Genomic DNA, 110,535 nt, shown 5'->3' with positions numbered 1-110,535 from the left:
GCGGACGGCACGGTGTGGGGCGTCAACTCGGCCGGCAACATCTACCGCTACACCGGCGACCAGGAAGGCGGCCACTGGAAGCAGATCGGCGGCGCGCTCGTCCGGATCTCGGCCGGGTCGAGGACCAACGTGTGGGGGGTCAACTCGGCCGGGAACATCTACCGCTACACGAACAACGACGCCAGTCCGTGGGTGCAGATCCCCGGGGGACTGTCGGACATCGGTGCGGCGGCGGACGGCACGGTGTGGGGCGTCAACTCGGCCGGCAACATCTACCGCTACACCGGCGACCAGGAAGGCGGCCACTGGAAGCAGATCGGCGGCGCGCTCAAAGCGATCTCGGCGGGCTCCCGCACCTCGGTCTGGGGGGTGAACGCGGGCGGGAACATCTACCGCTACACGAACAACGACGCCAGTCCGTGGGTGCAGGTCCCCGGGGGACTGTCGGACATCGGTGCGGGTGTGGACGGCACGGTGTGGGGCGTCAACTCGGCCGGCAACATCTACCGCTACACCGGCGACCTGCCCGGCTGACCCGCAACCGATCGGCAACCCGCCGCCGGACGTCAGGCCGGTCACGCCCTCAGGCGTGACCGGCCTCGCCGCGGCTGCCCGCCGTGCTCCGCTCCGGGGGAACGACACGGCCATGTACGTCACCCTGCCCATGGCTGGCACAGCCGGCAACGGCCGAGCCCGGCAGGTGCGGACGCATGCTCAGCGGCTCGGCTTCGCCGCGTGTGAGAGGAAGTCCGCCCACACGGAAGGCGGAAATGCGAGGTGCGGCCCCGGGAGGGCCTTGGAGTCGCGGACCAGGATCGTGGTCGGGGTGGTGGCTATCTCGACGCAGTTGGCCGCTTCGGCGCTGCGTGTCGACTTCTGCCAGTCGAGTTCGGGCACAGGGGCTCCTCACAGGGTCATGGCGATGTGATGGATGAGATCTCGGGACTTCGACTCGGAAAGCGATCGTGACTCCATGCGGTCCAGTACGGAGCGGTAACGGACCAACTGGGCGTCGGCGTCGAGGAACTCGCAGCCGTGATCGGTGTCCAGAACAATGGTGTCGAGTTGCGGTACCGGGCCGGTGGCGCAGGTGATCGGCTGACCAGAGGCGGGGAAGCCGGTCTGACCGAAGGGCAGGACCCGTACGGTGACGGTGGGTTCCTCGCTCGTCGCTGCGAGGTGGTGCAGTTGGGCTCGGGCCACGGCCGGGCCGCCGAAGCCCATACGCAGTGCGGCCTCATGGATGATGGCCGTGTACGGAGTGGGGACGCCCTCGAACAGGACGGCTTGGCGCTTCACCCGGTAGGAGACGCGATGCTCGATCTCGTAGGGGCGCAGAGGCGGTACCGCTTCCCGCATGGTCGCTCGTGCGTGCTCAGGGGTCTGTAGCAGGCCGGGCATGTGCACGGTGACGGCGACGCGCATCGCCGAGGCATGGTGTTCGAGTTCGGCCAGATCGAGCAGGCCGGCTGGAAGAATGTCGCGGTACTCCTCCCACCAGCCTCTCTTGCGGGCTCCGGTCATACCGGCCAGGGCGTCGACGTAAGCCTCGTCACCGCAGCTGTAGTTCCGTGCCAGCGTCCGTACACGATCGGCGCTCACTGCGTATCGGCCGGCCTCGATATTGCTGATGCGAGCTTGCGGGCTTCCGAGGAGCGCGGCAGCGGCCGTTGACGTCAGGCCGGCGCGCTCGCGGAGCTTTCGCAGTTCGGAGCCGAGGCGCTGCTGGCGCAGAGTTGTCGTGGTGGCTGGGGGCACGGTGAGTGGCCTTCCTCGACACAGGCTAGGAGCGTCACCCACACGGGTGGCTATTGGTAGAACTTCGTAGTTTCAATGGAAGAACTTCCATGGCTCTGCCAGGGTAGCGCTCAACCGCCCAACCTCCGCCCCGGAAGCGCACCTCCCCAGGCACTGCCACCGGCGATCGCGCGGCCGTTGGGCCGGCCGACCCCTCTTTCCTTCTCCGGAGACCTCCATGCGCACCGTATCCCCGCCCGACACCTGGGCGTACGCCCTCCGCCTGCCGCACGACCCCAGGGCCGCACGCGTCGCACGTATGACCGTGCGGGCCGCGCTCAGCGGCCACGGCCGTCATGAACTCGTCGACGACGTCGAACTGTTGGCGTCCGAGCTGGTCGTCAACGCCTACCGGCACGCGGGAGGACCCTGCTCCCTGCGGCTCACCGCGCTCGGCGACGGGCGGGTGCGGGTCGGGGTGTGGGACAGCCACCCGCACGTCCCGGCGCTGTTCGCCGATGCGGAGGCGGACGGGAGGCGCACCGTGCCGCCCGACGCGTCCGGCGGACGCGGACTGCACCTCGTGCGGGAGTACGCCGAGACATGGGGCGCCTGGTCGCTCGGGGAAGGGCTGCCCGGGCGGCGCGGAGCAGGGAAGCTGCTGTGGTTCGAGGTGGGCGCCCCAGACCGGGCGTGACGCAGCCCCCGGCCCCGCCGAGCCGTGACTCGACGGGGCCGGGGGCGGACGGGACGGGCGGGTCAGACGTTCACGCCGAAGTCCTGGGCGATGCCCACCAGGCCGGAGGCGTAGCCCTGGCCGACCGCGCGGAACTTCCACTCCGCACCGTTGCGGTACAGCTCGCCGAAGACCATGGCGGTCTCCGTGGCGGCGTCCTCCGACAGGTCGTAGCGGGCGATCTCCGTGCCGCCGGCCTGGTTGACGATGCGGATGTAGGCGTTGCGGACCTGGCCGAAGTTCTGCGAGCGGTTCTCCGCGTCGTAGATCGAGACCGGGAAGACGATCTTGTCGACGTCGGCCGGGAGGGCGGCCAGGTTGACGTTGATCGCCTCGTCGTCGCCGGCGCCCTCGCCCGTGCGGTTGTCGCCGGTGTGGACGATGGACTGGTCCGGCGTCTGCTTGTTGTTGAAGAAGACGAAGTGGGCGTCCGAGTAGACCTTGCCCTGGGTGTTGACCGCGATCGCGGAGGCGTCCAGGTCGAAGTCGGTGCCGGTGGTGGTGCGGACGTCCCAGCCGAGGCCCACGGTGACGGCGGTCAGGCCCGGAGCCTCCTTGGTGAGCGAGACGTTGCCACCCTTGGACAGGCTTACAGCCATTGTTGGGAGTCCCTTCCCTCGTGTGCGTACGGCAAGAAAGTTACAGCTACCCCGAGAACGACGAGGGGGGTGCGCAAGGTTCCAGCCCGCTTTACTTTCTTTACTCGGATAATCGGGTGACGCGGACCCGGCGGGGGCGGGACCATGGACCGCATGTCCCCGATGTCCGGCCCGCATGTCGTCCGAGGCTCCGTCTCCCTCCCGGAGGCCGAGCTGGTCTGGCGTTTCTCCCGCTCGTCCGGGCCCGGCGGGCAGCACGTCAACACCACCGACACCCAGGTCGAGCTGCGGTTCGACCTCGCCCGCACCCAGGCGCTGCCCGAGGTGTGGAAGCGGCGGGCGCTGGAGCGGCTGGCCGGGCGGCTGACCGACGGCGTCGTCACCGTCCGCGCCTCCGAGCACCGCTCCCAGTGGCGCAACCGCGAGGCCGCCGCCGTGCGCCTGGCGGCCCTGCTGGCCGAGGCGACCGCGCCGCCGCCCAGGCCCCGCCGCCCGACCCGCGTCCCGCGCGGCGTCGACGAACGCCGGCTGCGGGAGAAGAAGCAGCGCGCCCAGACCAAGCGGGGACGCTCCGGCAAGGGCTGGGACTAGCCCGGCGGGCGAAGGGGCCGGCGCGCTCAGCCCAACTGCCGGTACCGCCCCCGGAAGTACGTCAGCGGACCGCCCTCCGCGCTCGGCACCCGCGCGGTCAGCACCCGGCCGATGACCAGCGTGTGGTCCCCGGCGCTCACCCGCTGCTCGGTGTGGCACTCCAGGGTCGCCAGCGCCCCGCCGACCAGCGGCGCCCCCGACCGCTCGCCGCGCGCGCAGGGGATGTCCTCGAAGAGGAGGCGGTCGCTGAGGCGGCCCTTCATCGCGAAGCGGCCGGCGATGTGCCGCTGGCTCTCCGAGAGGACCGAGACCGCCCACCGGGGCTGTTCGTCCAGCAGGTCGTCCATGCGGGAGCCCTCGCGCAGGCTCACCAGGACCAGCGGCGGGTCCAGGGAGACGGAGAGGAAGGCCGTCGCCGTCATCCCCACGTCCTCCCCGGGCGGGGCGGTGGGGTCGTCCGGGTCCAGGGGCGGCTCCTGCGCGGTCACCAGGACCACGCCCGAGGCCAGCCGGGACATGGCGGCACGGAACTCGTCGTTGCTCACCCCCTCAGCATGCCCGGCGGCGGGGGAGGGGGAGGACGCGGAGGCGGGGCTGGTGTGGGACACACCGCCACGCTAACGGCCGGTCCGCGGCGCCCGCACCGGGCCCCGGGCTCGGGCCGGGGACCCGGGCGAGAGGAACGCCATGCGAAAGGTGCGTTCAGGAAACGCACAGGGAAAGTGCGGAAACATCACGCAATTGTTCATCTTCCGCTGTGACTTGAGTCACAAGAGGTAGGAATTGTTGACCCTGTGTACCGAGTGGGCAGCGCGCTGTGATTCAGTGGCGGGGAAGCTGCAAGAGCACCGTCGACGCGTCACCGAGAGCGCACCACCGGGAGCGCACCCCCGGACCGGCGCGTCACCGAGCATGATCCGTACGATCCGCATGATCCGGCAATGGCGCCGAAGATGACCCTTGATTCGCTGCGAGGTCTCGGGGGGAGGGCGAGCATGGAGACCGAGTCGGAACCGTACGTCCGCCTTGCGTCCCTTCGGCAACTGCACCAGGCCATGGCCGACATGAACACGGCCCGCAGCCTGGCGGACACCCTGCAGACCGTCGCCGACGGCGTGGTCCACGCCCTCGGCTACGAGATGGCGTGCGTCAACCTCGTCCGCCCCGACGGCGACCTGGTCGTCGCCGCCTTCGCCGGGAACCCGGCCGCCGAGGCCCTCATCACCGGCCGCGTCGGCCCCCGCGCCTCCTGGGAGCGCCGCCTGGCCATGGGCGAGCGCTGGGGCGACCTGGTCTTCATCCCGCACACCGAGGGCTGGATCCTCGACGACGACGACGTGCCCCAGTGGTACACCGACGGGCCCGCGCCCCGCTTCGAGGACGAGTGGCACCCCTCGGACCGCCTCTTCGCCCCCATGTACGCCCCCGGCCCGCAGGGCGGCGGCACCAGCGGCGAGCTGATCGGCGTCCTCTCCGTGGACCGCCCGCGCAACGGCCGCCGGCCCGGCGCCTGGGGCCGCGAGGCTCTGCAGATGTACGCGTTCCAGGCCGCCATAGCGATCAGCAACGCCCGGCTCCGCTCCAACATGCAGCGCGCCCTGGTCCGCCTGGAGCGCGAGCAGCAGGCCCTGCGCGCCAGCGAGGAGAGCTTCCGGCAGGCCTTCGAGTACGCCCCCTCCGGCATGGCCATCGCCGAGATGGGCGGCGACCAGCACGGCCGCATCCTGCGGACCAACGACGCCCTGTGCCGCCTGCTGGGCCGCCCCGCCTCCGCGATGCGCCGGTACTCCTTCTCCGACCTCGTCCACCCCGAGGACATCGGCACCCTGCTGCGCACCTCCGCCGAGGGCGGCCGGGCCGAGCTGCGGCTGCGCCGCCGGGACGGCTCCTACATCTGGACCTCGCTGCGCAACAGCGTCGTCGCCGACGCCGCCGACGGGCCCCGCTTCCTGCTCACCCACGTCGAGGACATCGAGGAGCGCAAGCGCCGCGAGCTGGCGCTGGCCCACCGCGCCTCCCACGACTCCCTCACCGGCCTGCCGAACTCCGCCGAGCTGCGCTCCCGCCTCTCCGCCCGGCTGTGCACCCGCCCCCAGTCGGCGCACCCCGCGGTCGACGCCATGGACGCCGCCTACGGGGGCACCCCGGCCGCCGACCCCGTCTTCGACTCCGGCGGCCACTACTTCGACTTCCCGCCCCACCCGGACCCGTACGACGGCCACGACCACCACGAGCACGCGGTCACCCCCGAGGGCGACCGGGACGACGGCACCAAGGGGCTCGCGGTGCTCTTCTGCGACCTCGACGGATTCAAGTCGATCAACGACCGGTTCGGGCACAACGCGGGCGACGCCGTGCTCATCGAGGTCGCCCGGCGGCTCTCCGGCGGCGTCCGGGACGGCGACACGGTGGCCCGGCTCGGCGGCGACGAGTTCGTCATCCTCGCCGACGGCCTCGGCCGGGCCGACGCCGCCGACCTCGCCGTACGGCTGCGCAACGAGATCATCCAGCCGATCCGGGCCGAGGGACGGGCCGTGCGGGTGGGCGCCAGCTTCGGCATCGGGTGGGCGCACTGCGGCATGACCGCCGACGAGGTGCTGAAGTCCGCCGACGAGCGGATGTACATCGAGAAACGATCTCGTCCCAAACAACACCGGCGGGCGGGATGACTCCCAGGTCAGCGAGTTGACGCGGTCCGGGCCCCCCGCTTGGGTCACCGGCACCGGGTAGGCTCGGCCTCTCACCACGCACACCGCACCCGCACCGCACCTGGTTAGGAGACCTAGGGATGACGCCCGGCAACAACGGCGCGAGCACGCCCGAGGACGACGACCCCTTCGGCTACCTGTACGCCGACGGGCAGGCCAACGGGGCCCAGCCGCCGTCCGGTGGCTACGGCTACCCCCACTCGGTCAACCGCGTGCGCCCGGTCGGTACCCGCCAGTACGGCGGGCAGGCCGCCGCCCAGCAGACCGCCCCGCCCCAGCAGGGCGCCTACGGCCGGCCGAACGCGCCCTACGGCGCCCAGACCCCGCCCTACGGCCAGAACCCGCACTACGCCGCCCCGGAGACGCTCCCCGGCGGCGCCCCCACCGCCCCGCACCAGCAGCCGGGGCACGGCGGCGGACACGGTGGCGGGCGCGGCGGGCGCGGCGGGCGTCGCGGCCCCAACACCAAGGGCCTGCTGATCGGCGCCATCGCGGTGGTCGCCGCCGTCGTCATCGGCATCGGCATCGCCATGACCAGCAGCGGCGGCGACGACGACGACACGAGCACCGACCAGGCCGGCGGGGCCACCCCGACCCAGTCCCAGAGCAGCGGCGAGCCCAGCCCGTCCGCCAGCGGCAGCGCGCGCAGCGACGCGGAGCTGCCGACGACCGACGCGGCCGGCCTCCAGCTCAGCGGCGCCTCCACGGCGTCCGACGTCGAGGGCGCCGAGTCGCAGGGCGGCACGTACGTGACCGGCCTCGACCAGAGCGGCGCCTCGGCCACCTGGACCGTCGACGGCATCCCGAAGGCCGGCGTCTACACCCTCTTCGCCCGCTACAGCACCGCCGACGCCGACCAGTCGATGACGCTGACGGTCAACGGCAAGGAGTTCGGCAGCAAGCTCAACCTGGGCAACTTCGCCGGCGCCAAGGACGGCGACTACACCAAGGGCTGGACCCAGACCTACGCCTACCCGTCCCTCAACAAGGGCACCAACACCATCTCCGTCTCCTGCCAGGACGGCGACAAGTGCGACATCCTGCTGGACCAACTCTGGCTGAAGGAAGGCCAGGTCACCGACTGACACCGGCGGCACGACCCTACGGGCTCTACGGGCTCTACGGGCTCTACGGGCCCTACGGCCCTCAGGCCGCGTCGGCCTCCGCCGTCACCGTCACCCGGCCCAGCAGCTCCCGGTAGGCCCGGTGGTCGTACTCGCCGGCCACCGGCGCCGGCACCGTCGCCGCCGACAGGGCGACCGCGCGGGCCAGCCGGTCCGGCCAGGCCAGCCCCTCGGCCAGGCCTGACAGCAGGCCCGCCACCGCCGAGTCCCCCGCGCCGGTCGGGTTGCCGCGCACCCGGGCGGGCGGGACGGCCCGCCAGCGGCCCTCCCCGGTCACCGCCAGCAGCCCCTCGGCGCCCAGCGAGGCGACCACGGCGCGGGCGCCGCGCCGCCGGGCGTCCCGCGTGGCCCACAGCGGCTCGTGGGAACCGGTCAGCTCGGCCAGCTCCCCGGCGTTCGGCTTGATCAGGTCCGGGCGGGCGGCCACCGCCCGGCGCAGCGGCTCCCCGCTGGTGTCCAGCAGCACCGGCACCCCGGCGGCGCGCGCGGCGCGCACCAGATGGGCGTAGGCGCCCACCGGGACGCCCGGCGGCAGGCTGCCGCACAGGGCCACCGCCGAGGCACCGGCGAGCAGTTCCCCGTACGCCTCCTGGAACGCGTTCCACTCGGCGGGGGTGATCAGCGGGCCGGGTTCGTTGAGCTGGGTGGTGTCGCCGGTGCGCTCGTCGACGACGGCTATGGTGCGCCGGGTGGCGCCGGCGACCGGCAGCAGCGCGTCGGCCAGCCGGGGCCGTCCGGCGAGGCCGTCGCGCACGGCGCGTCCGGTGGCGCCGCCCGCGAAGCCGGTGACCGTCACCTCGTGCCCGAGCGATGCCAGCACCCGGGCCACGTTGACGCCCTTGCCGCCGGGCCGCTCGGTCACCTCGGTGACGCGGTGGGAGGCGTGCGGCTCCAGACCCGGGACACGGTAGGTGATGTCGACAGCGGTGTTCAGCGTGACCGTGAGGATCACCGGGCCGACCTCCCCCGATCGCGTACGACGGCGCCGCCGCCCGGGGCGGGCGCCGGTGCTCCGATCATGCCAAACGGACGGCGGCCGGCCCAGTCGTGGGGGCGACGGGACCGGGCCGGTACGGGGACGGATCAGCCCAGGTGGGGATCGACCACCCACGCGCCCCGGCGCATCACGCCCACCACGTCGAACGCGGCGTCCAGCACCACCAGGTCGGCGTCCTTGCCCGGCTCCAGCGAGCCCACCCGGTCGTCCAGGCCGAGCAGCCGCGCCGGGTTGGCGGAGACCGCCGCGACCACGTCCCCGACCGGCAGCCGGTCCACCGTCACCGCCCGCTTGAAGGCGCGGTCCAGGGTGAGCGTGGAGCCCGCGATCGAGCCGCCCTCGACCAGCCGGGCGACGCCGTCCTCGACCGTCACCTCCAGCGGACCGAGCCGGTAGCGGCCGTCGCCGAAACCGGCCGCGTCCATCGCGTCGGTGACGAAGGCGACGCGGGCGGCCCCGGCGTGGTGGAAGGCGAGCCGGAGCGCGGCCGGGTGCAGGTGGACGCCGTCGTTGATCAGCTCGACGGTGACCCGCTCGTCCTCCAGCAGCGCCGTGATCGGACCGGGCGCCCGGTGGCCGATCGGCGGCATCGCGTTGAACAGGTGGGTGGCGACGGTCGCGCCCGCGTCGACGGCCCTGAGCGTCTGCTCGTACGTCGCGTCCGTGTGCCCGACCGCCGCGATCACGCCGTGCTCGGTGAGCAGGCGTACGGAGTCCAGGCCGCCCGGCAGCTCGGTGGCCAGCGTCATCATCCTCGCGTGGCCGCGGGCCGCGTCGACGAGCTTGCGGACCTCGGCCGGGTCGGGGTCGCGCAGCAGCCGCTCGTCGTGCGCGCCCTTGCGGCACGGGGAGATGAACGGGCCCTCGAAGTGGATGCCGGCGATGTCGCCCTGCTGGGCCAGTTCGGCGAGCATCCCGGCGTGCCGGGCCAGGAAGTCCAGGTCGCCGGTGACGGCGGAGGCGACGAGGGTGGTGGTGCCGTGGCGGCGGTGGGCGGCGACGCCCTTGAGGACGTCCTCGGCGGTGCCGCCGGCGAAGGAGGCCCCGCCGCCGCCGTGGTTGTGCAGGTCCACGAAGCCGGGCACGATCCAGTGCGCCCCGGCGTCGACGACGCGGGCGTTCCCCGGCGCGGTGGCGGCGATGCGGGTGCCGTCGACGACGACCTGACCCGCCTCGACGGTTCCCGTGGGGAGGACCACGGAGGCACCGGACAGCACGAGGGGCGCTCCGGCCGTCGCGGGGCGCGGGTCGTCCGTGGTCGCTCGGGCCCCGTGACGCGGGTCGTCCGTGGTCGCTCGGGCCCCGTGACGCGGTCGCGTATCGGCGCTGTCCCGTGCCCCCGGGGGCATGTCCGTCACGTCGCTTCCTCCGTACCGTCGGTGGTGTTCAGCAGGTCCCAGGCCAGGAGCCCCGCGCCGAGACAGCCCGCCGTGTCGCCCAGGGCCGCGGGGACGATGGACGGCCGGGTCTGGAAGGTGATCCGGCGCGCGACGGCCTCCCGCAGCGGTGTGAACAAGGTTTCCCCCGCCTCCGCCAGGCCGCCACCGATGATCAGCGTCCGGGGGTCCAGCAGGGTGAGGGCGGTGACCAGGCCGTCGGCCAGGGCGTCCACCGCCTCCTGCCACACCCGCGCGGCCCGTACGTCCCCGGAGGCGACGGCCCCGGCGCAGTCGGCGGCGTCCGCCCCCGGGTCGCCCGAGGCCGCCGCCCACGCCTGGCCGACGGCGCCGGCGGAGGCGTACCGCTCCAGGCAGCCGCGCTGCCCGCACGGGCAGGGGGCGCCGCCGGGGCGTACGACGACGTGGCCGATCTCGCCGGCGAAGCCGTGCGCTCCGGCCTCCACCCGGCCGTCGATGCCGATGGCGCCCGCGATGCCGGTGCCGAGAGGGACGAAGAGGAAGCGGTCGGAGCCCCGGCCCGCGCCGACGCGGCCCTCGGCGAGGCCGCCGGTGCGCACGTCGTGGCCGAGGGCGACCGGGACGCCGCCGAGCCGCTCGCTCAGCAGGGCGCGCAGCGGGACGTCCCGCCAGCCGAGGTTGGCGGCGTAGACGGCGGTGCCCCGCGCGGCGTCGACGATGCCGGGGACGGCGACACCGGCCGCCGCGGGCGGCGTGCCGAACCGCTCCGCCCCCAGGGCGCCCAGCTCGGCGGCGAACTCCAGGACGGACTCGACGACCGCCTCGGGCCCGCGGTCGCGGCCGGTGGGCCGGCGGGCCCGGTGCAGCGGCTCGCCGGCCGGCCCGGCCAGGGCGGCCTTCATCCCGGTGCCGCCCACGTCCAGGGCGATGACATGTCTCACGGGGAACAGTGTGGCCCGATGACCCGCGAAAGGTCTAGTCCACTGGTGTGGTGTAGACCTTGATCCGTTAAACGGACAACGATCGGCGGATACCGGTCGACGAAGCGGGGAGCGAACAGTGCAGCGGCGTGGGAGAAGGACGATCGCGGTGGTGTCCGCACTGGGCGTGGCCGCGGTCCTCGGCGGCTGCGGCTCGGACGGGTCCCACGAGGTGACCCTCCGCCTGGTCGCCGCCGACTACGGCGACAGCGAGTCCACCGGCTCGCAGCGGTACTGGGACGAACTGGCCGAGGCGTACGAGGCCGCCCACTCCGACGTGGACGTCGAGGTCACCGTCTACTCGTGGGAGGACGTCGACCAGAAGGTCCGCGAGATGGTCGACGCCGGCGAGGCGCCCGACCTGGCCCAGATCGGCGCCTACGCCGACTACGCGGACGAGGGCCTGCTCTACCGGGTCGACGACCTGCTCTCCATCTCCACCCAGGCCGACTTCGTCCCCCAGCTCGCCACCGCGGGCCGGGTCAAGGGAGTGCAGTACGGCATGCCGTTCGCGGCCTCCACGCGCGTGCTGTTCTACAACAAGACCCTCTTCGCCAAGGCCGGCCTCTCCGCGCCCAAGAGCTGGGACGACCTCGCCGACGCCGCCGAGGCGCTGAAGGCGCGGGGGGTGAAGTACCCCTACGCGCTGCCGCTCGGGCCCGAGGAGGCGCAGGCCGAGACCATGCAGTGGCTGCTCAGCGGCGGAGGCGGCTACACCGACACCGTCGGCGCCTACGCCATCGACTCCGCGCAGAACGTCGCCACCCTCACCTGGCTCAAGGACGAACTGGTCGGCAAGGACCTGACCGGCCCGGTCGAGCCCGGCGAGCTCAACCGGGCGGACGCCTTCACCGCCTTCGCCGACGGCGAGGTCGGCATGCTCAACGGCCACCCGACGCTGATGGCGATGGCCGAGAAGACGGGCGTGAAGTACGGCATGGTGCCCACCCCCGGCGTCGACGGGGAGAGCGGGAGCACCCTGGGCGTCACCGACTGGATGACCGCGTTCAAGCAGAACGGCCACCAGGAGGAGGCCGGCGACTTCCTCGACTTCGTCTACGAGGAGGACAACGTCCTCGACTTCTCCCGCCGCTACGACCTGCTGCCGGTCACCGGCTCCGCCGCCGGGACGATGGCCGCGGCCGAGGAGGACCAGGAGCTGAAGCCCTTCCTCGACGAGATGGCGACGGCCGAGCTGTACCCGGTCGGCGAGACCTCCTGGGCCTCGGTCAGCGCGCAGATCAAGAAGGACATCGGCAAGGCGGTCACCCCCGACGGGAACCCCGAGGCGGTGCTCCGGCTGCTGGAGACCACCGCGGACCAGGCCGAGAGCGCCGGATAGCGCGGGCGGGCGCCGTCGCCGGTTGTCGGCGCCCGGCGTTACGGTGCGGACATGGATGAAGGTGAGCGGCAGCCGCTGGGGGAGCGGGAGCGGCGCGTCCTCGCGCTGGAGCGCCGGGGCTTTTCCGGTCCCGGCGCCAAGGAGCGCGTGATCCGCGAGGAACTGGGCCTCGCCCCCGTCCGCTACTACCAGCTCCTCAACGCCCTCCTGGACGACCCCCGGGCGCTGGCGGCGGACCCGGTGACGGTGAACCGGCTGCGCCGGATCCGCGAGGCCCGCCGGGCGGAGCGTTGAGGCGGCGGGGTCGGGGAGGCGTGCGACCGGTTCCGCCGGGATAGGTTCGCGGTATGGGCAGCCACACGGACGCAACCCCCGACCCGCTGGACCACCTGCCGGCCCCCGCCACCGAGGCCGGGCGCGAAGGGCTCGACGGGCTCCTCGCCGACCCCGGCCGGGCGGTGATCGCGCTCGACTTCGACGGCACGCTCGCCGAGATCGTGCCCGACCCCGACCGGGCCCGCGCCCACCCCGGCGCGGTGCCCGCGCTGGCCGCGCTGGCCCCAGAGGTCGCCTCCGTCGCGGTGATCACCGGCCGCCCGGCCGAGGTCGCCGTCCACCACGGCGGCTTCGCGGGCGTACCCGGCCTGGAGCACCTCGTCGTCCTCGGCCACTACGGCGCCGAACGCTGGGACGCCGCCACCGGCACCGTCACCGCCCCGGCCCCGCACCCCGGGGTCGCCGCCGTCCGCGCCGAACTGCCCGGGCTGCTGGAGCGGGCCGGGGCCGCGCGGGGCACGGCGACCGAGGACAAGGGCCGCTCGGTGGCCGTCCACACCCGCCGGGCCGCCGACCCGCGGGCCGCCTTCGAGGCCCTGCGCGCCCCCCTCACCGACCTCGCCGCCCGCCACGGCCTGATCGTCGAGCCCGGCCGCATGGTCCTGGAGCTGCGCCCGCCGGGCATGGACAAGGGCGCCGCCCTCCTGGACCACGTCCGCGCCACCGGCGCCACATCCGTCCTCTACGCCGGCGACGACCTCGGCGACCTCCCCGCCTACGCGGCCGTCGACACGCTCCGCGCCCAGGGCGTCCCCGGCCTGCTGGTGTGCAGCGGCAGCGACGAGGTGACGGAACTGAGGAAACGCGCGGACGTGGAGGTGGACGGACCGGCCGGGGTGGTCGCCCTGCTCGGCGCCCTCACCCGCGGGCTGGCCTGAGAGAAGGTCACGGCGCGCGCCGCCCTCTGTCCCAGGGATGTCCCGGGGACGTCCTGACGCCACGCGCGGGGCGACCCGGCCGCCGCTCCCCGGCCTCCTCCAGGACGACCCGCCCGCTCACCCGGGCACCGGCACCTGGAGGAGGGACCATGTCCGCTCGCAGGACCCCGCTGCTCGCCCTCGTCGCCCTCGCCGCCGGCCCCTCGCTCACCGCCTGCGGCGGCGACAGCACCGCGTCGTCCCCGGCCGCGGCGACGACCACCGCGACGACCACGGCGCCCACCGCCGGCAGCACCCCGGAGACCTCCGCCTCGACGACCGGCGCACCGGCCCGGAACACCACCGACGGCCCCGTGGGCGACTCCGCCGCCGACACCGCCCCCGCCGTGGACACGAGCAGGTGCACGAACCGGATCGACTACGCGGGCGCCCCCCGCTCCAACGCCGAGATCAACTCCATCGGCGCGGACACCGGCTACTGCCCCGCCGTCCGGACGGAGTGACGAAGCGGCGAAGCGGCGAAGTGACGAAGCGCGGCGCCTCAGCCCCGCAGTGCCTCCAGCTGCTCCAGGAACCACCGCGCCGGCGGCAGCGCCGTCGCCGCCGCGGCCAGCCGCTTCGACCGCTCGGCCCGCTCTCCCGCCGGCAGGCTGAGCGCCTCGTGCAACGCCTCCGCCGTCCCCGTCACGTCGTACGGGTTGACGGTCACCGCGTCCTCGCCCAGCTCCTCGAACGCCCCGGCCTCCCGCGACAGCACCAGCGCGCACCCCTCCTCGGAGACGACCGGCACCTCCTTGGCGACCAGGTTCATGCCGTCCCGGATCGGGTTGACCAGCGCCACGTCCGCCAGCCGGTACGCCGCCAGCGACCGTGCGAAGTCGTCCTCGACGTGCAGCACGACCGGCGTCCAGCCGTCCGTCCCGTACTCCGCGTTGATCTCCTCGGCCACCCGCCGCACCTCGGCCGTGTACTCCCGGTAGACCGCGAGGTCCTGCCGGGACGGGTAGGCGAACGCCACGTGCACCACCCGCTCGCGCCACTCGGGCCGGTCCGCCAGCAGCCGCCGGTAGGCCAGCAGCCCGCGCACGATGTTCTTCGACAGCTCGGTCCGGTCGACCCGCACGACGGTCTTGCGCCCCGGTCCGATCTGCTCCCGCAGCGCCGCCATCCGCTCGTCCACGTCGGCCTCGCGCGACCGCTTCCGCAGGAAGTCCGCGTCCGCCCCGAGCCCGTGCACCCCCACCGCGGTCTTCCCCGGCCCGCCCACCAGCGCGTCGCAGCACGCGGTGAACGCGTCCGCCCACCGCCGGGTGAGGAACCCGAGCCGGTCCGCGCCCAGCATCCCGCGCAGCACCTGCGCGGCGATGTCGTCGGGCAGCATCCGGAAGTACTCCACCGGCGCCCACGGCGTGTGCGAGAAGTGGCTGATCCGCAGGTCCGGGCGCAGCTCGCGCAGCATCCCCGGCACCAGCGTCAGGTGGTAGTCCTGCACCAGCACGGCCGCGCCCTCGGCGGCCTCCTCGGCCAGCGCCTCGGCGAAGGCCCGGTTGAACGCCTCGTAGGACGCCCACTGCCGCCGGAACTCCGCGTCGAAGACCGGCTCCAGGGGCGTCTGGTACAGCATGTGGTGCACGAACCACAGCACCGAGTTGGCGATCCCGTTGTACGCGTCCGCGTGCACGTCGGCCGGTACGTCCAGCATCCGCACGCCGGCCTCGCCGGTCCCGCGCCGCACCGCCTCGCGGTCGCCGTCGGACAGTGCCGAGCACACCCACAGCGCCCCCGCGTCCGGGCCGATCGCCGACAGCCCGGAGACCAGCCCGCCGCCGCCGCGTTTCGACCGCAGCGAGCCGTCCTCCTGGATCTCGTACGAGACGGGGCCACGGTTGGAGGCCACCAGCACCTGAGCAGCACCGAACGTTGAAGCCATACGCCTCAACCTAGCCCGGCCGCCCACGGCTCAAACGTACGTTCACGCCACCTCGCGCCGGGCGTACTCGGCGATCTCCAGCATCGGCGGCCGTTCCTCGGTGTCCACCGAGAAGGTGCGCGGCTCGAAACCGTCCTCGCCGCGCTCGAACTGGGTCAGCGACGGCCGGACCAGATGGCCGCGGGCCAGCCGCAGCTGCGCGGTGCGGTAGATCGCGGCGGACATCCGGCCCAGCGCCTGCCCGTCCTGGTGCCGGTGCTTGCGCACCCCGACGTCCACCTGCGCCAGCGCGTCGAGCCCCACCAGGTGCAGCGCGTCCACCAGCATCCCCAGCTCCACCCCGTACCCGACGGGGAACGGCAGCCGCTCCAGCAGCGAGCGGCGGGCCGCGTACTCGCCGCCCAGCGGCTGCACGAACCCGGCCAGCCGCGGCCAGTGCATGTTCAGCAGCGGGCGGGCCATCAGCTCGGTGACCCGGCCGCCCTGGCCCGCGGCGGCGCCGAGCGGACGGTCGTACATGGCCTTGACCAGGTGCACGTCCGGCTCGGTGAGCAGCGGGCCGACGATGCCGGTCACGAAGTCGGACGAGAACTCCCTGAGGTCCGCGTCGACGAAGGCCACGATGTCGCCGCCCGTCACCAGCAGCGACCGCCACAGCACCTCGCCCTTGCCGGGCACGGGCGCGATGCGCGGCAGGATCTCGTCGCGGTGCGCGACGCGGGCGCCGGCCGCCGCGGCCACCTTCGCGGTGGCGTCCGTCGACCCGGAGTCGACCACCACGATCTCGTCGACCAGCGGCACCTGGCACATCAGGTCGTGCCGGATCGCCGCGACGATCTCGCCGACCGTCTCCTCCTCGTTCAGCGCGGGCAGCACCACACTGACCGTCTGGCCCGTGCGCTGCTTGGCGGCCAGGATCTGGTGGAGCGGCCGGTCGGTCACGGACCAGGAACGTGTGCTGAGCCAACGCTCGACTTCTTCCAGCACGGTCTGCGGCTCCTCCCTGTACGGACCACGCACCCCTCGTGTGATCCATCTCGCGCATCGGACGACTATCTCAACTGTCCTGGCCTTCGGTTACAGTCTTGGACAACGCGGATGACCATCGCATGTCGGGGGTGGCCGCCGCCGACAACCACATACAGCTCATCCAGAGGGGCAGAGGGACACGGCCCGATGAAGCCCCGGCAACCCTCCAGCCGGCACTCGTGAAGAAGCGAGGCTCCCGGCTCGGGAAGGTGCCAAATCCGTCTCACGGCGAAATGCGCCGTGAGGAAGATGAGGAGAAAGGGCCTCGCCTCCATGGCTGTGCAGACCGCCGAAAGCACCACCACTCCCGCCGCCTCCGTCGATCTCGGCTCCGCCACGGCGCTCTCCTGCCGGGAATGCGGCCACCGCGTGCCCCTCGGCCCGGTCTTCGCCTGTGAGGAGTGTTTCGGCCCGCTGGAGATCGCTTACGACTTCTCGTCCTACGACACCGAGAAGCTCCGCGCGCGCATCGAGGCGGGCCCCACCAACATCTGGCGTTACGCGCCCCTCCTGCCGGTCCCGGCGGACGTCGCCGACAAGCCCAACATCAACCCGGGCTGGACCAAGCTGGTCAAGGCCGACCGCCTCGCCGCCGAGCTGGGCGTCACCGGCGGCCTGTACGTCAAGGACGACTCCGGCAACCCCACGCACTCCTTCAAGGACCGCGTCGTCGCCCAGGCCCTGGAAGCGGCCCGCGCCTTCGGCTTCACCACCCTGTCCTGCTCCTCCACCGGCAACCTGGCCGGTGCCGTCGGCGCCGCCGCCGCCCGCGCCGGCCTGCGCTCGTGCGTGTTCATCCCGCACGACCTGGAGCAGGGCAAGGTCGTCATGGCCGCGATCTACGGCGGCGAACTCGTCGGCATCGAGGGCAACTACGACGACGTCAACCGCTTCTGCTCCGAGCTGATCGGCGACCCGGCCGGCGAGGGCTGGGGCTTCGTCAACGTCAACCTGCGCCCCTACTACGCCGAGGGCTCCAAGACCCTGGCGTACGAGATCTGCGAACAGCTCGGCTGGCGGCTGCCCGACCAGCTCGTCGTGCCCATCGCCTCCGGCTCCCAGCTCACCAAGATCGACAAGGGGCTGAAGGAGCTGATCGAGCTCGGCCTGGTCGAGGACAGGCCGTACAGGATCTTCGGCGCTCAGGCGGAGGGCTGCTCGCCGGTCTCCACCGCCTTCAAGGCCGGGCACGACGTGGTCCGCCCGCAGAAGCCGGACACCATCGCCAAGTCCCTCGCGATCGGCAACCCGGCCGACGGCCCCTACGTCCTCGACATCGCGCGCCGCACCGGCGGCGCGGTGGAGGACGTGAACGACGAGCAGGTCGTCGAGGCGATCAGGCTGCTGGCGCGGACCGAGGGAATCTTCGCGGAGACCGCGGGCGGGGTCACGGTGGGGGTGACCAAGAAGCTCATCGAGGCGGGGGTCCTGGACCCGGCGCTGACCACCGTCGTGCTCAACACCGGGGACGGGCTGAAGACGCTGGACGCGGTGGCGGGGACCGGCCTCACGGCGACGATCCGGCCGAACCTCGAATCGTTCCGCGAGGCGGGGCTGGCGTGACGCGCCCCTACGTAGATTCCCTGACCGGAGGTTCCAAGTGAGTGTCTCTGTCCGCATCCCGACCATCCTGCGCACCTACACCGGCGGGCAGGCCGAGGTGACCGCCGAAGGGGCCACCCTCGGCGAGGTCATCGCCGACCTGGAGAAGAACCACGCCGGCATCTCCGCCCGCGTCCTCGACGACCAGGGCAAGCTGCGCCGCTTCGTCAACGTCTACGTCAACGACGACGACGTCCGCTTCGAGCAGGGCCTGGAGACGGCCACCCCCGACGGGGCCGGCGTCTCCATCATCCCGGCCGTCGCCGGCGGCTGACGCGGTCACCCGCCGTCCCTGGAATTGCCCCCTCCGCAATAGAAGCGGAGGGGGCAATTCCATGTGGTTGAGCGGGGTAGAGTTGGGGAACGCGCCGATGATCGCGAAAGCGCGAACCGAGAATTCCTGCCGCACGCCCGACTAGATGTAGCCAAACTGTGGTCGTCCCTCGCGGCTTTTGTGGCCTTTGTGTGGCCCGACTTGCCCCGGATTCCAGTGATTTCTCGCCATATTCCGGACCGCGCCCGTCCGGATTTCTCGTCCAATTGACCTGTTGCGCAGGGCAGTTGGACAGATACATTCGGCCGCGGTCGACGCGTTCCGGCGCACGCCCCCGAACCGTTTGGGGGGCGAGGTCTGACCCGGATCCGCGAAGTGCGGATCTGTGCAAGGGCCAGTAATAGGGGAGTTAGGCATGGCTCAGGGCACCGTCAAGTGGTTCAACGCGGAGAAGGGGTACGGCTTCATCGCGGTCGACGGTGGTGCGGATGTTTTCGTCCACTACAGCGCGATCCAGATGGACGGCTACCGCACCCTTGAAGAAGGCCAGCGGGTCGAGTTCGAGATCTCGCAGGGCCAGAAGGGCCCGCAGGCCGACATGGTCCGCGTCACTGCCTGATCCGCGCGACCACCGCAGCGAACGGTCTTCTCCGCAGGGCCCGCGCCTCACCGAGGCGCGGGCCCTGCGGCATGTCCGGGCCGTGCCCGCGGGCGGCCGGGCGCGGCCCCCGGTCCGGGGGAGGCGCTCGCGCCCGCCCGCCGCCCGGCCGCCCCCCTCATCGGGCCCTCTTCGAGGGAGCGCCTTGCACTCGGAGGGGTCGAGTGCTAATCATTGCGTTAGCACTCTGAAGGTGAGAGTGACAACGAAGGACCGGGTCGGTGAGGCCCGCGGGCCGGCGTGGGGAAGGAACCACGGGGCCGGCGAGCCGTCCGTCGCGGGCGCGGGCGCGGTCCGAAGGAATCACCCCCAGTCCTGGAGGGACCACTTCACATGGCCAAGATCATCGCGTTCGACGAGGAGGCACGGCGCGGCCTCGAGCGCGGCATGAACCAGCTCGCGGACGCCGTCAAGGTGACGCTCGGCCCCAAGGGCCGCAACGTCGTCCTCGAGAAGAAGTGGGGCGCCCCCACGATCACCAACGATGGTGTCTCCATCGCCAAGGAGATCGAACTCGAGGACCCGTACGAGAAGATCGGCGCCGAGCTGGTCAAGGAAGTCGCCAAGAAGACGGACGACGTCGCCGGTGACGGTACGACCACCGCGACCGTCCTCGCCCAGGCCCTGGTCCGCGAGGGCCTGCGCAACGTGGCGGCCGGCGCCAACCCGATGGCCCTGAAGCGCGGCATCGAGAAGGCCGTCGAGGCCGTCTCCGCCGCCCTGCTGGAGCAGGCGAAGGACGTCGAGACCAAGGAGCAGATCGCCTCCACGGCCTCCATCTCCGCCGCCGACACCCAGATCGGCGAGCTGATCGCCGAGGCCATGGACAAGGTCGGCAAGGAAGGCGTCATCACCGTCGAGGAGTCCCAGACCTTCGGTCTGGAGCTGGAGCTCACCGAGGGTATGCGCTTCGACAAGGGCTACATCTCGGCGTACTTCGCCACCGACATGGAGCGTATGGAGGCCGTCCTCGACGACCCGTACATCCTGATCGCCAACTCCAAGATCTCCGCCGTCAAGGACCTGCTCCCGCTCCTGGAGAAGGTCATGCAGTCGGGCAAGCCGCTGCTGATCATCGCCGAGGACGTCGAGGGCGAGGCCCTGTCGACCCTGGTCGTCAACAAGATCCGCGGCACCTTCAAGTCCGTCGCCGTCAAGGCCCCGGGCTTCGGCGACCGCCGCAAGGCCATGCTCGGCGACATCGCCATCCTCACGGGCGGCGAGGTCATCTCCGAGGAGGTCGGCCTCAAGCTGGAGAACGCGACCCTGGACCTCCTGGGCCGCGCCCGCAAGGTCGTCATCACCAAGGACGAGACCACCATCGTCGACGGCTCCGGTTCCGCCGACCAGGTCGCCGGCCGGGTCAACCAGATCCGCGCCGAGATCGAGAACAGCGACTCGGACTACGACCGCGAGAAGCTCCAGGAGCGCCTGGCCAAGCTCGCGGGCGGCGTCGCGGTCATCAAGGCCGGTGCCGCCACCGAGGTGGAGCTCAAGGAGCGCAAGCACCGCATCGAGGACGCCGTGCGCAACGCCAAGGCGGCCGTCGAGGAGGGCATCGTCGCCGGTGGTGGCGTGGCCCTGCTCCAGGCCTCCCAGGTCTTCGAGAAGCTGGAGCTGGACGGCGACGAGGCGACCGGCGCCAACGCCGTGAAGCTCGCGCTGGAGGCCCCGCTGAAGCAGATCGCCGTCAACGGCGGTCTCGAGGGCGGCGTCGTCGTGGAGAAGGTCCGCAACCTCACCGTCGGCCACGGTCTGAACGCCGCGACCGGTGAGTACGTCGACATGATCGCCGAGGGCATCATCGACCCGGCGAAGGTGACGCGCTCCGCGCTGCAGAACGCCGCGTCCATCGCCGCGCTGTTCCTCACCACCGAGGCCGTCATCGCCGACAAGCCGGAGAAGGCGGGCGCCGCCCCGGCCGGCGGCGGCATGCCGGGCGGTGACATGGACTTCTGATCGGCCCGAGGGCTGATCGAGCGTCCTTCGTTCCGAGGGCGGCGCCTCCTGTTCTTCCGACAGGGGGCGCCGCCCTCGGCGTTTTCCGGCGGCCACTGTGAACCGGGTCACGGACCGCTCACGGCAGGAATGCCATGAGCGCGGGGACGGGTTGTGCCTGAGGCGCGCGTTGTATGCGCGTGCACATACCGTCCGGTTCCCCCCTCCCGACCAAGGAGCTCCCCGTGACCGACGCCGCCTCCCGCGCCGCCGAGATCCTCTCCCGGCCCACCACGATCAACGGCCTGACCGTGCCGAACCGCGTCGTGATGGCGCCGATGACCCGGATGTTCTCGCCGGGCGGCGTCCCGGGCGAGGACGTGGTGTCGTACTACGCCCGCCGCGCCGCCGCCGGCGTCGGACTGATCGTCACCGAGGGGACGTACGTCGGTCACCCCTCCGCCGGGCAGAGCGACAGCGTGCCGCGGTTCCACGGGGAGGAGCAGCTGGCCGGATGGGCGAAGGTCGCCGAGGCGGTGCGCGCGGCGGGCGGCACGATCGTGCCCCAGCTGTGGCACATCGGGATGGTGCGCAACGAGGGGGAGCCGCCGTTCGCCGACGCCCCGGCCGTCGGGCCGTCCGGGCTGCGGCTCGGGGCGGACGAGCCCACCGGCAAGGTGATGACGCGGCAGGACATCGACGACGTGGTCGCGGCGTTCGCGCAGGCCGCCGCCGACGCCGAGCGCATCGGGTTCCACGGGGTCGAGATCCACGGCGCCCACGGCTACCTCGTCGACCAGTTCCTGTGGGAGGGCACCAACCGCCGTACCGACGCCTACGGCGGCGACCCGGTGGCCCGCACGAAGTTCGCCGCCCGGATCGTGGCGGCGGTGCGGGAACGGGTCTCGGCGCGGTTCCCCGTCATCTTCCGGTTCTCGCAGTGGAAGTCGGACCACTACGGCGCCCGTCTCGCCCAGACCCCCGAGGAGCTGGACGCGATCCTCGCCCCGCTCGCCGCCGCCGGTGTCGACGCCTTCCACGCCTCCACGCGGCGCTACTGGCTGCCGGAGTTCGACGGCTCCGACCTCAACCTCGCCGGCTGGACGAAGAAGCTGACCGGCAAGCCCGTCATCACCGTCGGCTCGGTGGGGCTCGACGGCGAGTTCGGCAGGGCGTTCACCGGCGAGGGCGCCGCGGTCAAGGGCCTCGACGAGCTGCTGGACCGGCTGGAGCGCGACGAGTTCGACCTGGTCGCCGTCGGCCGGGCGCTGCTCCAGGACCCGCGGTGGGCCGAGAAGGTGCTGTCCGGCCGCTTCGACGAGCTGGCCCCGTTCGACCCGGCGGCGCTGAAGACCCTGAGCTGAGCCGGTGCCCGGCGGGGCGTAGGGTCCGTGAGATCACCAACTGGCGTACGGCCGACGGTAACCAGTCAGGAGTGGTCGATGACGGACACGCGGGTCAGCGGGGGCAGTGGGGGCAGCGGGGCCGGCGGGGTCGTGGTGGGCACCGCCGGCGGCGCGGTGCGCGGACGCCGGGAGGGCGGTCTCACCGTCTTCCGGGGCATCCCGTTCGCCGCGCCGCCGGTCGGAGCGGCGCGGTTCGCCGCGCCGCGCCCGGCGAAGGCGTGGGACGGTGTCCGGGAGGCGTACGCCTTCGGTCCGCCGCCCCCGCAGGACCTGCTGGTCCCGGGCCGGGCGGCGGCCGGGTCGGGCGACGGCGACTGGCTGACCGTCAACGTCTGGACGCCCGACGCCGATCCGGCCGCCCGCCGTCCGGTGATGGTGTGGATCCACGGCGGCGCCTACAAGCTCGGGCACGGCGGCAGCCCCGGCTACGACGCCCGCCGGATAGCCGCCGACGGCGACCTGGTCGTCGTCACCCTCAACTACCGGCTGGGGATGGAGGGGTTCGCCCGCATCGACGGTGCGCCCGCCAACCGGGGGCTGCTCGACCAGGTGGCCGCGCTGGAGTGGGTGCGGGAGAACATCGAGGGGTTCGGCGGGGATCCGGAGCGGGTCACCGTCTTCGGGGAGTCGGCCGGCGCCGGTTCGATCGCCGCGCTGCTGGTCATGGACCGGGCGGAGGGCCTGTTCCGGCGGGCGATCGCGCAGAGCGTGCCGGGCACGTTCTTCTCCGACGGGCTGGCCCGGGACATCGGCGCCGCCCTCGCCGCCGAGGCGGGGCTGCGCCCGACCGTCGCCGACCTCGCGGCCGTGGACCCCGACCGGCTGGTCCGGGCGGGGCAGACGCTGGCCGCGAAGATGCCCGGGTACACCGGCCGCTGGGGGCGGGCCGCGCCGACGGTGACGCCGTACTCGCCCGTCGTCGACGGTGACGTCCTGCCGGTCCTGCCCTGGCGGGCGCTGGCGAAGGGGGCGGCGCGGGACGTGGACCTGGTCGTCGGGCACAACCGCGACGAGTTCCGGCTCTTCGTCGCCATGGGCGGACAGCTCGGCACGATCGGGGAGGAGCGGGCGGCGTCCGCGCTGCGGATGTACGCGCCGGGCCCCGGGGGAGAGGCCGCCTACCGGGCCGCCTTCCCCGACGCGGGCGCCGGGGAGCTGTACGAGAAGGTGCAGACGGACTGGCTGTTCGCCGTGCCGACGATGCGGCTGGCCGAGGCCCACCTGGCGGGCGGCGGCCGGGCGCACGCCTACGAGCTGACCTGGCCGGCGCCGGGCGGCGGCGGCGGACTCGGCGCCTGCCACGCGCTGGACCTGCCGCTGCTCTTCGGCACGTTCGACGCGGACCTGGGCGCGCTGCTCTTCGCCGGGGCCGAGCCCGACGAGGCGGCGCTGGCGCTGTCCGCCCGCTTCCGGGCCTCGTGGACCGCGTTCGCCCAAAGCGGCGACCCGGGCTGGCCCGCGTACGACACCGAACGGCGGCTCGTGCAGGTCCTGGACGCCGAGCCCGCCGTCGTCCGCTACCCGGAGGAGACGACCCGGCGGCTGTGGGAGGGGCACGAGATCACCGAGCTGCCCCTGTGCGTCTGACCGGGGCGCTCACGGCATCGGTTCGACGTCCCCGCGCAGCGGTGTCCCCCACACCCGCAGCACCTCGTAGTCGGTGAACTCGTGGACGAGGCGGTACGCCGGGGCCGGGCGGGGGCCCCGGCGCTCCGCCGCGAGGTACAGCTCGGCCTCGCGGCGGTCGCGGCGCGGGGTGCCGCACAGCTGCCACGCCTGGCCGTTCCACGCCTCCGGGAGCCAGCGCTGCTGGGGCCGGGGGCGGTCGTCGCGCAGGCCGTAGCGGGACTGGACCGGCTCGGCGGGACGGGAGCGGGCGGGAGCGCCGCCCCCGTACTCGGCGCGGCGGGCGGAGCGGCGCCGGGTCTCGCACAGCAGGCACAGGTCGGGGGCGGCCTCGTCCACCGGCCCGCTGGGATGCTCGGGGCAGCGGGTGCTGGGGGCCGCCGTCGACGCGCTCTCCGCCAGCAGGTCCAGGGCGCGGCGCAGATCGCCCCGCATCTCGTGCAGCTTGGCGTCGGGGGTGTCGGCGGTCAGGGCCTCGCCGTGCTCACCGAGGAGACGCAGGGCGCGGCCCAGGGCGGTCAGCTGGGCGTGGTTCATGTCCTTCAGAATCGCACACCGCACTGACAGCGCCCGCCGCGCGCGGACCGCGCAGCCCGCCGAAGAGGTAGGTGGCCGCGAAGCCGACGGCGTACCCCGTCAGCAGCCCGCCGCCGTAGACCGCCGCCGTCACCGCCGGCCCCCGGTCCCCGGCCAGCAGCGGGAACAGGGCCCAGCCGGACGGGCCGATCGCCGTCGCCCCGACCTCGGTGCCGAGCATCGCGAACAGGCCGACGAACGCGCCGCCCGCCGCGCCGCCCGCGCAGGCCGTCAGGAACGGGCGGCCCAGGGGGAGGGAGACGCCGTAGATGAGGGGTTCGCCGACGCCGAGCAGCCCGGCCGGGAGCGCGGACCTGATCGTCGTACGCAGGGACGTGTCGTGGCGCAGCCGGACGTAGACCGCGACCGCCGCGCCGACCTGGCCCGCGCCCGCCATGGCCAGCAGCGGCAGCAGCACGGTGTGGCCCTGCTGGTCGATGAGGGTGGTGTGCAGGGGGATCAGGGCCTGGTGCAGGCCGAGCATGACCAGGGGGAGGAAGAGGCCGCCCAGGAGCAGGCCGGCCAGGACGCCCGTGGTCGTCAGCAGCCAGGTCGCCGCCGTGCCGACGGCGGACGCCACCTCGCCGGCCGCGTACATCAGGACGTACAGCGTGGCCAGGCCCGCGACCAGGACGGTCAGGGTCGGGGTGAGCAGGACGTCCAGGGTGCCGGGCAGGCGGGCGCGGCACCACTTCTCGACGTACGTGCCGAGCAACGCCGCCGCCAGCGCGCCGAGCACCCCGCCCTGGCCGGGGGCGAGCGGGGCGCCGAACGCGGCCACCTGGACGACGCCCGGGTGGACCACGACGGCGGCGACCGCGCCGCCCAGCACCGGCGTGCCGCCGAACTCGCGGGCCGTGTTGTGCCCGACGAACACCGCGATCAGCGCCATGAAGGCGGTGGAGAGGGCGGTGAGGGCGGGGGTGAGGCCGGGGAGCAGGCCGAGGCTGCGCAGGAGGCCGGCGGCGCCCGCGAGCATGCCGCAGCCGATCAGGGCCGGGACGAGCGGGACGAAGACGTCCGCCACCCGCCGCAGCCCCCGCTTCAGCGGGGTGGCGTTGCGCTCCTTCTGCCGCGCCCTCAGCGCCGCACCGCGCCGGGCGAGGACACCGGCCGTGTCAGGCCCGGCGCCGGCCGGGGCGCCCCCGTGCCCGCGCTCGCTTCCTTCCCCGCCCTCGCCCCCGTGCCCGCGCTCGTGCTCGCCCCCGTGCCCGCGCTCGCTTTCTTCCCCGCGCTCGCCCCCGAGCCCGCCCTCGCCCTCGCCCCCGAGCCCGCGCTCGCCCCCGAGCCCGCCCTCGCCCCCGTGCCCGCGCTCGCCCCCGAGCCCGCCCTCGCCCCCGTGCCCGCGCTCGTGCTCGCCCCCGTGCCCGCGCTCGCTCTCGCCCTCGCGCTCGCCCTCCCCTACGTCCTCGCTCCCCAGCAGCGCCTCGAACGCCTCCGTCACCCGTCCGACCCTCCCCGGCCCCAGCACCACCTGGTACGCCTCCCCGTCCTCCACCACGCCGAGGACGCCGGGCAGCGCCCGCAGGTCGGCGTCCCGCACCCGGGCCCGGTCGGCCAGGACCAGGCGCAGGCGGGTCACGCAGTGGGCGACGGAGACGACGTTGGCGGGGCCGCCGACCAGGGGGAGGAGGGCGGTGGCGGTGGCGATGGCTCGGGGGTCCTGGTGCACCCCCCGAGCCTGCGGGTCAGCGCGCCGTCGCGGCCAGCGCGGCGCGCAGCCGGCCGCCGGAGTCCTCCAGAAGGCGGGCGGCCGTCGGGCCGTCGACCCCCGCCAGCAGGATCAGCACGGCCTGCTTGACCTCGCCGCCGGCCGCGTCCAGCGCCCGCTCGATCTCCTCGTCCCCGGCGCCGGTGGCCTGCGCGACGATCCGCCGGGACCGGGCGCGCAGCTTCTCGTTGGAGGCGCGGACGTCGACCATCAGGTTCCCGTACGTCTTGCCGAGCCGGATCATGGTGATCGTCGACAGCATGTTGAGGACCAGCTTCTGGGCGGTGCCCGCCTTCAGCCGGGTGGAGCCGGCGATCACCTCGGCTCCGGTGACGACCTCGATGCCGTGCTCGGCGGCGGCGGCCAGCGCGCTGCCCTCGTTGCAGGCGAGCCCGACGGTGAACGCGCCCAGCGCGCGGGCGTGCGTGACGGCCGCGACGGCGTACGGGGTGCGGCCGGAGGCGGAGACGCCGACCACCGTGTCGTCGGGGGTGAGGCCGAGCGCGTCCAGGTCGGCGCGGGCCAGCTCGGCGGAGTCCTCGGCGCCCTCGACGGAGGTGATCACGGCGTCCGGTCCGCCCGCGATCAGGCCGACGACCCGCCCGGGTGCCGTGTTGAAGGTGGGCGGGCACTCGGAGGCGTCCAGCACGCCGATCCGTCCGGCGGTCCCGGCCCCGGCGTACACGAGCCGCCCGCCGCGTCCCATCCGTACGGCGATCGCGTCGACGGCGGCGGCGACCTCGGGCAGCCGCGCGGCGACGGCGGCGGCGACCTTGGCGTCCTCCCCGTTCATGAGCCGGGCGATGTCGAGGGCCGGCAGCCGGTCGATCTCGGCGAGGTCCGGCCGGACCGCTTCGGTGGAGAGACCGTCGAGCTGGGAGCGGAGTTCCGGAATGGAGGTCATGGAGTGACAGCCCTTTTCCACGTCGGTGTCGATGGCGCCCCGGAAGGAGCGCGGGGAACTGCGCGAGCGGCCACGGCAAACCCGCGGCCGCCCACGACGATCAAGCCCTGCGACGCCCCGGAGCGTGCCGGTGGGCCAACGCCTCGTAGGACGCGGACAGGGCCGGCCCCGCCGCCTCGTACGTCCGCTGCGCCACCCCCACGAACAGGCAGTCCACCACCAGCAGCTGCCCCGTCCGGGAGGACATCGCCGCCGGCCGCAGCTCGCTCTCCCGCGCCGCGGACGTCGTCAGCACGTGGTCGGCGTACTGCGTCACCGGCCCGTTCGGCCACCCCGTGACCGCCACCGTCGTCGCCCCGCGCTCGAAGGCGACCCGCAGCGGCTCGATCACGTCCCCGGTCGACCCGGAGTGCGTGATCGCGACGGCGACGTCCCCGGCGCGCAGCTGCACCGCGTTGGTGACGGCGAGGTGCGGATCGGAGTGGGCGTGGGCTATCCGCCCTATGCGCAGCAGCTTCTGGGTGAGGTCCTGGGCGACCAGCCCCGACGCCCCGATGCCGTACACGTCGGTGCGCCGGGCCCCGGCGAGCGCGGTGACCGCCGCGCCGAGCTGGGCGGTGTCCAGGCCGGCCGCCGTGTCCGCGAGGGTCTGCCGCTCGTCGTGGGCGAGCTTGGCGACGACGTCGGCGATCGGGTCGTCCACCGCGATGTCGCTGGTGAGGGCGGGCGCCCGCCCGGACTGCTGCGCGGCGGCGAGCCCGGCGAGGGCGAGCCGCAGGTCGCGGTAGCCGGGGTAGCCGAGCAGGCGGGAGGTGCGCACGACGGTCGCCTCGCTGGTGCCGGTCAGCTCGGCGAGCCCGGTGACCGTGAGCGCGGCGCAGCCCGCCGGGTCCCGCGCGACGGCCTCGGCGACCCGCTGCATGGAACGGGTCATGGACGGCGCCAGGGCGCGCACCTTGGCCGCGAGCACGGTGGGCGCGGCGGGCATGACCGGTGTGGCGGGCCTGGCGGGCCTGGCGGGCCTGGCGGGCGTGGCGGGTGAGGTGGATGTGACCGGGGTGGCCGAGGCGATGGGTGTGACCGGGGTGGCGGACGTGACGGACGTGGCGGGCGTGGGCGACGCGGGTGTGACGGGTGTGGCGGATGCGGGCGACGCGGGTGCCGTGCCGGAAGTTTCCTTCACGCCGTCAGTCATGGGTGAAAGATATTTTCGTTCCGGCGCCGGGGCAAGAGTGCGCACAATGGGTGCATGCATCCCATCAGCCCCCTGGAACAGGCGCTGCACGCCGCCCGCGCCCTGGTCCTCGCCGACCTCGTCGCGGGCGAGGTCGCCGAGGCGGACGTCGTCTCGCTGGTCGAGGAGTCCGTCGTGCGGCGGCGCTGGTGGGTCGGGCAGTGGCCCGACGGCGCCCCGTTCGTGGCGGGGCTGGTCGCGCAGGACGTGCAGGACGCGCTGCTGGAGCGGTACGGCCGCTGGCCGCTGTGCCCGGTGTGCGGCTCCGGCGACCCGCACGCCCTGGACGTCGAGCCGGAGCTGGGCCCCGACCCGCACTGGGTCTGCCCCGAGGCGGGCGTGAAGGTCGCCGCGGTGGGCTCGCTGGGCACGGCCCTCGGCGGACCGGGGGCCTCCTCGTGACCGTCTACGTCGATCCGCCGTCCTGGCCCGGCCACGGGCGCATGTGGTCGCACCTGGTCAGCGACGTCTCCTACGACGAACTGCACGCCTTCGCACGCCGCCTGGACGTGCCCCGCCGGGCCTTCGACCGCGACCACTACGACCTGCCCGCCCACCGGTACGCGGACGCCGTGCGGGCCGGCGCGCGGGAGGTGAGCAGCCGTGAGGTGGTGCGGCTGCTGCGCGGGGCGGGGCTGCGCCGCCCCAAGCGCGGCGCCGGGGCGGCCGGGTGATCAGCCCCGCAGTTCGTAGGCGAGGAATTCCGCGTCCACCGGGTCCTCGGTCGGCACCCGGGTGAAACCGGCCCGCTCCAGCACCGCCTGCGAGGCGTGGTTGTCCGGCTCGGTGCGGGCGAAGACGCGTCCCACCCCGGGCCGGGCCAGCGCCCACCCCGAGAGCGTGTGCAGCGCCTCGGTGGCGTAGCCGTGGCCGCGCGCCGCCTCGACGAGGTCGTAGCCGACCTCCACCCGGCCGTCCTCGTCGGGCGCCCCGTGGAAGCCCATCGCGCCGATCGCCAGTCCGTCCGCGCGGCGCACCAGCGCGTACATCCCCCACTCCGGCCGGTGCACGCCCCCCTCGTACGCCTTCACCACCATCCCGGCGCCCTCGCGCGTGCCGTCGACCGGCCCGCCCCCGGCCCAGGGGAAGCCGCCGTCGCCGCCGAGGGCGAGGTCGTTCGCGGCGGCCGGGGTGACCCCTTCGAGGACGAGCCGCTCGGCCGGGAGCACGAGGTTGTTGCACCACTTCCACCCGGTCACCGGGGCCCGGCCCGGCAGCTCGCCCCGCCCGGTGGCCCACAGCAGGGTGCGCCAGGCGTCGGTGCCGGGCCGCACGTGCGGGAAGATCCGCGTCAGGACGTACGCGCACAGCTCGGCGGGCGGCTCGTACGCCACGCCGAGGCCGGTGGTGATGTCGTGGGTGTGCAGCAGCACTTCGGCGATCCCCATGGCGGCGAAGCCGTCCCGGTTCGCGTTCCGGAAGGGGTACGGGTGGAAGGCGCGGACGTCGCGGGGCGTGGTGCGGACGGCGGCGGCGAGCAGCGCGCCGGTGGTCCGGACGACCTGGAGCAGCCCCTCGTTGCCGGTGCCCTCGTCCAGGGCGATCCCGAAGGGGACGTACGCGTCGGCGGCCCGCCCGGCCAACTGGCCCGCGTACGCGATGAGATCGCTCGCGATGTGCAGTGCCGTCTTTCGGCAGCTCCACTCCAGCCGCCCGGCCCGCACCGCCTCCCAGTCCCGGTCCGCCACCGTGCCCAGCACCGCCACGGCGTCCGCGACGGCCGCCTCCACCTGTTCCCCGCCCAGTTCGCCCGTGTTCCGCATGGCGGGCAGGCTACGGGGCCGGGGAACCGTCCGGCGACAGCATTTCCAGCTCTCCGGCGAGGTTGTACCGGGCGGTCGCCTCCCACGCGCGCCGCCCGTACGGCGTCCGGAACAGCCGGGGCAGGCCGAGGAGCCGGCGCAGGACCGCCGACCGGCCGGTGCGGAAGGCGTCGTCCGGCACGAAGTGGTACTCCTGGCGGACGGCCGCGGCGTAGGCGGCGTAGGCCGACGGCGGCGCGGCGAGGACCGCCAGGTCGGCGTCGCACAGCACCTCGCCGTCGCGGTCGCCGTCGGCCGGGTCGTGCGAGACGGTGAGCCGGACGAGGCGGGCCACCTCGGCGGTCCTCGCCGCCGGGACCCCGGCCTCGGTCAGGGCGCGCTCGGCGAGCCGCGCCGACCGCTCCTCGTTCTCCGACCGCTCCGGCAGGTAGACCGCGTCGTGGAACCAGGCGGCGAGGCGGACGACGTCGGGGTCGTCGGCGTACTCCTGGAGCGTGTCGACGTGGTCCAGGACCGCCGTCAGGTGCGCGACGGTGTGGTAGCGGCGCTGCGGCTGCGACCAGCGGGCGAGCAGGTCGTCGGCGTACGGCGCCGGGTCGGGTGCGGTGGCGTCCGTGCCCCGGACCCCGTCCAGGGCACGGGCGAAGCGGGCGCGGAGGGCGTCGGGATCGGCCATGCGGTCATTCTCCCGCGACGAGGCGCCGCGACGCCCCGGCGGGGCCGTGCCGGCACCCGCCCGCCGGCGGCGCGGCCGCCCCCGTACGGCTCCCCGCGGGACGGCCGGCGGCGGCGCGGCCGGCGGACCGGCCGGGGCGCGGGAGCGGGAACCGGCCGTCTTCGGGCGGGCCGAGCGGCGTGCGCCGGGGCGCGCGGGCGGGGACGCTAACCTGTCCGGTGATTGGACTAGACCTGTAGCCGTGCCGGTGGACGCCGGTGGACGCCGACGAATGGGGCCCCATGAGCAAGCGTGCACTCCTGGAGGTGATCGCCCTCGACGTCGAGGACGCGGTCGCCGCCCGGGCCGGAGGCGCGGACCGCCTCGAACTGGTCACCGACATGGCGGCCGACGGACTCGCCCCGTCGGCCGCGACCGTCACCGCGGTCCGCGCCGCCGTCGACATCGACGTACGCGTGATGCTGCGGCTCGCCGACGGCTTCGCCGCCGGGTCCGCCGGGTCCGCCGGGTCCGCCGGGGACATCGAGCGGCTGGTGCGGGTCGCGGGGGAGCTGCGGGAGGCGGGGGCCGACCAGTTCGTGCTGGGGTTCCTCGACGCCGCCGGGGACGTGGACCTGGCGGTGGTGGAGCGGCTGGCGGCGGTGCTGGAGGGGTGCCGGTGGACGTTCCACCGCGCCATCGACCGGGCCGCCGACCGGGCCGCGCTGCGCAAGCGGCTCGCGGGCTTCCCCGGCCTGGACACGTATCTGACGGCCGGGGCGGCCGGCGGGGTCGACGAGGGACGGGACGTGCTGGTCGCCGAGGCGCGGCTGCGCGGCGAGCCCGGCTACGAGCAGCGGCTGCTGGTCGGGGGCGGGCTGCGGCTGGACCACGTGCCGGGGCTGCTGGACGCCGGGATCGACGGGTTCCACATCGGCGGGGCGGCCCGGCCGCAAGGGTGGGAGGGGCCGGTTTCCGCGGGGGCGGTCGCTCAGTGGCGGCGGGTGTTGGGGGACTGAGCGTCGGCTCCTGCGCGCCGGCGTTCGCGGGGGTGGGGCGCGGCCCGGCGCCGGCCGGGTGCCGCCGCGCCCGCCCGTGCCGCCCCGGGGGTGCCTCCCAGGCCGTTCAGGCACTGGGGGAGGCACGATCGCCCGCGGCTACGCCGCGAGTTGCCGCGGCAGCGGACCCGTATGCGTCACGATCAGCCCCGACACCGCCCGCGTGAGGCACACGTACAGCCGCCGCAGCCCCGTTTGCTCGTCCGGCTCCCCGTCCACCACCGCCCCCGGCTCGTCGAGGACCACGTAGTCGTACTCCAGGCCCTTGGCCAGCGAGGCCGGGACCAGGGTCAGCCGGGCGCCCTCCGTGGTCTCCTCGCCCGGCGCGAGATGCCCGACGCCCGCCTCCGTCAGCTCCCGCGCCAGCTCGGGGACCCGGACGTCGGCGGCGATGAGCCCGACCGACCCCTCCCGGCGCAGCAGCTCGCGGCAGGCCGCCACCACGTCGGCCGCACCGCCGGCGTCCCGGACCTCGAAGAAGCCGGGGTTCTCCCGGACCGACGCCACCGGCCTCAGCCCCGGCGCGATGTGCGGCAGCAGCCGGGAGGCGTACGCGATCACGTCCGTCGGCACCCGGAAACCGGCCGTCAGCTCCTCCACCACCGCCCCCTCCTTGCCCAGATGGGCCAGCGCCTCCCGCCAGCTCCGGGTCGCCCACGGCGTGGTGCCCTGCGCCAGGTCGCCGAGGACGGTCGCGGAACCGGTGGTGCAGCGCCGGCCCACCGCCCGGTACTGCATGGGGGAGAGGTCCTGCGCCTCGTCCAGGACGACGTGCCCGAGGGAGTGCGTGCGCTCGATCAGATCCACCGCTTCGTCGATCAGCACCGCGTCCGCCGCCGACCACTTGGCGGTCTTCACCGACCTGGCCGGCTTCGCCCACAGCACCGCCTTCTGCTCGTCCTCCGTGAGCAGACCCTCGGCGTGTTCGGCGAGGAACTCCGGCTCCGACAGCAGCCGCAGCACCAGTTTCGCCGGGTCGACGGCCGGCCACACCGCCTTCACGCACGCCTTGACCGCCGCGCTGCGCGCCACCGCGTTCTGCACCCGGTCGTCCGGCGCCTCGCCCGCCCGCTCCATCTGCACCAGCACGGCGTGCGCGATGCGCTGCGGCAGGGCCTCGCGGGCGGCGCCGTACCGGATGTCCCGGTCCAGCAACTCCCGCACCAGCTCCTCCACCTCGTACGCCGCCACCCGCCGGCGCCGCGAGCCGCGCACGACGACGACGGGCTCGACGGGCATCGAGACGTGCGAGTACAGCGCCCGGCGCAGCACCTCCGCCATCCGCGCGTCGCCCTTGACCACCGCCGTCGCCGCCTCGTCGGTGCCGCGCACCTCGACGTGGGCCACCAGGTCGTCGACGGTGGCCTGCCGGACGGTCAGCTCGCCGAGCGCGGGCAGCACCTGCTCGATGTAGTGCAGGAAGGACCTGTTCGGCCCGATGACCAGGGTGCCGGTGCGGGCGAGCCGCTCGCGGTGCGCGTACAGCAGGTACGCCACCCGGTGCAGGCCGACGGCGGTCTTCCCGGTGCCGGGACCGCCCTGCACGCAGACCGATCCGGACAGCCCGGCGCGCACGATCTCGTCCTGCTCCGGCTGGATGGTGGCGACGATGTCCCGCATCGGACCGACGCGGGGCCGCTCGATCTCCCGCTGGAGCAGCTTGCTGGTGGCCGCCGCCTCGGCCGGGTCGGTCAGCCGTTCGTCCTCGTACGCGGTGATCTCGCCGCCGGTGTAACCGAACCGGCGGCGCAGCTCGACGCCCTTCGGGTCCTTCCTGGAGGCCTGGTAGAACGGCTGCGAGACGGGCGCCCGCCAGTCGATGACCATCGGGTCGCCGTCGGCGTCGTGGACGTGCCGCCGCCCGATGTGCAGTGTCCGATAAGCGGCCTCCGGCCGCGGGCTCTCCCCTTCCGCTCCCTCCGCCCCCGGCGCGTGCGCGTAGTCGAGCCGGCCGAAGAACAGCGGGGTGTCGCTGAGGTCGGCCAGGGCCTTGACGCGGTCCTCGATCTGCCGCTGCAGGACGGCGGCGTTGACCCAGTTCGCGGTGACGTCGCTGATGTCGAGGGACTCGACGTCGGCCCGCATGGCGCGCAGGGCCGCACGGGACGCGGCCAGGTGGGCGCGCTCCCGGGCGAGGGGGTCGGACCCGGGGTCGGACAGGGGGGCGGACGCGGGGTCGTCGTGGACGGGCGTGGACAAGGGGGTGCCTCCGGCGGACCTGGGGTGGTGAGTGCGGATGCCGGCCGGTTTCCGTCCGGACGGCGGCGCTCCGTGAGGGAGGCGGGAAGAGCGGAGATTGTAGAGGAGTGCGCAGGCCAGGGGCCAACGGATTTCCCGCGTCCCTGAGGGACCGCCCCTGAGGGACCGTCCCTGAGGGACCGTCCCTGAGGGACCGTCCCTGAGGGACCGCCCCTGAAGACCCCTGCGCCCCTCAGGGGCCCCCTCCTCCCGCAGGCGTACGGGAGGAGGGGGCGGGTGGGCCGCGGGGCGGAGGCGACGGGCGGCGGGGTTCGGCCGGAGGACCGACGCCACCGGCACCCCGCCACCGCACCATGGACACATGAGCGCAGCGACCGTCTCCCCGACGGCAGCCCCGGCACCGGGCCGCACGTCCGCCGCCCCGCGCCCGGCCGCCGTCCACCGCCTGGCCCACGCCCTGCGTGCCGTCAAGACCTTCGCGGGCGCCGCCTTCGACGTCGTGGTCCTCGGCGAGTACGACGACGAGGAGGCGGGCGTCCGCCGCCGGCGGTGAGCCTCAGGCGTCCCCCGCCAGCAGCTCGTCCGCGTCCATGATCCGGTACGCGTACCCCTGCTCCGCCAGGAACCGCTGCCGGTGGGCGGCGAAGTCCTGGTCGAGGGTGTCGCGGGCGACCACCGAGTAGAAGTGGGCCTGGTGGCCGTCGGCCTTCGGGCGGAGCACCCGGCCCAGGCGCTGCGCCTCCTCCTGCCGCGACCCGAACGTCCCCGACACCTGCACGGCGACCGTCGCCTCCGGCAGGTCGATGGAGAAGTTGGCGACCTTGGACACCACCAGGACGTTGATCTCGCCCTGCCGGAACGCCTCGAACAGCTTCTCCCGCTGCGCGTTGGACGTGTCGCCCTTGATCACCGGAGCGCCCAGGTGCTCGCCCAGCTCGTCGAGCTGGTCGATGTACTGGCCGATGACCAGGATCTGCTGCCCGGCGAACCGGCGCACGATCGCCTCGGTCACCTTCCGCTTGGTCGCGGTCGTCGCGCAGAAGCGGTACTTCTCCTCGGCCTCGGCGGTCGCGTACGCCAGCCGCTCCGACTCGGTCAGGTTGACCCGCACCTCCACGCAGTCGGCGGGCGCGATGTACCCCTGCGCCTCGATCTCCTTCCACGGCGCGTCGAACCGCTTCGGCCCGATCAGCGAGAACACGTCCGACTCGCGGCCGTCCTCCCGGACCAGGGTCGCGGTGAGGCCCAGGCGCCGCCGGGCCTGGAGGTCGGCGGTGAACTTGAAGACCGGCGCGGGCAGCAGGTGCACCTCGTCGTAGACGATCAGCCCCCAGTCCCGGGAGTCGAACAGCTCCAGGTGCGGGTAGACGCCCTTGCGCCGGGTCGTCAGCACCTGGTACGTGGCGATGGTGACCGGCCGGATCTCCTTCCTGGTCCCGCTGTACTCGCCGATCTCGTCCTCGGTCAGCGACGTGCGCTTGACCAGCTCGTGCTTCCACTGCCGGGCGGAGACCGTGTTGGTGACCAGGATCAGGGTCGTCGACTTCGCCTGCGCCATCGAACCGGCGCCGACCAGCGTCTTGCCCGCACCGCAGGGCAGCACCACCACCCCGCTCCCGCCGTGCCAGAAGTTCTCCACCGCCTGCTTCTGGTACGGGCGCAGCGCCCAGCCGTCCTCGGCCAGCTCGATCGGGTGCGCCTCGCCGTCGACGTACCCGGCGAGGTCCTCGGCGGGCCAGCCCAGCTTCAGCAGCGTCTGCTTGATCTGCCCGCGCTCGGAGGGGTGCACGGCGACCGTGTCGGGGTCGATGCGGGCGCCGACCAGCGGGGCGATCCGCTTCGACTTCAGCACCTCCTCCAGCACCGGCCGGTCGGTGGTGGTCAGCACCAGCCCGTGCGCCGGGTGCTTGGACAGGGTGAGGCGGCCGTAGCGGTCCATCGTCTCGGCGATGTCGACGAGCAGCGCGTGCGGCACCGGGTAGCGGCTGTACTGGACGAGGGCGTCGACGACCTGTTCGGCGTCGTGGCCCGCCGCCCGCGCGTTCCACAGGCCCAGCGGTGTCACCCGGTAGGTGTGGATGTGCTCCGGCGCCCGCTCCAGCTCGGCGAAGGGGGCGATGGCACGGCGGCAGTCGCCGGCCAGCTCGTGGTCGACTTCCAGGAGCAGCGTCTTGTCGGACTGGACGATGAGCGGACCATTCACGGACGGCACCCTTTCGCGCGCGTACGGCCGACGCCGGCTGGACGGATCGGCCAAACGTCCAGTGTGCCTGATCGGCCCGGGAACGCCAGGGGCCGGTGGGCCCGGCCGGAGAGGGCGGCCCCGCGGTCCCGGGTTTCCGGCGGGCGTCCCGTCCTACTGGATGTCTTTTCATTCCAACGTGTGGTGTGAATTCCCTTCCCCCGGACAGCCCAGCAAAATGAGCCACCGTGCCCCCTGTACAGAACACCCCGATGCCGACCCTCGGCTACGCCCTTTTCGCCACCCGCTGGCTCCAGGCCCCCCTTTATTTCGGCCTGGTCGCCGCGCAGGGCGTGTACGTCTACAAGTTCTTCAACGAACTGTGGGCCTTACTCCTGCGCTGCGTGAGCGGGCAGGCCAGCGAGACCTACGTCATGCTCGCCGTGCTGAAACTGGTCGACGTCGTCATGATCGCCAACCTGCTGATCATGGTCATCGTCGGCGGTTACGAGACCTTCGTCTCGCGTATCGGCCTCCAGGGCCACCGGGATCAGCCGGAATGGCTTTCGCACGTCAATTCCAACGTGCTGAAGGTGAAACTGGCCACCGCCATCGTGGGTATTTCCTCGGTCCACCTGCTCCAGATGTTCGTGGACGTCCACCACACCTCCCGCCACGCCCTGCTGTGGGGCACCGTCATCCACATGGCGTTCATCGTCTCGGCGGCGATCCTGGCGTACATGTCGGGCCCGATGGCACGGCACGCGGAGCGCGGGCACCTGGCCGAACGGCGGCAGGAGCGGCCCACGGCGGACCTGCCGGCGACGCCGGGGACACCCGCGACCCACGCGCCCACCCGCCACGCGCCCGCCGCCCACGTGCCCATCCCCCAGGCGCCCGAGACCCACGTGCCCATCCCCCAGGCGTCCGCCGCCCACGTGCCCATCCCCCAGGCGTCCGCCGCCCACACGCCCACCCCCCAGACGCCCGCGTCCCCGGTGCCCGTCGGCCACGTGCCCACCGCCCAGGCCGCCGCCCCCTTCCCGGCCCAGCGGCGGGTGGAGCCGCCGCCCGCGCGTGCGGCGGACGGGGCCGAGGACCGGATCCGGGAAGCCGGTTTCCCGTGGCGCAAGGTGCTGGAGGACTTCGACGAGAGCCACCCCCTCGCCTTCGACCGGGAGACCGTGGCCCGGCTCGGCAAGCTGGACTTCCTCACCGCCCGGCACAACGTGGTGTTCTCCGGCCCGCCCGGCACCGGCAAGACGCACCTGGCCGTCGGGCTCGGGACGCGCGCCTGCCAGGCCGGTCACCGGGTGCTGTTCGCGACCGCCGCCGAGTGGGCCGCCCGGCTCGCCGAGGCCCGTACGGCCGGCCGGCTCACCGAGGAACTGACCGCCCTCGACGCCTACCCCCTGCTGATCGTCGACGAGGTCGGCTACACCCCCTTCGACCCGGCGACCACGACCCTCTTCTTCCGGCTCGTCGCCCACCGCTACGAACGCGGCTCGCTGATCGTGACCGGGGACCGTCCGCCCGCCCGCTGGGACGAGGTCTTCGGCGGCCCGTCCGTCCCGGCGATGGTGGACCGCCTGGTCCACCACGCCGAGCTGGTGCGCCTCGAAGGGGAGAGCTACCGCGCCCGCCCCGCTACCGCAGCATGGGCAGACTGACCGTGTTCACCAGCGGTCCCTCCACGGAGACCAGCTCCCCGTTGGCCGGCGCCTGTCCGCCCGCGCCCGGCAGCGGGAGCGGCAGTGCGGCGGCCTCGGGGACCAGCGCGGCGATCAGCGCGGCGGCGACGAGCAGGGCGGAGAGGGAGACGGCGACGGCGGAACGGACGGAGACGGCGGTACGGGCCGTGGTGGACAGCTTGGAACCCATGGGACTTCCGGCCTTTCGCGGAGCGGGAGGAGGAGCAGGAGCGGGAGTGCTCGGGTGCGCGGTGCACGATGCGTGGTGAGCGTGCGCGGTGAGCGTGCGCGGTGCGCGGGCCGGCCCGGGGTGGGCCGGCCCGCGCGGAGAGGGACGGGACGGGTCAGAAGGTGAGGCCGCCGCCCAGGTCGATACCGACCGCGGCGGCCTCGGCGGCGAACGCGGTGAGGAGCGCGACGGTGGTGGTCAGGACGGCGGCGACACGACGAACGGCACCCATCGGAACTTCCTTCCGGTCTGGTTCAGGACACCCGGTGGCTGCCCGAGCCGGAACCGTCCGATGCGGTTCACGGGAAAAGCTCCCCCCGGGGAGGGAAAATCCCGGCGTGGCGTGCATGGAACGCGGGATACGCCCGGAAGTGCGCACCGGGGAGGGGCCGGGCGTCCGGCCGCGTAAGACGGGAGGGGGTCACCCCGCGTCGTCGGCGAGTTCGGCGACCCCCGTGATCCGGTGCAGCGCGAAGGTGCGGACCTCGTCCGCGGTGTGGTCGTACGCGGTCACGAACCCGCCCTCCACCCGCACCGGGGCGATCACCCGCTGACTGGCGGCGCCCTCGGCGTTCACGTACCCGATCCACACCGCCTCGCCGGTCAGCACCGCCGCCTGCACGGTGGCCAGCGTCTCGGCGGAACCGGTACGGGGCGGCTCCCCGCCGGCCGGCGTCGTACCGGCGTCCGGCTTGCGCGGCGCGGTGGCGGCCAGGTCACCGGCCCGGATGGCCCGGACCGCGGCCGTGAGCAGCGCGTCGTCCGGCACCGGCGGCCCCTCGGGGACCGGCTCGGGCGCCGTGCGCGGCGGGGTGCGGCGGGCGTCGGCGCGGGCGATCAGCACATCGCCCCCGGCGGACTCGGCGGCCGGCGCGAACCCCATCGCGCGCAGCCCCTCCAGCAGCCCCGCCGGGTCGGTCCGCGCGGCCAGCACGGTCGGCGCCAGGCGCCGCAGCCCGAGGCCGGCGGCCCGCTTGTCGGCGAGGATCTCGTCCAGCGTGGCGTCGTCGTCGCAGCGGACGTACGCCGAGGCCGCCCCGACGCGCAGCCGCCCGTGCCGCCGGGCCACGTCGTCGATCAGGTACGTCAACGGCTGCGGCACCGACGTACGGGAGTGCCGGGCGAGGAAGGAGTGCAGGTCGGCGGCGGTCCGGCCGGAGTCCAGGGCCCGGCGCACCGAACCGGGCGAGAAGCGGTAGACGGTCGCCCCGCCCTTGGACTCGACGTCCGCCACCATGTCGAGCAGCTCGGCCAGCGGCCGGCGCAGCGGCCCCGGGGCCACCGCCGTCAGGTCGGCCTGGAGCAGGACGTGGTCCAGCGGCTCGGGCAGCAGGGGCGCGAGCAGCCGGGCGGCGGCGGCCGTGGCGGCGGTCTGCTCGGCGGACGGCAGCGGTACGACGGGCGGCAGCGGCTCGGCGGGCGGCAGCGGCTCGGGCGCGGGCGGCGTGCGGCGCGGGAGGTGACGCACGGGCAGCTTGTCACCGGGCCCGACGTCACTGCCGGTCCCACCGTCACTGCCGGTCCCACCGTCACTGCCGGGCCCACCGTCACTGCCGGCCCCACCGCCACTGCCGGTCCCACCGTCGCTGTCGGCCCGACCGCCACTGCCGGCCCCGCGGTCACCTCCGCCCCAGCGGTCACCTCCGCCCCAGCGGTCACCCCCGTCCCCCTGGCTACCACTGCCCTCGCGGCCACCCCTGCCCTCGCGGTCCCCGCCGCCGTCACTGTCCCCGCCACCGCCGCCACCACTGTCCCCGCGGTCACCTCCGTCACCGCCGCCCCGCGGCTGCGGAAGGGGCTCCGGCGCGGGCGCCCCGATCAGCGCCCGCCCCGGCCCCGCCAGCGCCCCCCGCCCGGTCACCCCCAGCAGCTCCGCCTCGGCCAGCGTCCACCGGGCGAGCCGCACCCGCAGGTCCTCCGTGGAGTCCCCGGCCCGCTCGTCCCGCCGCGGCCCGCGCAGCGGACGCTCCCAGCGCAGCCGGGCCAGCACCGACTCCGGGTCCGGCGCGGCCCCCTCGGGCAACCGCGCGAGCAGCGCCAGCACCCGGCGCCGTACCTCCGGCGCCGCCGACCGGTCGAGCCCCGCGCCCAGCGCCGACAGGGCGCGGTCCTTGGCGTCCCGGGTGCCGACCAGGCCGCTGGTGCGGGTCGTGAGCAGCCACGCCTCGGCCAGCCGCGCCCAGCGCTCGGCCCAGGGCAGCTCCCGCCACTCGTCGTACGCCGGGGTGGCCGCGTACCGCTCGTCGGCCTCCCCGTCGGAGGCCAGCAGCCCGGCCGCGTAGGCCAGTTCGATCCAGAACGCGGCGACCGGCTCGGAGACGTCCAGGGCGACCGCCGTACGCTTCAGGTCGCGCACGCTCAGCCCGCCCGCCCGCAGCACGGCCGGCCCGCCCCCGCCCCACTCCTTCAGCAGCTCCTCGACGGTGGTGAGCGCGGCCAGCGCCTGCCCCGCGGCGGCGCCGTCCACCACCTGGGGACGGTACGTGGCGGCGGCCGTCACCGGCGGCGGCACCGGTTCGGGCGTCCGGTGCGCCCGCCCGGCCCGCAGCCGCAGGGCGACCTCGCGGGGCAGCACGACGGTGCCCGGCGCGGTCGGCAGCAGCAGGCCCCGGTCCAGGAGCCAGCGCAGAGGGGGCGCCGGGTCATGGGTGACCTGCCCGTACGGCGGTCCCCACACCAGCCGCTCCAGCACCTGGCGGGACTGGGCCGGGGCGCCGGCGAGCAGCGCGGCCACCCCGTCCCGGTCGGTGAACAGGGCGGTCAGCGCGTCCACGGCGGAGACCGGGTCATGGGTCGAGGGCAGCCCGGCGGCGCCGAGGATCTCCTGCAGCCGCCCCGGCGACATCCCCGCCGCGGCCTCCCGCACCGTCGGCCCCAGCCCGGTCGGCGACGGATGCTGCGGCGAGGGCGCCAGCAGCTCCCGGGCGGTACGCACCAGCCGCAGCCGGTCGTCACCGCCCCACACCAGTGCCTGTCCGCGCAGCACGGCCAGCGCGCGCGGCAGCGCGGCGGCGACCTCCGGGTCACCGTCGTCCCCGGCCATCAGCCCGGACAGCTCCCCGTACGTCGCCGGATCGGCCGCCACGGCCAGCGCCTCGGCCGTCTGCAGCGTGAACCGGTCCAGCCGCTCCAGCGCCCGCACCACCGAGGCGCGGGTGCCGGCCCGGGTGGCGAGCTGGGTGAGATCGGTGGGGACGGGGGTGACGAGGTCGGGGCGGCTGCGCAGGAGGGCGGCCAGGGAGGTGTCGTCCCTGCCGCGAAGGGCCTCCGCGAGGGACCGGGGCGCAGCGGGCTTCTCCTCGGTGCTCATCCGCCCCACGGTAGCGGGTCGTCCCCGGCCCGCCGAGCCGTTCCCGGACGCCGGCCCGGGGCGCGTTGCGTCCCGCTCCCGGGGGGCCCGCCGCCGGCGGGGGCGGTTTCGCGGCGCCACAGCGGGTACGGTCGACCGACGGGGTATCACCAACACACCGCCCCGGAGGGGTTGTGGGGATCGAGAGCGACCAGGTCGTCTACGAGTATCTGAGCCGCGTCGGTGACGTGGCTCAGCAGCAGCAGTTGCCGTCGGCCACGCGCATGCGCCTCGTCGCCGAGCTGCGCAACGAGATCGACCGGCGCCGGTCCCGGGCCGTGGTCGACTCCCCGGCGGCCGTCCGCCGCATCCTGGACCGGCTCGGCAGCCCCGACGAGGTGGTCGGGGCGGCCGGCGGCGGCACGCGGGCCGCGTCCTGGGAGCCGCCGCCCGCCGTGCCCGTGCAGCCGGACGGCGAGACCCCGCGCGAGGAGCGCCCCAAGGGCCTGCGCCGGGTGGTCCCGCGCCCCCGGCCCGCCGGCCCGCCACCCGCCCCGCCGCACCTGGCCCCGGCCGAGACGCCCGCCCCGGCCGAGGCACCCGCCCCGGCCGAGGCACCCACCCCGCCGCATCTGGCCCAGGCCCACGAACCGGGCGGCGGCACCGCCCCGCGGCCCGACTGGTGGCGGACGGAGAGCGGCCCGTTCGGCGGCGGCGACAGCGTGCCGGGGTTCGTCGGCGGCATCGAGATCCCGGACCTGCTCAGGCCCCCGCGGCCCCGGCCGAAGCCGGGCACGGAAGCCGGAACGGCAGCGGGGACGGCACCCCAGGAGGCGAAGCCGCCGCCCACGGAGGCCGCCGGGGGACGCCGGGCGTGGTGGCCCCGCGGGAGCGGCGCGCGGGCCGCCGCCGGACGCCGCCGGCTGTTCCCCGAGGGCGGCCGCCCCGACCCCCTCCTCCTGGTCGCCGCGGTCCTGCTCCTCGTCGGCGCGGTCCTGGGCAGCCTGCTGCCGCTGGCCCTCGGCTGGGTCCTCGCGTTCCTCTCCCGCCGCCTGACCCCCGCCCAGGCGAAGTGGGCGGTCCTGGGCCTGCCCACCCTGGTGGCGGCGGCCGGGACCGTCTGGCTCTGGGGCCGCGCGGAGGGCCGCTGGGGCGACCCGGTCGCCGAGGGACACATGAACGAGGCCGTCACCCAGACCTGGCCCTGGGTCCTGAAGGCGGCGGCCCTCGCCTCGGCGGCGTACCTGCTCCGGCGGGCCCGCCGCCCGCGGAGCTGACCGGCGGACGCGGCCGGCCGCGGCGGGCCCGCGGTCACAATGGACCCATGACCTCCCTCACCGTCGGCTTCGACCTCGACATGACCCTGATCGACTCCCGCCCCGGCATCCACGCCTGCTACGTGGAGCTCTCGGCGCGAACCGGCACCCACGTCGACGCCGACCTCGCGGTCACCCGCCTCGGCCCGCCCCTGGAGCAGGAACTGGCCCACTGGTTCCCGGCGGAGCGGCTCGCCGCCACCGCCGACCTCTACCGCTCGCTGTACCCGGAGTACGCCATCGCCGCCACCCCCGCCCTGGCCGGCGCGGCGGAGGCGGTCGCGGCCGTACGGCGGGCCGGCGGCCGGGCGATCGTGGTCACCGCCAAGTACGAGCCCAACGCCAAGCTCCACCTGGACCACCTCGGCATAGCGCCGGACGCGGTCATCGGCGACCTGTGGGCGGAGCAGAAGGCCGTCGCGCTGCGCGAGCACGGCGCCGGCGTCTACGTGGGCGACCACCTCGGGGACATCCGGGGCGCCCGCGCCGCCGGCGCGCACTCCGTCGCCGTCGCCACCGGCCCGTACACCGCCGGCGAACTCCGCGCGGCCGGCGCCGACACCGTGCTGGCCGACCTCACCCGGTTCCCGGACTGGCTGGACTCCTACCGGGAGGGCTGCGCCGCGGCCCGCGCCTGACGCCGCCCCGCCGCGATCGACCGCAGCACCCCCGCCCCGGCGATCAGGAAGCCGAGCCCCATGAACATGCTCAGTCCGAACATGTACGTGGGGAACGGCGTCGTGCCCAGGAACAGCGGGGCCACCGTGACCATCGTGGCCACGGCGCCGATGAAGAAGACGACCGCACCGGCACGGATCAGCCGGTCGCCCGGCGCGGGGGAATTCGTTCGGGTTTTGTCACGCACCCGACCAGGGTAGTTCCCGACCCGAGGGAACGACCGGGTGACGTCTTGTCACCGGCCCGAAGACCATTAGCCTGGGTACCGGCGGGTCCCGAGACCCGCCCGAGTGCTATCAAGAGCAGTTTTCCGACGAGTACGAGGATGAGGACAGACGTGCCTACCGGCAAAGTCAAGTGGTTCAACGCCGAGAAGGGCTTCGGCTTTCTCTCCCGTGACGACGGCGGCGACGTCTTCGTCCATTCCTCGGTCCTCCCCGCCGGAGTCGAGACCCTGAAGCCGGGCCAGCGCGTGGAGTTCGGCGTCGTCGCCGGTCAGCGCGGTGACCAGGCGCTGTCCCTGGCGCTGCTCGACCCGGCGCCGTCCGTCGCGGCGGCCCAGCGCAGGAAGCCGGACGAACTGGCCTCGATCGTCCAGGACCTGACGACGCTCCTGGAGAACATCACGCCGATGCTGGAGCGCGGCCGCTACCCCGAGAAGACGGCCGGCAAGAAGATCGCCGGTCTGCTGCGGGCGGTCGCGGACCAGCTCGACGTCTGACCCGTACGGGCGCTACGGGAAACGCAGCGCGTCGGGACCGAGGGCCGGTACCAGTCCCTCGGCCGCCGCCCGGGTCAGCAGCCCGCGGACGGCCGCGTAGCCGTCCTCGCCGAGGTCGGCGGTGAACTCGTTGACGTAGAGCCCGATGTGCTGGTCGGCGACGGCCGGGTCCATCTCCTGGGCGTGCTCCATGACGTAGGGGCGGGAGACCTCGGGGTCGTCCCAGGCCGCGCGGACGGACGTACGGACCGCGTCGGCCAGCCCGGTCAGCGCCTCCGCGCCCAGCGACCGCTTGGCGATGATCGCGCCGAGCGGGATGGGCAGCCCGGTCGTCGCCTCCCAGTGCTCGCCCATGTCGGCGAGCTTGTGCAGCCCGTAGTTCCGGTACGTGAAGCGCGCCTCGTGGATGACGAGCCCCGCGTCGACCTTCCCGTCCCGCACGGCCGACATGATCTCGTGGAACGGCATGACGACGATCTCGCCGACCCCGCCGGGGACGGTGTCCGCGGCCCAGAGGCGGAACAGCAGGTACGCCGTCGACTTCTCGCTGGGCACGGCGACGGTCCTGCCGCGCAGGTCGGCCTCCGGCTCCCGGGTGAGCACCAGCGGCCCGCAGCCCCGGCCCAGCGCGCCGCCGCAGGGCAGCAGGGCGTACTCGTCGAGGACGTAGGGCAGCACGGCGTACGACACCTTCAGCACGTCGTACTCGCCGCGCTCGGCCATGCCGTTGGTGAGGTCGATGTCGGCGAAGGTGACGTCGAGGGCGGGGGCGCCGGGGACGCGGCCGTGCGCCAGGGCGTCGAAGACGAAGGTGTCGTTGGGGCAGGGGGAGTACGCGATCCGCAACGTGTCACTGCGCATGGGGCTCATGGGAGTCGTGGGGTCCGTGGGGTCCGTGGGGGTCATGGGGGTCATGGGGGTCATGGGGGTCATGGGGGTTCCAACTCTCCAGGGCGGGGGTGAGCTTCCCGAAGGCGTCCGTCAGGGCCGCCAGGGCGTCGCCGACGCGCCAGGCGGCGCGGTCGCGGGGGCCGACCGGGTTGGAGACCGCGCGCAGCTCCAGCACGGGCGTGCCGTGCGCGGCGGCGGCCTCCGCGACACCGAAGCCCTCCATGGCCTCGGCCAGCGCCCGGGGGTGGCGGTCGCGCAGGGCGCCGGCGCGGGCGGCGGTGCCGGTGACCGTGGAGCCGGTCAGGACGGTGCCGGTGCGGGCGCCGGTCGCGGCGGCGACCGTACGGACCAGGGCGGGCGGCGGGCGGTGGGTGACCGTGCCGAAGCCGAGGTCGGTGACCGGCAGGAAGCCGTCGGCGGTCTCGGCGCCCAGGTCGGCGGCGGTGATCTCGTCGGCGACGACGAGGGAGCCGACCGGCGCGTGCGGGGCGAAGCCGCCGGCGATGCCGGCCGAGACGACCAGGGCGTAGGGGCGGCCCGCCAGGGCGGCGGCGGTCAGCGCGGTGGCGGTGGTGGCGGCGGCGAGGGCGGGGCCGACGCCGGCGGCGAGCAGGTCCCAGCCCTCGGCCACGTGGTGCAGGGCCGCGCCGGGCAGGGGCGTCTTTTGGACCGGGCCGGGAAACGCCCGGGCCACCGCGTCCCGTTCGGCGGGGACCGCGGTGGCCACCAGGAGGCGTGCGGCGGGCGTGGTCAGTCGCCCTTCTTCAGCTCGAAGGCCCACACGCCGGTGAACGTCTGGCCGCCCTCCTTGCCGTTGCCGGCCACGACGGCGACCTTGGTGGAGTCGCCCTGCGCGCCGTACTGGGCGTTGAAGAACACGCTGCCCGGGACCGTGCGGTAGGTCTTCTTGCTGTCGTCGGTCAGCGGCTGACCGTTCATCAGGATCGTCCAGCGCTTGTCGGCGATGTCCGGGTCCACCCCGAAACGCACCGTCTCGTCCGGGTCCACCGTGATGGTCTCGATGTCCTTGGACTGGAGGCACTTGGTCAGGTCGGCGGTCTTCAGGGCTTCGTCGCCCTCGCCGCCGCAGGTGGCCTCGGAACTGATCGAGTCGCTGCCGACGGTGATGGTCGACAGCGGCGTCGGCTTGTCGCAGGCCGACAGGACGAGCAGTCCGGCGGATACGGCGCCGGCGGCGGCGACGGCACGGCGGCGTCGCACAGCGCGGTGTCCGAGAGCGGCTGCGCCGCGGGGCAACGTGGTCATGGGCGAAGGTTATCGGGCCCTTGTCCCCGGCCACCCACCTGGGTGCGGCGTGCCGTGCTCACGCCACCCGCGACCGCCGGCCCCCGTGCCGGGCCGAGCCGATCAGGCCCCGTACGGTGCTCAGCCAGCCGGCGGCGACGATCGCGGCGCCCACCGCCAGGCCGAGGGTGCCGTTGAGCGGCAGGACGATGCCGACCGCGCCGCCCAGCACCCAGGACATCTGCAGCAGCGTCTCCGAACGGGCGAACGCGGAGGTGCGCACCGGCTCGGGCACGTCCCGCTGGATCAGCGCGTCCAGGGACAGCTTGGCCAGCGCCTGCGCGAACCCGGCGACCGCCGCCAGGCACGCCACCAGCACCGCGCCGAAGAACGCGGCGGCCACCGCCGCCGCGGCCAGCACGCACGCCAGCACCGTCACGATGATGGCCTCCGGCGCGCGCGAGCGCAGCCAGGCCCCGACCGCCGTGCCCAGCGCGTTGCCGGTGCCCGCCGCGACGCCGACGACGCCCAGCGACACCGCCGCGCTCTGGCCGGTCATCGGGTGCTCGCGCAGCAGGAACGCCAGGAAGAAGATCAGGAAGCCGCTCAGGCAGCGGACGGCGGCGTTGGCGGCCAGCGCGTGGGTGACGGCGGTGCCGACCGTGCGCAGCCCGGGGCGCTTGACCGGCCTTCGGCGCGGGCCGTGCGGGCGGGCGCTGTCGGCGGTGAGCAGCGCGGTGGCCTCGCCCCGGGCGGAGTCGACCTCCCGGGGCAGCGTGAACGACAGGAACGTTCCGGCCACGAAGATCACGAAAGCGCCGTACAGCGGCCAGCGCGGACCGATCTGCTGGAGGCCGGCGCCGACGGGGGCGGCGAGGCCGGTGGCGAGCAGGCCGCCGAGGGTGACCCGGGAGTTCGCCTTCACCAGGGAGAAGGCGGGCGGCAGCAGCCGGGGCACCACGGCGCTCCTGACCACGCCGTACGCCTTGGAGGAGACCAGCACGCCGAGCGCCGCCGGATACAGCTCCAGGCCGCCGCCGGCCACCGCGCCCGACAGCACCAGGGCGAGCAGCGCGCGGGCCGCCATCGCGGTGGCCATCGCCGCCCGGCGGCCGTGCGGGACGCGGTCCAGCAGCGGGCCGATCACCGGGGCGAGCAGGGTGAAGGGGGCCATGGTGATGGCGAGGTAGAGGGCGACCCGGCCCCGGGCCTCGTCGGTGGGGACCGAGAAGAAGACCGTGGAGGCGAGGGCCACGGTGATCATGACGTCGCCGGCGCCGTTCACGCCGTGCAGCTCGATCAGCTTGCCCAGCCCCGACTCGCCCGCGCCGTGGGCGTGCGTCACCCGCCGGATGCCCCGGGCCGGGCCGGTCACCGGCAGGTGCAGCGCGCGCCCGACCGCGCGCAGGCGCCCGGGGCCGTGTCCCCGGCCGCCGTCCTTCAGGTCCGTCCGTTCCGTGCGTGCGGCTGCCACGCCGTCATAGTGCCCCGTGAGACGGGGGAGTAGAGCAGGCATCGGGCGGATGGGGCTGATCGGGTCGGGTGCGGCGGGGCCGGACGGCGGGCGGGAAACTGCCGCCGGTGTCCCCCGTCGGTGTAGGCCCAGCGAAGCTGAGCAGGTAGCGTGCGTAGCGCGTCGTGGCGAACGTTCTCGGCCGCGCGCCTCACAGTCATCCCGCAGAATGGATGACGTAGGTGCGCCCGAGCGCGTCGGGCGCGGACGTCGACGCGGTCCCCGGGTCCGCTCCGTCCGTCCCCCGCCGGCAGTGGCGCACCCGTGAGACGGCGTATGGAGAGAAGCGATACCTGTGAGCGCAGCGACAACGCGAAGCCGCACCCCTGACCGCCTGTGCGCCGAGGCCGTCGACCTCGCCAGGGCGGCGGCCGAGGAGGCCGCGGCGCCCGGTGTGGTCGGCGAACACGCCGGGCTGGTCGCGGAGGGTGACCGCGTTGTCACGCACTACTTCGAGTGCATGGAGCTGGGGTACCGCGGCTGGCGCTGGGCGGTGACGGTGGCGCGGGCCTCCCGCGCCAAGGTCGTGACGGTGGACGAGGCGGCGCTGCTGCCCGGCCCGGACGCCGTCCTCGCCCCCGAGTGGGTGCCGTGGAGCGAGCGGCTGCGCCCCGGCGACATGGGCCCCGGCGACCTGCTGCCCACCGACGCGGATGACCTGCGCCTGGAGCCGGGCTGGTCCGGCGAGGACGAGCCGCCGCCGAACTCCGCCGTCTCCGAGCAGATGGCCGAGCTGGTGGAGGCGGAGGACGCCGAGGTCACCGCCGGCTCCCCGGCCGAGCAGGCGGTCACGCCGCCGCGCGGCACGATCGCGGCGGTCGCCGACGAACTGGGGCTGCGGCGGGCCCGGGTGCTGTCCCGGTACGGGCTGCACACGGCCGCCGACCGCTGGGAGGAGGCGTTCGGCCCGAAGACGCCGATGGCGCAGGCGGCCCCCGCGGCCTGCGTGTCCTGCGGGTTCCTGCTGCGGATCGGCGGCTCGCTCGGCCAGGCGTTCGGCGTCTGCGCGAACGAGTACTCGCCGGCGGACGGCCGGGTGGTGTCGCTGGCGTACGGGTGCGGCGGGCACTCCGAGGCCGCGGTCATGCCGAAACCGCCGCAGCCGGCCGCGCCGGTGATCGACGAGACGCGGGTGGACCCGTTCCCGCTGCGGCCGGCGGCCGACGCCGGGTCGGTGCCGGTCACCGACGACGTGGCGGCGGCGGACCTCGGCCACTCCTAGGCCGCTCCTGGGCCACTCCTGCAGGCCGTTCCCAGGCGACGGCCGGGCGGCGGGCCGGACGGCGGTCAGGGGACGGGCGGAGGACGGGCGGGGACCGCGTCCCGGACCCCCGCGGGCCCGCAGGGCCCCGTCCCCGGGCGCCGGACGGGCTGCGCCCGCCGCCCGGCCCCGACGGGCGCCCGCCGGCCTCGGCGGGTGACGCCCGGCATCGGGGGTGACGCCCGGCCTCGGCGGGTGACGCCTGGCATCGGGGGGTGACGCCCGGCCTCGGCGGGTGACGCCTGGCATCGGGGGGGTGACGCCGGGCACCGGCGGGTGACGCCCGGTACCGGAGGGTGACGCCCGGCATCGGCGGGTGATCCGCGCGGTACCTTCGGACTCACGTCGTTGAGGGCCCCATGAGGAGAGATGAACGTGAGCAAGTTCGTGCGGCCCGCCGCCGAGGGCGCGGACCCGTTCGGTACGGCACGGCTGCGGCGCGGGGTGCTGGACGCCTGGGCGGCGAGCCCGGCCCGGTTCCGGGAGGACGCCAACGCCGAGGAGGACCTCGTCCTCGGCGGCTACCGGGACCGCCTCGTCGTGGAACTCGCGCAGAACGCCGCCGACGCCGCCGCCCGCGCCGGGGTGCCGGGCCGGCTGCGGCTCACCCTGCGGGACGGTGTGCTGGCCGCCGCCAACACCGGGGCCCCGCTGGACGCGGCGGGCGTCGAGTCGCTGTCCACGCTGCGGGCCTCCGCCAAGCGGGACACCGCCGAGGGCGCCGTGGGCCGCTTCGGCGTCGGCTTCGCGGCCGTCCTGGCCGTCACCGACGAGCCCGCCGTGGTCGGCCGGCACGGCGGGGTGCGCTGGTCGCTGGCCGAGGCCCGGGAGCTGGCCGCCGACGTCGCCCGGCACAGCCCCGGCCTCGGCGACGAGATCCGCCGCCGGGACGGCCACGTACCGCTGCTGCGGCTGCCGCTGCCCGCCGAGGGCACCGCCCCCGACCCGTACGACACGGTCGTCATCCTGCCGCTGCGCGACACCGCCGCCGCCGATCTGGCCGAGCGGCTGCTGGACGCCGTGGACGACGCGCTGCTGCTGGCCCTGCCCGGCCTGGAGGAGGTCGTCGTCGAGCGGGCGGACCAGGACGTCGTACGCACCCTGCGCCGCCGCCGCGACGGTGACGTGACCGTCGTCGAGGACTCCAGGGAGGGCGTCACCCGCTGGCGTACCGCCACCGCGCACGGGCCCCTCACCCCCGAGCTGCTCGCCGGCCGCCCGGTCGAGGAGCGGCTGCGCCCGCACTGGTCGGTGACGTGGGCCGTGCCCGTGGACGACGAGGGCGCCCCCGTGCGCCCCCGCACCAGCCCCGTCCTGCACGCCCCGACCCCCAGCGACGAGCCCCTCGGCGTGCCCGCCCTGCTCATCGCGTCGTTCCCGCTGGACTCCACCCGCCGGCACACCGCCCCCGGCCCGCTCACCGACTTCCTGGTGCAGCGCGCGGCGGACGCCTACGCCGGTCTGCTCGCCGACTGGACCCCGGTCACCGCCGGGATCATCGGCCTGGTCCCCGGCCCGCTGGGCAAGGGCGAGCTGGACGGCACCCTGCGGCAGGCGGTCCTGGACCGGCTGCCGCGCACCGCCTTCCTGCCGCCCGCCGCCGTGCCGGGCGAGGACGACGACCCCGAGCTGCCCCGCTCGCTGCGGCCCCGGGACGCCGAGGTGGCCGAGGGCGCGGGCGCGGACACCGTACGGGTGCTGGCGGAGGTGCTGCCGACCCTGCTGCCCGCCGGTCTGGAGCGGCGGGTGGAGCTGCGCACGCTGGGCGTGGCCCGGCTGCCGCTGACCGACGCGATCGACCGGCTGGCCGGTCTGGAGAAGGAGCCCGGCTGGTGGCGGCGGCTGTACGACAGTCTGGCCGGGGTCGACCCGGACCGGCTCCCGGGGCTGCCGGTGCCGCTGGCGGACGGCCGTACGGTCATCGGCCCCCGGCAGGTGCTGCTGCCCACCCCGGACGCCGCCGCCCTCGACCCCGAGGTGCTCGCCCGGCTCGGCCTGAAGGTCGCCCACCCGGACGCCGCCCACCCCCTGCTGGAGAAGCTCGGCGCGCTGCCGGCCTCCCCGCGCGCGGTGCTCACCACCCCGCAGGTGCGGGCCGCCGTCGCCGCCTCCCTGGACGACGACTTCGCGGCGGACTGGGAGGAGGACGCCCTCGACGCCGAGGAACTGGCCGACACCGTCCTGGGTCTGGTCCGCGACGCCGGCCTGGAGCCCGGTGACGAGCCGTGGCTCGGCGCCCTCGCGCTGCCCGACGAGGACGGCGAGCTGTCCCCGGCCGGTGAACTGGTCTTCCCCGGCGGTCCGTTCGCCCGGGTGATGCGGGAGGGCGAGGTCGCGGCCGTGGACGCGGAACTCGCCGACCGGTGGGGCCCGGAGCCGCTGGCCGCCTGCGGGGTGCTCGTCGGCTTCGCCCTGGTCCGCGCCACCGACGTCGTCCTCGACCCCGACGAACTGGAGCCCCGCGAGGGGGACTTCGCCGAACCCGACGACGCCGGTCTGCTGGACGCCGTCGACGTGTGGTGCGAGGACGTCCTCGACCGCTTCCCCGACACCCCCGTCCCGCCGGTCGCCACCGAGATCGTCGCCGTGCGCGACCTGGACCTGGTCGACGACGACAAGTGGCCCCAGGCGCTCGCCCTGCTCTCCCGGCCGCCGCTGCGCGACGCCCTCGTCCAGCCGGTGCGGATGCTGCTGCCCGACGGCACCCACGAGACCGTACGGCCGTACACGGCGTGGTGGCTGCGCGGGCACCCGGTGCTCGGCGGGCGGCGCCCGGCCGGGCTGCGCGCGGCCGGCGGCGACCCGCTGCTGCGCGGTCTGTACGACGAGGCCGACGCCACCGGCTTCGACGACGAACAGGTGCTGCGGGCGCTCGGGGTGCGCACGTCCGTCGCGGCCCTCCTCGACGAGCCGGGCGGCGCGGCCGAGCTGCTGGACCGCCTCGCCGACCCGCAGCGGCCCGTCACCGCCGCCCAGCTGCACGGCCTGTACGGGGCGCTGGCCGGCCTCGACCCCGACCAGGTGACCCTGCCGGACGAGGTGCGCGCGGTCGTCGACGGCGAGGTGCGGGTGGTGGACGCCGCCGACGCGGTGGTCGTCGACTCGCCGGACCTGCTGCCCTTCACCGGGGGCGTGCCGCTGCTGCCGGTGCGCCCGGCCCGGGCCGCCGAGCTGGCGGAGCTGTTCCAGGTGCGGCGGCTGAGCGAGTCGGTCACCGGCCGCGTCGACTCCGAGGGCACCGAGCACGACGTACCGGAGCCGGTGCGGGTGCTGCTCGGCGAGCGGACCCCCGCCTCCTACGTCGAGCACGAGGAACTCGTCGTGGACGGCGTGGAGATCGACTGGCGGCTCACCGACGACGGCGTGCTGCACGCGGCCACGCTGGAGGGGGTCGCCGCCGGGCTCGCCTGGGCGGCGGGACAGTGGCCGCGCCGCTTCGAGGTGGCCGCGCTCCTGGAGGACCCGTCCCGCACGCAGGAACTGGCCCGGGACCGCTGGTTCGACTGACCGGCCGGCGGCGGCCCCCGGCAGGCGGAGTCATGTTTTCTTCATCTCCGTACAACCATTCGTTTCCTTCGTTGATCTGATCACCCGAGTCAACAGACTCCACGATCACTTGGGCCCCGGTGTGACACGAGCCGTTGGGGGGCGACGACCGCCGGGGCCCCCTTTCCCACTGGGGAACGCATGCGTATTCGCGCCACCGTGGCCGCCGTCTCCGGCGCCTTCGTCCTGTCCGCGCTCGCCGTGCCGGCCGCGCAGGCCGACGACCCGTCGTACCGCGAGTCGGCGGCGTCGGCCTTCGCCGCCCACCACGACCCGTCCGCCTCCGCGTCCTCGTCCGCCGGGTCGTACGGCATCACCGCCGCCGCCGACGGGACCATGGACGTCTCCTTCTCCGACTTCAAGATCGCCAAGGCGGTCAAGGTGGGGACGACCAACCACGTCTCCACCACGGTCACCTACAAGCTGACCCACGGCGCCGGCGTGGACGTCCACGCCGACGACTTCGCCACCGGCCCGTACATCTACAAGGGCTCCTTCGACACCCCGGTCAACATGCTGTTCGGGGTCTACGCGGCGACCTGCACCGACACCTCGGCGACCACCGCCACCTGCAAGGGCGACATCGACGTCTACCCGTACGACGGCGAGCTGCTCAACTCCGACGCCGGCACCTGGAAGGGCGGTGCGCTCGCCCTCGACTACACCACCGGCGACTACGCCGACCAGGGCGGCCTCGGCAGCACGCTGGTGCAGCGCTACTCCAAGCTGACGGTCAACGCCTCGCCCGAGCCGGTCAAGAAGGGCAAGACCCTCACGGTCACCGGCAAGCTCTCCCGCGCCAACTGGGAGGACAACAAGTACCACGGCTACAGCGGCCAGTCCGTGAAGCTCCAGTACCGCAAGAAGTCCTCCAGCACGTACACCACCGTCAAGACGATCAAGACGAACTCGACGGGCGACCTCAAGACCACCGTCAAGGCGTCGGCCGACGGCTACTACCGCTTCGCCTTCGCGGGCACCTCGACGACCCCGGCGGTCAACGCCGCGGGTGACTACGTCGACGTGAAGTAGTCCCCGGCCTCATCCGACGGGAAAGCGGCGGTCGACCAGTCTCCACAGGAGCTCCAGGGCGACCGCCGCCACCGCCGCGACGGCGACCGCGGTCCACGGCATCACCGCACCGACCAGCTTCAGCGCGAAGAAGTCCTGGAGCCACGGCACGGCCAGCACCACCAGGAACCCGGCGCCCATCGCCAGCACCAGCCCGATCCGCCACCAGGTGTAGGGGCGGGCGACGATCGCCAGGACCCACAGCGAGATCAGGAACAGCGTCAGCGTCGCGGCGCTGGTCTCCGCGGCCGGCGCGTGGGGCCCGCTGTAGTGGTGCCGCGCCACCAGGTACGTCACGAAGGTCGCCGCCCCGGCCAGCACTCCGCCGGGGACCGCGTACCGCATCACCCGCCGCACGAAGTGGGGCCGCGCCCGTTCCCGGTTGGGGGCCAGGGCGAGGAAGAAGGCCGGGACGCCGATGGTGAGGGTGGACAGCAGGGTGAGGTGGCGGGGCAGGAACGGGTACTCCACCCGCGAGCACACCACCAGGATCGCGAGCAGCACCGAGTAGACCGTCTTGACCAGGAAGAGCGTCGCGACGCGGGTGATGTTGCCGATCACCCGGCGGCCCTCGGCGACCACCGACGGCAGGGCGGCGAAGCTGTTGTCCATCAGCACGATCTGCGCGACCGCCTTCGTCGCCTCCGACCCCGCCCCCATCGCGACGCCGATGTCGGCGTCCTTGAGGGCGAGGACGTCGTTGACGCCGTCGCCGGTCATCGCGACGGTGTGCCCCCGGGACTGGAGGGCGCCCACCATCTCCCGCTTCTGCCGCGGGGTGACCCGCCCGAACACCGTGTGCTCGTCGACCGCCCCGGCCAGCTCCGCCCGCCCGGCCGGCAGCCGGCGCGCGTCGAGTGCCGTGCCGCCCAGCCCCAGCTTGCCGGCGACCGCGCCGACCGACACGGCGTTGTCGCCGGAGACGACCTTGGTCCGGACGTCCTGCTCGGCGAAGTAGCGCAGGGTGTCGGCGGCGTCGGAGCGCAGCCGCTGCTCCAGCACGACCAGGGCGGCCGGCTCGGCGCCCTCGGCCGCCTCCGGGGCGTTCGGGCTGCGCCCCTCGGCGCGGACCAGCAGCAACACCCGCAGGCCCTGCTCGTCGAGGCGCGCGGTCTCCGCCAGCGCCGGGTGGTCCTCGGCCAGCAGCACGTCCGGGGCGCCCAGCAGCCAGGTCCGCGCGGTGCCGTCCGCCTCCTCGACGCGGGCGCCGCTGTACCTGCGGGCGGAGGAGAAGGGCAGGACCGCGGTGGGGCGCCAGTCGCCGGGGCCGTCCGGGCAGGCGTCGATGATCGCCCGGAGGGAGGCGTTGGGACGCGGCTCGCAGGCGCCGAGCGTGCCGAGCACCCGCCGTACATACGCCTCCTCGGCGCCGCCCAGCGGCCGTACCTCGGTGACGTCCATGCCGCCCTCGGTCAGCGTGCCCGTCTTGTCCAGGCAGACCGTGTCGACGCGGGCCAGGCCCTCGATCGCGGGCAGCTCCTGGACCAGGCACTGCTTGCGGCCCAGCCGGATCACGCCGATCGCGAAGGCGACCGAGGTGAGCAGCACCAGGCCCTCGGGGACCATGGGGACGATGCCGCCGACGGTGCGGGCGACGGAGTCGGCGAGGCCACCGTCCTCACCGACGAGCTGGCTGACGACCAGGCCGATCGCGGTCGGCACCATCATCCAGGTGACGTACTTCAGGATCGTGGAGATCCCGGAGCGCAGCTCGGAGTGGACCAGGGTGAACCGCGACGCCTCCTCGGCGAGCTGCGCCGCGTACGCCTCCCGCCCGACCTTCGTCGCCCGGTAGGCCCCGCCGCCCGCGACCACGAAGCTGCCGGACATCACCGGGTCGCCGGGGCGTTTGACCACCGGGTCGGACTCGCCGGTGAGCAGCGACTCGTCGATCTCCAGCCCGGCGGCGCCGACGCACACGCCGTCGACGACCACCTTGTCCCCGGGGCCGAACTCGATCACGTCGTCCAGCACGATCCCGGAGGTGCCGACCTCGGTGGGGCGTCCGTCGCGCCGTACGGTCGGCCGGGCCTCGCCGATCAGGGCGAGCGAGTCCAGGGTCTTCTTCGCCCGCCACTCCTGGACGATGCCGATGCCGGTGTTGGCGAGGATGACGAAGCCGAACAGGCCGTCCTGGATCGGCGCCACGACCAGCATGATCACCCAGAGCACGCCGATGATCGCGTTGAACCGGGTGAGGACATTGGCGCGGACGATGTCCAGCGCCGACCGGCTGCTGCGCACCGGCACGTCGTTGACCTGCCCCCGGGCCACCCGCTCGGCGACCTCCGCGGAGGTCAGTCCGGCGGCCGAGGCGGGCAGCGGGACCGGGTGCACGGGGTCCAGTTCGGCGCCCGCGTCGATGTGCGTCATGCGTTCGACGGTACGTGCGGACCCGGGACTCCACACGGCGGAGACGCGGAAGTTCCGACCTGGGGAGGACGGTCCCGCGGGGAAGTGCTGCCGTGGTACTACGCGGCGCCCCGGGCACCGCGGTCCGCCGTCCCGGGCGCCCCGCCGGCCGCGCGCGCCCGCGCGATGGCGGCGTCGCGCCTGCGGACGTACCAGATGCCGATCAGGCCGAGCCCGGCGCCGGCCAGGCAGGTCCACAGCCACCACAGGTGCCCGTGGTCGTCGAACCAGCCGTAGAAGGGGAGCTGGGCCAGGAAGAGGACGAACCAGATGACCGTGCCGCCGGTGATGGTGGCGACCACGGGGCCCTCCAGGGGCTCCGGCGCCTCGTGCTTCGGTGTCCACTTCGCCATGCGCACAGCTTACGAGGCACGGCCGGGGCCGCCCGGCACACGGGTCTACGCGCGGAGATGGCTTTATTCGCCTCATACGTTCATACTGAAACCGTTTGTTCCTGACCACTTTCATTCGTAGAAAACACCAAGGGGCGAGGCGGGGGGCCGCTTGGTGACGAGGTCTCGCATGTCCACCCCGGCCCAGCCCCCGTACGGGGCCCTCGACCGCTACTTCAAGATCTCCGAGCGCGGCAGCACGCTCGCCCGCGAGGTCCGGGGCGGATTCGCCACCTTCTTCGCGATGGCCTACATCGTCGTGCTGAACCCGATCATCCTGGGCAGCGCCAAGGACATGTACGGCCACCAGCTGGACAACGGCCAGCTGGTCACCGCGACCGCGCTGACGGCGGCGTTCACCACCCTGCTCATGGGCGTCATCGGCAACGTCCCGATCGCGCTCGCCGCCGGCCTCGGCGTGAACTCGGTCGTCGCCCTCCAGCTCGCCCCGCGGATGTCCTGGCCGGACGCCATGGGCATGGTCGTGCTGGCCGGTTTCGTCGTCATGCTGCTGGTCGCCACCGGTCTGCGCGAGCGCGTCATGTCCGCCGTGCCGCACGGGCTGCGCAAGGCGATCTCCATCGGCATCGGCCTCTTCGTGATGATCGTCGGCCTGGTCGACTCCGGGTTCGTCACCCGGATGCCGGACGCCGCGCAGACCACCGTGCCGCTCCAGCTCGGCGACGGCGGCCACCTGACCGGCTGGCCGGTCCTGATCTTCGCCCTCGGCGTGCTGCTCACCCTGGCGCTGATCGTCCGCAGGACGCCCGGCGCGATCCTGATCTCGATCGTCGTGATGACGGTCGTCGCGGTGATCGTCAACCTCGTCGCCGACATCCCCTCCTGGGGCCTGACCACCCCCGAGTGGCCCGGCAACCCGGTCTCCACCCCGGACTTCGGGCTGGTCGGCGAGGTCAGCCTGTTCGGCGGGTTCGAGAAGGTCGGCGTGCTGACCGGCGTGCTGTTCGTCTTCACCGTGCTGCTGTCGTGCTTCTTCGACGCGATGGGCACGATCATGGGCGTCAGCGACGAGGCGAAGCTGACCGACGCCCAGGGCCAGATGCCGGGCATCAACAAGGTGCTGCTCATCGACGGTGTCGCGGTCGCCGCGGGCGGCGCCAGCTCCGCCTCGGCCACCACCTGCTTCGTGGAGTCCACGGCGGGCGTCGGCGAGGGCGCCCGGACCGGCTTCGCCAACGTCGTCACCGGCCTGCTGTTCGCCGTCGGCCTCTTCCTCACCCCGATCGCCACGATGGTGCCGTCCCAGGCGGCCACGCCCGCGCTGATCGCGGTCGGCTTCCTGATCCTGGCCGGCTCGGTCAAGCAGATCGACTGGGCCGACCACACGATCGCCGTCCCGGCCTTCGTGACGATGCTGATGATGCCGTTCACCTACTCGATCACCAACGGCATCGGCATGGGCTTCATCACCTTCGCGGTGCTGCGCCTGGCGGCGGGCCGGGGCCGCGAGGTGCCGGCGGCGATGTACGTCGTCTCGGCGGTGTTCGCCTTCTACTACCTGATGCCGGCCCTGGGCCTCACGTGATCCGTCGTGCGGGCCGGTGTGTGACCCGTCACGTGAGCCGTCGTGCGGGCCGTCGTGCGACCCGCCATGTGAGCCGGCACGCGATCCGTCACGTGACCCCGTAGAACCTCTCGGTCTCCTCGACGGCGGACTGGAACCGCTCGTCGAAGTCATCGCGGACGAGCGTCCGGACGACGTAGTCCTGGACGCTCATCCCCCTTCTGGCCGCGCGGTCCCGGAGCCGTTCGAGCAGCTCCCCGTCCATCCGCAGGCTGAGCACGCTGGTCCCCATGGGACGAGGGTCACCCCGCGATACGGGATGGCGTACGACTTCCCGCACTTGCTCACTCGTACGAGTGAAGCAACCGTGGACGGGGCGTGGCCGAGTGGCCAGGGTCACGGTCCGTTCCCGCGCCTCCGGTGGTACTTCGTCAGTCTAATGAGTTACGCTAAAGACATGCCGGACCTCACCCACGGCGACGACGCCGCCGCCGTGAACTCCCTGCGATCCGCCGTGATGCGGCTGTCCCGTCGGCTCAAGCACCAGCGCGTCGACGAGTCGCTCAGCCCCACCGAGATGTCGGTGCTCGGCACCCTGTCCACCTGCGGCCGTGCCACCCCGGGCGAACTGGCCCGCAAGGAGCACGTCCAGCCGCCCTCGATGACCCGCATCGTGGCGCTGCTGGAGGCCAAGGGACTGGTCAGCCTGGAACCGCACCCCGAGGACCGGCGCCAGAAGGTCGTGACGCCGACCGAGCAGGCCGTGGTGATGCTCGACGAGAGCCGCCGCAAGCGGAACGCGTTCCTGGCCACGCTGGTCGAGGGGCTCGACGAGGACGAGTGGGCGAAGCTGCGCGCCGCCGCCCCCGTGCTGGAGAAGCTCGCACACCTGTAAGCGGCATGGACGAGGAGGCGAACCCTTTTGAGTACGGGACCCGGAGCACACTCCGCCCCCGCACCTGACTCCCACGACGACCCGCCCACCCCCGGCACCGACCGCAAGACCTCGATGTTCGCCTCCCTGAGGGTCAGGAACTACCGCCTGTTCTTCATGGGCCAGGTCGTCTCCAACATCGGCACCTGGATGCAGCGCATCGCCCAGGACTGGCTGGTGCTGAGCCTCACCGGCTCCTCCGCCGCCGTCGGCATCACCACCGCCCTCCAGTTCCTGCCGATGCTCCTCTTCGGCCTCTACGGCGGTGTCCTCGTCGACCGCCTGCGCAAGCGGCCCACGCTGCTGGTCACCCAGTCGTCCATGGCGCTGACCGCGCTGGCCCTCGCCGCCCTCACCCTCACCGGCCACGTCCAGGTCTGGCACGTCTACGTCGCCGCCTTCGCCATGGGCCTGGCGACCGTGGTCGACAACCCGGCCCGGCAGTCCTTCGTCTCCGAGCTGGTCGGCCGCGAGCAGCTGCAGAACGCGGTCAGCCTGAACTCCGCCAACTTCCAGTCCGCCCGCCTGGTCGGCCCCGCCGTCGCGGGCCTGCTGATCACCGGCGTCGGCACCGGCTGGGCGTTCTTCCTCAACGGCGTCTCGTTCGTCGCCCCGCTCACCGGGCTGCTGCTGATGCGGGCCCGCGAGCTGCACACCGTCGAGCGCGCCCCGCGCGGCAAGGGCCAGCTGCGGGAGGGCCTGCGCTACGTCGCCGGGCGCCCCGACCTGCTGTGGACCATCGTGCTGGTCGGCTTCATCGGCACGTTCGGCTTCAACTTCCCGGTGTTCCTCTCCGCCTTCGCCGACGACGTCTTCCACTCCGGGGCGGGCACCTACAGCCTCTTCAACACCCTGATGGCGGTCGGCTCGGTGGCCGGCGCCCTGCTCGCCGCCCGGCGCGGCACGGCCCGGCTGCGGCTGCTGATCGCGGCGGCGATGGGCTTCGGCGCGCTGGAGATCGTGGCCGCCGCGGCCCCGGAGCTGTGGCTGTTCGCGCTGCTCATGGTCCCCGTCGGCCTGTTCAGCATGACGGTGAACGTCACCGCCAACACCAGCATCCAGATGTCCACCGACCCGGCGATGCGCGGCCGGGTGATGGCCCTGTACATGATGGTGTTCCTGGGCGGATCGCCGGTCGGGGCGCCGATCGTCGGCTGGGTCACGGACGCCTACGGCGCGCGCGCCGGCTTCGCGGCCGGTGGCACGGTGGCCCTCCTGGCGGCGGCGGTGACCGGCGTGGTCCTGGGCCGCCTGGGCGGCCTGCGCCTCTCGGTGGGCTGGCACCACGGCCATCCGCGGGTGCGGTTCGTGCCGCGCGGCAGCCGGGAGGAGCTGGCGTCGGCGGCGTGACCCGTCAGTCCCGGGGGAAGTCGCCGGTCCTCAGGACCAGACCGACGGCGGTGTCGGTGAGGTCGACGTCCTCCCCGAACCCGAAGCTGACACTCGCGTGGTACGAGCCGTCCTTGGGCAGCGTGTGCAGGTGCCACTGGCCGGTGTACGGGTCGACGATCAGGTAGACCGGTACGCCGGCGGTGGCGTAGGTGTCCTTCTTGGGACCGTAGTCGTTGGAGGCCGTCTTCCTGGAGATGACCTCGGCGACGAACTCGACGTCCTCGGGGCGCCAGTGCCCCTTATCGTCCTTCTCCGCCCCCTCCGCGAGGGCCACCACGTCGGAGGCGAACCCGTTGAGATACCCCGGGTAGTCCATGCGGACGTCGGACTTGACGCGCTTGCGCGGGTACTTGGTGCGCAGTTGGTCATAGATGTCCGCGATGATGTCCCAGTGGGTGTCCCGCTGCGGCGTCATGAAGATGTGACCCCCGACGATCTCGGTCTTGTAACCCTCGGGGACGGGCAACTTCTCAAGCCAGTCGAACATGACGTCCAACGTCAGCTCGGCGCTCTCCTCGGCCATCTCGATCCTGTCTGCGAGGACGGTCATCGTGGCGCTCCTCCCCGGCCGCCGCTCGATACGGGCAGCCGCGCGGTACAACGATACGCACGGTGGCCAGGACACGCCGGGCAGACTGTGACCCATGAGACTCTTCGCCGCCGTGCTGCCGCCCGAGGAAGCCGTCCGGGAGCTGGCCGCCGAGGCGGACCTGTTGCGGCGGCTGCCCGGCGCGGAGCGGCTGCGCTGGACCGGCCGCCCCGGCTGGCACTTCACGCTCGCCTTCTACGGGGAGGTCGACGACGCCCTCGTACCGGAGCTGACGGAGCGGCTGGCGCGGGTCGCCCGCCGTACGCGGCCGTTCGCGCTGGCCCTGCGCGGCGGCGGGCAGTTCGGGCGGGGCCGGGCCCTGTGGGCCGGGGCGGAGGGTGAGCTGCGCACCCTGCGCCTGCTGGCGGACCGCGCCGAGGCGGCGGGCCGCAAGGCGGGCGTGGAGATGGGCGAGCACCGCCGCTACACCCCGCACCTCACCGTCGCGCGCGGCCGGGACGCCTACGACGTACGCCCGTACCTGGAGGTCCTCGACGGCTTCGCCGGCCGCACCTGGCAGGTCACCGAGCTGGCCCTGGTCCGCAGCGACCTGCCCGCCTCCGGGACGCCGGGGGAGCGGCCCCGGTACGAGGCCCTCGCGCGGCTGCCGCTGGGCCGCGCCGGTTAGGCTCGGTGCCGTGGACCCGAAAACCCGGAACCGGATCATGGCCGGTGTGCTTGTGCTGATGCTCGTGGTGGTCGCGGTGGCGGCGGCGCTCGGCAACTAGCGCGCGCCCCGTGCGCCGCCGCCGTCACCGTCCTACCAGGCGAAGGCCTCCGGGGAGGGCCCGGGGCCGGGGAAGATCTCGTCCAGTCCGGCCAGCAGCTCGTCGGACAGTTCCAGCTCGACGGCGCGCAGCGCGGACGCCAGCTGGCCGGCGGTGCGCGGGCCGACGATCGGGCCGGTCACGCCGGGCCGGGTGAGCAGCCAGGCCAGTGCGGTCTCGCCGGGTTCCAGCCCGTGCTGGTCGAGCAGGTCCTCGTACGCCTGGACGCGGGCGCGGGCCGCGGGGTCCTCCAGGGTGGCGGCGGCCCGGCCGCTCGCCCGGCGCTTGCCGGTGGCCTCCTTCTTCAGGACGCCGCCCAGCAGACCGCCGTGCAGCGGCGACCAGGGGATGACGCCGAGTCCGTACTCCTGGGCGGCCGGGATGACCTCCATCTCGGCGCGGCGCTCGGCGAGGTTGTACAGGCACTGCTCGCTGACCAGGCCGATGGTGCCGCCGCGGCGGGCGGCCAGCTCGTTGGCCTGGGCGATCTTGTAGCCGGGGAAGTTGGAGGAGCCGGCGTAGAGGACCTTGCCCTGCTGGACCAGGACGTCGATGGCCTGCCAGATCTCCTCGAACGGGGTGTTCCGGTCGACGTGGTGGAACTGGTACAGGTCGATGCGGTCGGTCCTGAGCCGCTTGAGGCTGGCGTCGACGGCCCGCCGGATGTTCACGGCGGACAGCTTGTCGTGGTTGGGCCACGCCTCGCCGTCGGCGCCCATGTCGCCGTACACCTTGGTGGCGAGGACGGTCCGGTCGCGCCGGTCACCGCCCTGGGCGAACCAGTTGCCGATGATCTCCTCGGTGCGGCCCTTGTTCTCGCCCCACCCGTAGACGTTGGCCGTGTCGAAGAAGTTGATGCCCGCGTCCAGCGCGGCGTCCATGATGGCGTGGCTGTCGGCCTCGTCGGTCTGCGGACCGAAGTTCATCGTCCCGAGGACGAGGCGGCTGACCTTGAGACCGGTGCGTCCGAGCTGTGTGTACTCCATGGTCCCCAAGCCAACGGCCTGGAGTGCGCTCAGGCAAGTGGACGGGCGGGGCGCGCGGTCAGTCGCGGTCGCGGGGGAAGCCGGCGGTCGGCAGGGTGAGGCCGAGGACGGTGCCGGTGAGGTCCAGGTCGTGACCGAAGGCGACCGTCGTCTCCGTGACGTACTCGCCGTCCTTCGGCTGGGTGTAGACGTGGCACCTGCCCTGGTAGGGGTCGGCGACGAGGTAGACGGGGACCTCGGCGACCGCGTACGCGGTCTTCTTGGGACCGTAGTCGTTGGCGGCCGTGGCCCGGGAGATGACCTCGGCGACGAACTCGACGTCGGTGTGGCGCCAGTGGCCGGTGTCGTCCTGCTCGGCTCCGTCGCGGAGCTTGGCGACGTCGGGGCAGAAGCCGTTCTCATGGCCGGGGAAGTCGATGCGGACGTCGGAGAGGACCTCGACGTCCATCCCGAACCTGTCCTCGACGGCCCGGACGATCCGGCGGATGATGTGCCAGTGCGTGTCCCGCTGCGGTGTCATGTGGACGCTGCCCCCGACGATCTCGACCCTGAATCCTTCGGGGACGGGCATCTTCTCAAGCCGCTCGAACCACTCGTCGAGGCTCTCGGTGCTGACGTCGGCCATGGCGATCCTGTCGTCTACGACGGTCATCGTGGCGCTCCTCCCCGGCACCCCGGTCCGCGGATGGCCGGGGCAGCCGCGCGGTACAACGATAAGCACGGTGGCCGGGACACGGGTTCGCACACGGCTCACCCGGCGTACGGCCCGCCCAGCCCCCACCCCTGGTGCAGCGCCTCCGCGAACGCCCCGGCGATCTTGCGTTCGCCGCTCTCGCCGGGGTGGGTCCCGTCGTACGTGTCGCTGTGGATGTCGTACGCCGGCGGGACCGGCGCCAGCAGCAGCGGGGAGCGGGGTTCGTCGAGGTCGGCGGCGGTCTTGGCGAGCAGGTCGTTGAAGAGGGCGACCTGGGCGCCGAAGGCGGGGTCCTGCCGGGCCCGGATGTTGGGGATGACCGGCAGCAGGACCATGCGGACGCGGGGCCGGGCCGCCCGTGCCCCGGCGACGAACCGGCGGACGTTCTCCGTGGTCTGCTCGGGGTCGGTGTAGAAGCCGAGGTCGATCAGGCCGAGGGCGACGAGGAGCACGTCCGCGCGGTGCGCCCGGACCGCCTCCCCGATCAGCGGGGCCATGTGCAGCCAGCCCTCGCCCCAGCCGGCCAGGTGGGCCCGGGGGAAGCGGGGGTCGGCGTAGGCGAGGGAGACCGGCGCGTCGGCGGCCTTGTCGTAGAGCGTCTCGCGCGGGCCGACGAAGGTGAACGGACCGCCGTACTCCGCACACAGGTGCCGCCACAGCCGGTAGCGCCAGGTGTGGTCGCCCGCGCTCCCGATGGTCTGGGAGTCGCCGACGGGCATGAACCTGAGCATCCGTCCATCATGGACGATCGCCGCGCCCCTGACGACGTGGGCCCGGCCACCGTCACGGACGCCCGCTTGGGATGGCAGGCTTGGGCCCATGCGCCGATCCCTCGCCCTCCTCGCCGCGACCCTCCTCACGGGCGCGTGCGCCGTGCCCGCCTTCGCCGTCGACGGGGACGAGGGGTTCACCATCGAGGACCCGCGGATCACCGAGTCCAGCGGCCTGGCCGCCTCCCGCCTCCACCCCGGCGTCTACTGGACCCACAACGACCAGGACACCGGCCCCTACCTCTACGCCGTGGACGGCTCCACCGGCGAGACGGTCGCCCGCGTCTCGCTCTCCGGCATCGGCACGCCCCGCGACGTCGAGGCGATCTCCATCGGCCCGGACAACCGGATCTACGTCGGGGACATCGGCGACAACCTCGGCGGCACCTGGCCGCACGTGTGGATCTACGAGCTGCCCGAGCCGACGGAACTGAAGGACCAGACGGTCGAGGCGAAGCAGTACGTCGTCCAGTACGCCGACGGGGCGCGGGACGCCGAGTCGATGGTGGTCCACCCGAAGACCGGCCGCGTCTACATCATCGACAAGAACGAGGAGGGCGGGCACCTGTACGAGGGTCCGGCGCAGCTGTCCACGTCCGGGACGAACGTCTTCACCCGCTCCACGGCCGTCGACCTGTGGGCCACGGACGCGGCGTTCTCCCCGGACGGCGAGCAGCTCACGGTGCGCGGGTACCTGGGCGGGCTGTACTACGACTGGAACGGCGGGAAGATCGAGCGCAAGGGCCGCATCAGCGTGCCGCTGGGCCAGGGCGAGTCCGTCACCTACACGGTCGACGGCAAGAAGCTGCTGCTCGGGATGGAGGGCGCGGGCAGCGCGGTCAAGGCGCAGGACGCGCCCGGCGGGGGCGGCGCGTCGTCGGCCACGGGCGGGAGCCCGGCGGCCTCCTCCTCCGGTGACGGTGCCGGGACGGACGGCCAGACGCTGAAGATCGGTGGCGCGGCGGCGGTCCTGGCGGTGCTGGCGGTGGTGTTCGGACTGCGGCGGCTGTCCCGGCGGGGGTGAGGGCGGCGCCGGTCCCGGTACGCCGGAGCGAGCGGGACCGGACCGCCGCACAGCACCCGGGAGGCGTGTCATGACGGCGGAGACCGGCCTCGGCCGGCTCTGATGCGTCAGTCGAGGCAGAACTCGTTGCCCTCGACGTCCTGCATCAGCAGGCACGACTCGTTGAACTCGTCGGCGCGCAGCAGGTGGACGCGGGTGGCGCCGAGGGCGGTCAGGCGGGCGCACTCGGCCTCCAGGGCGGCGACGCGTTCCTCGCCCACGAGGCCGGTGCCGACCCGTACGTCGAGGTGGACGCGGTTCTTGACGACCTTGCCCTCGGGAACGCGCTGGAAGAACAGGCGCGGGCCCACGCCCTCGGGGTCCACGCAGGCGAACGCCGAGCCCTGGCGCTCGGGCGGCAGCGAGCGGTCGAAGGCGTCCCAGCTGTCGAATCCCGGCGGGGGCGGCGGGACGACGTACCCGAGCACCTCGCACCAGAAGCGGGCGACGCGCTCCGGGTCGGCGCAGTCGAAGGTGACCTGGATCTGCCTGATCGACGTCATCCGGTCACCCTAGAGGTGCGTGCCGCTGACCGGCATCCGATTTTCGACGACACTTCGGGGCCCGAGGACGCAGGAGCGGACGACGTCGTCGTCGGCCTGCCGGAGAGGGCGGGGCGGTACGGGGTCCTGGGCGGGTGCCGTCTCCGGCGGGAACGGACGGCGGCGGCCGGCCGCGCGGCAGCGTTCGTGCCGGCGGCACCAGAGGGCGTCGTGGGGCGTCGGCAGCCGCCAGACGTACGGGTCCGGTTCGCGGACCTCCCGTGCGAGGGCTTCGGCATGCGTCTCCGGCCGGGCGCGCAGGCGGGTGACGGTGTCACGGAGCAGGCGGAACACGGATCCCCCACCTCGCCCATACGCACTTCGCGTACCGCTCCTGCCGGCATCCCCAGGAGTCGGCCAGCGCCGCCACGAGGGCGAGTCCGCGTCCGCCCTCCTCGTCGGGGGCGGAGGTGTGGAGGCGGGGGAGCCGGTCGCGGTCCGGGTCGGACACCTCCAGGAGCAACTCCGGTCCGCACAGGGCCAGTATCACGCGCACCTGGGCGTAGGAGACGCGGCAGTGGGTCACGGCGTTGGTGACGAGTTCGCTGGCCAGGAGGGTGGCCAACTCCGCCTGGTCGCCGGTGACTCCCCAGTCGGCGAGGGCTGTGCGTAGGCGGTTCCGGGCCGTTGACACGTGTCGCCTGTGTTTGGGGATGCGGAAGGTCTCGGTTGTGGGCATGCGGCGAAGGTAAGACCGCTCTTGGCTGGCGCACAACCTTCTCAAGTGAATGCATTCACTCGTCCACTCGATCGAGTGATAGATGCTCAGAACTCCCCATCGGTGTGGCATCGTTGCCGCCAGGAGAGGGGAGGTCACATGCCCGCAGGTGGACGGCCGACCGTGCGCAGCCGGCGTCTGGGTGCGGCGCTCAGGCAGTACCGGCAGGCTGCGAAGCTCGATCAGCCGCACGCTGCCGAGGTCATCGCCGCAAGCCAGGCCCGTGTCAGCCGACTCGAAAGCGGACACGTCACCGCGCGTGTCATCGAGGTGCGGCTGCTGCTGGACGCGTACGGCGTCGATGATCCAGCGGTGCGCGCCAAGTTGGAGGAACTGGCGAAGCACTCGAAGAACCGGGGCTGGTGGCTTGAACATGCCGCGCATCTGCGGCCGGACTACCTCGATCACATCGCGCTGGAAGACGACGCGACCTACATCCGGGAATGGCAGCCGGTCGTGTTCCCCGGGCTGTTGCAGACACCGGCTTACGCCGAGGCGCTCACCAAGGGGAGTCCCGATTACATCGCTCCTGAGCGGGTCGCCGAGTTGGTGAAGGTGCGAGAAGGCCGACAGTCGAAGATCGGAGAGGGCGGAGCGTCATACACCGCGATCCTCTGGGAACCGGTCATCACCTGCCCTCTGACGAGCACCGACATTCACCGAGGACAGCTCGGCGCGCTCCTGGAAGCGGGTGAGCGCAAGAACGTCACGATCCAGGTGCTGCCGTTGAGTACGCACTTCCTGGGAGCGGTGACCTCCGCCTTCTCCACCTTCAGTTTCGATGCCGAGCCGGTGACCGAAGCGGTGACCCTGGAGAACCTGAGGGGGACATCGGTCCTGGAGGACCCGGAAGACCTCACCGCTTACGCCAACATGTACGACCAACTACGATCGTCGGCACTGGCACCGGACGCGAGCGCGCAGCTCATCCGGGGCGTCATGCGGAGCTTGAAGGAAGACCCACAGTGACCGAGGTTATAGGCCCCTTCCGTAAGTCCTCCTACTCGCAGGCGGAGACCAATTGCGTCGAGGTGGCCCTCACCGCTGACCACGGCCGAGCCGTCCGCGACAGCAAGCGGTGTGAGGGCGGACCCCTCCTCGTCGTCTCCCGGGACAGCTGGGACGCCTTCGTGCGGGGGCTGGGGCAAGGGGGCTGAGCGCAGGGCGGCGCGGTCTACCGGCGGCGCCCGTCGTACGTCCCCCGGTCGCTCTGGCCGCCCTGGTGGCCCTGGCGGCCGCGGCGTGCCCGGCTGGCGCCCTCCTCCCGCAGCAGGCTGTAGCGGAAAATGTAACTCTGGGAGTGACTGTCCCACTGGCGCCGCAGGTAGGACTGGAAGTCGCCCTCGTCCGCGGAGAACAGGTCGGAGTTGGTCCCGGCCCGCGTTGGCCATGATCCTGCGGTGGATCAGGCTGTTGTGCCACTCGATGCGCTCCAGCTCGGTGGCGTAGACGTACGCCGGATGCGCGTCGTGTCCGGCGGCCAGGCGCTCGATCGTGCCGTTCCTGGCGTCCTCGTCCAGGGCGGCGCGCTGGGCTTCCTGCGCGGCGTTGAGGATCTCGAAGACGGCGGCGCCGAACAGGCGGCTGGAACTCGTCCGCCGTACCGCTTCGTGGTTCGGGTCGAGCACCACCGCCCGCTCACCCGACCGCCACTCGCCCACGCCCCCGCCCTGTGAGCGGCCGAACCGCACGGTGATGCTGCCGGCGGCGGTCAACTCGTCGCGGAAGTGCACGGACATGTGGGCGATGTACGTGGCCACCTCGCCCATCAGCCGGCCGTTGCGGCCGGCCGAGAAGGACACCCGGCCCACCCTGCCGTTGAAGGCCGTGTCGTCACGGCCCCGAGGCGGCTCGTAGGCCAGGTCCGAGTCGTACTCGCTGTCGCTGGAGGGGTACTGGGTGTCCCTCGGCGGGGAACCGTAGGCCAGCCCCGAGTCGTAGCTGCTGTCCGAGGCGTACCCCGACCGCCCGCCGGACGCGCGCTGCACCGCGAGGGTCCGCGTCACCGCCGCGTTGCCGGCCGACCGCTGGAGCGCCAGGAGGCCCGCGGCGGGTGAGGGAGCCGCCTCCCGGGAGCGCGCCGCGTCCGGTCCGTGGACGATCCCGCGTTCACGGAGGAGTCCGTACCGGCTGCGCATGCGGTCCCTCTCGCATGGTTCAACCGGGCTTCGGGGCGAGGAAGTCGGTGTCAGCGCCGTGAGCCTACTCGCTGCCGGGCCCTTGCGACGAAGGCGCCCGGCGGTGATCCGCCGGGCGCCTTCGGGGCGCGGGTGCGAGGAGAGGTCAGAGCTTCTCGATCACGTAGTCGACGCACTTGGTCAGGGCCTCGACGTCCGCCGGGTCGACCGCCGGGAACATCGCGACGCGCAGCTGGTTGCGGCCCAGCTTGCGGTACGGCTCCGTGTCGACGACGCCGTTGGCGCGCAGGGCCTTGGCGACGGCCGCCGCGTCGATGTCGTCGGAGAAGTCGATCGTGCCGATGACCTGGGAGCGCTTGGCCGGGTCGGAGACGAACGGGGTCGCGTACTTCGACTCGTCGGCCCAGGTGTAGAGGCGGGTGGAGGAGTCCTTCGTGCGGGACGTGGACCAGGCCAGGCCGCCCTGGCCGTTCAGCCACTCCAGCTGCTCGTTCAGGAGGAACAGGGTGGCGAGCGCCGGGGTGTTGTACGTCTGGTTCTTGCGGGAGTTGTCGATCGCCGTGGGGAGGCTGAAGAACTCCGGGACGTGGCGGCCCGACGCGTGGACGCGCTCGGCGCGCTCGATCGCGGCCGGGGAGAAGATCCCGATCCACAGGCCGCCGTCGGAGGCGAAGGACTTCTGCGGGGCGAAGTAGTAGACGTCGGTCTCCGCGATGTCCACGGGGAGGCCGCCGGCGCCGGAGGTGGCGTCGACCAGGACGAGGGAGCCGGCGTCGGCGCCGGGGACGCGCTCGATGGGCATCGCCACGCCGGTCGACGTCTCGTTGTGGGTGTAGGCGTAGACGTCGACGCCGGCCTCGGCCCGGGGGGACGGGTGCGTGCCGGGGTCGGAGGAGATGACCGTCGGGTCCGCCAGCCACGGGGCCAGCCCGGCCGCCTTGGCGAACTTCGAGCTGAACTCGCCGAAGGTCAGGTGCTGCGACTTGTTCTCGATCAGGCCGTGGGTCGCGATGTCCCAGAAGGCGGTGGAGCCGCCGTTGCCGAGGACGACCTCGTAGCCGTCGGGGAGGCCGAACAGGTCGCTGATGCCCTCGCGGACCTTGCCGACCAGGTTCTTGACCGGGGCCTGCCGGTGGGAGGTGCCCATGAGGGAGGTGCCGGTGGCGGCGAGGGCGTCCAGCGCCTCCGTCCGCACCTTGGAGGGACCCGCGCCGAAACGTCCGTCCGCGGGCTTGATGTCAGAGGGAATCCGGATCTCAGCCACGTGGCCGAGGGTATCCGCTGCGGGAAACCTGGGCGAAACGTCGTCCGTCGGGTGAGACGGTCACCCGGCGGGGTCTCCCAGCGCGGGCGTCGGGGAGAACTCCACCGGCAGGGCGGCCATGCTGCGCATCCACGGGGACTCGCGGCGGTGCAGGGACGCGGCCGGCACCGCCAGGTCGATGTCCGGGAGGCGGTCCAGGATCACCTCGATGCCCGTGCGCGCGATCACCTCCGCGATCTCCTGGGCCGGGAACGGGCAGCGGTGCTCCCCGTGGCTGAAGGAGAAGTGCGCGTTGTTGCCGCCGGTCAGGGACGCCGCGTCGGTACGGACCTGGGGGTCGGAGTTGGCCCCCTGGAGGCCGAGGATCAGCAGGTCGCCGGCGTTGATGCGGCGTCCGCCCAGGTGGGTGTCGCGGGTGGCGTAGCGGCCCGGCATGTTCTGGGTGGGGGTCTGCTCCCAGAGCACCTCGTTCATCGCCTCGGTGACGCTGCTGCGCCCGCCGAACATGGAGGCGGCGAAGCGGTGGTCGGTCAGCATCAGGTGCAGCGAGGTGCCGATCCAGTCGGCGGTGGGCTGGTGGCCCGCCGACATCAGGATCATCAGGTCCTGGACGATCTCCTCGTCGGTGAAGTCGGACCGGCCGGCGATCATGCGGGAGACCACGTCGTCGGCGGGGTCCGCCAGGCGTTCGGCGACCAGGGCCTGACAGGAGTCGTGCAGGTGCTTCTGGCCCGCCAGCGCCCGGTCGCCCGCGTTGATCATGTCGGTCATCGAGGTGACCAGGGCCAGGCCGTCCTCGTCCGGCCAGCCGTAGAGGTGGGCCAGGACGCGGACCGGGAGCAGCATGGCGTACTCGTTGATCAGGTCGGCGGTGCCGCGGGCGCAGAAGGAGTCGATCAGCTCGTCCGCGAAGCGTTCGGAGTCCGCGCGCAGGACCGCCGGGTCCACGCCGTCCAGCGCGTCGCTCAGCATGGCGGAGCGGCGGCGGTGGCGCTCGCCGACGGTGTAGAGGATGGAGGGCTGGCCGCGGTTGATGACCGGGCGCAGCGGCCAGTCGTCGGGGATGTTGTCCCACTGGTTCCACAGCTCGGAGTCCCGGCTGAACAGGTCCGGGTCGCCGGTGACCTGGTGCAGCTCGCGGTAGCCGATCACCAGCCAGGCGGGGATGTCGCCGTCCAGGACCACCGGGGCCACGGGGCCGTGCTTGCGCCGCATCGCCCGGTACAGCTCGGCCGGCTCCTCGTGGGATCCGGGTCCGCGAAGGGGGAGGGGGCTCACACCAGCTCCTGAGTGGGTTGTCCGGGGGCGGTGGCGGCGGTCTTGGCGCGGCGGGCGTAGACGTGCTCCACCAGGGTGATCAGGATTTCCTTGGCCGACTCGCGGGAGCGCGCGTCACAGCGCAGCAGCGGGACGTGCGGGTCCAGGTCCAGGGCGTCGCGGATCTGGGCCGGGGCGAAGTCGGGGCCGCCGAAGTCGTTCAGGGCGACGACGAACGGGGTGCCGCTGCGCTCCAGGCGGTCGATGGCGTACCAGGAGTCGTCGATGCGCCGGGTGTCGACCAGGACGACGGCGCCCAGGGTGCCGTAGAAGAGGCGGTCCCAGAGGAACCAGAAACGTTCCTGCCCCGGTGCGCCGAACAAGTACAGGACGTTGCGCGCGTCGAGCGTGATGCGGCCGAAGTCGAAGGCGACCGTGGTGGTCGTCTTGCCGCGCACGCCGGTCAGGTCGTCGACGCCGGCGCCGGCCTGGGTCATCGTCTCCTCGGTGTTGAGGGGACGGATCTCGCTGACCGAACGGACCAGGGTCGTCTTGCCGACGCCGAAGCCGCCCACGATCACGATCTTGAGGCCGTTGTCGGCGGCGGCGCCGAGCGGCGCGCTCGCTCTAGAGGTTGCGGAGTCCAACGAGCACCTGCTCCAGGATTTCGAGATCGGGTAGGGCTTCCTGACGGGGGTGACGGGCGCTGACGCGTCCGGTGTCCAGGAGGTCGGCCAGCAGGATCTTGGTGATGCCGACCGGCAGCCGCAGCTCGGCGGCGATCTCCACGACCGCCGTCGGACGCTCGGTCATCCGCAGGATCGCGGCGTGCTCCGACTGCATGCCCGGGACCGGGTCACACTCGGCGACGACGAGTGTGACCAGGTCGAACGGGTTGTCCGAGTGGGTACGGCTGCGCCCGCCGGTGAGGGTGTAGAGACGGTCGGGAGCGTCGTCCCGGCCGGGCCTGCCGCCGGACTGCGTCATGACGTACGGGGCCGGGCGGTCAGGTGCTCGCCGAGCTGCTCGACGAGTTCGCTCATGTTGTGGCCGACGAGTCCGGCGTCCGCGTCCTCGGCGGTGACCACGGCCAGGTGGGCGCCCTCGCCGGCCTCGACGATGAACAGCACCCCGCCGTAGAACTCGGCCATGGCCGACCGGACGCCGCCGGTGCCGTCGCCGAACTCCACGGACGCGCCGTGCGACAGGGACTGGATGCCGGCCGCGATCGCGGCGAGCTGGTCGGCCTGGTCCGCGGTCAGCTCCGGGGTGCGGCACAGTTTGAGGCCGTCACGGGAGAGCACGAGGGCGTGCCGCGTGCCGGGGGTGCGCTGGAGCAAGCCCTCTATCAGCCACGTGAGCTTGTCGTCGGCGGTCGTCGTGCCGGTCATGAGTGTGGTGTCGCCTTCCGGGTGGGGTTACGGGTGGGAAGGGGTGCCGGGGGCCGTCGCGGGGCCGTCGGCGCCGGCGGGGCCCTTGGTGCCGACGGGATCGGTGGTGCCGGCGGGGTCGGTGGCCCGCGGGTCCGGGGTGGGTGTGGTCGCGGGGGCCTCCGGGGGTGCGGGGGTGCCGAGGAGTTCGGTGGCCTCGGGAGTTTCGCTGGTCCCAGGGGCCTCGGGGGCCTCGGGGGCTTCGGGGGCTTCGGGCGCGGGCTGGGCGGAGGGGCCGCGTACGGCCTGCCGGAAGCTGCTGAAGCGGGCGACGCGGGCCTTCGCCTCCTCGCGGGTCGGCGGGGTGCGCGGCGCGGCGGAGTGCTGCGCCAGGCGCGCGCGCTCGGCCTCGGCGAGGGTGCGTCCGCGACGGCGCCGGGGGAGCCCGTGCGGGAGCACGGAGCCCTCGGCGGAAGGGGCGGGGAACTCGGTGGAGGAGTCCGGGGACCCGGCCGCGGGGCCGGCCGCCGGGGCCGGGGCGGTTTCCGCCGGGGCGCCGGAGGTGCCGGAGACCGCCGGGAAGCCGGGGTGGCCCGTGGCGCTCTGGTGGTCGGTGGCGCTCTGGTGGTCCGTGGTACCTCGGTGGTCCGTGGTGCCTCGGTGGTCCGTGGTGCCTCGGTGGTCCATGGCGCCTTCGTGGTCCGTGGCGCCCCGGTGGTCCGGGGTGTCGGGGTGGGCCGTGGTGTCCGAGTGCTTCGGGCCGTCGGGGCTGTCGGGGCCGGTTCCGGTGGCGGGGACCGCGGTGTGCCGGGGCCCGGTGGCCCGGCCCGGGCGGTCCGCCGGGGCGGAACCGTGGCGCTGCGGCAGCCGGGGGGGTGCGGAGACCGTGTCGGCCGCGTCGGCCGAGCCCGCCGAGGCCTTCCGCGGGAGCGCCGGAACCGCCGCTCCCGTCCCGGTGGCGCCCGCGGCCGCAGCGGACAGGGCGGACCTCGAACCGTCCGCCGAGACCAGCAGCTCCTGCGGGATCAGCATCAGCACGCCCGTGCCGCCCCGGGCCGACGGACGGAACGACACCTTCAGGCCGTACCGCTGGGCCAGCCGCCCCACCACGGCGAGTCCCAGCCGGGTGCCGGTCAGACCGCCCAGCCCGGCGGTCTTGCCGGACACCGCGCGTTCGGCGCGGCGCAGCTGGACGTCGCCCATGACCAGACCGCTGTCCTCGACGGACACGATGGCGCCGGCCGGGACCTCCTCGACGTAGACGTGGACCTCCGCCGTCGGCGGGGAGAAGTTCGCGGCGTTGTCCAGGATCTCGGCCAGCGCGTGCATCACGCCCTCGGCGGCGTGCCCGGCGACCGCGGTCTCGCTGGTGGAGTGGACGCGGACCCGCTGGTAGCCGCTGATCCGGCCCATCGCGCCGCGCAGGATGGACTCCATGCCGATCGGCCGGGCCCAGCGGCGCCCCGAGCGGGCCCCCGCGAGGACGGCGACGGAGTCGGCGAGCCGTCCGGCCTGGGCGGTGCGGTGGTCGAGCTGGAGGAGGTCGGCGAGGACGTCCTCGTCGGCGTGGCGTTCCTCCATCGCGCGCAGGTCGGCGAGGGTGGCGGTGGCCAGCGCCTGGAGGCGTCCGGCGACGTTGGCGGTGGCGGAGACGGCGGCGGTGCGGCGGGCCTCGGACTCACGGAGCTTCTTGGTGAGCCGGGCGATCTCCCCGGTCAGCCGGGCCCGCTCCGCGGTGTGTTCCTCGGTGAGCCGGGCGAGTTCGGCGGCGTGCTCCTCGGTGAGCCGGGCGAGTTCGGCGGCGTGCTCCCCGGTGAGCCGGGCGTGCTCGGTGGCGTGCTCCTTGACGAGCCGGGCGTGTTCGGCGACGTGCTCCCCGGTGAGCCGGGTGCGCTCCTGGGCCAGTTCGGCCGCCGCGCGGGCGCGTTCCTGGACCAGTTCGGCCGTCAGCCGGGCGCGTTCCCTGTCCAGTTCGTCGGTGAGCCGGGCGCGTTCCTGGCGGGCCTCCTCGGCGGTCCGGACGCGCTCCTGGAGCAGCCGCCCCATCTCCTGGTTGACGGATTCCAGCCGACGGCGAGCCGCCCGGGCCGCCCGGACGCCGTGCACGGCCACGGCCACCGCCACGCTCAGCAGCAGGCCGGCCACGCCGCCGCCCAGCGCGAGCGGGACCCGCGCGCTCTCGGGCGCGACGAGGACCGCGGCGGTCACCGCCAGTCCGGCCGGCACCGCGGTGACCAGGAAGGCGGGCAGGAGGCTGGATATGGCGGGGCGTTCGCCGGGAGGCGGTGGGGAGGTCATCAGTCGGTTCCTCGGTCGAGTCCGCCGGCGTCCACCGGGCGGGGCGGCGGCCTGCGGGATGTTCCTCGGGTGGTGTCGTCGGGGGCGTTCCGTGGGGGAAGTGTCGGGTTTTCGTGGTCGGTTTTCGGCAGTCTTCTCCAGTGCCGGACGACACCTTTGGCTACCTGACGGTCACTATAAGAGACTTCACGATCGCGTTGGGCACATTAGTGTCACGTTCTTAGCATCAGATCACAGGAACAACTACGGCAAACACGCCGGGCGCGAACGCGCCGCCGTCGGTGGCCCGAAGCGGTCCCCCTCCCAGCTGGGCATGCTGAGGGCATGACGGATGCAGCACAAGCCGGGCCCGAGGTGCGCAGCGCGCTGCGGGCGGCCGTGCGCGGCGAGGTCTCCTTCGACGCGACCGCCCGGGCCCTGACCACCATGGACGCGTCCAACTACCGCCGGGTCCCGCTGGGCGTGGTCGCCCCGCGCGACGCCGACGACGTGGCGGCCGTCCTGGAGGTGTGCCGGACGCGGGGCGTGCCGGTCGTGGCGCGCGGCGGCGGCACGTCGATCGCGGGCCAGGCGACCGGGACCGGTGTGGTCCTGGACTTCACCCGGCACATGAACCGGCTGCTCTCCCTGGACCCCGGGGCCCGCACGGCCGTCGTACAGCCCGGCCTCGTCCTGGACCGGCTCCAGGAGGCCGCCGCCCCGCACGGCCTGCGCTTCGGCCCCGACCCCTCCACCCACGGCCGGTGCACCCTCGGCGGCATGATCGGCAACAACTCCTGCGGCTCCCACTCGGTGGCCTGGGGGACGACCGCCGACAACGTCGCCGGGCTGTCGGTCCTCACCGCGCGCGGCGAGCGGCTGCGGCCCGGACCGGGGTGGGCCGGGGCGCCCGCCGGCCTGCGCGCGCTGGTGGCCGGCGAGTCGGCGCGGCTGCGCGCCGGCTTCCCCGGCCTGCCCCGCCGTATCTCCGGCTACGCCCTGGACGCCCTGCTGCCGGAGCGCGGCGCGGACGTCGCCCGCTCCTTCTGCGGCTCCGAGGGCACGCTGGGCGTGCTGACCGAGGCGGTCGTCCGGCTGGTCGAGGCGCCGCCCGCGCGGGCCCTGGCGGTGCTCGGGTACGGCGAGGAGGGCGCGGCGGCCGAGGCGGCGGCCGGACTGCTGCCGCTGGGGCCGCTGACGGTGGAGGGGATGGCCGCCGACCTGGTGCCCGACCCGGCCGGACTGCCCGGGGGCGGGGCGTGGCTGTTCGTGGAGACCGGCGGCGCCACCCCGGCCGAGGCCCGCGCGCGGGCGCGGGCGGTGGTGCGGGCCGCCGACGCCGTGGACGCCCGCGTGGTGACCGACCCGGCCGGGCGGCGGGCGCTGTGGCGGATGCGGGAGGACGCGGCCGGTACGGCGACCCGGATGCCGGACGGCAGCGAGGCCTGGCCCGGCTGGGAGGACTGCGCGGTGCCGCCCGCCCGGCTGGGCGCCTACCTGCGCGACTTCCGGGCGCTGCTGGCCGCCCACGGGCTGCGCGGCACGCCGTACGGGCACTTCGGGGAGGGCTGCGTCCACGTCCGGATCGACTTCGACCTGCTGACGGACGCCGGAGTCGCCCGCTTCCGGCGCTTTTCCGGGGAACTGGCGGACCTGGTGGTGTCACACGGCGGTTCGCTGTCGGGCGAGCACGGCGACGGGCTGGCCCGCGCGGAACTGCTGCCGCGCATGTACGGCGCCGAAACGGTCGCCCTCTTCGAGCGGGCCAAGGCCGTCTGGGACCCGGACGGCCTGCTCAACCCCGGCGTGCTGGTCCGCCCGGCCCCCCTCGACGCGGACCTCCGCTTCGCCGTCCTGCCGCGCGCACCGGTCGACGTCGCCTTCGGCTACCCGTCCGACGGCGGCGACTTCACGGCGGCGGTCCGGCGCTGCGTCGGGGTCGCCAAGTGCCGTACGGCGGTGGCGGCGGGCGCGTCCGTGATGTGCCCGTCGTTCCGGGCGACCGGCCAGGAGGAGCACTCGACGCGGGGCCGGGCCCGGCTGCTGCACGAGATGCTCGCCGGTGAGGTGATCACCGACGGCTGGCGGTCCACGGAGGTCCGCGACGCCCTCGACCTGTGCCTGTCCTGCAAGGGCTGCCGCTCGGACTGCCCGGTCGAGGTGGACATGGCCACGTACAAGGCGGAGTTCCTGCACCACCACTACGCGGGCCGGCGCCGCCCCGCCGCCCACTACACGATGGGGTGGTTGCCGGTGTGGCTGCGCTGGGCCTCCCGTACCCGGACGGCAACCGCCCTCAACGCGCTGGCCTCCGTGCGTCCGGTGGCCGCGGTGGCCAAGCGGCTGGGCGGCATCGCGGCCGAGCGGGAGATCCCGCGGCTGGCCGGCGAGACGTTCAGCCGGTGGTGGCGCGGGCGGCGGCGGCCCTCCGCCGACGGCGGTGCCGATGGTGCCGGCGGCGACCTGGTCGTGCTGTGGCCCGACACGTTCACCGAGCACCTGTCGCCGTCCGTGGGACGGGCGGCCGTACGCGTCCTGGAGGCGGCGGGGCTGCGGGTGGCGCTGCCGCCGACGCTGCGGCCGGGGCGCGGCGCGGTCGGCGACGGCCGGACCCGCTCGCCCGCGGCCCTGCTGACGGCCCGGCGCGGCCGGGTCTGCTGCGGGCTGACGTACGTCTCCACCGGGCAGCTCGACCGGGCCCGCGCGGTCCTGCGCCGCACGCTCGACCTGATGGAACCGGTACTGGCGACGGCCGCCCCGGTCGTCGTCCTGGAGCCGAGCTGCGCGGCGGCCCTCCGCACCGACCTGCCCGAACTGCTGCACGACGACCCGCGTGCCGCCGTCCTCGCCGGCCGCGTCCTCACCTTCGCCGAGGCACTGGAACGCCACGCCCCCGACTGGACCCCGCCGGCCCTGGACCGTCCGGTCACCGGCCAGACCCACTGCCACCAGCACGCCGTCCTCGGCATCGCGGCCGACCGCCGGCTGCGCGCCGCCGCGGGCCTCACCGGCGAACTGGCCGGCGGCTGCTGCGGGCTGGCCGGGAACTTCGGCTTCGAGGCGGGCCACTACGAGGTGTCGGTGGCGTGCGCGCGGGACCGCCTCCTGCCGTCGGTGCGCGAGGCGCCGCCCGGGGCGGTGGTCCTGGCGGACGGCTACTCCTGCCGTACGCAACTGGAGCAGCTGACCGGGACGCGGGGCCGGCACCTGGCGGAGGTGCTGGCGGAGGGACTGGGGGAGGGGCAGGAAGAGGGATCGGGGGAGGGGCCGGGGGAGGGACAGAGGGAGGGACCGGGGGAGCCGGATGCGGATGACAGTGCGGCCCCAGGTGACACCACTCCGCTCATCTGAGCCCCTCGGTGACACCCGCCGGGCTGCTGTCCTCCGATACGGCGCGGACTCCTTCCCCGGCCGCCCTGCCTTGCCCTGCCTTGCCCTGCCCTGCCCTGACCTGACCTGACCGGTCCGCCCCGGCCGACCGGAACCGTTCGGTCCGGTGAGGCGTGCTGGAGCGTATGGGCGATCGAGGCGACGGGCCGGGGCGGACGCGGCGGCGTGGCGGTGAACGCCGGTGGGTGGCCGGCGGCGGCGCCGTGGTCCTGGCGACGGCCGTCGGCGTCGGTGAGGCGCGACTGGGGGCCGTGGTGCGGACGTTCCCTCCGGACGATCAGACGCGTGCCCTTCGGCCGGCCGGCCGCACAGCCGCTGCCGGCGCCGGTCTCCGCGACCCGGGCGCCGTCGCGGATGCCGCCGTCGGGTTCCACGGCCGGCGTCCAGGCCGCGGCGGCACCCTCAGGACAGCGGGGTGGAGGGCGTCGGTGATGGTCATGCCGACCGAGTACGACAGCCACCGCCCGCGCTGGGCGAGCCGGTCGACGAAGGCGCGGTACCGCCGCCGGAGTCGGCGCGGATCAGGGTCCGCCGTTCCCGTCGGCACTGTTCCGGCAGCCGGGCCGGGGCCGGCCGGGCGGCGGTGAGGTGGTCGGCGGCGGTGTCGGAGCCGGCGTTCCCGGGCCGCGGCAGGCCCGCGACCGGCTCGCCGGACCCGCCGCGGCCGTGGTCGGCGAAGCCCGTCAGCGGACGGTGCCCGAAGGGCTTCTCCCAGGTCGCCGCCGCGTCCTGCTTCTTGGAGCGGGCCGGGGCGAGGACGCCGTCGAGGTCCGCGGTCACCTGCCCGCCGGTGTCCGGTGCCGTGTCACCGGCCAGCTTCCGGACCCGTTCCCGCACATCGGCCCGGACGGCACGAAGGGCGGTCAGGGCCCGTGTCCCACCGGCGGCGAGGGGGTCGACGAGCCGGGAGAGCGTCGGGTCGGAAGCGACCGCCCGAACGCAGCCGGTTCGGCCCGCACCGTCGCGACATCGGGCCAGGCAGTCCCCGCCCAGCGCCACCGCGAGCGCCACATCCAGCAGGACCTTGCCCGGACCGTGCGCCGCCCGGGCCTCGCGCCACGGCCCCAGGGCCGCGGACAACGCCTGGTCCGGGCCGGCCTCGCGGACCGTCTCCACCAGCAGCACGGCCCCGGCCCGGGAGACCACCGACCGGCCGCCGCCCCCGCCGTGGACACGCGGACACGACGAAATGGAACCTCTCGCCTGGAAAGTGCTCTTTTCCGTTCCGGGCCCGCCTTTTGACGCGCACATTGAACCCAGTGCGGGCAACCCGCGTCGTACTCAAGGGAGATGGCGTGCGTCAAGGCCGCATCGCACGCCGGGTTCGCCCGAAGAGGGAACAGCGCCTGATCCGACCGTTTGAATCATCGAAAGGAACGCCGGCATGGTCTCGAACATTCACAGGAAGAGGGCCGTGGGCTGGATCGCCGGGGCGGCACTGGCGGCGACGGCCGTGGGGCTCGCAGGGTACTCGAACGGTGCCGGATCCGTGGCGAAGGAGGGTCCAGCCGCGCATAGTTCGAATGTGACCGACTCGAAGAACGGGAAAGAAGAGGACGCCGAGGTGAAGATGGCCTTCGGTGGAATCGGTAACACCTGGATTGGGGGATAGCCTCGATCTTTCGTGCCGGTCCGCCGGCGTGGTCGGCGGACCGTTCCGCTTTCCGTTGCTCGTGGCAGGCGGGCGGACGTCTACGGAACCCCGCTGATGGACGCCGCCACCCGGCTGCCGGTTGAGCCGTGAGCCGGACACGTCCTGGCGTCGGGGTGGTCTGCCGGGACGGCTCGCTGGTCCACCGCCGGGGCATTCGGGCGGGAGACCGTCGGGGCGGAGGCGACCGGCCCGAACGCGGCCGGTTCGGCCCGCGGCTGCGTAATGCCGGCGAGGCGGTCCCCGCCGAGCGCGACCGCCACTGCGGGATCCACGAGGACCTTGCCCGGGCCATGGGCGGCCCGCGGCTTCCGTCAGGAGGCGAGTGCTGCGGACATGGCCTGGCCGAGGCCGGTCTCGCGGACCGTTTCGACCGGCAGGACCGAACCGGCCCGCGAGACCACGGCGCGGCTGTCACCCCGGACAAGGGCATGGGGGCCGGACCCGATGGGCCGCTTCACCTGGAAAGCGCCTCGCCAGAGGTGGGAACAAGGAGCTCGGCAACCCTCGTTCCCGCTGGGCAGAGGAGCTTTCTGGCTGCCTGATCACCTGCCGGACAGCGCGCTTCACGAAAGCGCGGGGCCAAGGCCCCGCCGGGGTGTCGCGGGGGCCGCCAAGGGCGCTGGACACCACCGGGCGCCCTACGGCGACGGGGCACACCAGGCGCGGGCCCCACCAGGGCACCGCTGGACACCACCAGGCCTGGTCCGGCCCTGTCCGGTCCGGCCCGGCGCGGTCCGGCATCGTCCGGCGCGGTCCGGTTCAGCAGGCGGTCTCGCCCCGGACCAGCGGGCGGCACACCGGCTGGACGTCCTCCGGCAGTTCGTCGGGCCGGCACCAGCGGGCCTCCAGGATCTCGAACGGGTCGACGCGCAGCTCGCCGCCGAGCAGCCGGGCCTCGTAGGCCACCTCCAGCCGGGTGCGGAAGCCGCTGTTCAGCATGACCAGCCGGCCCGCCTCCACGTCGAGGCCGGTCTCCTCCTTGACCTCGCGGATCACGGTCCGCCGGAAGTCCTCCCCCTTGTGCGCGAAACCGCTGGGCAGCCCCCACTGGCGGCCGGGCGGCCACATCCGGTGCCGCAGCAGCAGGACCCGCCCGTCGCCGTCCCGTACGACGCCGGTCACACCGACCACGAACTTCGGGTTCAGCAACCACATCAGGCGGCTCTGCACAGGACGCAGCGCACGCCAGAGTCGGGCGAGGAGTCGGCTCACGGGGCCTCCGGGGGCGGGGTGGGACGGAAGGGGAGCGGCGGGCCGGGAGCGCCGCCGCCGCGGACGCTACCCGGCGCGGGCCGCCGGTCCGCGCGCCGGGCGCGCGTTGACGGCCGCGTACCCGGCCCGGGGCAGTCGCATGGCAGGACCGTGCGACCGTTCGAGTCCAGTGACCTGTACCACACAGTACAGTGGTATGGACGCGAGCCCGTCCGTCGTCATCACCGGCCGCCCTCGTCGCCCGGTCCCCGCCCCCACCCCCGCCCCACCGTCCCCGGAGCCTCCGTGAACACCCTCAGTGCCGAGCCCGGCATCCCGGCCCAGGCCGCCCCCGCGACAAGCGGCGCGGCCCCGACCGGGGGAGCCCCCGGCCGCCGGGGCGCCCTCGGACCGGTCGGCCTGGTCCTCGCCGGCGGGCTGTCGGTGCAGTTCGGCGGCGCGCTGGCGGTGACCCTGATGCCGAGGGCCGGCGCGCTCGGCGTCGTCACGCTGCGGCTGGCCGTCGCCGCCGTGGTGCTGCTCCTGGCCTGCCGTCCCCGGCTGCGCGGTCACTCCCGCGCCGACTGGCACACGGTGATCGTCTTCGGGGCCGCCATGGCCGGCATGAACGGCCTCTTCTACCAGGCGGTCGCCCGTGTCCCGCTCGGTCCGGCCGTCACCCTGGAGGTCCTCGGCCCCCTCGCCCTCTCCGTGCTGGCCTCGCGCCGGGCGGCCAACCTGCTCTGGGCCGGACTGGCCCTCGCCGGGGTGTTCCTGCTCGGCGGCGGGGGCTTCGGCGGCCTCGACCCGGCGGGGGTCGCGTTCGCGCTGGGGGCGGGCGTCATGTGGGCGGCGTACATCGTGTTCAGCGCCCGTACCGGCCGCCGCTTCCCGCAGGCCGACGGGCTGGCGCTGGCGGTGGCGGTGGGCGCGCTGCTCTTCCTGCCGATGGGCATCGCCGAGTCGAGCGCGAAACTGGTCGACCCGGTGACGCTGGGCCTGGGCGCGGCGGTGGCGCTGCTCTCCTCCGTCCTCCCCTACACCCTGGAACTGCTCGCCCTGCGCCGCCTGCCCGCCTCCACCTTCGCGATCCTCATGAGCCTGGAGCCCGCCCTCGCGGCCGGGGCCGGCTTCCTCGTCCTGGACCAGGCCCTGTCCGTCGTGGAGACGGCCGCGATCGCCCTCGTCATCGCCGCGAGCCTGGGAGCGGTACGCACCCAGGCGGGCCGGGGCGAACCCCGCCTCCGCGGACGGCGGCATCGCGGCGCGGACCGGCGAAGGGCCGCAGCCGCCGCCGGACCGTCCCCCCGCGGCGGCTCCGAGGCGAACCGCGGCTGACCCCAAAGGGGCGGTTCCGGGGTCAACCGCGGCTGACCCCGAAGGGGGGCGGCTCCGAGGTGAGCCGCGGCCGGCCCCGGGAGGCGGGGACCGCCGGAAATCAAAGCAAGCGCGCCTGCTTATTGGTGTCGCCGCTGCCGTGCTCCTCCGCCATGGCCGACCCGACGCCCGTCCTCGACGGCCTACGCGCCGGAAGTGCCGGACTCGACTCCCGGGCAGCCGAGTCGACCCCCGCGCGATGGGCCCTCGCCACTCCCGCCCCCGACTGGACCGCCGCCCACCAGATCGCCCACCTCGCCTGGACGGACCACTGCGCCCACCTCGCGGTGACCGATCCGCAGGCGTTCTGGCCCCTGGTCGGGAAGGCGCTCGCCGCCGGACCCGGCCCCGGAGCCCCGCGTCCGGGACTGAGCCCCCGCCGCGGCGGACACCGCCGTCACGGACCGAGCCGCTCCACCCGCCAGCCCCCGCCGTCCTCGGCGACGTACCGCAGCCGGTCGTGCAGCCGGTTCTCCCGCCCCTGCCAGAACTCCACCGTCCGCGGCACCACCCGGAACCCGCCCCAGTGCGGCGGCACCGGCACCTGCTCGCCCTCCGGGTACCGGGCGGCCAGCTCGGCGTACGCGGCGTCCAGGGCCGCCCGGTCCGCGACCACCGCCGACTGGGTACTGGCCCACGCCCCGAGCTGGGAGCCGTGCGGGCGGGTCCGGAAGTACGCGGCCGTCTCGTCCCGCCCGGTGCGCCGCGCGGTCCCGGTGACGATCACCTGCCGGGCCATCGGGTGCCAGGGGAAGAGGAGCGAGACGTGCGGGTTGGCCGCCAGGTCACGGGCCTTGCGCGAGCCGTAGTTGGTGTAGAAGACGAAACCCGCCTCGTCGAAGTGTTTCAACAGCACCGTACGGGAGCTGGGCCGCCCCTCCGCGTCGGCCGTCGAGACGACCATGGCGTTCGGCTCGAAGAGACCGCCGTCCGTCGCCGCCCGCCGGAACCAGCGGGCGAACTGCTCCACGGGCGTGGCGGCCAGCTCGGTCTCCCCGAGCCCATCGGCCCGGTACTGCTTGCGCATCGAGGCGAGGTCCGGGGCGGCGGCGTGTGCGTCGGTCACCTTGTCATCTTGCCGCATCGGATACGGCCGCACGGTGTCCTTCGTCACGCCGTGGCACTCAGTGCCGTACACCCTCCCCAGAAGTGGCACTCAGGGATATCGTGCCGCGTACGGGACGTCACCGGGGTGGCCGCCAAGGCCGCGGACCGGGGACGACGACCGCGGATCCACGGGGCGGCGCACGCCCCTCGTCCCACCAGGACCACGATCACGAGGAGCCGCCTGATGTCCGACTTCGTACCCGGGCTGGAAGGAATCGTCGCGTTCGAGACGGAGATCGCCGAGCCCGACAAGGAAGGCGGCGCCCTGCGCTACCGCGGCGTCGACATCGAGGACCTGGTCGGGCACGTCTCCTTCGGCAACGTCTGGGGCCTGCTCGTCGACGGCGCCTTCGACCCCGGCCTGCCGCCCGCCGAGCCCTTCCCCATCCCGGTCCACTCCGGCGACATCAGGGTCGACGTCCAGTCCGCCCTCGCCATGCTGGCCCCCGTCTGGGGACTCCGGCCCCTGCTCGACATCGACGCCGAGCAGGCCCGCGCCGACCTCGCCCGCGCCGCCGTCATGGCCCTGTCCTACGTCGCCCAGTCGGCCCGCGGCCAGGGACTGCCGATGGTCCCGCAGCGCGAGATCGACAAGGCCCGGTCGGTCGTCGAACGCTTCATGATCCGCTGGCGCGGCGAACCCGACCCCAAGCACGTCGCCGCCGTCGACGCCTACTGGACCTCCGCCGCCGAGCACGGCATGAACGCCTCCACCTTCACCGCCCGCGTCATCGCCTCCACCGGCGCCGACGTGGCCGCCGCCCTCTCCGGGGCCGTCGGCGCCATGTCCGGGCCGCTGCACGGCGGCGCCCCCTCCCGCGTCCTCGGCATGATCGAGGAGATCGAGCGCACCGGCGACGCCGAGGCGTACGTCAAGCGCGCCCTGGACCGGGGCGAACGCCTGATGGGCTTCGGCCACCGCGTCTACCGCGCCGAGGACCCCCGCGCCCGCGTCCTGCGCCGCACCGCCCGCGAACTGGGCGCCCCGCGCTTCGAGGTCGCCGAGGCCCTGGAGAAGGCGGCCCTCGCCGAACTCCACGCCCGCCGCCCGGACCGCGTCCTGGCCACCAACGTCGAGTTCTGGGCGGCCATCGTCCTGGACTTCGCCGAAGTACCGGCCCACATGTTCACGTCCATGTTCACCTGCGCCCGCACGGCCGGCTGGTCGGCCCACATCCTGGAGCAGAAGCGCACCGGCCGCCTGGTCCGCCCCTCGGCCCGCTACACCGGCCCCGGCCCCCGCGACCCCCGCGAGATCGAAGGCTACGAGTCGCTGTAGACGTCACCGCACACGCAGACGACCCGCGAGTCTGGTTCCTCCGTGGAGGAGCCGGCCGGACGTACCGACGACTCGCGGGTCGGGTGACTGCTGGAGATCGGGCCGGCTGCGCGCCTCTGTCACGCGCTGGTCCGGCACCGCACTGGGTGTGGTGACGGGCCGCTAGCCCGCAGCCACCTCACGCGTCCGGTTTTTGTACATCTGCCGAACCACCTCCCTTCTCGTGTACCTCACACACTAGGAAGCGTCCGGCAGACGCTCAACCCATTTTCCCGCGACCCGTGGCCCGCGCCCGGCGACCCGTGGCCCGCGCCCGGCGACCCGTGCCCGCGCCCGGCGACCCGTGCCCGCGCCCGGCGCCCCGCACCCGCGATCCGTGCCCGTGGACGCGTGCCCGCGACCCGGGCGGCGGGGCGGGACGGATTTCCGGCGTGCAACGATTCCTGCATTATTGCGGGAACCAGGTGTGCCCTGGGTCACGTTCGAGTTGAATGAAGGCCAGTACCGACGCAGCTTGCAGGGGGGTCCGGGTGAGTGCTTCCCGGCGTAGTGGGGCCACCGACGAGCTGGGGCCGGACCGGCCCGAGCCACCCGAGCGGGAGGGCGCGGACCTGCTGGCCGCCCTGCTGGACGGGATGGACGCGGCGCTGTGCGCGTTCGACGCGGACGGCGTCATCACCCACTGGAACCGCGAGGCGGAGCGCATCCTCGGCTGGACGGCGGCCGAGGCGGTGGGCCGCAAGGGCTTCGCCGGGTGGGCCGTGCGCAGCGCGGACGCCGAGGAGACCGAGGGCCGGCTCCTCGCGGCGATGCGCGCGCCGGGCCGGCAGGTGCACGAGTTCGCGCTGCTCACCAAGGACGGCGGACGGGTGCTGGTGCGCACCCAGTCCGCGGCCGTACGCGGCCCGGACGGCGAGCCCGCCGGTCTGTACTGCGCCTTCAGCGAGGTGCACGTCCAGATCGACCTGGAGCGGTCGATCGCGCTGAGCGAGGCCCTGTTCGAGGACGCGAACTGGGGCGTGGTGCTGGTCGACGCCGACCTGCGTCCGGCCGTCGTCAACGCGCACGCCGCGCGGGCCTTCGGCATGGCGCGCACGTCCGTACTGGGCCGGCCGCTGGGCGATCTGCTCGCCCAGGGCGTCGAGGAACTGGAGAGCGCGCTGACCCACGTCCTGGCCCAGGGCGCGCCGCCCGCGCCCGCCGAGATATGGGTGAGCGTGCGCACCCCGGACGGGGAGCGGCGGCGGTGCTGGAGCAGCGGGTTCCTGCGCCTTGCGTCACCGCTGGCGGAGGAGCCGGTGCCGCTGGGTGTGGGCTGGCTGTTCCAGGACGTCACCGAGGCCCGGCAGGCCGAGCAGGAGGCGTCGCTGCTCAGGTTCCGCTCCCACCAGTCGCACCGGGCGGCGCGGGCGGCGGCGGAGTGCGAGGACCCGGCCGAGGCGGCCTGCGTCCACCTGGACTTCGCGCTGGCCGGGTTCGCCGACCACGCGCTCATCGACCGGGTGGCGGGCGCCCCGCTCACCGACACGGAGGCGGCCGGTGAGGTCCGGCTGGTCCGGTTCGCGGCCACGCCCTCCGGCACGCCGGGGCCGAGCGCGCCGACCGGGGCGGCGGGGCTGCCGGTCCGCTACGACCAGGGCCACCCGGCGGTGCAGTGCGTGGAGCGGTCCGGCCCGGTGCGGGCGAGCGCCGGGACGATGCCGGCCGACCGGGCGCGCGCGTGGGCGCGGTCCCGGCAGTGGCCGGAGGGCACGGCGCACGCCCTGTGCGCGGTCCTGCGCAGCCGCGGGCGCGCGCTCGGTGTCGTGACGTTCCTGCGGGGCGCCGGCCGCGGCGCCTTCGAGCGGTCCGACGTGGCCCACGCGGAGGACGTGGCCCTGCGCATCGCGGCGGCGCTGGACCTGACCGGCGCGGTGGGGGAGCGGGACCGGTAGGCCCGGAGGGACGGGCCCGCCGCCGGTCCGGCCGCCGGTTCAGTGGTGGTAGAAGATGCGGTCCCCGTACTGCTCCAGGACCCGGTTGTTCCAGTCGTGGCCGCCGTCCACGTTGCCCGAGCGCAGCAGCGGCGGTTCGACGCCGCGGTCGGCGAGGGCGGCGGCCGTGGTGGCCAGTACGGCCTGCATGAGGGCGGCCGTGACCACCGTGGACGCGGGGGCGAACGGCGCCGGGACGGCGTCCAGGGTCAGCTCCGCGTCCCCGACGGCGACCTTGGAGTCGAGCACGACGTCGCAGTGGTCCTTCAGGAAGGTGCCGGAGGAGTGCCGGGACCGGGTGCCGGTGGCGTACGCGACCGAGGTCACGCCGATGACGCGGATGCCCCGCGCGCGGGCGTGCAGGGCCATCTCCACGGGCAGCGCGTTGCGCCCCGAAAGGGAGATGACCACCAGTGCGTCGCCCTCCCGCAGCGGCGAGGCGTCCAGCACGGCCCCGGCGAGGCCGTCCACGCGCTCCAGGGCGGAGCCCAGCGTGGCGGGCCGCACGTCGACGCCCACGACCCCCGGCACCGTCAGCAGGTTCATCAGGGCCAGGCCGCCGGCCCGGTAGACGACGTCCTGCGCGGGCAGCGACGAGTGCCCCGCGCCGAAGGCGAACAGCCGGCCGCCCCGCTCCACGGTGTCCGCGAGCAGCGCGCCCGCCGCCTCCACCGCCGCTTCCTCCTCGTCCCGGACGCGGCGCAGCAGACCGACCGCCGCGTCGAGGAACTGGCCGGCCGGCTTGCGGTCGCTCATGCGGAGCCCCTTCGGTGTGGCCTTCGGTGTGGCTTCGGTGTGGCTTCGGTGCGGCTGGGCGGCGCCTGTGCCGCGCCGTGACGTACGGCGCAGCGCCTCACGGTGCGGTCTGGACCAGTGCGGTGTCAATACGGCGGACGCGGGCGCGAGGGGCCGGGCGGTACGCTCGATACCCCGTTCGGCCCTTCTCCTCGGCGCGGCACGGCTGTCAGCGGTATGCGTCAGAATTGATGGCAGGGCCAGCGCACGCGCCGGAGAGCCGTCGAGCCTCCGGAAGATCTCATCGAGGGGCACGTATGTCCGGACTGATCGACACCACGGAGATGTATCTCCGCACCATCCTCGAGCTGGAGGAGGAAGGTGTGGTCCCCATGCGCGCCCGGATCGCGGAGCGGCTCGACCAGAGCGGTCCGACGGTCAGCCAGACGGTGGCGCGGATGGAGCGCGACGGCCTGGTGTCCGTCGCCAGCGACCGGCACCTGGAGCTGACCGACGAGGGCCGCAAGCTCGCCACCCGCGTGATGCGCAAGCACCGGCTCGCGGAGTGCCTGCTCGTCGACGTGATCGGTCTGGAGTGGGAGCAGGTGCACGCCGAGGCCTGCCGCTGGGAGCACGTGATGAGCGAGGCCGTGGAGCGCCGCGTCCTCGAACTGCTGCGCCACCCCACCGAGTCGCCCTACGGCAACCCGATCCCGGGCCTGGAGGAGCTGGGCGAGACGTACACCGCCGACCCGTTCCTGGACGCCGGCCTGGTCGCGCTCTCCGACCTGGACCCGGGCGCCGAGGGCAAGTCGGTGGTCGTGCGCCGCATCGGCGAGCCCATCCAGACGGACGCGCAGCTGATGTACACGCTGCGCCGGGCGGGCGTGCAGCCCGGTTCGGTGGTGAGCGTGACGGAGTCCGCGGGCGGCGTGCTGGTGGGCAGCGGCGGCGAGGCGGCCGAGCTGGAGTCGGAGGTCGCCTCCCACGTCTTCGTCGCCAAGCGCTGACCCGCCCGCCAAGCACTGAGCCGCCCGCCAACCGCCGCCCCGCCCGCCAAGCGCTGACCCGTCCGTCGGGGCCGACCCGCCCGTCGAGCACGATCCGGCGACGGGGGACGGCACGTTTGCCGAGTACCGCCCCGGCGCGGGGGCTGGCGCATGCGCCGAGTGCCGCCCCCGCACCGGTCGTTGACCCGGCGTCGAGCGCCGGCACGCCGGCCGCCGTGAGCGGCGGTGATGTTGCGCCGGCGTTTCCGTCCCGTCGAACGCGGAATTCGGTCCGCCCGAACGGCAGCGTCCGCGCGGTTCGCGTGCGAGGCTGTCGCTGAGGCATATGACGAAGGCTCGGGGCCGCGAGGGGAAGTCGCGGTCCGGAGAGGGGGAGGGCGTGCCGCGGAGACGACAGAGGGCCCCGGCGCCGTGCGGCGCCGGGGCCGGCCCTCCCCTGTGCTGACCCGGAGCCCCGAGCTCTCAGGGTCATCCCCGCGGACCGATTTCCCCGAGCGGTCCGCCTCCCGCTGGAGATCTCCCCTCGACAGCGGCGGTCAATCCCCGCGGGGTGTCACTCGAACGAGGGGTATTGCCCGGCAGGACGGCTTTTTCGAATAGGCATTCGATACCCTGCGGTGGCAGGGCGAGTACACCAGCACGGCAGGCAGATCAGGTCCGAGCGGATCTTGGGGGTGCCAGGACCATGGCGCGGCGTATCGACGTGACCGGGGCGGGCGGCGTACGCCTCGCGGCCTGGGAGTTCGGTGACCCACCCAAAGCCGACCCGACGGCCGGCGAGGCGACCGCCCCGGGGGTCCTGCTGCTGCACGGCCTGATGGGCCGCGCCTCGCACTGGGCGGCCACCGCCCGCTGGCTCTCCGAGCGCCACCGCGCCGTGGCCCTCGACCAGCGCGGCCACGGCCGCAGCGAGAAGCCCCCGCAGGCGTCCTACACCCGCGAGGCGTACGTCGAGGACGTCGGCGCCGCGCTCGACCAGCTCGGCCTCGCCCCGGCCGTCCTCATCGGTCACGCGATGGGCGCGCTGACCGCCTGGCAGTTCGCCGCCAAACACCCCGACCTGGTCCGCGGCCTGGTCATCTGCGACATGCGGGCGTCCGCGCTGGGCGCCGCCTCGCAGCAGGAGTGGACCCAGTGGCTCCGGTCCTGGCCGGTCCCTTTCGCCACCCTCGCCGACGTACGCAAGTGGTTCGGCGAGGACGACCCCTGGACGGACCGGCCCAACCCGGCCCGCGGCGCGTTCTACGCCGAGGTGATGGCGGAGTCGGCGGACGGCTGGCGCCCGGTCTTCGAACCGGAGCAGATGCTCAGCTCCCGGGCGACCTGGATCCACGACGCCCACTGGGACGAACTGGCCCAGGTCGGCTGCCCCACCCTGGTCGTCCGCGGCCTCGACGGCGAACTGGGCCGCGCCGAGGCGCAGGAGATGGTCCGGGTCCTGCCGCGCGGCCGGTACGCGGAGGTCGCCGACGCCGGTCACCTGGTCCACTACGACCAGCCGGAGGCCTGGCGCGCGGTCGTCGAGCCGTTCCTCGACAGCCTGCGGGACTGAGCGGCCGGCCGCGTCGTCCCGCCCCTTGCCGACGGCCACCGGGATCACCGGCCACCGGGATCACCAGCGGCCGGGATCACCAGCGGCCGTCAGCGCCGTCGGCGTCGCGCCGAGCAGCGCCGGCGACGGTCCCAGGGCCTGCGGCAGCCGTGCCCGGCCGCCCGCGCCGACCAGCTCCGCCGCCCAGCCCCAGGAGCGCCCGCTGAGGCGAGGGCGCCTCGCCGCGCGCCCCGCCGCGCCGGGCACTTGTCCGCGCCCCTGTCCGCGCGCCTCGCCGCACACCTCGGCGGGCGCCCCGGCGCCCCGGACGCGCCCACCCCGCGCCCGCCTGAGCTACCGGTCCCGCTCGCCTGAGCTACCGGTCCCGTCCGCACGCGTAGGCGAGCGCCGGCAGCAGTTCCTCCGCGTCCGGCAGCCACCGGTTGGTCCGGGTCGGCGGGCACGCCCACTGCACGGCCCCCCGCGTCCCGTACCGCGTGGGCGGCGCCGCGACCCACGCGTTCTCCCCCAGTGCCGTCAGATCCAGCGACGCCGGCGACCACCCCAGGCTCCTGACCAGCTCCGGCACCTTCACCACGGCCCCCGGGAGCACGAAGAACCGCATCCGCCGGTCCGGGGCCAACGCCACCGGACCGAGCGTCAGTCCCAACCGCCGCATGCGCGCCAGCGCGAGGAACCCGGCCGTCTCCGGCACGTCGATCGCGTCGAACGCGCGCCCGGTCGGCAGCAGGACCGACGCCGACGGCTGCTTCTGCCACATCCGGCGGGCCATGGTCGCGCTGCCCGTCGCCTGGCTCGCCCAGTCCGCGCGCGCCGGGTGCGCGCCGGGGGCGGCGCACGCCGGGTCCGCGCAGGAGCAGCGCTGCTCCCCGTCGACGGCTTCCAGCCAGGTGCCGGGGAACACGTCCCAGTGACGCTCCTCGGCGTAGCCAACGGCGGCCTCCAGCAACGATGCGCCGCGCTGCCGGGGGATCTGTGCGGTCTCGGTGCCCGGGATCGTCTCTTCCACGTGGATCTCAACTCCCGTGCTCATCCCGGGTTACGGCCCGTGCGCGCGCGGGGGGAGAGCACCGCTTCCGCGGTCGGGGCGCATGGTGGCACGTCCGGGGGCGCGCGGGAGGATCCGCGGCGGGAGTTGGGTAGCCAGGCAGGGGGACACGGCGGCAGCCGTTACCCGGCAAACCTCGCAAGCCTCGCATCTTCCGCATGTCGGCGGGGCACTGATCTCCACGGCCGGTTCCTGTCGGTGGCCCGCTCCGCCGGGCCTCCGGGGGCCCGGCCGCGGAAATCACGTCAACTCGGTGCACGGGCAGGCACCCGAGCCATGAAGCAGGGGGTACGCCATGGCCGCAAGGCCTCTCGTCGCGCGGCAGCCGAACGAACGGCTGCAGGCGCTCATCCAGGAAGCGGGCTGCTCCAACGCGGGGCTCGCCCGCCGGGTCAACATGTGCGGCGCCGAGCACGGTCTCGACCTGCGGTACGACAAGACGTCGGTGGCCCGCTGGCTGCGCGGACAACAGCCGCGCGGCCGGGCGCCGGCGATCATCGCGGAGGCGCTGGGGCGCAAACTCGGCCGTACGGTCACGATCGACGAGATCGGCATGGCCAACGGCAAGAACCTCGCGTCCGGCGTCGGCCTCCAGTTCTCGCCGACGGTGCTGGGAGCCATCGAGCAGGTCTGCGAGCTGTGGCGCAGCGACGTGGGGCGGCGGGACTTCCTGTCCGGTTCCTCCGTCGCGTCGTCCGCGCTGGTCGAGCCCAGCCGGGACTGGCTGATCTCCGCGCCCGACGCGCAGGTGGCGCGCGCGGCCGGGCCGCGGGTGGGCCAGTCCGACGTGGCGGCGGTGCGGGCGATGACGCAGGCGCTGGTCGACCTGGACCACCAGTACGGCAGCGGGCACGTGCGCCCGGTCGTCGTGCACTACCTCAACAGCGTCGTCTCCGGGCTGCTCGCCGGCTCCTACCGGGAGGCGGTCGGCCGCGACCTGTTCGCGGCGGTCGCCCGGCTGACCGAACTGGCCGGGTACATGGCCGTCGACACCGGCCAGCCCGGCCTCGCCCAGCGCTACTACATCCAGGCGCTGCGGCTCGCCCAGGCGGCCGGCGACCGCGGTTACGGCGGCTATGTGCTCGCCGCGTCGATGAGCCACCTCGCCGCGCAGCTCGGGAACCCGCGTGAGATCGCGCAGTTGGCGCGCGCGGCGCAGGAAGGCGCGCGAGGGCGCGTCACACCGCGCGCGGAGTCGATGTTCCACGCCGCCGAGGCCCGCGGGCACGCCCTGCTCGGCGACGCGCGGGCGGCCCAGGACGCGGCGGGCCGGGCGGAGGCCGCGCTGGAGGCGGCCGGCCGGGACTCCGGGGACGACCCGGCCTGGATCGCCCACTTCGACGAGGCCTACCTCGCCGACGAGTTGGCGCACTGCCACCGGGACCTGGGGCAGGCCGACGCGGCGGCGCGGTACGCGGAGGAGGCCCTGGCCCGCCACCCGCGCGGCCGGGCGCGCAGGCGGGCCATCGGGTACGTCCTGCTGGCCAGCGCCCAGGTGCAGCGGCGGGAGATCGAGGAGGCGTGCGGCACGGGCACGAAGGCGGTCGAACTCCTCGCCACCCTGCGCTCCAACCGGGGCGCCGAGTACCTGGAGGACCTCCAGCAGCGGCTGGAGCCGTACCGGGAGGAGGCGGTGGTACGGGAGTTCGGCGCCCGGGTCGACCTCCGGACGGCCGCGTGAACGCCGCCCTCCGGACGGCCGCGTGAACACCTGCCCGGACGGAGGGCGAACGGACGGCGGGTGAACGGGCGGAGAACGAGGGGGCGGACGGGAACGGAGGGCCTCGACGGCGCGCGGGGGACCGGTTCTGTTATCGCGGTCACAGGGGAGGAGGTCACGCCCTGTGCGGCGTGGCAGCACGTTCGGACAACCCGGTAGCGTGAGCCGACGATTCCGAAAGTCCCCCATTCGTAGGAGTCCCGGTGACACAGAGTGGACAGGGCGAGGAGCCCTCGCGGCGCCCGGCGCGCGAAGGCATCGTGCTGCCCTCCGACGGCGGCGAGCCCCTGTTGCCGGGCATGACGGGCGTTTCCGCCGGTCCGCCGTCCGGCCCGCCCCCCGCCTCCGCCCCCACCGGCGGACCGGCGTGGAACCAGGCGTGGGGCCCCGGCGGACCCCAGGGCCCGCCCGCCGGCCACGAGGCGCCCGGCGGCCCCGGCCCCTGGGGCGCTCCCGGCACCCCCGGGCAGCAGGCGCCGGACGCCTGGTCCGACCGGACCCCGCCCGGTCCGCCCCCGCCGCCGGGCCCGGGCCCGCTCCCCCCGGAGGGCGCCCAGGCCCCGTCCTACGGCGGCCAGCAGGGGTACGGGACCCAGTCCCCGGCCTACGGCGGCCAGCAGCCGGGGTACGGCGACCAGCAGCCGGGGTACGGCGACCAGCCCCCGGCGTACGGCGACCAGCCCCCGGCGTACGGCGACCAGCAGCCCCCGTACGCCCCCCAGGGCGCGCAAGGCGGCGGCCCCGCCGCGCCGTTGCCGCCCGCTCACCCCCAGGAGCAGGCCACCCAGTACCTGCCGCCCGTGCCGGCGCCGGCCCCGTCCGCCGCCGACGAGGGCGCCACCCAGTACATACCGCACATACCGCCCGCCCCCGCCGACGAGGGCGCCACCCAGTACCTGCCGCCCGTCGCGCCCGGCGCGCTGCCGCCGGAGCGGCCGGTCCGGCAGGGCGCCGAGCAGACGCGGTCGCTCGGCGTGGTCAAGCCCGCCGCGCCGGGGCCCGGTCCGCTGCCGCCGGCCGCCACCGGTTCCGACGCGGAGGCCACGCAGTACATCCCGCCCGTGCCCGGACAGCCCGCGGGGGCGCCCTTCGGCGGCGCGTCCGGCGCATCCGGCGGGGACGCGGACCGGCGGCCGCCCGCCGAGTTCGACAGCCTCTTCCGCGGCGCCCCGGCCGCCGACGGCCCGTCCGGCTCCACCCAGCAGATGCCCGTCGTCGGCGGCCCGCAGCCGCCCCGGCCCGGCGGTGACCCGCACGGCCGCGCCCCGCAGGGCCCCGGCGGCGGCCGGCGCGGCGGCGGCCGGGGCGGGCGGACCGGCTCCCGGGTGCCGCTGATCGCGGCCGTCGGCGTCGCCATCGCCGTCGTCGGGATCGGCACCGGCGCGCTGCTGGCCGGCGGAGGCGGTGACGACGGCGACGAGAACCAGACCGTGTCCGCCACGGCCCCCGCGACCGGGGGCTCCCCGTCCGCCTCCGCCGACCCGGCCCGGGAGCAGGCCGTCGCGCTGGACGCGCTGCTCGCCGACAGCGGGGACAGCCGGCAGACGGTGATCGACGCCGTGGCCGCAGTGAAGTCCTGCGACAACCTCGCCCAGGCGGCGCGGAGCCTGCGTGACGCGGCGGAGCAGCGCACCGAACTGGTCACCCGGCTCTCGCAGTTGTCCGTGGACCAGCTGCCGGGCAACGCGGAGCTGACCGCGGCCCTGACCAAGGCGTGGCAGGCGTCGGCGTCGGCCGACAACCACTACGCGGCCTGGGCCGACCAGGCGGCCGGCAAGAAGGGCTGCAAGAAGGGCCAGGCCCGCACCACCGGGCAGACCGCGGCCGGCAACAAGGAGAGCGGCGTCGCCAGCACCCAGAAGGCCAGGGCGGCCGAGCTGTGGAACGTGATCGCGAAGAAGTGGGGCCTGACCGAACGCACCCCGGTGCAGCTCTGACCGGCGAGGGCGGGCCCCCGCCCGCGGCGGCGGCCCGCCCCGCCCCGGGCCACGCCGCCCCGGGCCACGCCGCCTCAGGTCACGTCGGCCTTCCGCAACGTCTCGGTGGTGTCGAGGAAGCCCTCGCGGGCCGACACCAGCCGTCCGTCCCGTACCACCTGGAGGGTGACGTCGGTGTTCACCAGCCGGGGGAAGCCCACGGAGGCCAGGTCGGCCGCGAACGTCCAGCGCAGCGACGGGGTGAGCCCGCCGGTGTCGATCTCCAGCCCGTCGTCCAGGGCGCCGGTGATGGCGTCGGCGGTCACCTCGCCGTCACCGAGCGAGGCGATGACCTTCTTGAGCACGGTGTACGCGATGTAGGTGGTCTGCACCCCGGCGTCCGCCGCGTCGACGCGGTTGTCGCCGAACGCCTCCTCCTTGATCACCTTCTTCATCGGGTCCCAGAGCGCGTCGGTCTCCACCGGGTACCAGCCGGTGACGTACGACCCCTCGTAGGGGCTCGACGCCCCGCCGGTGGCGTTGACCGTGGACTGGTCGACGCTGCCCAGCACGGTCGCGGTGCGCACCTCGGCGTAGTCGTCGCGAGCGCGCCGGAAGGAGTCCATGAAGGTGTCGGTGCGGTCGCCGAGCACCGGGACCACGCAGCCCGGATCCGCCGAGACGCCCTGGGTGGAGCGCAGCAGCGCCCGGTCGGCCTGGCCGCCGTACTCGGTGGCGTCCTCCGCCGCCCGCTGGTCCTGGGCACCGGCGTGCCCGCCGGCCGTGAGGCCGGAGTCCAGCAGCGGGGCGAGCTGGTCACCGGCGATGGTGTCGGGCCGGACCAGGGTGACGGGACCGCACTCGTCGGCCAGCGCGGCACCGAGGCCGGCCAGCAGCGCGGGCTGACCGCCGTTGACGGGGTAGGACAGCGGGCTGGTGAACTCCTCGCTGGTGACGCCGTAGCCGCCGATGTAGGGGATGCCGGCGCCCTCCAGCACGGAGAGGAAGGAGTCGGCGTACTGGCTGTAGGAGCCGACGACCGCGACGGCGTTCTCCTGGACGGCTCGCCGGGCGCACTTGGCGGCGGCCACGCCGTCGTTGTGGTCGTTGCAGGTCAGGACCTTGAGCTGGTGGCCGGACAGCCCTCCGTGCTCGTTGACCCAGCGCGCGTAGGCTTGGGCGAAGGCGGGCATGCCGGGTTTGTTGGTGGCATCGGTGTCCTGGGGCGCCCAGGTCATGACGGTGATGGTGTCGTCCCCGGAGCCCCCCGTGACCCCGGGGACGACCCCGCAGCCGACGGCGAGCGACGCGCACGCCGCGAGTGCGCCCAGGGACAGGGAGGTTCTGCTGATGCGTCGCCTGCCGGTCATGAAACCGTACGATTCCGTCACAGGACTAACCTGGGGGCGCCCTCCGGTCGACGGACGGCGTCTTCGCGGTGAATTGCGGATGCCTGTGAGGCAAGCATGGAGAGGAACGTACGATCGATGACCGTGCAAGGTCCGGAGAACCCTTCCCGTCGCGGCCGTCGCTCCTCCACCATGGGCGGCATGCCCCTCAACGACATGCCCTGGTGGCGCTGGCGCAGCAACGTGCGGTCGGCGCTGCACATGCTCTCCGACCCCGCCTTCCAGCGGGACGTCTGGCTGGCCGGGGCCGACGGCTACGGCGATGTCACCGACGCCGTGTACCGGCTGGTCGAGGACACCTGGCTGGACAACTGGTCGGCCGAGAAGTACGTCGGCACGATCTTCCGGGACTCCCAGGAGGCGGCCCTCGTCGACACGGCCGTGCTGCGGGTCCTGCGGATCATGCACCAGGTCGGCCCGGACGCGCCGGTGGCCGCCTACCTGGAGCACGCGGCCTGGCCGGACGCGGTGCGGGCGGCCCGGGACGCGCACGTGCGGCTGGCCACCAGCGACGGGGACGACCCGGACGCGGCGCCGCGCAGCCTGGAGGTGCTGAACATCATGGTGCGGTCCGCGTGACGCGGTCCGCGTAGCGGGACGGCCGCCGGCCGGGGGGCCGGATATGGGACCCTGTCCCGCATGAACGAGCAGTCCACCCGTCCCGCGGCCCCCGCCGACCAGTACGTCCTCACCCTCTCCTGCCCCGACAAGCAGGGCATCGTGCACGCCGTGTCCAGCTACCTCTTCATGACCGGCTGCAACATCGAGGACAGCCAGCAGTTCGGCGACCACGACACGGGCCTGTTCTTCATGCGGGTCCACTTCTCGGCGGAGGCGCCGGTGACGGTCGACAAGCTGCGGGCCAGCTTCGCGGCGATCGGCGACTCCTTCCAGATGGACTGGCAGATCCACCGGGCCGACGAGAAGATGCGCGTCGTGCTGATGGTCAGCAAGTTCGGGCACTGCCTGAACGACCTGCTGTTCCGCACCCGGATCGGGGCGCTGCCGGTCGAGATCGCCGCCGTGGTCTCCAACCACACCGACTTCGCCGAACTGGTGGCCTCCTACGGCGTTCCCTTCCACCACGTCCCGGTGACGAAGGACACGAAGGCCCAGGCGGAGGCGCGGCTGCTGGAGATCGTGCGGGAGGCCGACGTCGAACTGGTCGTCCTGGCCCGGTACATGCAGGTGCTCTCCGACGACCTGTGCAAGCGGCTCAGCGGGCGGATCATCAACATCCACCACTCCTTCCTGCCGAGCTTCAAGGGCGCCAAGCCGTACCACCAGGCGCACGCCCGGGGCGTGAAGCTGATCGGGGCGACGGCGCACTACGTGACGGCGGACCTGGACGAGGGGCCGATCATCGAGCAGGAGGTCGAGCGGGTGGGGCACGACGTCACGCCGGACCAGCTCGTCGCGATCGGGCGGGACGTGGAGTGCCAGGCGCTGGCGCGGGCCGTGAAGTGGCACGCGGAGCGGAGGATCCTTTTGAACGGGCGGCGGACGGTGGTGTTCGCCTAGGCGGCCGGGGGCTCTGATACGGGTGCGGGTGCGTGGGGGCTGGTCGCGCAGTTCCCCGCGCCCCTGGAGGTACGTCGACTGCACGTGCGTTCAGGGGCGCGAGCGACCACGACGTGCCCGCAGCCGCCCCGCGGCGGACCGGCCCCCTACATCCGGCTCAGGCTCGCGGCGGCGAACAGTACGTCCCTGATCGCCTCGCGGTCCCCGGACTGCCCCGCCGCCGCTTCCTCCGGAGGGATCCGGCCCGCCGCCAGGCGGCAGAACTCCACGTCGTCCAGGGCGACGTACGCCACCTCGTGCTCGGCGGAGCCCACCGCCGCCGGCGAGTCCAGCGGGATGTACCACTGCCCGCCGCCCGACCCCTCGATGTCCAGCCGCAGACTGCGTCCCGGAGACCCCGCCGTCACCAGGTGCCGGTGCGCACCGGGTGAGGCCTTCCCGCTCCGGCGGCGTTCCGCGAGCACGGCGGGCAGCATCCGGGCCGCGAGGTCGATCATGTGGTGCAGATGGCGCGCGGAGGGCGGTTCGTAGGGGTAGTTCACCGCCTCGGCGATGTCCTCGGCGTGTACCCAGCACTCGAAGGACCGGTCCAGCATCGCGTCGCGCAGCGGCAGTTCGAAGTCGCCGTACGCCACCGGCATCCGGCCCGCGCCCGAGTCGCGCCCCGGCGGGCCGCCACCGGTGAACGCCACCGTCCGGACCAGGGCGTGGCTCTGCTCCCGCCAGGGCCCGCGGACCGCGCGGGTGGGCGGGAGGCGCGAGGCCCGCCAGTACGCCTCGGTACGGCCGGCCGGGGCCGGGGAGCGGGCCGTGATGCCGCCGAGCGGGTCGGCGAGGCCCAGGGCGACCGCGACCAGGCCGTCGACCGCCAGCAAGTGGGCGATGACGCCGGCGACGGTGGTGCGGCGGCTGGCCGTCTCGTCGTCCGCGAACCAGCGCAGCCGCACCGGGGCGTGCCATTCGGCGTCCCCGAAGTCCTGGAGCAGGGCGTCCAGCCGGGCGGTCTCGGCGTCGTAGGGCATGGCCCACTCGGGCACCGGGATGCGCGGCGGGCGCCGTTCGAGGCAGCGGTCCAGGACGCGGGCGCGCAGGGCCGGGTCGGGGTCGAGGGTGTCCGGGGGCTGGAACAGCCCGACCGCCCGGTGCAGTCGCCGCCCCTCCTCCGCGCAGGCCCCGCACTCGCCGAGGTGCCGGTCGACGGCGGTGGCCTCCTCCGGGGAACAGGCGGACAGCGCCCAGGCGCCGAGGAGCGACTTCAGCACGGGGTGCTCCAGTGCGAGCGGCGCGGGGCCGGGGCGCGGTGGGGCGGGCAACGGCAGCCCGCCGCCCTCCACGGGGATCCGCGGCAGCGGTGTCCGGGGCGGGCCACCACCGGCTTCCCGCCCGCCGGTTCCTCCGGTTTCGCCGGTCCCGCTGGTTCCGCCGGTTGCGGAGCCGTCGGTTCCCGGTCCGTCGCCTCCGACGGGTCCGTCGCCTCCGACGGGGCCGACGGGGCCGACGGTTGCGCCGGGGCCATCGGGGTCATCGGGGCCGTGGTCCACGCCTTGCTCCGGCTGCTCCGGGCTCTTCGGCTGTTCTGGGCTCTCCGGCTTGTCCGGACCCTCCGGTTGCGTCGGGCCCTTCGGTTGCGCCAGGCCCTCCGGTTCCTCCGGTTCCTCAGGTTCCTCAGGTTGTTCCGGTGCTTCCCGCCCCTTCGGTCCGTCCGGCCCTGGAGCACGGCCCGTCCGGTCAGGGCCACCGGCCTCGCCGGGTTTCATCGTCCCGTGGGTCCCTTCAGATGTGTCCGCCGGACCACGTCCGTCACACCCCCGGTACCGTCCCGCCCCGGCGCTCGCGCCGCTCATGCCGTGCCTCCGTGGCCGGGCGGGGTCCCGGGCGTGCCGGGGGCCGGCGTGTCGTGGGCGGTGGACAGGAGCTGGAGGCCCAGGCGGAGCCGGCGGCGGGCCTCGTCCTCGGTGATGCCGAGGTCGACGGCGGCCTGGCGGTAGTCACGGCGCTGGAAGTAGGCCCGCTCCAGGGCGGACCGCAGCGGCGCGGGCATGGACTGGACGATGTAGTCGGCGCGGGCGGCGACCGACGCGTGGCGCACCCTGCGCTCCAGGTCCTCGGCGGTGCCCGGGCCACCGCGGGCGAGGGCGGCCGTCCCGGCGGCCCGCAGCCGCTGCACGGCCAGCCGGTGCGTCAGCCCGGCGATCCACGTGCGCATCGGTCCCTGCTTGGGGTCGTAGCCGTCCGGGTGCTCCCAGGCGTGGGTGAAGACCTCGCGGGTCACGGCGTCGGCGGCCCGCTGGTCGTCGAGCACCCGGTGGGCGAGGCCGTGCACGAGGGAGGCGAACCGGTCGTACAGCTCGCCGAGCGCGGCGGCCTCGCCGCGCGCGAGCCGCTGCCGCATCTTGCGGTCCCAGCCGAGCGGTGCGTCCTGCGTCGCCATGCGGCCCCTTCACCCCCTCCTCACGTCCGACGGGCCGACCGGTCTCGTCCGGTGGCCGGCCTGCGGCCCTCCCCTTCTCGAATGTAGTCGGCACGGATGACCGCGCACGCCTCTTTGCGGCAATGCGAGCCCCGGAGCGCTCCGGAGTGTTCCGGAGCGCTCCGGGGTGCTCCGGGGTGCTCCGGGGTGCTCCGGACGGTAAGGGACCGCGACGACCGACGGGCCGAATGGGATCGTAAGGATCGGAAACCGGCCGCTTCTGACCGTTTCTTGTTTTCCGTGGTGCGTTTGCGGGAACGGCCGGTGGGCAGGCGCGCGCCCAGGACCCAAAAAGCGTAGGAATGGCTTCCGTTTCGCGCGAGGGGAAGGAGGGCTTGGTGGTGGCGTTCCATGTGCACGGCGACGAACGGGGCGGGTGGACCGTGGTTCAGGTGTCGGGCGAGCTGGACCTGGTCACGTCGTCGGCGCTGCGCCAGCGGGTGCGCGACGCCGTGGCCGAAGGGCGCCACAGTCTGGTCCTCGACCTCTCCGACGTACTGTTCTGCGACTCCAGCGGCGTGGGTGTGCTGATCGCCTCCCGGCGCCTCATACGCTCCTGCCAGGGCCGGCTGCGGCTGATACTGCCCGCCCAGGGTGCCGTCGACGGTTCCCACGTCAACCGGGTCCTCACCGCGCTGGGGGTGCGCAGGCTGTTCGACGTCCACCCCGACCTCGCCTCGGCGACCGGCGACGCACCGCGCCCGCTCTCCGCGTAGCGACGCCGCGCACGTCATCGTTTCGTCACGCCGTTGTACCGGTGTTCGCCCGGTCTTGGCGTCGACGTCACTTTCCGGTGCGGGGGTACCCGTCCTCGTCGTACGCTCCCAGCTAGGCATGCGTGGGCATGCGCGGCATGCGGGACGTATGCGACGTACAAGACGCAACCACTCGACGTAAGGCGGCCAGAGAAGAGATGGTCAGCAGCGAGAACGAACGCAGGATCGCCGACCGGTTCGCCACCTTCGACCAGAACGGCAACGGCTGCATCGACCGCGAGGACTTCAGCGAGGCGGCCAAGGCCGTGCTCGACGAGTTCGCCGTGGCGGCCCGGTCCGACAAGGGCCAGGCGCTGTACGGCGGTGCCGAGGCGTTCTGGCAGGGCATGGCGGGCATCGCCGACCGCGACGGCGACCAGCGCATCAGCCGTGAGGAGTTCGTCACCGGCGCGGTCAAGCGCCTGCGGGACACCCCGGACCGGTTCGCCGAGATCGCCCGTCCCTTCCTGCGCGCGGCCCTCGCCGTCGCCGACACCGACGGCGACGCGGCCGTCACGGTCGAGGAGACGGTACGGCTGCTCACCGCCCTCGGCGTGCCCGCGGAGACCGCCCGCCCGGTGGCCGGGGCACTCGACGCGGACGGCGACGGGAAGGTCGTCGAGGAGGACGTCGTCCCCGCCTTCGCCCGCTACTTCACGGTGGCGGAGTGAGGCGCTTCGCGCACCCGGTCCGGAACGTCACCGATCGTGGCGTCCGGTGATCACGGAGCGTTCCCGCCGGGCCGTGCCCCGGGCCTGACCCGTCACGGCCCGGAGCCGGCGGCGGATTCGAAAACGGGAGCGTCCGCCGCCTGTTCGACTGCTCGCGGCGAGCGTCGCACAGTATGGCGTACGGGTACTCCTTCGCGCGGGAATATGCCTGAAGCGCTTGTTGGCGTGACTTTGCGTCAACCATGCTGTCGCACAAGGGAGTCACGGTCCGTGTTCCCGGTCCCGGCCGTGGTTCCGGCCATGCAGAAGCTGGCCACGACGGTGGCCCTCGCGAGGCGCACGTCCAAGTGTCCGCCGGTTCGGATGGTGTGAGCGGTGCAGGTGCTTCAAGTGCAGCTGGAGATCCGGCCCGACCCCGCTGAGGTCGGGCGGGCCCGCAGATGGGCCCGTTCGAGGTTGACGGGGGCGGGGATACGGGAGGACGAGCCGCTCGCCGAGACCCTGGTCCTGCTCGTCTCCGAACTGGTCACCAACGCGGTCGTGCACACCGGCCGCCCGGCCGTGCTCAGGCTCTGCCTGCCCGGCGGGGCGGAGGGGGCGGTGGCGGACGGGGCGGGGACGGACAAGGCGGTGCCGGACAAGGCGGTGTCGGACGGGGCGGTGGCGGACAGGGCGGTGCCGGACAGGGCGGTGACGGACGGGGCCACCGTCCGGCTGGAAGTGGCCGACGCCAGCGGACGCGCCCCGGTGTTCCGCTGCGCGGACGGCGACGCGACCGGCGGCCGGGGACTGGCCCTGGTCGACGGGCTCGCCGACCGCTGGGGCTGGACCCGGGACGGGAACGGCAAGCGCATCTGGTGCGAACTGGACCGCTGTGCCAAGACCACGGAGCCCGGCGACGATCGCGCCGCGGCGGCGGAGTTCGAGGGGCTGACGACGGCGTACGAGGCGGTGTGAGGCCGGGACTCGGGGACCTCGGGGTTCGGGACTCGGGGCTCTGGGGTTCGGGACTCGGGACTCGGGGCTCTGGGGTTCGGGATCAGGGCCTGGAACCGTGCGAGGCGCCGGGTGCCGGGCGAGGGACAGGGGCGCGGTGGAGTGCGGGTCCGTGCCGAGGCGTGAAGCCGTACGGGACATGAGGCCGTTCCGGATGAGAGCCGTTCCGGACAGGAGCCGTTCCGGGGCGCGGGGCGTGAGGTCGTACGGGACGTGGGGGCGGGGGAGTGGGGGGCGTGACTCACGGTTCCGTGGTGGGGTGCGCCCCGTTGCGCCCGGCCGTGCACCCGTGCGCTTGCGGAGCGAAACGGGACCTACCACGCGAACGGCACCCCTGGGCGTTGACGGTATGTGACCGCGCGTTCACCCTGGTGGTCAGCGATTCGCCGCGAGGGGACGGCGAGGGCCCCGACGGGAGTCCTCGGCGAGCGTGGGTCGCGACGCGACGGCGATCCCCTCGCGGCTTCCTGGCCGAGGCGGACCGCCGGGTCGGGCGGCGGTGCGTGGTGCCGGTCTCGGGACGGGGGGGCGCCGCACCGCCGTCCGCGCGCGGGACCCCCGGGGGTTGTCCACAGGCTGTGGAGGAAAAGTGGGGGGCGGGCACCGGCGTTTTCCACAGGTCCGGAAACCGGCTGGGGCGCTGTCGGACCCCGGCCCTACCGTCCTCGCATGACCTACCGCGATGTACTCACCCGACCGGTGCTGACCTGGGCCTGCACCGCCCTCGGGGCCCGTATGCCGGTGGCCATGGCGCCGCTGTCCCTGGTCTTCCTGGTCCGGGACCGCCCCGGCGGGTACGCGCTGGGCGCGGTCCTGGCCTCGGTGTACGTGATCGGGGAGATCGTCGGGGCCCCGCTGCTCGGTCTGCGGCTGCGGCCCGACCGCGCCCGCCGGCACCTGGTGGCGGGCCTGCTCACCGGCGCCGTCGGTTTCGCGGGGCTCGGGCTGCTGCCGCAGGCCCCCGCCGCGCCGCTCGCCGCCCTCGCGTTCCTCGCCGGGGCCGCACCCGCCGCGGCGGCCGGCGGACTGCGCACCCTGCTGACCGAACTGGTCCCGGAGCGGGCCGTCGCCCAGGCGCTGTCCGTCGAGTCGATGCTGATATCCGGCGTGTGGGCCGTCTCCCCGGCCGCCGTCACCGCCCTCGCCCTCGGGGTCGCCCCGCACGTCCCCCTGCTGCTCGCGGCCGGTTCGATGGCCGTCTCCGTCGCCGGGCTGCGGCTGCTGCCCGCCGGCTGGGGCGGCGAGGGCACCGGCGGTGCCGGGGCCACGCGCGGGCCGGTACTGCGTGTCCTGGCCGCCGCCTGGCCGGTGTACGTCACGGGCGCGGCCGGCCTCACCCTCCTCGGCCTCGCCGAGATCGTCCTGCCCGCGCTGCTGGAACAGCGCGGCGTCGGCGTCGGCTGGGCCGGCCCGCTGCTCACGGGCATGGCGATCGGCTCGGGCGCCGGCGCCTTCCTGTACGGCCTGCGCTCCTGGCCGGGCCGGCTCCGCGACCGCAGCGCCGTGCTGCTGTGCGGTACGTCGGCCTGTGTGGCCGCGGTGGCGCTGATACCCGGCACGGCCGCGATCGCGGCGGGACTGCTCCTCGGCGGCGCGCTCCAGTCCTGCGCGCTGCTCACCCGCAACCTCGCCCTGCGCGAGGCCCTGCCGCCGGGCGCGCTGGCCGCCGGGTACGCGGTGGTGTACGCCGCCGCAGGGGCCGGGTACGCGGCGGCGGGCGGTCTCGCCGGCATCCTGCTGGAGGTCGCCGCCCCGTCCACCGCCATCCTGGCCGGCGTGGGACTGACCCTCGTCCTCACGGCCGTGGGCTGGTGGGGGGAGGCCCGGCGGGACGCCCGTCCAGTGGTCTTTGGCCGCCTCGCGGAGCGGACCGGGGCCGCCGAGGGACGCCGTCCGCCGGTACGCGGCCAAAGTGACCCCGGGCACCGCCTGTAGGTGCCGCCGCGTCGACTGCGCCGTGCCGGTCCCGCCCTCCCGGACCGCCTGGTCCCGAAGGCCGGCCGACTCCGGCGGGCGCCGATTCCGGCGGGTGCCGGGCCCGGCCGCGTCACCACCGGGCGCCGATTCCGGCGGGTACCGGGCCCGGCCGCGTCACCACCGGGCGCCGATTCCGGCGGGTACCGGGCCCGGCCGCGTCACCACCGGGCGCCGGTTTCAACGGGGACCGGATCCGGTCGCGTCGCCGCCGGCGGCCGTCAGGCGGCCTTGTAGCCGGCCGTCCTGGCGATCCACGTGATGAAGTCGCCGGCGTCCTCGTTGGCGCCGTGGCCCGCGTCCCAGTAGTAGAGGTGGCTGACCTCGTCGCCCAACTGGTGCGCGGCGGCGGCCAGGTTGGCGGAGACGGTGTGCGAGGTGTCGGAGTCGGCCGCGCCGAGCCGGATCCACCAGTGCTTGCTGCGGGCGGAGTTGACCTTGTCGACCAGGTGGTACATCGGGTTCATCAGCCGCAGCTTCTCGGGGATGTCGCTCGCCAGGCGGGCGCTGCTCCCCTTGTCCTCGCGCAGGCTGTAGAGGGTGAAGTGGCGGTACCGCTCGGTGCCCTTGCCGAACAGGTTGTTGATGTCGCCGGACATCGTGTCCGAGGTGTCGGTGGGGAAGGTGAACAGGTCGAAGGCGGGGGCGTCCTTCTTCCGGGCGCCGACGTGGGCGAGGAAGCCGTCCCAGGTGAAGGTGGCGTTCTCGCCGTCCCAGGTGATGAAGGTGTTCTTCGCCAGGTACGTCGTGCGGTCCGCCTCCGAGAGGGCCGCGAGGTACTTGGTGGCCGACGGCTGCATGTACGTCGTGAGCAGGTACTCGTCGTAGTTGCGGGCGGTGAGCGTGCCGAAGCCGCCCAGGCCGCGCAGCTTCAGGCCGGCCTGGTACTCGGCGAACTGGGACTTCAGCTCCTTCGACACGGTCTGGTCGACCTGCTCGCCGGTGCTGAGCTCGTTGGTGCCCCAGTTCCACTCGTAGGCGCCGTCGGCGTGCTCCAGGTCGGTGATCGGGCACCAGGCGCCGGCCGCGAAGATCGCGTCGGAGGCGTCGGCGGCACCGATCTCCTTGAGGTACTCCTCGTAGACCGGGCTGTCGCCGGACGCGCCGAGCAGCGCGGACAGGGCGCCGCCGGCGCTGGTGCCGGTGGAGAAGATGCGGTCCGTGTCGCCCGGTATGCGGTCCGCGTTGGCGCGCAGGTAGCGGACGGCGGCCTTCAGGTCGACGATGGCGGCGGGGGCGGTGCCGTAGTACTCGCCCGCGGAGTTCTCCAGGGTGCGGCCCCGGGCGCCCGGCTCCACGACCACGTACCCGGCCGCCAGGCCCAGCTGCGGCAGGCTGACCATCTTGCCGCCGCTGAGCTGGGCGGAGCTGCCGGACTCGGTGCCGGTGGAGGAGGAGGCCGACGCGGAGGGGGCGGCCGAGGCGGACGCGGCGCCGCTCGGGGCGGCCCCGCCGCCGCCCATGCCGCCACCGCCCACGCCGGTGGCCTCGGCGACCGACGAGGGCATGTATCCGCCGACCGAGTTCGCGAAGAGGATCGGGGCGCCGGTGGCGTCGACCGTCTTGCCGTCGATCTTCACGGGGACGCTGATGTTCAGGCTCTGGTACGTCTCGTCGACCGGCTTGGCGACGTAGGTGATCGCCTTCCAGAAGCGGTACGTCACCTCGTGCTCGTCGCCGGCGGCGTCCGTGACGGTCGTGGTCAGCGTGGTGTAGGCGTCCTTGTCGAAGACCAGGGCGCCGGACGCGGCGGAGCCGCCCTTCTTGCTCTCGGCCTGCGCGCTGAGGGTGATGCCACCCACCGCGGCGACGCCGGCGGTCACGCCGATCCCCATCACGACGCTCCTGCGCCTGACTGCCCTGTGCTTCACGTTGACGCCCTTCTGGGTCCGTACGGGCTTGCATTCGTGAACGTAAGGCAATCGCTGACGAGATTGCCAACGATCTGCCCGGAATCCGCCCGATTCACGGGGGACGCACAGCTTCACGGATGTTTCACAGGGGAACACGGGCGTGACCGTGTGGCGGTTACAGGTATTGAATGACCGGGTGTCCCCGACCGGCGGCCGACCCGCCTCCCACCACCCCCGCGGGCACGGCCTGCGCCTGCGCTCCTGCCGGGCGTCGGGTCAGGGCCAGAGCAAGCCCCTGCGCCAGCCTTCCCCCGACCGCCGGTAGGCCAGCCGTACGTGGCGGCGGTGCGGGTCGCCCTGGAAGAACTCCACCTCGTCGGGGTCCAGCCGGTACAGGGTCCAGGTCGGCGCCGGGGCGTCCGGGTCCCGGCGGGCCCGGTCCCAGGCCGCCGCCGACGCGCGGGCCAGCTCGTCGAGGGACGTCAGCGGCTCGCTCTGCCGGTCGGTGAGGGCGGCGGCCAGCGCTCCCGTCGAGCGGACGCGCAGATCGGCCCGCGCCTGTTCGGGCGGCGCGGTGGTGACCGGACCGCGCACCCGCACCTGGCGGCCGAGGACCGGCCAGTAGAAGGCGAGGGCCGCCTGCGGGCGGGCGGCGAGGTGGCCGCCCTTGCGGCTGCCGGAGTGCGTGGCGAAGGACCAGCCGCCGGCGTCCGCGCCGTGCAGCATCACGATCCGCACGTCCGGCCGGCCCGCCGCGTCCGCCGTCGCCAGCGACACGGTGTGCGGCTCGCGCTCCCCGGCCGCCACCGCCTCGGCGAACCAGCGCGCGAACAGCGGCAGCGGCTCGGCGGGCGCGGCGGCCGGATCGAACGGCGGCAGCTCGGTCACCGCCGGGTCCCAGACCCGCAGCGACCTCAGCAGCTCGTGCGGTTGCGGCTGTGACTGCGGTTGCGGCTGTGACTGTGACTGCGGCTGTGACTGCGGCTGTGGCTCCATCAGACCGAACCCAGGCCGGACGAGACCCACCGCTCGGGCCGCGGGTGGGCGACGAGTTGCTCGCCGTGGCTCTCCCGGGCGGACTCGATGTAACCGTCCGCCTTCTCGGCCGGCAGGTAGCGGGCCGCGACCTCCCGGAGCCGCTCACGGGTGGCGGGTTCCGTCCCGACGACCGGCCCCTCCACCGGGACGTACCGGACGGTGGGCCCCACCAGGTCGGCCAGCAGCGAGAACCGCCCGGCCGCCCTGATCGGCTGGTACTTGCGCGACGTGGCCCCGGTCGTGATCCACACGTCGCCGCCGGGCGCGTACCGGTACCGGACGGGCACGGTCAGCGGGACCCGCCCCGCGCCCGCGTCGACGGCCGGCGCGGCGACGCGCGGTTCGGCCGGGAACCGTTCACGCTCGGCGCGGGACAGGGCCATGTCGGTCTCCTTGAGCGATACGGGAGATGCCGGACCCAGTCTGCCGGAAACGGCGAACGGCGGCCCACCGCAGTGGACCGCCGCCCGCCGGACAGGATCAGGACCGGCTACCAGGAGCACAGGAACAAGTGCAGAAAGGTTACTTCACAGGCTTCCTGCCGGTGATGCCCAGATGGACCAGCAGCGCCAGGCTCGGCTTGAGCTCCGCCTGCTTCACACCCCAGGAGGCGACGCCCTTGTGGTGCGAGGCGACGGCCGCCAGCATCGCGACCAGGGAACCGGCGACCGCGGCCGGGTTCACGTCCTTGTCGACCTTGCCCTTGGACTGCAACTCGGCGACGGACTCCGCCAGCGAGCCGTTCACCGAGTTGAGGATCTTCGTGCGCAGCTTGTTGAAACGCTTGTCGCCCTCGGCGGCACCGAGGTCGACGACCCGGAGGATGGCGTCGTTCTTCCGCCAGAACTCCAGGAAACCGTCGACGAGTTCCTGCGCGGTCTGCCAGCCGCCCCGGCCCGTCCACGAGCGGCCCTGGACCAGTGCGGTCAAGTCGGCGGCGTCGGCGGCCGTTTGCTCGGCGATCTCCAGGACGGCGCCCTCGACGTCCGGGAAGTACTGGTAGAAGGTCGCGGGCGACGTGCCCGCCTTGCGGGCGACATCGATGACCTTGACGTCGCGGTACGGGGAGGAGCTGAGCATCTCGCTGAGGCAGTCGAGCAGCTTCTGCCGGGTCGCCTGCCCTCGCCGGCCGGCCACCCGCCCGTCGACGGTACGCACTTGTCCTGTCATGCCCGTCAGCTTACCGAGGGGTGATCAGGGCGCGATTCGGCCGACTGCAAATGGGGTGCGCAGGCGCCGGGGGACAGGTGTGCCTGGTCTGCGCGGTGCGCGCGGTGCGGTTACGTTGACGGCATGGCCGAAAACAGGGCATCCGCGCACACCGGGGAGCACACCGGGAAGTACACCGAGGGCACCCCCTGCTGGGTGGACGCCCAGCTCCCCGACGTGGCGGCGGGCGAGCGGTTCTACGGCGGGCTCTTCGGCTGGGAGTTCCCGGCCCCGGCGGCGGACCGCCCGGTGTGGGCCCGGCTGGGCGGCGCCCCCGTCGCCGCGCTCACGCCCAAGACCGACGGCCGCATGCCCACCGTGTGGACCGTCCACTTCGCCACCGCCGACGCCGGTGCCCTGGCCCGCCGGATCGAGGCGGGCGGCGGACAGCTCGTCACCCCGCCCCGCCCGGACGGCGACCTCGGCACCACCGCCCTGGCCGCCGACCCGCAGGGTGCCGTCTTCGGCCTCTGGCAGCCGGGCCGCCACACCGGTTTCGGCAGGCGGCACGAGCCGGGCACCTTCACCTGGGCCGAGCTGTACACCCGCGACACCGAGGCCGCCGACGCCTTCTACGGCGGTCTGTTCCACGACGCCCTCTTCGGCCCCGGCGCCGAACCCGACTTCGGCCGGGCGCCGCTGGCCGGGGTCTTCCCCGCCGAGATGCCCGCGCACTTCCTCGTCCACTTCCTCGTCGGCGACTGCGAGGCGGCGCTCGGCACGGTGGCCCGGCTCGGCGGACGGGTCCAGGTTCCGCCATTCGAGACGTCCTACGGCGGTGTCGCGGTGGTCACCGACGACCAGGGAGCCTCGTTCGCGCTGCTGCAACGCTGACCCGGTGGCGGACTTTGCCCGGGATTGCCGTGAGACACCCTGATTGGCCGCGGGTTCGCCACCAAGGCTTCGGACAGGAAGAATCGGGGTGCGTGCCGCCGCGGCGGTGTGGTGGTGAGACGCTGCACTTCGGTCGCGTACATATGTGGGTGGCGCGGCTCGTACGGGGAGGTGGCAGGCAAGTGGTGGATCAGCTGACGCAGCACGATCCGCGGCGGATCGGGCCGTTCGAGGTGCTGGGGCGGCTCGGGGCCGGCGGCATGGGGCTGGTCTATCTCGCGCGCTCGGCTTCGGGGCGGCGCGTGGCGATCAAGACCGTGCGGACGGAACTGGCCGAGGACCAGCTGTTCCGGGTCCGCTTCACCCGCGAGGTCGAGGCGGCCCGCGCGGTCTCCGGGTTCTACACGGCGGCCGTGGTCGACGCGGACCCCCGCGCGGCCGTGCCGTGGCTGGCGACCGCGTACGTCCCCGCGCCCTCGCTGGAAGAGATAGTGAACGAGTGCGGACCGCTGCCGGCCCAGGCGGTGCGCTGGCTGGCGGCGGGCGTCGCGGAGGCGCTCCAGTCCATCCACGGCGCCGGGCTGGTCCACCGCGACCTCAAGCCCTCCAACGTCCTCGTCGTCGAGGACGGCCCCCGGGTGATCGACTTCGGGATCGCCTCCGGTGTCTCCAACAGCCGGCTGACCATGACCAACGTCGCCGTCGGCACCCCCGCCTACATGTCCCCGGAGCAGGCCAAGGACTCGCGCAGCGTCACCGGCGCCAGCGACGTCTTCTCCCTCGGCTCCACCCTGGTCTTCGCCGCCACCGGGCACGCCCCCTTCCACGGCGCCAACCCGGTCGAGACGGTCTTCATGCTGCTGCGCGAGGGCCCCGACCTGGACGGGCTGCCCGAGGAGCTGCGCCCGCTGATCGAGTCCTGCATGCAGATGGAGCCGCACGGCCGCCCCAGCCCCGCCGACCTCCAGTCCCAGCTCGCCCCGCACCTGTTCGGCTCCGGCTCCGACGACAGCGGTACGGCGTCGGCGTGGCTGCCCGAGCGGGCGGTGAGCCTGATCGAGTCCCGCCGCGGCGGCCGGCCCGCGATCCGCCCCGCGGCCACCGCGGCGCGGCCCGCCCCCGCCGCCCGGGTCCCCGCCCCGCCGGTCCCGCCCCCGCCCCCGCACGACCCCGTCGTCCCC

General features: G+C 74.1%; 103 protein-coding genes, 2 pseudogenes and 1 riboswitch. Of the genes and pseudogenes, 52 read left to right on the top strand and 53 right to left on the bottom strand.

The window, feature by feature from the left end; translation table 11 throughout:
• Positions 1 to 534 (top strand): tectonin domain-containing protein (locus tag ACY1JF_RS18190; RefSeq protein WP_462706189.1); only part of this gene is annotated, 534 nt, incomplete at its 5' end.
• 180 nt (positions 535 to 714) lie between these two features.
• Here ACY1JF_RS18190 and ACY1JF_RS18185 read toward each other — a convergent pair.
• Both ACY1JF_RS18185 and ACY1JF_RS18180 read right to left on the bottom strand, forming a co-directional pair.
• Positions 715 to 897: a DUF397 domain-containing protein gene (locus tag ACY1JF_RS18185; RefSeq protein WP_462706188.1), complete on the bottom strand. Its 183-nt coding sequence runs from the start codon at positions 895 to 897 to the stop codon at positions 715 to 717.
• A gap of 9 nt (positions 898 to 906) precedes the next feature.
• On the bottom strand, positions 907 to 1,758 hold the full coding sequence (locus ACY1JF_RS18180) for a helix-turn-helix domain-containing protein (protein ID WP_462706187.1): 852 nt from the start codon (positions 1,756 to 1,758) through the stop codon (positions 907 to 909).
• 217 nt (positions 1,759 to 1,975) lie between these two features.
• Here ACY1JF_RS18180 and ACY1JF_RS18175 point away from each other — a divergent pair, with 217 nt between their 5' ends.
• On the top strand, positions 1,976 to 2,434 hold the full coding sequence (locus ACY1JF_RS18175; RefSeq protein ID WP_462706186.1) for an ATP-binding protein: 459 nt from the start codon (positions 1,976 to 1,978) through the stop codon (positions 2,432 to 2,434).
• Positions 2,435 to 2,496: 62 nt separating this feature from the next.
• Here the strand turns inward: ACY1JF_RS18175 and ACY1JF_RS18170 are convergent, their stop codons facing one another.
• Positions 2,497 to 3,072, bottom strand: a complete 576-nt coding sequence (locus tag ACY1JF_RS18170) for a TerD family protein (RefSeq protein WP_462706185.1) — start codon at positions 3,070 to 3,072, stop codon at positions 2,497 to 2,499.
• A 153-nt stretch (positions 3,073 to 3,225) separates the two neighbouring features.
• On the opposite strand from ACY1JF_RS18170, the gene arfB reads away from it, so the two are divergent.
• Positions 3,226 to 3,663: an alternative ribosome rescue aminoacyl-tRNA hydrolase ArfB gene (arfB, locus tag ACY1JF_RS18165; protein ID WP_462706184.1), complete on the top strand. Its 438-nt coding sequence runs from the start codon at positions 3,226 to 3,228 to the stop codon at positions 3,661 to 3,663.
• Between the two features lie 26 nt (positions 3,664 to 3,689).
• On the opposite strand, the gene ACY1JF_RS18160 is transcribed toward arfB, so the two are convergent.
• Positions 3,690 to 4,271 (bottom strand): flavin reductase family protein, encoded by a 582-nt coding sequence (locus ACY1JF_RS18160; RefSeq protein WP_462706183.1) that lies wholly within the window; start codon positions 4,269 to 4,271, stop codon positions 3,690 to 3,692.
• A gap of 387 nt (positions 4,272 to 4,658) precedes the next feature.
• On the opposite strand from ACY1JF_RS18160, the gene cdgB reads away from it, so the two are divergent.
• Positions 4,659 to 6,332, top strand: a complete 1,674-nt coding sequence (gene cdgB / locus ACY1JF_RS18155) for a diguanylate cyclase CdgB (RefSeq protein WP_462706182.1) — start codon at positions 4,659 to 4,661, stop codon at positions 6,330 to 6,332.
• A 119-nt stretch (positions 6,333 to 6,451) separates the two neighbouring features.
• Positions 6,452 to 7,456, top strand: coding sequence for a carbohydrate-binding protein (locus ACY1JF_RS18150; RefSeq protein WP_462706181.1), 1,005 nt, complete (start codon positions 6,452 to 6,454; stop codon positions 7,454 to 7,456).
• Between the two features lie 61 nt (positions 7,457 to 7,517).
• On the opposite strand, the gene ACY1JF_RS18145 is transcribed toward ACY1JF_RS18150, so the two are convergent.
• The 3 genes from ACY1JF_RS18145 to ACY1JF_RS18135 all read right to left on the bottom strand — a co-directional run bounded on the left by ACY1JF_RS18145 (position 7,518) and on the right by ACY1JF_RS18135 (position 10,791).
• Positions 7,518 to 8,447 carry a 1-phosphofructokinase family hexose kinase gene (locus tag ACY1JF_RS18145; protein WP_462706180.1) on the bottom strand — a complete coding sequence of 310 codons (930 nt, stop codon included), beginning with the start codon at positions 8,445 to 8,447 and terminating at the stop codon, positions 7,518 to 7,520.
• 131 nt (positions 8,448 to 8,578) lie between these two features.
• Positions 8,579 to 9,691: an N-acetylglucosamine-6-phosphate deacetylase gene (gene nagA / locus ACY1JF_RS18140; RefSeq protein ID WP_462706179.1), complete on the bottom strand. Its 1,113-nt coding sequence runs from the start codon at positions 9,689 to 9,691 to the stop codon at positions 8,579 to 8,581.
• A gap of 155 nt (positions 9,692 to 9,846) precedes the next feature.
• The gene (locus ACY1JF_RS18135) at positions 9,847 to 10,791 is read right to left on the bottom strand and encodes an ROK family protein (RefSeq protein WP_462706178.1); all 945 of its coding nucleotides are present in this window, start codon (positions 10,789 to 10,791) and stop codon (positions 9,847 to 9,849) included.
• Positions 10,792 to 10,909: 118 nt separating this feature from the next.
• Between ACY1JF_RS18135 and ACY1JF_RS18130 the strand changes: the two genes are divergently transcribed.
• The 4 genes from ACY1JF_RS18130 to ACY1JF_RS18115 all read left to right on the top strand — a co-directional run bounded on the left by ACY1JF_RS18130 (position 10,910) and on the right by ACY1JF_RS18115 (position 13,889).
• Positions 10,910 to 12,172 (top strand): ABC transporter substrate-binding protein, encoded by a 1,263-nt coding sequence (locus ACY1JF_RS18130; protein WP_462706177.1) that lies wholly within the window; start codon positions 10,910 to 10,912, stop codon positions 12,170 to 12,172.
• Positions 12,173 to 12,223: 51 nt separating this feature from the next.
• Entirely contained in the window at positions 12,224 to 12,466 is a 243-nt protein-coding gene (locus ACY1JF_RS18125) for a DUF3263 domain-containing protein (RefSeq protein ID WP_462706176.1), read from the top strand.
• A 53-nt stretch (positions 12,467 to 12,519) separates the two neighbouring features.
• Entirely contained in the window at positions 12,520 to 13,386 is an 867-nt protein-coding gene (otsB, locus tag ACY1JF_RS18120) for a trehalose-phosphatase (RefSeq protein WP_462706175.1), read from the top strand.
• A 149-nt stretch (positions 13,387 to 13,535) separates the two neighbouring features.
• Positions 13,536 to 13,889 carry a hypothetical protein gene (locus ACY1JF_RS18115; protein ID WP_462706174.1) on the top strand — a complete coding sequence of 118 codons (354 nt, stop codon included), beginning with the start codon at positions 13,536 to 13,538 and terminating at the stop codon, positions 13,887 to 13,889.
• A gap of 38 nt (positions 13,890 to 13,927) precedes the next feature.
• Here the strand turns inward: ACY1JF_RS18115 and ACY1JF_RS18110 are convergent, their stop codons facing one another.
• Together ACY1JF_RS18110 and ACY1JF_RS18105 are read right to left on the bottom strand one after the other, a co-directional pair.
• Complete coding sequence (locus tag ACY1JF_RS18110) at positions 13,928 to 15,316, bottom strand: alpha,alpha-trehalose-phosphate synthase (UDP-forming) (protein ID WP_462706173.1); 1,389 nt, start codon at positions 15,314 to 15,316, stop codon at positions 13,928 to 13,930.
• A 42-nt stretch (positions 15,317 to 15,358) separates the two neighbouring features.
• Entirely contained in the window at positions 15,359 to 16,303 is a 945-nt protein-coding gene (locus ACY1JF_RS18105) for a glucosyl-3-phosphoglycerate synthase (RefSeq protein WP_462706172.1), read from the bottom strand.
• Between the two features lie 156 nt (positions 16,304 to 16,459).
• Positions 16,460 to 16,601, top strand: a riboswitch (SAM riboswitch).
• A gap of 17 nt (positions 16,602 to 16,618) precedes the next feature.
• Between ACY1JF_RS18105 and thrC the strand changes: the two genes are divergently transcribed.
• The 6 genes from thrC (at position 16,619) to ACY1JF_RS18075 (ending at position 23,810) form a co-directional block, all read left to right on the top strand.
• Entirely contained in the window at positions 16,619 to 17,908 is a 1,290-nt protein-coding gene (thrC, locus tag ACY1JF_RS18100) for a threonine synthase (RefSeq protein WP_462706171.1), read from the top strand.
• Between the two features lie 37 nt (positions 17,909 to 17,945).
• Positions 17,946 to 18,221, top strand: a complete 276-nt coding sequence (locus ACY1JF_RS18095; RefSeq protein WP_462706170.1) for a MoaD/ThiS family protein — start codon at positions 17,946 to 17,948, stop codon at positions 18,219 to 18,221.
• Positions 18,222 to 18,636: 415 nt separating this feature from the next.
• The gene (locus tag ACY1JF_RS18090; protein ID WP_004986573.1) at positions 18,637 to 18,840 is read left to right on the top strand and encodes a cold-shock protein; all 204 of its coding nucleotides are present in this window, start codon (positions 18,637 to 18,639) and stop codon (positions 18,838 to 18,840) included.
• 372 nt (positions 18,841 to 19,212) lie between these two features.
• Entirely contained in the window at positions 19,213 to 20,838 is a 1,626-nt protein-coding gene (groL, locus tag ACY1JF_RS18085; protein WP_462706169.1) for a chaperonin GroEL, read from the top strand.
• Between the two features lie 173 nt (positions 20,839 to 21,011).
• Complete coding sequence (locus tag ACY1JF_RS18080) at positions 21,012 to 22,181, top strand: NADH:flavin oxidoreductase (protein WP_462706168.1); 1,170 nt, start codon at positions 21,012 to 21,014, stop codon at positions 22,179 to 22,181.
• A gap of 78 nt (positions 22,182 to 22,259) precedes the next feature.
• Positions 22,260 to 23,810: a carboxylesterase/lipase family protein gene (locus ACY1JF_RS18075; protein ID WP_462706167.1), complete on the top strand. Its 1,551-nt coding sequence runs from the start codon at positions 22,260 to 22,262 to the stop codon at positions 23,808 to 23,810.
• Positions 23,811 to 23,819: 9 nt separating this feature from the next.
• Here ACY1JF_RS18075 and ACY1JF_RS18070 read toward each other — a convergent pair whose 3' ends face one another.
• The 4 genes from ACY1JF_RS18070 to ACY1JF_RS18055 form a co-directional block, all read right to left on the bottom strand.
• Positions 23,820 to 24,386, bottom strand: a complete 567-nt coding sequence (locus ACY1JF_RS18070; RefSeq protein WP_462706165.1) for a hypothetical protein — start codon at positions 24,384 to 24,386, stop codon at positions 23,820 to 23,822.
• Positions 24,334 to 26,097, bottom strand: a complete 1,764-nt coding sequence (locus ACY1JF_RS18065) for a PTS transporter subunit EIIC (protein WP_462706164.1) — start codon at positions 26,095 to 26,097, stop codon at positions 24,334 to 24,336. Before ACY1JF_RS18065 ends, ACY1JF_RS18070 begins: the two co-directional genes overlap by 53 nt.
• Before the next feature lie 16 nt (positions 26,098 to 26,113).
• Positions 26,114 to 27,040 (bottom strand): N-acetylmuramic acid 6-phosphate etherase, encoded by a 927-nt coding sequence (gene murQ / locus ACY1JF_RS18060; protein WP_462706163.1) that lies wholly within the window; start codon positions 27,038 to 27,040, stop codon positions 26,114 to 26,116.
• Positions 27,041 to 27,140: 100 nt separating this feature from the next.
• Positions 27,141 to 28,028 (bottom strand): MurR/RpiR family transcriptional regulator, encoded by an 888-nt coding sequence (locus ACY1JF_RS18055; protein ID WP_462706162.1) that lies wholly within the window; start codon positions 28,026 to 28,028, stop codon positions 27,141 to 27,143.
• Positions 28,029 to 28,289: 261 nt separating this feature from the next.
• Here ACY1JF_RS18055 and ACY1JF_RS18050 point away from each other — a divergent pair, with 261 nt between their 5' ends.
• Together ACY1JF_RS18050 and ACY1JF_RS18045 are read left to right on the top strand one after the other, a co-directional pair.
• Entirely contained in the window at positions 28,290 to 28,676 is a 387-nt protein-coding gene (locus ACY1JF_RS18050; protein WP_462706161.1) for a hypothetical protein, read from the top strand.
• Complete coding sequence (locus tag ACY1JF_RS18045) at positions 28,673 to 28,948, top strand: DUF4031 domain-containing protein (protein WP_462706160.1); 276 nt, start codon at positions 28,673 to 28,675, stop codon at positions 28,946 to 28,948. The genes ACY1JF_RS18050 and ACY1JF_RS18045 overlap by 4 nt, the downstream gene beginning before the upstream one ends.
• On the opposite strand, the gene ACY1JF_RS18040 is transcribed toward ACY1JF_RS18045, so the two are convergent.
• Together ACY1JF_RS18040 and ACY1JF_RS18035 are read right to left on the bottom strand one after the other, a co-directional pair.
• On the bottom strand, positions 28,949 to 30,037 hold the full coding sequence (locus ACY1JF_RS18040; protein WP_462706159.1) for a GNAT family N-acetyltransferase: 1,089 nt from the start codon (positions 30,035 to 30,037) through the stop codon (positions 28,949 to 28,951).
• A 10-nt stretch (positions 30,038 to 30,047) separates the two neighbouring features.
• Positions 30,048 to 30,713: an HD domain-containing protein gene (locus ACY1JF_RS18035; RefSeq protein ID WP_462706158.1), complete on the bottom strand. Its 666-nt coding sequence runs from the start codon at positions 30,711 to 30,713 to the stop codon at positions 30,048 to 30,050.
• A 281-nt stretch (positions 30,714 to 30,994) separates the two neighbouring features.
• On the opposite strand from ACY1JF_RS18035, the gene ACY1JF_RS18030 reads away from it, so the two are divergent.
• Positions 30,995 to 31,711: a copper homeostasis protein CutC gene (locus tag ACY1JF_RS18030; RefSeq protein ID WP_462706157.1), complete on the top strand. Its 717-nt coding sequence runs from the start codon at positions 30,995 to 30,997 to the stop codon at positions 31,709 to 31,711.
• A 138-nt stretch (positions 31,712 to 31,849) separates the two neighbouring features.
• Here the strand turns inward: ACY1JF_RS18030 and ACY1JF_RS18025 are convergent, their stop codons facing one another.
• Positions 31,850 to 33,949, bottom strand: coding sequence for a HelD family protein (locus ACY1JF_RS18025; RefSeq protein ID WP_462706156.1), 2,100 nt, complete (start codon positions 33,947 to 33,949; stop codon positions 31,850 to 31,852).
• A 361-nt stretch (positions 33,950 to 34,310) separates the two neighbouring features.
• Between ACY1JF_RS18025 and ACY1JF_RS18020 the strand changes: the two genes are divergently transcribed.
• Positions 34,311 to 34,502: a hypothetical protein gene (locus ACY1JF_RS18020; RefSeq protein ID WP_462706155.1), complete on the top strand. Its 192-nt coding sequence runs from the start codon at positions 34,311 to 34,313 to the stop codon at positions 34,500 to 34,502.
• Between the two features lie 3 nt (positions 34,503 to 34,505).
• On the opposite strand, the gene ACY1JF_RS18015 is transcribed toward ACY1JF_RS18020, so the two are convergent.
• Positions 34,506 to 36,152, bottom strand: coding sequence for a DNA repair helicase XPB (locus ACY1JF_RS18015; protein WP_462706154.1), 1,647 nt, complete (start codon positions 36,150 to 36,152; stop codon positions 34,506 to 34,508).
• Positions 36,153 to 36,403: 251 nt separating this feature from the next.
• Between ACY1JF_RS18015 and istB the strand changes: the two genes are divergently transcribed.
• Positions 36,404 to 37,801: an IS21-like element helper ATPase IstB gene (gene istB, locus ACY1JF_RS18010; protein WP_462706207.1), complete on the top strand. Its 1,398-nt coding sequence runs from the start codon at positions 36,404 to 36,406 to the stop codon at positions 37,799 to 37,801.
• Here the strand turns inward: istB and ACY1JF_RS18005 are convergent.
• Positions 37,779 to 38,012, bottom strand: a complete 234-nt coding sequence (locus tag ACY1JF_RS18005; protein WP_462706153.1) for a hypothetical protein — start codon at positions 38,010 to 38,012, stop codon at positions 37,779 to 37,781. The two genes, istB and ACY1JF_RS18005, sit on opposite strands and share 23 nt — an antisense overlap.
• Before the next feature lie 460 nt (positions 38,013 to 38,472).
• On the bottom strand, positions 38,473 to 41,361 hold the full coding sequence (locus ACY1JF_RS18000) for a helicase-associated domain-containing protein (protein WP_462706152.1): 2,889 nt from the start codon (positions 41,359 to 41,361) through the stop codon (positions 38,473 to 38,475).
• Between the two features lie 173 nt (positions 41,362 to 41,534).
• On the opposite strand from ACY1JF_RS18000, the gene ACY1JF_RS17995 reads away from it, so the two are divergent.
• Positions 41,535 to 42,617 carry a hypothetical protein gene (locus ACY1JF_RS17995; RefSeq protein WP_462706151.1) on the top strand — a complete coding sequence of 361 codons (1,083 nt, stop codon included), beginning with the start codon at positions 41,535 to 41,537 and terminating at the stop codon, positions 42,615 to 42,617.
• 47 nt (positions 42,618 to 42,664) lie between these two features.
• Positions 42,665 to 43,294: an HAD family hydrolase gene (locus ACY1JF_RS17990; protein WP_462706150.1), complete on the top strand. Its 630-nt coding sequence runs from the start codon at positions 42,665 to 42,667 to the stop codon at positions 43,292 to 43,294.
• Here the strand turns inward: ACY1JF_RS17990 and ACY1JF_RS17985 are convergent.
• Entirely contained in the window at positions 43,261 to 43,521 is a 261-nt protein-coding gene (locus ACY1JF_RS17985) for a hypothetical protein (RefSeq protein ID WP_462706149.1), read from the bottom strand. The genes ACY1JF_RS17990 and ACY1JF_RS17985 overlap by 34 nt on opposite strands.
• A gap of 150 nt (positions 43,522 to 43,671) precedes the next feature.
• Here ACY1JF_RS17985 and ACY1JF_RS17980 point away from each other — a divergent pair, with 150 nt between their 5' ends.
• The gene (locus ACY1JF_RS17980) at positions 43,672 to 44,055 is read left to right on the top strand and encodes a cold-shock protein (RefSeq protein WP_462706148.1); all 384 of its coding nucleotides are present in this window, start codon (positions 43,672 to 43,674) and stop codon (positions 44,053 to 44,055) included.
• A gap of 12 nt (positions 44,056 to 44,067) precedes the next feature.
• On the opposite strand, the gene ACY1JF_RS17975 is transcribed toward ACY1JF_RS17980, so the two are convergent.
• The 4 genes from ACY1JF_RS17975 to ACY1JF_RS17960 are packed head-to-tail and all read right to left on the bottom strand — an operon-like array spanning position 44,068 to position 47,665.
• Positions 44,068 to 44,916: a 1,4-dihydroxy-6-naphthoate synthase gene (locus tag ACY1JF_RS17975; RefSeq protein WP_462706147.1), complete on the bottom strand. Its 849-nt coding sequence runs from the start codon at positions 44,914 to 44,916 to the stop codon at positions 44,068 to 44,070.
• Positions 44,906 to 45,673, bottom strand: coding sequence for a futalosine hydrolase (locus ACY1JF_RS17970; RefSeq protein ID WP_462706206.1), 768 nt, complete (start codon positions 45,671 to 45,673; stop codon positions 44,906 to 44,908). Before ACY1JF_RS17970 ends, ACY1JF_RS17975 begins: the two co-directional genes overlap by 11 nt.
• A 23-nt stretch (positions 45,674 to 45,696) precedes the next feature.
• Positions 45,697 to 46,212, bottom strand: a complete 516-nt coding sequence (locus ACY1JF_RS17965) for a DUF2771 domain-containing protein (RefSeq protein WP_462706146.1) — start codon at positions 46,210 to 46,212, stop codon at positions 45,697 to 45,699.
• Between the two features lie 58 nt (positions 46,213 to 46,270).
• Entirely contained in the window at positions 46,271 to 47,665 is a 1,395-nt protein-coding gene (locus ACY1JF_RS17960) for an MFS transporter (RefSeq protein WP_462706145.1), read from the bottom strand.
• 334 nt (positions 47,666 to 47,999) lie between these two features.
• Here ACY1JF_RS17960 and ACY1JF_RS17955 point away from each other — a divergent pair, with 334 nt between their 5' ends.
• The 3 genes from ACY1JF_RS17955 to ACY1JF_RS17945 all read left to right on the top strand — a co-directional run bounded on the left by ACY1JF_RS17955 (position 48,000) and on the right by ACY1JF_RS17945 (position 53,543).
• Positions 48,000 to 48,926 carry a DUF3027 domain-containing protein gene (locus ACY1JF_RS17955; RefSeq protein WP_462706144.1) on the top strand — a complete coding sequence of 309 codons (927 nt, stop codon included), beginning with the start codon at positions 48,000 to 48,002 and terminating at the stop codon, positions 48,924 to 48,926.
• A gap of 414 nt (positions 48,927 to 49,340) precedes the next feature.
• Complete coding sequence (locus ACY1JF_RS17950) at positions 49,341 to 52,472, top strand: sacsin N-terminal ATP-binding-like domain-containing protein (RefSeq protein WP_462706143.1); 3,132 nt, start codon at positions 49,341 to 49,343, stop codon at positions 52,470 to 52,472.
• Between the two features lie 180 nt (positions 52,473 to 52,652).
• The gene (locus tag ACY1JF_RS17945) at positions 52,653 to 53,543 is read left to right on the top strand and encodes a hypothetical protein (RefSeq protein ID WP_462706142.1); all 891 of its coding nucleotides are present in this window, start codon (positions 52,653 to 52,655) and stop codon (positions 53,541 to 53,543) included.
• 9 nt (positions 53,544 to 53,552) lie between these two features.
• Here the strand turns inward: ACY1JF_RS17945 and ACY1JF_RS17940 are convergent, their stop codons facing one another.
• Together ACY1JF_RS17940 and ACY1JF_RS17935 are read right to left on the bottom strand one after the other, a co-directional pair.
• Positions 53,553 to 55,955: an HAD-IC family P-type ATPase gene (locus tag ACY1JF_RS17940; RefSeq protein WP_462706141.1), complete on the bottom strand. Its 2,403-nt coding sequence runs from the start codon at positions 55,953 to 55,955 to the stop codon at positions 53,553 to 53,555.
• Positions 55,956 to 56,053: 98 nt separating this feature from the next.
• Complete coding sequence (locus ACY1JF_RS17935) at positions 56,054 to 56,347, bottom strand: DUF2530 domain-containing protein (protein WP_462706140.1); 294 nt, start codon at positions 56,345 to 56,347, stop codon at positions 56,054 to 56,056.
• A 169-nt stretch (positions 56,348 to 56,516) separates the two neighbouring features.
• Between ACY1JF_RS17935 and ACY1JF_RS17930 the strand changes: the two genes are divergently transcribed.
• Positions 56,517 to 57,932, top strand: coding sequence for an NCS2 family permease (locus tag ACY1JF_RS17930; protein WP_462706139.1), 1,416 nt, complete (start codon positions 56,517 to 56,519; stop codon positions 57,930 to 57,932).
• Between the two features lie 88 nt (positions 57,933 to 58,020).
• Here the strand turns inward: ACY1JF_RS17930 and ACY1JF_RS17925 are convergent, their stop codons facing one another.
• Positions 58,021 to 58,203: a ribbon-helix-helix protein, CopG family gene (locus ACY1JF_RS17925; protein ID WP_462706138.1), complete on the bottom strand. Its 183-nt coding sequence runs from the start codon at positions 58,201 to 58,203 to the stop codon at positions 58,021 to 58,023.
• A 165-nt stretch (positions 58,204 to 58,368) separates the two neighbouring features.
• Here ACY1JF_RS17925 and ACY1JF_RS17920 point away from each other — a divergent pair, with 165 nt between their 5' ends.
• Positions 58,369 to 58,806 carry a MarR family winged helix-turn-helix transcriptional regulator gene (locus tag ACY1JF_RS17920; RefSeq protein WP_215166825.1) on the top strand — a complete coding sequence of 146 codons (438 nt, stop codon included), beginning with the start codon at positions 58,369 to 58,371 and terminating at the stop codon, positions 58,804 to 58,806.
• A 27-nt stretch (positions 58,807 to 58,833) separates the two neighbouring features.
• Positions 58,834 to 60,195, top strand: coding sequence for an MFS transporter (locus ACY1JF_RS17915; protein ID WP_462706137.1), 1,362 nt, complete (start codon positions 58,834 to 58,836; stop codon positions 60,193 to 60,195).
• 4 nt (positions 60,196 to 60,199) lie between these two features.
• Here the strand turns inward: ACY1JF_RS17915 and ACY1JF_RS17910 are convergent, their stop codons facing one another.
• Positions 60,200 to 60,787 (bottom strand): Uma2 family endonuclease, encoded by a 588-nt coding sequence (locus ACY1JF_RS17910; protein ID WP_462706136.1) that lies wholly within the window; start codon positions 60,785 to 60,787, stop codon positions 60,200 to 60,202.
• 94 nt (positions 60,788 to 60,881) lie between these two features.
• On the opposite strand from ACY1JF_RS17910, the gene thpR reads away from it, so the two are divergent.
• Positions 60,882 to 61,454: an RNA 2',3'-cyclic phosphodiesterase gene (gene thpR, locus ACY1JF_RS17905; protein WP_462706135.1), complete on the top strand. Its 573-nt coding sequence runs from the start codon at positions 60,882 to 60,884 to the stop codon at positions 61,452 to 61,454.
• Between the two features lie 132 nt (positions 61,455 to 61,586).
• Here thpR and ACY1JF_RS17900 read toward each other — a convergent pair whose 3' ends face one another.
• The 3 genes from ACY1JF_RS17900 to ACY1JF_RS17890 all read right to left on the bottom strand — a co-directional run bounded on the left by ACY1JF_RS17900 (position 61,587) and on the right by ACY1JF_RS17890 (position 64,004).
• Positions 61,587 to 62,579 (bottom strand): aldo/keto reductase, encoded by a 993-nt coding sequence (locus ACY1JF_RS17900; protein WP_462706134.1) that lies wholly within the window; start codon positions 62,577 to 62,579, stop codon positions 61,587 to 61,589.
• A 58-nt stretch (positions 62,580 to 62,637) separates the two neighbouring features.
• A complete protein-coding gene (locus tag ACY1JF_RS17895; RefSeq protein ID WP_462706133.1) occupies positions 62,638 to 63,231 on the bottom strand; it encodes a Uma2 family endonuclease in 594 nt (197 codons plus the stop codon).
• Between the two features lie 98 nt (positions 63,232 to 63,329).
• Complete coding sequence (locus tag ACY1JF_RS17890; RefSeq protein ID WP_462706132.1) at positions 63,330 to 64,004, bottom strand: GDSL-type esterase/lipase family protein; 675 nt, start codon at positions 64,002 to 64,004, stop codon at positions 63,330 to 63,332.
• Positions 64,005 to 64,092: 88 nt separating this feature from the next.
• On the opposite strand from ACY1JF_RS17890, the gene ACY1JF_RS17885 reads away from it, so the two are divergent.
• The gene (locus tag ACY1JF_RS17885) at positions 64,093 to 65,067 is read left to right on the top strand and encodes a WD40 repeat domain-containing protein (RefSeq protein ID WP_462706131.1); all 975 of its coding nucleotides are present in this window, start codon (positions 64,093 to 64,095) and stop codon (positions 65,065 to 65,067) included.
• 107 nt (positions 65,068 to 65,174) lie between these two features.
• On the opposite strand, the gene ACY1JF_RS17880 is transcribed toward ACY1JF_RS17885, so the two are convergent.
• Genes ACY1JF_RS17880 through ACY1JF_RS17870 form a run of 3 tightly spaced genes read right to left on the bottom strand, consistent with a single transcriptional unit; the run spans position 65,175 to position 66,327 of the window.
• On the bottom strand, positions 65,175 to 65,609 hold the full coding sequence (locus ACY1JF_RS17880) for a VOC family protein (RefSeq protein WP_462706130.1): 435 nt from the start codon (positions 65,607 to 65,609) through the stop codon (positions 65,175 to 65,177).
• 9 nt (positions 65,610 to 65,618) lie between these two features.
• On the bottom strand, positions 65,619 to 65,942 hold the full coding sequence (locus tag ACY1JF_RS17875) for a hypothetical protein (RefSeq protein WP_462706129.1): 324 nt from the start codon (positions 65,940 to 65,942) through the stop codon (positions 65,619 to 65,621).
• Complete coding sequence (locus ACY1JF_RS17870; RefSeq protein ID WP_462706128.1) at positions 65,923 to 66,327, bottom strand: ATP-binding protein; 405 nt, start codon at positions 66,325 to 66,327, stop codon at positions 65,923 to 65,925. Before ACY1JF_RS17870 ends, ACY1JF_RS17875 begins: the two co-directional genes overlap by 20 nt.
• Positions 66,328 to 66,465: 138 nt before the next feature.
• Between ACY1JF_RS17870 and ACY1JF_RS17865 the strand changes: the two genes are divergently transcribed.
• The 3 genes from ACY1JF_RS17865 (at position 66,466) to ACY1JF_RS17855 (ending at position 68,042) form a co-directional block, all read left to right on the top strand.
• Positions 66,466 to 67,335: a helix-turn-helix domain-containing protein gene (locus ACY1JF_RS17865; protein ID WP_462706127.1), complete on the top strand. Its 870-nt coding sequence runs from the start codon at positions 66,466 to 66,468 to the stop codon at positions 67,333 to 67,335.
• Positions 67,332 to 67,523 carry a DUF397 domain-containing protein gene (locus ACY1JF_RS17860; RefSeq protein WP_462706126.1) on the top strand — a complete coding sequence of 64 codons (192 nt, stop codon included), beginning with the start codon at positions 67,332 to 67,334 and terminating at the stop codon, positions 67,521 to 67,523. The genes ACY1JF_RS17865 and ACY1JF_RS17860 overlap by 4 nt, the downstream gene beginning before the upstream one ends.
• 243 nt (positions 67,524 to 67,766) lie before the next feature.
• Positions 67,767 to 68,042: a hypothetical protein gene (locus tag ACY1JF_RS17855; protein ID WP_462706125.1), complete on the top strand. Its 276-nt coding sequence runs from the start codon at positions 67,767 to 67,769 to the stop codon at positions 68,040 to 68,042.
• A 607-nt stretch (positions 68,043 to 68,649) separates the two neighbouring features.
• On the opposite strand, the gene serC is transcribed toward ACY1JF_RS17855, so the two are convergent.
• Genes serC through ACY1JF_RS17825 form a run of 6 tightly spaced genes read right to left on the bottom strand, consistent with a single transcriptional unit; the run spans position 68,650 to position 74,693 of the window.
• Positions 68,650 to 69,768 (bottom strand): phosphoserine transaminase, encoded by a 1,119-nt coding sequence (gene serC / locus ACY1JF_RS17850; RefSeq protein ID WP_462706124.1) that lies wholly within the window; start codon positions 69,766 to 69,768, stop codon positions 68,650 to 68,652.
• Between the two features lie 60 nt (positions 69,769 to 69,828).
• The gene (locus tag ACY1JF_RS17845; protein ID WP_462706123.1) at positions 69,829 to 71,046 is read right to left on the bottom strand and encodes a cytochrome P450; all 1,218 of its coding nucleotides are present in this window, start codon (positions 71,044 to 71,046) and stop codon (positions 69,829 to 69,831) included.
• Complete coding sequence (locus ACY1JF_RS17840) at positions 71,043 to 71,672, bottom strand: GTP-binding protein (protein ID WP_462706122.1); 630 nt, start codon at positions 71,670 to 71,672, stop codon at positions 71,043 to 71,045. Before ACY1JF_RS17840 ends, ACY1JF_RS17845 begins: the two co-directional genes overlap by 4 nt.
• Complete coding sequence (locus tag ACY1JF_RS17835; RefSeq protein WP_462706121.1) at positions 71,653 to 72,012, bottom strand: DUF742 domain-containing protein; 360 nt, start codon at positions 72,010 to 72,012, stop codon at positions 71,653 to 71,655. Before ACY1JF_RS17835 ends, ACY1JF_RS17840 begins: the two co-directional genes overlap by 20 nt.
• Positions 72,009 to 72,416, bottom strand: coding sequence for a roadblock/LC7 domain-containing protein (locus ACY1JF_RS17830; RefSeq protein ID WP_403537439.1), 408 nt, complete (start codon positions 72,414 to 72,416; stop codon positions 72,009 to 72,011). The genes ACY1JF_RS17835 and ACY1JF_RS17830 overlap by 4 nt, the downstream gene beginning before the upstream one ends.
• Positions 72,417 to 72,443: 27 nt before the next feature.
• The gene (locus tag ACY1JF_RS17825) at positions 72,444 to 74,693 is read right to left on the bottom strand and encodes a sensor histidine kinase (RefSeq protein WP_462706120.1); all 2,250 of its coding nucleotides are present in this window, start codon (positions 74,691 to 74,693) and stop codon (positions 72,444 to 72,446) included.
• 324 nt (positions 74,694 to 75,017) lie between these two features.
• Between ACY1JF_RS17825 and ACY1JF_RS17820 the strand changes: the two genes are divergently transcribed.
• Positions 75,018 to 78,023 (top strand): FAD-binding and (Fe-S)-binding domain-containing protein, encoded by a 3,006-nt coding sequence (locus ACY1JF_RS17820; RefSeq protein WP_462706119.1) that lies wholly within the window; start codon positions 75,018 to 75,020, stop codon positions 78,021 to 78,023.
• Positions 78,024 to 78,497: 474 nt separating this feature from the next.
• Here the strand turns inward: ACY1JF_RS17820 and ACY1JF_RS17815 are convergent, their stop codons facing one another.
• Entirely contained in the window at positions 78,498 to 79,208 is a 711-nt protein-coding gene (locus ACY1JF_RS17815; RefSeq protein WP_462706118.1) for a transposase, read from the bottom strand.
• A gap of 238 nt (positions 79,209 to 79,446) precedes the next feature.
• Here ACY1JF_RS17815 and ACY1JF_RS17810 point away from each other — a divergent pair, with 238 nt between their 5' ends.
• Complete coding sequence (locus tag ACY1JF_RS17810; RefSeq protein ID WP_462706117.1) at positions 79,447 to 79,674, top strand: hypothetical protein; 228 nt, start codon at positions 79,447 to 79,449, stop codon at positions 79,672 to 79,674.
• A 200-nt stretch (positions 79,675 to 79,874) separates the two neighbouring features.
• Here ACY1JF_RS17810 and ACY1JF_RS17805 read toward each other — a convergent pair.
• Positions 79,875 to 80,174, bottom strand: a pseudogene (locus tag ACY1JF_RS17805) (transposase); the annotation flags it as partial.
• Between the two features lie 301 nt (positions 80,175 to 80,475).
• Positions 80,476 to 80,928: an NUDIX hydrolase gene (locus ACY1JF_RS17800; RefSeq protein WP_462706116.1), complete on the bottom strand. Its 453-nt coding sequence runs from the start codon at positions 80,926 to 80,928 to the stop codon at positions 80,476 to 80,478.
• A gap of 285 nt (positions 80,929 to 81,213) precedes the next feature.
• On the opposite strand from ACY1JF_RS17800, the gene ACY1JF_RS17795 reads away from it, so the two are divergent.
• Together ACY1JF_RS17795 and ACY1JF_RS17790 are read left to right on the top strand one after the other, a co-directional pair.
• Positions 81,214 to 82,245 (top strand): EamA family transporter, encoded by a 1,032-nt coding sequence (locus ACY1JF_RS17795; protein ID WP_462706115.1) that lies wholly within the window; start codon positions 81,214 to 81,216, stop codon positions 82,243 to 82,245.
• Between the two features lie 152 nt (positions 82,246 to 82,397).
• Positions 82,398 to 82,631, top strand: a pseudogene (locus ACY1JF_RS17790) (maleylpyruvate isomerase N-terminal domain-containing protein); the annotation flags it as partial.
• A gap of 50 nt (positions 82,632 to 82,681) precedes the next feature.
• Here the strand turns inward: ACY1JF_RS17790 and pdxH are convergent.
• On the bottom strand, positions 82,682 to 83,368 hold the full coding sequence (pdxH, locus tag ACY1JF_RS17785) for a pyridoxamine 5'-phosphate oxidase (RefSeq protein ID WP_462706205.1): 687 nt from the start codon (positions 83,366 to 83,368) through the stop codon (positions 82,682 to 82,684).
• A 207-nt stretch (positions 83,369 to 83,575) separates the two neighbouring features.
• Here pdxH and ACY1JF_RS17780 point away from each other — a divergent pair, with 207 nt between their 5' ends.
• Together ACY1JF_RS17780 and ACY1JF_RS17775 are read left to right on the top strand one after the other, a co-directional pair.
• The gene (locus ACY1JF_RS17780; protein WP_462706114.1) at positions 83,576 to 84,670 is read left to right on the top strand and encodes a citrate synthase 2; all 1,095 of its coding nucleotides are present in this window, start codon (positions 83,576 to 83,578) and stop codon (positions 84,668 to 84,670) included.
• Between the two features lie 530 nt (positions 84,671 to 85,200).
• Positions 85,201 to 86,604, top strand: a complete 1,404-nt coding sequence (locus ACY1JF_RS17775) for a PAS domain-containing protein (protein WP_462706113.1) — start codon at positions 85,201 to 85,203, stop codon at positions 86,602 to 86,604.
• A 39-nt stretch (positions 86,605 to 86,643) separates the two neighbouring features.
• Here ACY1JF_RS17775 and ACY1JF_RS17770 read toward each other — a convergent pair whose 3' ends face one another.
• Positions 86,644 to 87,399, bottom strand: a complete 756-nt coding sequence (locus tag ACY1JF_RS17770) for an SIS domain-containing protein (RefSeq protein WP_462706112.1) — start codon at positions 87,397 to 87,399, stop codon at positions 86,644 to 86,646.
• A 296-nt stretch (positions 87,400 to 87,695) separates the two neighbouring features.
• Between ACY1JF_RS17770 and ACY1JF_RS17765 the strand changes: the two genes are divergently transcribed.
• Both ACY1JF_RS17765 and ACY1JF_RS17760 read left to right on the top strand, forming a co-directional pair.
• Positions 87,696 to 88,388, top strand: a complete 693-nt coding sequence (locus ACY1JF_RS17765; RefSeq protein ID WP_462706111.1) for a metal-dependent transcriptional regulator — start codon at positions 87,696 to 87,698, stop codon at positions 88,386 to 88,388.
• A 685-nt stretch (positions 88,389 to 89,073) separates the two neighbouring features.
• The gene (locus ACY1JF_RS17760) at positions 89,074 to 89,940 is read left to right on the top strand and encodes an alpha/beta fold hydrolase (RefSeq protein ID WP_462706110.1); all 867 of its coding nucleotides are present in this window, start codon (positions 89,074 to 89,076) and stop codon (positions 89,938 to 89,940) included.
• A gap of 355 nt (positions 89,941 to 90,295) precedes the next feature.
• Here ACY1JF_RS17760 and ACY1JF_RS17755 read toward each other — a convergent pair whose 3' ends face one another.
• A complete protein-coding gene (locus ACY1JF_RS17755) occupies positions 90,296 to 90,949 on the bottom strand; it encodes a bifunctional DNA primase/polymerase (RefSeq protein WP_462706109.1) in 654 nt (217 codons plus the stop codon).
• Between the two features lie 334 nt (positions 90,950 to 91,283).
• On the opposite strand from ACY1JF_RS17755, the gene ACY1JF_RS17750 reads away from it, so the two are divergent.
• The gene (locus ACY1JF_RS17750; RefSeq protein ID WP_462706108.1) at positions 91,284 to 92,669 is read left to right on the top strand and encodes a transcriptional regulator; all 1,386 of its coding nucleotides are present in this window, start codon (positions 91,284 to 91,286) and stop codon (positions 92,667 to 92,669) included.
• A gap of 242 nt (positions 92,670 to 92,911) precedes the next feature.
• Positions 92,912 to 94,645 (top strand): hypothetical protein, encoded by a 1,734-nt coding sequence (locus tag ACY1JF_RS17745; protein ID WP_462706107.1) that lies wholly within the window; start codon positions 92,912 to 92,914, stop codon positions 94,643 to 94,645.
• A 74-nt stretch (positions 94,646 to 94,719) separates the two neighbouring features.
• Here ACY1JF_RS17745 and ACY1JF_RS17740 read toward each other — a convergent pair whose 3' ends face one another.
• A complete protein-coding gene (locus ACY1JF_RS17740) occupies positions 94,720 to 95,994 on the bottom strand; it encodes an ABC transporter substrate-binding protein (RefSeq protein ID WP_462706106.1) in 1,275 nt (424 codons plus the stop codon).
• 117 nt (positions 95,995 to 96,111) lie between these two features.
• Here ACY1JF_RS17740 and ACY1JF_RS17735 point away from each other — a divergent pair, with 117 nt between their 5' ends.
• Both ACY1JF_RS17735 and purU read left to right on the top strand, forming a co-directional pair.
• Entirely contained in the window at positions 96,112 to 96,612 is a 501-nt protein-coding gene (locus ACY1JF_RS17735) for an SCO4402 family protein (RefSeq protein ID WP_462706105.1), read from the top strand.
• 60 nt (positions 96,613 to 96,672) lie between these two features.
• Positions 96,673 to 97,554 carry a formyltetrahydrofolate deformylase gene (gene purU, locus ACY1JF_RS17730; RefSeq protein ID WP_462706104.1) on the top strand — a complete coding sequence of 294 codons (882 nt, stop codon included), beginning with the start codon at positions 96,673 to 96,675 and terminating at the stop codon, positions 97,552 to 97,554.
• A gap of 146 nt (positions 97,555 to 97,700) precedes the next feature.
• Here the strand turns inward: purU and ACY1JF_RS17725 are convergent, their stop codons facing one another.
• Positions 97,701 to 99,311, bottom strand: coding sequence for a zf-HC2 domain-containing protein (locus tag ACY1JF_RS17725; protein WP_462706103.1), 1,611 nt, complete (start codon positions 99,309 to 99,311; stop codon positions 97,701 to 97,703).
• An 83-nt stretch (positions 99,312 to 99,394) separates the two neighbouring features.
• Positions 99,395 to 99,985, bottom strand: a complete 591-nt coding sequence (locus ACY1JF_RS17720; RefSeq protein WP_462706102.1) for a sigma factor — start codon at positions 99,983 to 99,985, stop codon at positions 99,395 to 99,397.
• 374 nt (positions 99,986 to 100,359) lie between these two features.
• On the opposite strand from ACY1JF_RS17720, the gene ACY1JF_RS17715 reads away from it, so the two are divergent.
• The 4 genes from ACY1JF_RS17715 (at position 100,360) to ACY1JF_RS17700 (ending at position 104,381) form a co-directional block, all read left to right on the top strand.
• A complete protein-coding gene (locus ACY1JF_RS17715) occupies positions 100,360 to 100,740 on the top strand; it encodes an STAS domain-containing protein (protein WP_462706204.1) in 381 nt (126 codons plus the stop codon).
• Between the two features lie 197 nt (positions 100,741 to 100,937).
• Positions 100,938 to 101,450 carry an EF-hand domain-containing protein gene (locus tag ACY1JF_RS17710; protein ID WP_462706101.1) on the top strand — a complete coding sequence of 171 codons (513 nt, stop codon included), beginning with the start codon at positions 100,938 to 100,940 and terminating at the stop codon, positions 101,448 to 101,450.
• 390 nt (positions 101,451 to 101,840) lie between these two features.
• A complete protein-coding gene (locus ACY1JF_RS17705) occupies positions 101,841 to 102,407 on the top strand; it encodes an ATP-binding protein (RefSeq protein WP_462706100.1) in 567 nt (188 codons plus the stop codon).
• Positions 102,408 to 103,115: 708 nt separating this feature from the next.
• Positions 103,116 to 104,381 carry an MFS transporter gene (locus tag ACY1JF_RS17700; protein ID WP_462706099.1) on the top strand — a complete coding sequence of 422 codons (1,266 nt, stop codon included), beginning with the start codon at positions 103,116 to 103,118 and terminating at the stop codon, positions 104,379 to 104,381.
• Positions 104,382 to 104,641: 260 nt separating this feature from the next.
• Here the strand turns inward: ACY1JF_RS17700 and ACY1JF_RS17695 are convergent, their stop codons facing one another.
• The 4 genes from ACY1JF_RS17695 to ACY1JF_RS17680 form a co-directional block, all read right to left on the bottom strand.
• The gene (locus ACY1JF_RS17695) at positions 104,642 to 106,255 is read right to left on the bottom strand and encodes a subtype B tannase (RefSeq protein WP_462706098.1); all 1,614 of its coding nucleotides are present in this window, start codon (positions 106,253 to 106,255) and stop codon (positions 104,642 to 104,644) included.
• A 294-nt stretch (positions 106,256 to 106,549) separates the two neighbouring features.
• Positions 106,550 to 107,269 (bottom strand): pyridoxine/pyridoxamine 5'-phosphate oxidase, encoded by a 720-nt coding sequence (locus ACY1JF_RS17690; RefSeq protein WP_462706097.1) that lies wholly within the window; start codon positions 107,267 to 107,269, stop codon positions 106,550 to 106,552.
• Positions 107,269 to 107,694, bottom strand: coding sequence for a pyridoxamine 5'-phosphate oxidase family protein (locus ACY1JF_RS17685; RefSeq protein ID WP_462706096.1), 426 nt, complete (start codon positions 107,692 to 107,694; stop codon positions 107,269 to 107,271). The genes ACY1JF_RS17690 and ACY1JF_RS17685 overlap by 1 nt, the downstream gene beginning before the upstream one ends.
• 139 nt (positions 107,695 to 107,833) lie before the next feature.
• Positions 107,834 to 108,469: a TetR family transcriptional regulator gene (locus ACY1JF_RS17680; protein WP_462706203.1), complete on the bottom strand. Its 636-nt coding sequence runs from the start codon at positions 108,467 to 108,469 to the stop codon at positions 107,834 to 107,836.
• Between the two features lie 135 nt (positions 108,470 to 108,604).
• Here ACY1JF_RS17680 and ACY1JF_RS17675 point away from each other — a divergent pair, with 135 nt between their 5' ends.
• Both ACY1JF_RS17675 and ACY1JF_RS17670 read left to right on the top strand, forming a co-directional pair.
• Positions 108,605 to 109,354, top strand: coding sequence for a VOC family protein (locus ACY1JF_RS17675; RefSeq protein ID WP_462706095.1), 750 nt, complete (start codon positions 108,605 to 108,607; stop codon positions 109,352 to 109,354).
• 182 nt (positions 109,355 to 109,536) lie between these two features.
• Positions 109,537 to 110,535 (top strand): serine/threonine-protein kinase (locus tag ACY1JF_RS17670; RefSeq protein WP_462706094.1); only part of this gene is annotated, 999 nt, incomplete at its 3' end.

This window comes from Streptomyces sp. SYSU D01066-1 (assembly GCF_054956795.1).
Note: the sequence above shows the minus strand (reverse complement) of the source record. Positions and strands in the feature narration are given on the sequence as shown.

Excerpts from the sequence above, each read along its gene's own strand:
- cdgB (WP_462706182.1), top strand. The coding sequence starts at position 4,659 with ATGGAGACCGAGTCGGAACCGTACGTCCGCCTTGCGTCCCTTCGGCAA.
- ACY1JF_RS17830 (WP_403537439.1), bottom strand. The coding sequence starts at position 72,416 with ATGACCGGCACGACGACCGCCGACGACAAGCTCACGTGGCTGATAGAG.
- ACY1JF_RS18150 (WP_462706181.1), top strand. The coding sequence starts at position 6,452 with ATGACGCCCGGCAACAACGGCGCGAGCACGCCCGAGGACGACGACCCC.
- ACY1JF_RS18035 (WP_462706158.1), bottom strand. The coding sequence starts at position 30,713 with ATGGCCGATCCCGACGCCCTCCGCGCCCGCTTCGCCCGTGCCCTGGAC.
- ACY1JF_RS17765 (WP_462706111.1), top strand. The coding sequence starts at position 87,696 with ATGTCCGGACTGATCGACACCACGGAGATGTATCTCCGCACCATCCTC.
- ACY1JF_RS18075 (WP_462706167.1), top strand. The coding sequence starts at position 22,260 with ATGACGGACACGCGGGTCAGCGGGGGCAGTGGGGGCAGCGGGGCCGGC.
- ACY1JF_RS17865 (WP_462706127.1), top strand. The coding sequence starts at position 66,466 with ATGCCCGCAGGTGGACGGCCGACCGTGCGCAGCCGGCGTCTGGGTGCG.
- ACY1JF_RS18005 (WP_462706153.1), bottom strand. The coding sequence starts at position 38,012 with ATGGGTTCCAAGCTGTCCACCACGGCCCGTACCGCCGTCTCCGTCCGT.
- ACY1JF_RS17935 (WP_462706140.1), bottom strand. The coding sequence starts at position 56,347 with ATGGCGAAGTGGACACCGAAGCACGAGGCGCCGGAGCCCCTGGAGGGC.
- ACY1JF_RS17895 (WP_462706133.1), bottom strand. The coding sequence starts at position 63,231 with ATGACCGTCGTAGACGACAGGATCGCCATGGCCGACGTCAGCACCGAG.
- ACY1JF_RS18040 (WP_462706159.1), bottom strand. The coding sequence starts at position 30,037 with ATGCGGAACACGGGCGAACTGGGCGGGGAACAGGTGGAGGCGGCCGTC.
- otsB (WP_462706175.1), top strand. The coding sequence starts at position 12,520 with ATGGGCAGCCACACGGACGCAACCCCCGACCCGCTGGACCACCTGCCG.
- ACY1JF_RS17930 (WP_462706139.1), top strand. The coding sequence starts at position 56,517 with ATGTCCACCCCGGCCCAGCCCCCGTACGGGGCCCTCGACCGCTACTTC.
- ACY1JF_RS17910 (WP_462706136.1), bottom strand. The coding sequence starts at position 60,787 with ATGACCGTCCTCGCAGACAGGATCGAGATGGCCGAGGAGAGCGCCGAG.
- ACY1JF_RS17890 (WP_462706132.1), bottom strand. The coding sequence starts at position 64,004 with ATGCTCAGGTTCATGCCCGTCGGCGACTCCCAGACCATCGGGAGCGCG.
- ACY1JF_RS17740 (WP_462706106.1), bottom strand. The coding sequence starts at position 95,994 with ATGACCGGCAGGCGACGCATCAGCAGAACCTCCCTGTCCCTGGGCGCA.
- ACY1JF_RS17735 (WP_462706105.1), top strand. The coding sequence starts at position 96,112 with ATGACCGTGCAAGGTCCGGAGAACCCTTCCCGTCGCGGCCGTCGCTCC.
- ACY1JF_RS17685 (WP_462706096.1), bottom strand. The coding sequence starts at position 107,694 with ATGGCCCTGTCCCGCGCCGAGCGTGAACGGTTCCCGGCCGAACCGCGC.
- ACY1JF_RS17975 (WP_462706147.1), bottom strand. The coding sequence starts at position 44,916 with ATGCGCAGTGACACGTTGCGGATCGCGTACTCCCCCTGCCCCAACGAC.
- ACY1JF_RS18000 (WP_462706152.1), bottom strand. The coding sequence starts at position 41,361 with ATGAGCACCGAGGAGAAGCCCGCTGCGCCCCGGTCCCTCGCGGAGGCC.
- ACY1JF_RS18125 (WP_462706176.1), top strand. The coding sequence starts at position 12,224 with ATGGATGAAGGTGAGCGGCAGCCGCTGGGGGAGCGGGAGCGGCGCGTC.
- ACY1JF_RS17920 (WP_215166825.1), top strand. The coding sequence starts at position 58,369 with ATGCCGGACCTCACCCACGGCGACGACGCCGCCGCCGTGAACTCCCTG.
- ACY1JF_RS18055 (WP_462706162.1), bottom strand. The coding sequence starts at position 28,028 with ATGCCCGCCGCGCCCACCGTGCTCGCGGCCAAGGTGCGCGCCCTGGCG.
- ACY1JF_RS18070 (WP_462706165.1), bottom strand. The coding sequence starts at position 24,386 with ATGAACCACGCCCAGCTGACCGCCCTGGGCCGCGCCCTGCGTCTCCTC.
- arfB (WP_462706184.1), top strand. The coding sequence starts at position 3,226 with ATGTCCCCGATGTCCGGCCCGCATGTCGTCCGAGGCTCCGTCTCCCTC.
- pdxH (WP_462706205.1), bottom strand. The coding sequence starts at position 83,368 with ATGCGGCAAGATGACAAGGTGACCGACGCACACGCCGCCGCCCCGGAC.
- ACY1JF_RS18175 (WP_462706186.1), top strand. The coding sequence starts at position 1,976 with ATGCGCACCGTATCCCCGCCCGACACCTGGGCGTACGCCCTCCGCCTG.
- ACY1JF_RS17925 (WP_462706138.1), bottom strand. The coding sequence starts at position 58,203 with ATGGGGACCAGCGTGCTCAGCCTGCGGATGGACGGGGAGCTGCTCGAA.
- groL (WP_462706169.1), top strand. The coding sequence starts at position 19,213 with ATGGCCAAGATCATCGCGTTCGACGAGGAGGCACGGCGCGGCCTCGAG.
- ACY1JF_RS18090 (WP_004986573.1), top strand. The coding sequence starts at position 18,637 with ATGGCTCAGGGCACCGTCAAGTGGTTCAACGCGGAGAAGGGGTACGGC.
- ACY1JF_RS17695 (WP_462706098.1), bottom strand. The coding sequence starts at position 106,255 with ATGGGGATCGGCGTGACCGCCGGCGTCGCCGCGGTGGGTGGCATCACC.
- murQ (WP_462706163.1), bottom strand. The coding sequence starts at position 27,040 with ATGACCTCCATTCCGGAACTCCGCTCCCAGCTCGACGGTCTCTCCACC.
- ACY1JF_RS17770 (WP_462706112.1), bottom strand. The coding sequence starts at position 87,399 with ATGAGCGACCGCAAGCCGGCCGGCCAGTTCCTCGACGCGGCGGTCGGT.
- ACY1JF_RS17750 (WP_462706108.1), top strand. The coding sequence starts at position 91,284 with ATGGCCGCAAGGCCTCTCGTCGCGCGGCAGCCGAACGAACGGCTGCAG.
- thrC (WP_462706171.1), top strand. The coding sequence starts at position 16,619 with ATGGCTGTGCAGACCGCCGAAAGCACCACCACTCCCGCCGCCTCCGTC.
- ACY1JF_RS17760 (WP_462706110.1), top strand. The coding sequence starts at position 89,074 with ATGGCGCGGCGTATCGACGTGACCGGGGCGGGCGGCGTACGCCTCGCG.
- purU (WP_462706104.1), top strand. The coding sequence starts at position 96,673 with ATGAACGAGCAGTCCACCCGTCCCGCGGCCCCCGCCGACCAGTACGTC.
- ACY1JF_RS18020 (WP_462706155.1), top strand. The coding sequence starts at position 34,311 with ATGAGCGCAGCGACCGTCTCCCCGACGGCAGCCCCGGCACCGGGCCGC.
- ACY1JF_RS17990 (WP_462706150.1), top strand. The coding sequence starts at position 42,665 with ATGACCTCCCTCACCGTCGGCTTCGACCTCGACATGACCCTGATCGAC.
- thpR (WP_462706135.1), top strand. The coding sequence starts at position 60,882 with ATGAGACTCTTCGCCGCCGTGCTGCCGCCCGAGGAAGCCGTCCGGGAG.
- ACY1JF_RS17675 (WP_462706095.1), top strand. The coding sequence starts at position 108,605 with ATGGCCGAAAACAGGGCATCCGCGCACACCGGGGAGCACACCGGGAAG.
- istB (WP_462706207.1), top strand. The coding sequence starts at position 36,404 with ATGCCGACCCTCGGCTACGCCCTTTTCGCCACCCGCTGGCTCCAGGCC.
- ACY1JF_RS17870 (WP_462706128.1), bottom strand. The coding sequence starts at position 66,327 with ATGCCCACAACCGAGACCTTCCGCATCCCCAAACACAGGCGACACGTG.
- ACY1JF_RS17820 (WP_462706119.1), top strand. The coding sequence starts at position 75,018 with ATGACGGATGCAGCACAAGCCGGGCCCGAGGTGCGCAGCGCGCTGCGG.
- ACY1JF_RS17835 (WP_462706121.1), bottom strand. The coding sequence starts at position 72,012 with ATGACGCAGTCCGGCGGCAGGCCCGGCCGGGACGACGCTCCCGACCGT.
- ACY1JF_RS17885 (WP_462706131.1), top strand. The coding sequence starts at position 64,093 with ATGCGCCGATCCCTCGCCCTCCTCGCCGCGACCCTCCTCACGGGCGCG.
- ACY1JF_RS17880 (WP_462706130.1), bottom strand. The coding sequence starts at position 65,609 with ATGACGTCGATCAGGCAGATCCAGGTCACCTTCGACTGCGCCGACCCG.
- ACY1JF_RS18050 (WP_462706161.1), top strand. The coding sequence starts at position 28,290 with ATGCATCCCATCAGCCCCCTGGAACAGGCGCTGCACGCCGCCCGCGCC.
- ACY1JF_RS17780 (WP_462706114.1), top strand. The coding sequence starts at position 83,576 with ATGTCCGACTTCGTACCCGGGCTGGAAGGAATCGTCGCGTTCGAGACG.
- ACY1JF_RS17810 (WP_462706117.1), top strand. The coding sequence starts at position 79,447 with ATGGTCTCGAACATTCACAGGAAGAGGGCCGTGGGCTGGATCGCCGGG.
- ACY1JF_RS18115 (WP_462706174.1), top strand. The coding sequence starts at position 13,536 with ATGTCCGCTCGCAGGACCCCGCTGCTCGCCCTCGTCGCCCTCGCCGCC.
- ACY1JF_RS17720 (WP_462706102.1), bottom strand. The coding sequence starts at position 99,985 with ATGGCGACGCAGGACGCACCGCTCGGCTGGGACCGCAAGATGCGGCAG.
- ACY1JF_RS18170 (WP_462706185.1), bottom strand. The coding sequence starts at position 3,072 with ATGGCTGTAAGCCTGTCCAAGGGTGGCAACGTCTCGCTCACCAAGGAG.
- ACY1JF_RS17965 (WP_462706146.1), bottom strand. The coding sequence starts at position 46,212 with ATGACCACGTTGCCCCGCGGCGCAGCCGCTCTCGGACACCGCGCTGTG.
- ACY1JF_RS17710 (WP_462706101.1), top strand. The coding sequence starts at position 100,938 with ATGGTCAGCAGCGAGAACGAACGCAGGATCGCCGACCGGTTCGCCACC.
- ACY1JF_RS17825 (WP_462706120.1), bottom strand. The coding sequence starts at position 74,693 with ATGACCTCCCCACCGCCTCCCGGCGAACGCCCCGCCATATCCAGCCTC.
- ACY1JF_RS17725 (WP_462706103.1), bottom strand. The coding sequence starts at position 99,311 with ATGAAACCCGGCGAGGCCGGTGGCCCTGACCGGACGGGCCGTGCTCCA.
- ACY1JF_RS17900 (WP_462706134.1), bottom strand. The coding sequence starts at position 62,579 with ATGGAGTACACACAGCTCGGACGCACCGGTCTCAAGGTCAGCCGCCTC.
- ACY1JF_RS17690 (WP_462706097.1), bottom strand. The coding sequence starts at position 107,269 with ATGGAGCCACAGCCGCAGTCACAGCCGCAGTCACAGTCACAGCCGCAA.
- ACY1JF_RS18110 (WP_462706173.1), bottom strand. The coding sequence starts at position 15,316 with ATGGCTTCAACGTTCGGTGCTGCTCAGGTGCTGGTGGCCTCCAACCGT.
- ACY1JF_RS18030 (WP_462706157.1), top strand. The coding sequence starts at position 30,995 with ATGAGCAAGCGTGCACTCCTGGAGGTGATCGCCCTCGACGTCGAGGAC.
- ACY1JF_RS17940 (WP_462706141.1), bottom strand. The coding sequence starts at position 55,955 with ATGACGCACATCGACGCGGGCGCCGAACTGGACCCCGTGCACCCGGTC.
- ACY1JF_RS18080 (WP_462706168.1), top strand. The coding sequence starts at position 21,012 with ATGCGCGTGCACATACCGTCCGGTTCCCCCCTCCCGACCAAGGAGCTC.
- ACY1JF_RS17945 (WP_462706142.1), top strand. The coding sequence starts at position 52,653 with ATGCGTATTCGCGCCACCGTGGCCGCCGTCTCCGGCGCCTTCGTCCTG.
- ACY1JF_RS17700 (WP_462706099.1), top strand. The coding sequence starts at position 103,116 with ATGACCTACCGCGATGTACTCACCCGACCGGTGCTGACCTGGGCCTGC.